At 67.8% G+C, this 115,343-nt stretch carries 94 protein-coding genes and 1 pseudogene (2 of these 95 running past the window's edge); 29 read left to right on the top strand and 66 right to left on the bottom strand.

Annotation, left to right across the window (positions count from 1 at the left end):
- The 13 genes from PV764_RS14400 to PV764_RS14340 form a co-directional block, all read right to left on the bottom strand.
- On the bottom strand, positions 1-3,648 hold the 5' portion of the coding sequence (locus tag PV764_RS14400) for an ESPR-type extended signal peptide-containing protein (protein WP_421116930.1). The gene continues 1,197 nt to the left of window position 1, outside the view; the window shows 3,648 of its 4,845 coding nt (coding positions 1-3,648); it begins with the start codon at positions 3,646-3,648; the stop codon falls past the left edge of the window.
- Between the two features lie 66 nt (positions 3,649-3,714).
- The gene (locus PV764_RS14395) at positions 3,715-4,413 is read right to left on the bottom strand and encodes a pilus assembly protein (protein WP_399617821.1); all 699 of its coding nucleotides are present in this window, start codon (positions 4,411-4,413) and stop codon (positions 3,715-3,717) included.
- Between the two features lie 19 nt (positions 4,414-4,432).
- Complete coding sequence (locus tag PV764_RS14390) at positions 4,433-5,341, bottom strand: CfaE/CblD family pilus tip adhesin (protein ID WP_421116948.1); 909 nt, start codon at positions 5,339-5,341, stop codon at positions 4,433-4,435.
- Between the two features lie 221 nt (positions 5,342-5,562).
- Positions 5,563-8,286, bottom strand: coding sequence for a TcfC E-set like domain-containing protein (locus PV764_RS14385; protein ID WP_421116929.1), 2,724 nt, complete (start codon positions 8,284-8,286; stop codon positions 5,563-5,565).
- Between the two features lie 49 nt (positions 8,287-8,335).
- Positions 8,336-8,839 carry a CS1 type fimbrial major subunit gene (locus PV764_RS14380; protein ID WP_421116928.1) on the bottom strand — a complete coding sequence of 168 codons (504 nt, stop codon included), beginning with the start codon at positions 8,837-8,839 and terminating at the stop codon, positions 8,336-8,338.
- 265 nt (positions 8,840-9,104) lie between these two features.
- Positions 9,105-9,734 (bottom strand): response regulator transcription factor, encoded by a 630-nt coding sequence (locus PV764_RS14375; protein WP_019184600.1) that lies wholly within the window; start codon positions 9,732-9,734, stop codon positions 9,105-9,107.
- 222 nt (positions 9,735-9,956) lie between these two features.
- Positions 9,957-10,727, bottom strand: coding sequence for a 2,3-dihydro-2,3-dihydroxybenzoate dehydrogenase (locus PV764_RS14370; protein WP_399617809.1), 771 nt, complete (start codon positions 10,725-10,727; stop codon positions 9,957-9,959).
- On the bottom strand, positions 10,724-14,635 hold the full coding sequence (locus tag PV764_RS14365; RefSeq protein WP_421116927.1) for an amino acid adenylation domain-containing protein: 3,912 nt from the start codon (positions 14,633-14,635) through the stop codon (positions 10,724-10,726). Before PV764_RS14365 ends, PV764_RS14370 begins: the two co-directional genes overlap by 4 nt.
- Positions 14,632-14,883 carry a phosphopantetheine-binding protein gene (locus tag PV764_RS14360; RefSeq protein WP_266084371.1) on the bottom strand — a complete coding sequence of 84 codons (252 nt, stop codon included), beginning with the start codon at positions 14,881-14,883 and terminating at the stop codon, positions 14,632-14,634. The genes PV764_RS14365 and PV764_RS14360 overlap by 4 nt, the downstream gene beginning before the upstream one ends.
- Positions 14,880-15,515, bottom strand: coding sequence for an isochorismatase family protein (locus tag PV764_RS14355; RefSeq protein WP_421116926.1), 636 nt, complete (start codon positions 15,513-15,515; stop codon positions 14,880-14,882). Before PV764_RS14355 ends, PV764_RS14360 begins: the two co-directional genes overlap by 4 nt.
- Positions 15,515-17,167, bottom strand: coding sequence for a (2,3-dihydroxybenzoyl)adenylate synthase (locus PV764_RS14350; RefSeq protein WP_421116925.1), 1,653 nt, complete (start codon positions 17,165-17,167; stop codon positions 15,515-15,517). Before PV764_RS14350 ends, PV764_RS14355 begins: the two co-directional genes overlap by 1 nt.
- Positions 17,168-17,183: 16 nt before the next feature.
- Complete coding sequence (locus PV764_RS14345) at positions 17,184-18,362, bottom strand: isochorismate synthase (protein WP_421116924.1); 1,179 nt, start codon at positions 18,360-18,362, stop codon at positions 17,184-17,186.
- A complete protein-coding gene (locus PV764_RS14340) occupies positions 18,359-19,558 on the bottom strand; it encodes an MFS transporter (protein WP_421116923.1) in 1,200 nt (399 codons plus the stop codon). The genes PV764_RS14345 and PV764_RS14340 overlap by 4 nt, the downstream gene beginning before the upstream one ends.
- A 470-nt stretch (positions 19,559-20,028) precedes the next feature.
- Between PV764_RS14340 and PV764_RS14335 the strand changes: the two genes are divergently transcribed.
- The 4 genes from PV764_RS14335 (at position 20,029) to PV764_RS14320 (ending at position 24,416) form a co-directional block, all read left to right on the top strand.
- Entirely contained in the window at positions 20,029-22,410 is a 2,382-nt protein-coding gene (locus tag PV764_RS14335) for a ribonucleoside-diphosphate reductase subunit alpha (protein ID WP_421116922.1), read from the top strand.
- Positions 22,411-22,581: 171 nt separating this feature from the next.
- Positions 22,582-23,622: a ribonucleotide-diphosphate reductase subunit beta gene (locus tag PV764_RS14330; RefSeq protein ID WP_070425230.1), complete on the top strand. Its 1,041-nt coding sequence runs from the start codon at positions 22,582-22,584 to the stop codon at positions 23,620-23,622.
- Positions 23,623-23,634: 12 nt separating this feature from the next.
- Positions 23,635-24,099: a flavodoxin gene (locus PV764_RS14325; protein WP_421116921.1), complete on the top strand. Its 465-nt coding sequence runs from the start codon at positions 23,635-23,637 to the stop codon at positions 24,097-24,099.
- A complete protein-coding gene (locus PV764_RS14320; protein WP_070473966.1) occupies positions 24,093-24,416 on the top strand; it encodes a thioredoxin family protein in 324 nt (107 codons plus the stop codon). Before PV764_RS14325 ends, PV764_RS14320 begins: the two co-directional genes overlap by 7 nt.
- A gap of 48 nt (positions 24,417-24,464) precedes the next feature.
- On the opposite strand, the gene PV764_RS14315 is transcribed toward PV764_RS14320, so the two are convergent.
- Positions 24,465-24,794 (bottom strand): DUF3817 domain-containing protein, encoded by a 330-nt coding sequence (locus tag PV764_RS14315; protein ID WP_421116920.1) that lies wholly within the window; start codon positions 24,792-24,794, stop codon positions 24,465-24,467.
- A gap of 178 nt (positions 24,795-24,972) precedes the next feature.
- Entirely contained in the window at positions 24,973-25,734 is a 762-nt protein-coding gene (locus PV764_RS14310) for an SDR family NAD(P)-dependent oxidoreductase (protein ID WP_421116919.1), read from the bottom strand.
- Positions 25,735-25,838: 104 nt separating this feature from the next.
- Here PV764_RS14310 and PV764_RS14305 point away from each other — a divergent pair, with 104 nt between their 5' ends.
- A complete protein-coding gene (locus PV764_RS14305) occupies positions 25,839-26,747 on the top strand; it encodes a LysR family transcriptional regulator (RefSeq protein WP_341987422.1) in 909 nt (302 codons plus the stop codon).
- Between the two features lie 127 nt (positions 26,748-26,874).
- On the opposite strand, the pseudogene glgX reads toward PV764_RS14305, so the two are convergent.
- The 7 genes and pseudogenes from glgX to glgA form a co-directional block, all read right to left on the bottom strand.
- A pseudogene (glgX, locus tag PV764_RS14300) lies at positions 26,875-28,929 on the bottom strand (glycogen debranching protein GlgX); the annotation flags it as partial.
- Complete coding sequence (locus PV764_RS14295; protein ID WP_019184616.1) at positions 28,926-29,090, bottom strand: DUF2934 domain-containing protein; 165 nt, start codon at positions 29,088-29,090, stop codon at positions 28,926-28,928. The pseudogene glgX and the gene PV764_RS14295, both read right to left, overlap by 4 nt.
- Positions 29,091-29,100: 10 nt before the next feature.
- Entirely contained in the window at positions 29,101-31,647 is a 2,547-nt protein-coding gene (gene treY / locus PV764_RS14290) for a malto-oligosyltrehalose synthase (RefSeq protein ID WP_421116918.1), read from the bottom strand.
- A gap of 1 nt (position 31,648) precedes the next feature.
- Positions 31,649-33,541, bottom strand: coding sequence for a 4-alpha-glucanotransferase (locus PV764_RS14285; protein WP_421116917.1), 1,893 nt, complete (start codon positions 33,539-33,541; stop codon positions 31,649-31,651).
- A complete protein-coding gene (gene treZ, locus PV764_RS14280; RefSeq protein ID WP_421116916.1) occupies positions 33,538-35,274 on the bottom strand; it encodes a malto-oligosyltrehalose trehalohydrolase in 1,737 nt (578 codons plus the stop codon). The genes PV764_RS14285 and treZ overlap by 4 nt, the downstream gene beginning before the upstream one ends.
- The gene (gene glgB / locus PV764_RS14275) at positions 35,271-37,511 is read right to left on the bottom strand and encodes a 1,4-alpha-glucan branching protein GlgB (RefSeq protein WP_421116915.1); all 2,241 of its coding nucleotides are present in this window, start codon (positions 37,509-37,511) and stop codon (positions 35,271-35,273) included. Before glgB ends, treZ begins: the two co-directional genes overlap by 4 nt.
- Positions 37,508-39,067, bottom strand: coding sequence for a glycogen synthase GlgA (gene glgA / locus PV764_RS14270; protein ID WP_019184621.1), 1,560 nt, complete (start codon positions 39,065-39,067; stop codon positions 37,508-37,510). Before glgA ends, glgB begins: the two co-directional genes overlap by 4 nt.
- A 619-nt stretch (positions 39,068-39,686) precedes the next feature.
- On the opposite strand from glgA, the gene PV764_RS14265 reads away from it, so the two are divergent.
- Together PV764_RS14265 and PV764_RS14260 are read left to right on the top strand one after the other, a co-directional pair.
- Entirely contained in the window at positions 39,687-40,469 is a 783-nt protein-coding gene (locus PV764_RS14265) for a DeoR/GlpR family DNA-binding transcription regulator (RefSeq protein ID WP_019184623.1), read from the top strand.
- A gap of 25 nt (positions 40,470-40,494) precedes the next feature.
- Positions 40,495-41,634 carry an MFS transporter gene (locus tag PV764_RS14260; protein WP_019184624.1) on the top strand — a complete coding sequence of 380 codons (1,140 nt, stop codon included), beginning with the start codon at positions 40,495-40,497 and terminating at the stop codon, positions 41,632-41,634.
- A gap of 21 nt (positions 41,635-41,655) precedes the next feature.
- Here the strand turns inward: PV764_RS14260 and PV764_RS14255 are convergent, their stop codons facing one another.
- Complete coding sequence (locus PV764_RS14255) at positions 41,656-41,856, bottom strand: hypothetical protein (protein WP_019184625.1); 201 nt, start codon at positions 41,854-41,856, stop codon at positions 41,656-41,658.
- A gap of 181 nt (positions 41,857-42,037) precedes the next feature.
- Between PV764_RS14255 and PV764_RS14250 the strand changes: the two genes are divergently transcribed.
- Complete coding sequence (locus tag PV764_RS14250; RefSeq protein ID WP_421116914.1) at positions 42,038-44,215, top strand: TonB-dependent receptor family protein; 2,178 nt, start codon at positions 42,038-42,040, stop codon at positions 44,213-44,215.
- Between the two features lie 97 nt (positions 44,216-44,312).
- Positions 44,313-45,137 (top strand): isocitrate lyase/PEP mutase family protein, encoded by an 825-nt coding sequence (locus PV764_RS14245; RefSeq protein ID WP_046273584.1) that lies wholly within the window; start codon positions 44,313-44,315, stop codon positions 45,135-45,137.
- 6 nt (positions 45,138-45,143) lie between these two features.
- Here the strand turns inward: PV764_RS14245 and PV764_RS14240 are convergent, their stop codons facing one another.
- Together PV764_RS14240 and PV764_RS14235 are read right to left on the bottom strand one after the other, a co-directional pair.
- Positions 45,144-45,464 carry an SMR family transporter gene (locus tag PV764_RS14240; protein ID WP_019184628.1) on the bottom strand — a complete coding sequence of 107 codons (321 nt, stop codon included), beginning with the start codon at positions 45,462-45,464 and terminating at the stop codon, positions 45,144-45,146.
- Positions 45,461-45,832 (bottom strand): DMT family transporter, encoded by a 372-nt coding sequence (locus PV764_RS14235; protein ID WP_102789303.1) that lies wholly within the window; start codon positions 45,830-45,832, stop codon positions 45,461-45,463. Before PV764_RS14235 ends, PV764_RS14240 begins: the two co-directional genes overlap by 4 nt.
- A 276-nt stretch (positions 45,833-46,108) precedes the next feature.
- On the opposite strand from PV764_RS14235, the gene PV764_RS14230 reads away from it, so the two are divergent.
- A complete protein-coding gene (locus PV764_RS14230; protein ID WP_421116913.1) occupies positions 46,109-46,975 on the top strand; it encodes a LysR family transcriptional regulator in 867 nt (288 codons plus the stop codon).
- On the opposite strand, the gene PV764_RS14225 is transcribed toward PV764_RS14230, so the two are convergent.
- The 3 genes from PV764_RS14225 to PV764_RS14215 all read right to left on the bottom strand — a co-directional run bounded on the left by PV764_RS14225 (position 46,948) and on the right by PV764_RS14215 (position 49,139).
- On the bottom strand, positions 46,948-47,874 hold the full coding sequence (locus tag PV764_RS14225; RefSeq protein ID WP_421116912.1) for a M14 family metallopeptidase: 927 nt from the start codon (positions 47,872-47,874) through the stop codon (positions 46,948-46,950). The genes PV764_RS14230 and PV764_RS14225 overlap by 28 nt on opposite strands.
- A 65-nt stretch (positions 47,875-47,939) precedes the next feature.
- A complete protein-coding gene (locus tag PV764_RS14220) occupies positions 47,940-48,596 on the bottom strand; it encodes an SDR family oxidoreductase (RefSeq protein WP_399617753.1) in 657 nt (218 codons plus the stop codon).
- A 78-nt stretch (positions 48,597-48,674) separates the two neighbouring features.
- Complete coding sequence (locus PV764_RS14215) at positions 48,675-49,139, bottom strand: (R)-mandelonitrile lyase (RefSeq protein WP_319624646.1); 465 nt, start codon at positions 49,137-49,139, stop codon at positions 48,675-48,677.
- A 203-nt stretch (positions 49,140-49,342) separates the two neighbouring features.
- Here PV764_RS14215 and PV764_RS14210 point away from each other — a divergent pair, with 203 nt between their 5' ends.
- Entirely contained in the window at positions 49,343-50,236 is an 894-nt protein-coding gene (locus tag PV764_RS14210) for a LysR family transcriptional regulator (protein ID WP_070425245.1), read from the top strand.
- Between the two features lie 117 nt (positions 50,237-50,353).
- Here the strand turns inward: PV764_RS14210 and PV764_RS14205 are convergent, their stop codons facing one another.
- Both PV764_RS14205 and PV764_RS14200 read right to left on the bottom strand, forming a co-directional pair.
- A complete protein-coding gene (locus PV764_RS14205) occupies positions 50,354-51,331 on the bottom strand; it encodes a zinc-binding dehydrogenase (RefSeq protein ID WP_421116911.1) in 978 nt (325 codons plus the stop codon).
- A gap of 51 nt (positions 51,332-51,382) precedes the next feature.
- Positions 51,383-52,153, bottom strand: a complete 771-nt coding sequence (locus PV764_RS14200) for a hypothetical protein (protein ID WP_070473934.1) — start codon at positions 52,151-52,153, stop codon at positions 51,383-51,385.
- 116 nt (positions 52,154-52,269) lie between these two features.
- Between PV764_RS14200 and PV764_RS14195 the strand changes: the two genes are divergently transcribed.
- Both PV764_RS14195 and PV764_RS14190 read left to right on the top strand, forming a co-directional pair.
- Complete coding sequence (locus PV764_RS14195; protein ID WP_046273600.1) at positions 52,270-53,610, top strand: Nramp family divalent metal transporter; 1,341 nt, start codon at positions 52,270-52,272, stop codon at positions 53,608-53,610.
- 84 nt (positions 53,611-53,694) lie between these two features.
- Positions 53,695-54,528 (top strand): class I SAM-dependent methyltransferase, encoded by an 834-nt coding sequence (locus PV764_RS14190; protein WP_421116910.1) that lies wholly within the window; start codon positions 53,695-53,697, stop codon positions 54,526-54,528.
- Between the two features lie 82 nt (positions 54,529-54,610).
- On the opposite strand, the gene PV764_RS14185 is transcribed toward PV764_RS14190, so the two are convergent.
- Genes PV764_RS14185 through cyoA form a run of 6 tightly spaced genes read right to left on the bottom strand, consistent with a single transcriptional unit; the run spans position 54,611 to position 59,597 of the window.
- On the bottom strand, positions 54,611-55,180 hold the full coding sequence (locus PV764_RS14185) for an SCO family protein (protein ID WP_421116909.1): 570 nt from the start codon (positions 55,178-55,180) through the stop codon (positions 54,611-54,613).
- Positions 55,177-55,659, bottom strand: coding sequence for a copper chaperone PCu(A)C (locus PV764_RS14180; protein ID WP_421116908.1), 483 nt, complete (start codon positions 55,657-55,659; stop codon positions 55,177-55,179). Before PV764_RS14180 ends, PV764_RS14185 begins: the two co-directional genes overlap by 4 nt.
- A complete protein-coding gene (gene cyoD, locus PV764_RS14175) occupies positions 55,656-56,009 on the bottom strand; it encodes a cytochrome o ubiquinol oxidase subunit IV (protein WP_019184641.1) in 354 nt (117 codons plus the stop codon). Before cyoD ends, PV764_RS14180 begins: the two co-directional genes overlap by 4 nt.
- Entirely contained in the window at positions 56,006-56,644 is a 639-nt protein-coding gene (gene cyoC / locus PV764_RS14170) for a cytochrome o ubiquinol oxidase subunit III (protein ID WP_284129224.1), read from the bottom strand. Before cyoC ends, cyoD begins: the two co-directional genes overlap by 4 nt.
- Positions 56,641-58,620, bottom strand: coding sequence for a cytochrome o ubiquinol oxidase subunit I (cyoB, locus tag PV764_RS14165; RefSeq protein WP_421116907.1), 1,980 nt, complete (start codon positions 58,618-58,620; stop codon positions 56,641-56,643). The genes cyoC and cyoB overlap by 4 nt, the downstream gene beginning before the upstream one ends.
- A gap of 2 nt (positions 58,621-58,622) precedes the next feature.
- Complete coding sequence (gene cyoA / locus PV764_RS14160) at positions 58,623-59,597, bottom strand: ubiquinol oxidase subunit II (protein WP_070425253.1); 975 nt, start codon at positions 59,595-59,597, stop codon at positions 58,623-58,625.
- Positions 59,598-59,787: 190 nt separating this feature from the next.
- Here cyoA and PV764_RS14155 point away from each other — a divergent pair, with 190 nt between their 5' ends.
- Positions 59,788-61,155 (top strand): PLP-dependent aminotransferase family protein, encoded by a 1,368-nt coding sequence (locus tag PV764_RS14155; RefSeq protein ID WP_046273573.1) that lies wholly within the window; start codon positions 59,788-59,790, stop codon positions 61,153-61,155.
- 19 nt (positions 61,156-61,174) lie between these two features.
- Here the strand turns inward: PV764_RS14155 and PV764_RS14150 are convergent, their stop codons facing one another.
- From PV764_RS14150 to PV764_RS14130, 5 genes are all read right to left on the bottom strand, one after another.
- Positions 61,175-61,444 carry a hypothetical protein gene (locus PV764_RS14150; protein WP_313212984.1) on the bottom strand — a complete coding sequence of 90 codons (270 nt, stop codon included), beginning with the start codon at positions 61,442-61,444 and terminating at the stop codon, positions 61,175-61,177.
- Between the two features lie 81 nt (positions 61,445-61,525).
- Positions 61,526-62,068: a hypothetical protein gene (locus PV764_RS14145; protein ID WP_019184647.1), complete on the bottom strand. Its 543-nt coding sequence runs from the start codon at positions 62,066-62,068 to the stop codon at positions 61,526-61,528.
- 17 nt (positions 62,069-62,085) lie between these two features.
- Positions 62,086-63,132 (bottom strand): DUF2955 domain-containing protein, encoded by a 1,047-nt coding sequence (locus PV764_RS14140; RefSeq protein ID WP_019184648.1) that lies wholly within the window; start codon positions 63,130-63,132, stop codon positions 62,086-62,088.
- Positions 63,129-64,259, bottom strand: a complete 1,131-nt coding sequence (locus tag PV764_RS14135) for an HlyD family secretion protein (protein ID WP_019184649.1) — start codon at positions 64,257-64,259, stop codon at positions 63,129-63,131. The genes PV764_RS14140 and PV764_RS14135 overlap by 4 nt, the downstream gene beginning before the upstream one ends.
- Positions 64,260-64,287: 28 nt before the next feature.
- Positions 64,288-65,790, bottom strand: a complete 1,503-nt coding sequence (locus tag PV764_RS14130; protein ID WP_421116906.1) for an efflux transporter outer membrane subunit — start codon at positions 65,788-65,790, stop codon at positions 64,288-64,290.
- Positions 65,791-65,994: 204 nt separating this feature from the next.
- Here PV764_RS14130 and PV764_RS14125 point away from each other — a divergent pair, with 204 nt between their 5' ends.
- Both PV764_RS14125 and PV764_RS14120 read left to right on the top strand, forming a co-directional pair.
- Positions 65,995-66,594, top strand: coding sequence for a TetR/AcrR family transcriptional regulator (locus PV764_RS14125; RefSeq protein WP_019184651.1), 600 nt, complete (start codon positions 65,995-65,997; stop codon positions 66,592-66,594).
- Positions 66,595-66,689: 95 nt separating this feature from the next.
- Entirely contained in the window at positions 66,690-67,379 is a 690-nt protein-coding gene (locus PV764_RS14120) for a type 1 glutamine amidotransferase domain-containing protein (RefSeq protein ID WP_421116905.1), read from the top strand.
- Positions 67,380-67,489: 110 nt separating this feature from the next.
- On the opposite strand, the gene PV764_RS14115 is transcribed toward PV764_RS14120, so the two are convergent.
- From PV764_RS14115 to PV764_RS14085, 7 genes are all read right to left on the bottom strand, one after another.
- Positions 67,490-67,684, bottom strand: coding sequence for a heavy-metal-associated domain-containing protein (locus PV764_RS14115; RefSeq protein ID WP_421116904.1), 195 nt, complete (start codon positions 67,682-67,684; stop codon positions 67,490-67,492).
- Between the two features lie 163 nt (positions 67,685-67,847).
- Complete coding sequence (gene cueR, locus PV764_RS14110) at positions 67,848-68,348, bottom strand: Cu(I)-responsive transcriptional regulator (RefSeq protein WP_284129218.1); 501 nt, start codon at positions 68,346-68,348, stop codon at positions 67,848-67,850.
- Complete coding sequence (locus PV764_RS14105) at positions 68,345-70,885, bottom strand: heavy metal translocating P-type ATPase (protein WP_421116903.1); 2,541 nt, start codon at positions 70,883-70,885, stop codon at positions 68,345-68,347. Before PV764_RS14105 ends, cueR begins: the two co-directional genes overlap by 4 nt.
- 118 nt (positions 70,886-71,003) lie before the next feature.
- A complete protein-coding gene (locus PV764_RS14100) occupies positions 71,004-72,320 on the bottom strand; it encodes a PQQ-dependent sugar dehydrogenase (RefSeq protein ID WP_019184656.1) in 1,317 nt (438 codons plus the stop codon).
- Positions 72,317-72,733, bottom strand: coding sequence for a DUF2231 domain-containing protein (locus PV764_RS14095; RefSeq protein WP_019184657.1), 417 nt, complete (start codon positions 72,731-72,733; stop codon positions 72,317-72,319). Before PV764_RS14095 ends, PV764_RS14100 begins: the two co-directional genes overlap by 4 nt.
- A 189-nt stretch (positions 72,734-72,922) precedes the next feature.
- Positions 72,923-77,674 (bottom strand): ATP-dependent helicase, encoded by a 4,752-nt coding sequence (locus PV764_RS14090; protein WP_421116902.1) that lies wholly within the window; start codon positions 77,672-77,674, stop codon positions 72,923-72,925.
- 47 nt (positions 77,675-77,721) lie between these two features.
- Positions 77,722-79,989, bottom strand: a complete 2,268-nt coding sequence (locus PV764_RS14085; RefSeq protein WP_019184659.1) for an arylsulfatase — start codon at positions 79,987-79,989, stop codon at positions 77,722-77,724.
- A gap of 278 nt (positions 79,990-80,267) precedes the next feature.
- Here PV764_RS14085 and PV764_RS14080 point away from each other — a divergent pair, with 278 nt between their 5' ends.
- Entirely contained in the window at positions 80,268-82,055 is a 1,788-nt protein-coding gene (locus PV764_RS14080) for an FAD-dependent oxidoreductase (protein WP_421116901.1), read from the top strand.
- On the opposite strand, the gene PV764_RS14075 is transcribed toward PV764_RS14080, so the two are convergent.
- Together PV764_RS14075 and PV764_RS14070 are read right to left on the bottom strand one after the other, a co-directional pair.
- The gene (locus tag PV764_RS14075) at positions 82,052-83,206 is read right to left on the bottom strand and encodes a pyridoxal phosphate-dependent aminotransferase (protein WP_421116900.1); all 1,155 of its coding nucleotides are present in this window, start codon (positions 83,204-83,206) and stop codon (positions 82,052-82,054) included. The two genes, PV764_RS14080 and PV764_RS14075, sit on opposite strands and share 4 nt — an antisense overlap.
- Positions 83,203-85,878, bottom strand: a complete 2,676-nt coding sequence (locus PV764_RS14070) for a TonB-dependent receptor plug domain-containing protein (RefSeq protein WP_421116899.1) — start codon at positions 85,876-85,878, stop codon at positions 83,203-83,205. Before PV764_RS14070 ends, PV764_RS14075 begins: the two co-directional genes overlap by 4 nt.
- A gap of 424 nt (positions 85,879-86,302) precedes the next feature.
- On the opposite strand from PV764_RS14070, the gene PV764_RS14065 reads away from it, so the two are divergent.
- From PV764_RS14065 to PV764_RS14035, 7 genes are all read left to right on the top strand, one after another.
- Positions 86,303-88,195: a DUF885 domain-containing protein gene (locus tag PV764_RS14065; RefSeq protein WP_421116898.1), complete on the top strand. Its 1,893-nt coding sequence runs from the start codon at positions 86,303-86,305 to the stop codon at positions 88,193-88,195.
- Between the two features lie 155 nt (positions 88,196-88,350).
- Positions 88,351-89,136, top strand: coding sequence for a DUF2092 domain-containing protein (locus PV764_RS14060; protein WP_421116897.1), 786 nt, complete (start codon positions 88,351-88,353; stop codon positions 89,134-89,136).
- A gap of 485 nt (positions 89,137-89,621) precedes the next feature.
- Complete coding sequence (locus tag PV764_RS14055; RefSeq protein WP_261996769.1) at positions 89,622-89,771, top strand: hypothetical protein; 150 nt, start codon at positions 89,622-89,624, stop codon at positions 89,769-89,771.
- On the top strand, positions 89,768-90,592 hold the full coding sequence (locus PV764_RS14050; protein WP_399617694.1) for a hypothetical protein: 825 nt from the start codon (positions 89,768-89,770) through the stop codon (positions 90,590-90,592). The genes PV764_RS14055 and PV764_RS14050 overlap by 4 nt, the downstream gene beginning before the upstream one ends.
- Positions 90,593-90,631: 39 nt before the next feature.
- The gene (locus PV764_RS14045) at positions 90,632-92,074 is read left to right on the top strand and encodes a DUF1254 domain-containing protein (RefSeq protein ID WP_421116896.1); all 1,443 of its coding nucleotides are present in this window, start codon (positions 90,632-90,634) and stop codon (positions 92,072-92,074) included.
- Between the two features lie 26 nt (positions 92,075-92,100).
- Positions 92,101-92,694: a YSC84-related protein gene (locus tag PV764_RS14040; protein ID WP_421116895.1), complete on the top strand. Its 594-nt coding sequence runs from the start codon at positions 92,101-92,103 to the stop codon at positions 92,692-92,694.
- A gap of 22 nt (positions 92,695-92,716) precedes the next feature.
- Positions 92,717-92,893, top strand: a complete 177-nt coding sequence (locus PV764_RS14035; protein WP_019184670.1) for a hypothetical protein — start codon at positions 92,717-92,719, stop codon at positions 92,891-92,893.
- A gap of 23 nt (positions 92,894-92,916) precedes the next feature.
- On the opposite strand, the gene PV764_RS14030 is transcribed toward PV764_RS14035, so the two are convergent.
- From PV764_RS14030 to PV764_RS13980, 11 genes are all read right to left on the bottom strand, one after another.
- Entirely contained in the window at positions 92,917-95,214 is a 2,298-nt protein-coding gene (locus PV764_RS14030) for a patatin-like phospholipase family protein (RefSeq protein ID WP_421116894.1), read from the bottom strand.
- Positions 95,205-96,422 carry a BamA/TamA family outer membrane protein gene (locus PV764_RS14025; RefSeq protein ID WP_421116893.1) on the bottom strand — a complete coding sequence of 406 codons (1,218 nt, stop codon included), beginning with the start codon at positions 96,420-96,422 and terminating at the stop codon, positions 95,205-95,207. Before PV764_RS14025 ends, PV764_RS14030 begins: the two co-directional genes overlap by 10 nt.
- A gap of 127 nt (positions 96,423-96,549) precedes the next feature.
- Complete coding sequence (locus PV764_RS14020; RefSeq protein ID WP_019184673.1) at positions 96,550-97,098, bottom strand: DUF4136 domain-containing protein; 549 nt, start codon at positions 97,096-97,098, stop codon at positions 96,550-96,552.
- Between the two features lie 81 nt (positions 97,099-97,179).
- Entirely contained in the window at positions 97,180-97,710 is a 531-nt protein-coding gene (locus PV764_RS14015) for a hypothetical protein (RefSeq protein ID WP_421116892.1), read from the bottom strand.
- A 1-nt stretch (position 97,711) separates the two neighbouring features.
- The gene (locus tag PV764_RS14010; RefSeq protein WP_421116891.1) at positions 97,712-98,530 is read right to left on the bottom strand and encodes a DUF2092 domain-containing protein; all 819 of its coding nucleotides are present in this window, start codon (positions 98,528-98,530) and stop codon (positions 97,712-97,714) included.
- 52 nt (positions 98,531-98,582) lie between these two features.
- Positions 98,583-99,569: a SphA family protein gene (locus PV764_RS14005; RefSeq protein WP_399617676.1), complete on the bottom strand. Its 987-nt coding sequence runs from the start codon at positions 99,567-99,569 to the stop codon at positions 98,583-98,585.
- Between the two features lie 43 nt (positions 99,570-99,612).
- On the bottom strand, positions 99,613-99,990 hold the full coding sequence (locus PV764_RS14000) for a DUF1622 domain-containing protein (RefSeq protein WP_399617673.1): 378 nt from the start codon (positions 99,988-99,990) through the stop codon (positions 99,613-99,615).
- 42 nt (positions 99,991-100,032) lie between these two features.
- Complete coding sequence (locus PV764_RS13995) at positions 100,033-100,959, bottom strand: formylglycine-generating enzyme family protein (protein WP_399617670.1); 927 nt, start codon at positions 100,957-100,959, stop codon at positions 100,033-100,035.
- On the bottom strand, positions 100,959-102,557 hold the full coding sequence (locus PV764_RS13990) for an arylsulfatase (protein WP_421116890.1): 1,599 nt from the start codon (positions 102,555-102,557) through the stop codon (positions 100,959-100,961). Before PV764_RS13990 ends, PV764_RS13995 begins: the two co-directional genes overlap by 1 nt.
- A 61-nt stretch (positions 102,558-102,618) precedes the next feature.
- On the bottom strand, positions 102,619-103,128 hold the full coding sequence (locus tag PV764_RS13985) for a YidH family protein (protein WP_080341545.1): 510 nt from the start codon (positions 103,126-103,128) through the stop codon (positions 102,619-102,621).
- A gap of 30 nt (positions 103,129-103,158) precedes the next feature.
- Positions 103,159-103,566 carry a hypothetical protein gene (locus PV764_RS13980; RefSeq protein WP_046273555.1) on the bottom strand — a complete coding sequence of 136 codons (408 nt, stop codon included), beginning with the start codon at positions 103,564-103,566 and terminating at the stop codon, positions 103,159-103,161.
- Between the two features lie 182 nt (positions 103,567-103,748).
- Between PV764_RS13980 and PV764_RS13975 the strand changes: the two genes are divergently transcribed.
- Positions 103,749-104,921, top strand: a complete 1,173-nt coding sequence (locus tag PV764_RS13975; RefSeq protein WP_421116889.1) for a hypothetical protein — start codon at positions 103,749-103,751, stop codon at positions 104,919-104,921.
- Between the two features lie 13 nt (positions 104,922-104,934).
- On the opposite strand, the gene PV764_RS13970 is transcribed toward PV764_RS13975, so the two are convergent.
- The 3 genes from PV764_RS13970 to PV764_RS13960 all read right to left on the bottom strand — a co-directional run bounded on the left by PV764_RS13970 (position 104,935) and on the right by PV764_RS13960 (position 107,292).
- The gene (locus tag PV764_RS13970; protein WP_421116888.1) at positions 104,935-105,348 is read right to left on the bottom strand and encodes a response regulator; all 414 of its coding nucleotides are present in this window, start codon (positions 105,346-105,348) and stop codon (positions 104,935-104,937) included.
- Positions 105,349-105,464: 116 nt separating this feature from the next.
- On the bottom strand, positions 105,465-106,187 hold the full coding sequence (locus PV764_RS13965; RefSeq protein WP_421116887.1) for a response regulator transcription factor: 723 nt from the start codon (positions 106,185-106,187) through the stop codon (positions 105,465-105,467).
- Positions 106,188-106,332: 145 nt separating this feature from the next.
- On the bottom strand, positions 106,333-107,292 hold the full coding sequence (locus PV764_RS13960) for a helix-turn-helix domain-containing protein (RefSeq protein ID WP_421116886.1): 960 nt from the start codon (positions 107,290-107,292) through the stop codon (positions 106,333-106,335).
- A gap of 270 nt (positions 107,293-107,562) precedes the next feature.
- Here PV764_RS13960 and PV764_RS13955 point away from each other — a divergent pair, with 270 nt between their 5' ends.
- From PV764_RS13955 to PV764_RS13940, 4 genes are all read left to right on the top strand, one after another.
- A complete protein-coding gene (locus PV764_RS13955; protein ID WP_421116885.1) occupies positions 107,563-108,393 on the top strand; it encodes a hypothetical protein in 831 nt (276 codons plus the stop codon).
- A 3-nt stretch (positions 108,394-108,396) separates the two neighbouring features.
- Positions 108,397-109,221 (top strand): sensor histidine kinase, encoded by an 825-nt coding sequence (locus PV764_RS13950; protein ID WP_421116884.1) that lies wholly within the window; start codon positions 108,397-108,399, stop codon positions 109,219-109,221.
- Positions 109,222-109,323: 102 nt separating this feature from the next.
- A complete protein-coding gene (locus PV764_RS13945; RefSeq protein WP_421116883.1) occupies positions 109,324-110,202 on the top strand; it encodes an acid phosphatase in 879 nt (292 codons plus the stop codon).
- A 197-nt stretch (positions 110,203-110,399) separates the two neighbouring features.
- Positions 110,400-110,978, top strand: a complete 579-nt coding sequence (locus PV764_RS13940; protein WP_421116882.1) for a fasciclin domain-containing protein — start codon at positions 110,400-110,402, stop codon at positions 110,976-110,978.
- A gap of 193 nt (positions 110,979-111,171) precedes the next feature.
- On the opposite strand, the gene PV764_RS13935 is transcribed toward PV764_RS13940, so the two are convergent.
- A complete protein-coding gene (locus tag PV764_RS13935; protein ID WP_421116947.1) occupies positions 111,172-112,029 on the bottom strand; it encodes an OmpA family protein in 858 nt (285 codons plus the stop codon).
- A 77-nt stretch (positions 112,030-112,106) separates the two neighbouring features.
- On the bottom strand, positions 112,107-115,343 hold the 3' portion of the coding sequence (locus PV764_RS13930; RefSeq protein WP_421116881.1) for a YadA-like family protein. Its footprint extends 1,347 nt past the window's final position; only the last 3,237 of its 4,584 coding nucleotides appear in the window; its start codon lies beyond the right edge, outside the window — the gene reads right to left on this strand; its stop codon occupies positions 112,107-112,109.

The following is a 115,343-nucleotide window of genomic DNA, read 5'->3' as shown; positions in this document are numbered from 1 at the left end:
GCCGCCTTCTGAACGCAATGAAGCTTTTGCGTTCTTGCCAATAGCTATTCCACCTGGGCCCGCTTCAGCTGGATACCGCCCTTCCTCGGGCATCCAGCCAAATGCAGTGTTGCCGCTATTGTCTTCGATAGAGTTCAGTCTCAGGTTTGTTGCATACAACTGGCTCCCACGCACCACATCCGAACTATCAGCGGAGAGGTGCGCATCGTCGACACCGGTCAGTCGTGCGCCGCCGAAGTCGATGAGGTTTCCATCTCTGGCCTCACTCAGCAGACTATTCTGATCCGAGCTCCAGTCGCGCTGCATTGCATCCAAGTCGCGTCTATTACGCTCAATCTTCTGCTCTGTGGCATGCAGCTGACTCCCAGTCACCGCATCACGACTACCAGCGGCAATACGCCCATCGGCAAGATTCGACAGAACCATGCCCTGCGCACCAGCCAGGTTCAGTTGGCCGATTCCATCTGCGCTGGTTGATGGTGACTGATGGAATGTCGCGCGCAGCTGGCCTTCGATGCCATCTACGCGACTATCGGACCTGACCACTGCGCCATCGAGAACAGCCAAGGCGTCACCAACATTTCTCTGGGTGCCGCCCTGCATGCTGTAGGTGGGGGACATGAAAGATCCATTTACATCCATACCTGCTCCACCGCCCAGGCCTGATATGGATTCAGCAAGCTGACTGATGGCCACTGCGTCGGAATCACCGATCCCTCTTCCAACGTTGACAAGACGACGCTGAAGATCGTCATGACCGAATGAAACGGTAGATTCTTCCGACGCCAAGGAGCGGCTACCAATTGCTACGCTGTCGAGCGCCCCAGACTGCACACGGCTTTCAGCACCAACCGCGAGCCCACCCTCTGCCTCCACCAGTGACCTGACTCCGAGTGCGAAGGCGCCGATAGCACCGTCTCGAACCGACGCAGCCCGCCCTATTGCGACGGAGTTGGTACCACCTGCAACGGCATAGCCACCAACCGCGACTCCGCCCTCACCCGGAACGGACGCCAATGCGGAATCGCCGATGGCCACAGAAAACCGTCCCGCCGACGCCTGCTCCTGATCGCCACCGCCGCCTATAGCAACGAACTTTCCGGCGCCTTCAAGTGCCGAGATCTTCTCGTTGGTCGCAAACAACTGCCCACCATTCACCGCATCAGTGCTGGCCGCCGAACTGACATCTCCCGCCGCCACTCCCGATATGCGCGCACCTTCCATGTCCACAAGCAGGCGATCAGCACTGAACTTCACTACCCCATCCAGATCCGGATCAAAGTTGTCCACGTCCGTACGAAGCTGATCGATGTCGGCGCGGTTGGTCGCGACGCGCTGGTCCTGCGCGTCCAGGGCCTGGGTATGCGTTGCCAGCTGCTGGCCGTGCAGCACCAGTGACTGGCCCTGCGTGGAAACAGCCTGGTTGGTGGAATGAAGCTGCTGTCCGGTCACGACATCGGTACTGGTGCTGCTCAGCACGCCATTGGCGACGTTGTTGACGCGCCGCTTCGCGCCGTCCTTGTTGGCCACATCCACCACGGTGCCCGCGTTATCTGCGCCCAGGCGCACATTGCCCGTGGCCGATACCTGGCTGACCAGACCACTCAATGCAGTTGCCCTGCCCAGCGCATTGTCCGCAGTGGTCTTGGCCGCAGTTGCCGCCGTCTGCGCGGCGTTGGCGGTGTTCTGCGCCGTGGTTACGTTGCTGTTGGTAGCCGCAAGCTGTCGGCCAGTGACAGCCTCGGTGCTGCTGTTGCTCAGCGTCGCGTCGGCAACCCCGCTGATACTGCGGTTGGCATTGGCCTTGTTGCGCACGTCCAACACAGTACCGGTATTTTCACTACCCAGGCGCACATTGCCCGTGGTGGACACCTGGCTCACCAGCCCGGCCAGGATGGTGGCTTTGGCAAGCGCGCTGTCGGCTGCGGTCTTCGCCCCGGTAGCGGCCACCTGCGCGGCACTGGCCGTATTCTGTGCAGTGGCCACGTTGGCATTGGTAGCGTTGAGCTGCTTGCCGGTCACGGCCTCGGTGCTGGACGTACTGAGCGTACCGTCGGCAAGATTGACCAGCTTGCGCTTGATGGCGCTGCTACCGACGGAAATCTGATTGGCGGCGCTGGTCTGCGAACCATTGCCCAACGCCACCGACCCATTGTGCTGAGCCAGGGAACGATCACCAATGGCCACAGCACTTTCGGCCGAGGCCCTGGCCAGATTGCCCATGGCCGTCGCGTAGAGGCCGCTTGCGTGGGTACCGCGCCCGAGTGCGGTGGCGTGCCCGGCGCTGGCCTTGCTCTGATATCCGATCGCGGTGGCGTGAATTACGTCCGCCGACGCCTCATGGCCAATGGCAATGGCACGATCTCCCACCGCGCTCGCCTGCAGTCCCGCCGCCACCGCCCCATTGCCGCTGCGGCTGCGCGACCCCAGCGAGACACCTGCGTTCAGGTTGGCCACCTTGTTGCCAGCGGCATCCACACCAGCACGGGCGTCGAAACCGACGGCCACACTCTGGCCGTTGTAGCTTTTGGCATTGTACCCAAGCGCTGTACTCACCCCGTACGCAACCGATTCGGCGGTTGCACCTTCACCCAATGACAGTGCTCTCGCATTGATGCGATTGGTCGCCGTCGTCACGTTCTGATTGGTGGCAAACAGCTGCTGCCCGGTAACCGCGTCGGTACTGGTTGCGCTCAGCGTTCCGTTGCGGACACCGTTGAGATAGCGGGCAGCACCACTCTTATTGCTGACCGTCAGTGTCGTGCCGGTGTTCTCCGCACCAATGCGAACCGCCCCGCCCGTGCTCGCCTGGCTGATCAAGCCACTGGTCGCAGTCGACAACTGATACAGCTGCTTTCCCGTTACCGCATCTGTGCTGGTGGCATTCAGTCGTGCATCGCCCACATTGACGATACGGCGCTTGGTGTTGCTGTTGCCAACCGATATCGTATTGCCTTCGTTGGCGACCGAGCCACGCCCGAGTGCCACCGTGCCATTCGCGGTAGCCCTGGCCTCGTAGCCCATGGCCAGGCCGTCGAACTCGGCACGTGCCTTGCCGCCAAGCGCTATGGCGCCGGTCCAACCACCGGTTCCTGCATAGGCATCGCCGCCGATGGCAATCTTCGACACGCCTGCGCCCTCATTTGTCCTTGAGCCGCTGCCGACTGCGATGGAATTCTCGGTGTAAGCCTTCGCGTTGTGGCCGAACGCGGTTGCACCAATACCATCGCCCACCGCATGCGCACCAAATACCGAGGCATATCCCTTTTTCGCTACTGCTCCGTAGCCAAAGACTGCGTTCTTGTCGCCCTCGGCAGACGTTCGGTTTCCAAAACTGGTGGAGTAGAGACCGTCGGTCCATGCGCCCCCTCCCATGGAAAGATAGTAGGAGCTACGCAGCGAAGCGTTCGCATTTCCCACATCCTCATGCCCGATGAACGGAGCGCAGCGGACAATTCCGGACGCACCGCTGTCACAGCCATAGAAAACCGCCGCGCTCGCAGTGGTGGAAAGTGAGCCAATCAGAATGGATGCCAGCAAGCCGCCTTGGACACCTCCCGCGCTGCGTCCCTTCCTTCGGGTCAGCTCACTTGCCACCACCCAGCACTGCCGTGCAGTAGACCAGATACGACGATGGATCTTGTTCATGGATTCTCCTTAACAGACGAAACAGAAGGAACCGCTGTGGCACCAAGCCACAGCGGCGTGATGCACTCAGAGCGCGACGTTGTGCACGTGCTCGCGATAGCCATCGCGGGTCAGCCGGTAGCGCAGCTGCAGCGTGTGGCCCGGCTGCAGGGCAAATGGCAGTTCCAGCGCGCTGCCGGGGTACAGGCTGCGCGAGACGTCATGCGCGGTGCAGCGCGCGCCATCGCAGTCAGCGATGCTGGTGATGCCCACGCGTACCGTGCCGGTGTTGCGCAGTTGGCTACCCTCCACCTGCACGTCCATCGTCGATTGCGCGGGCAGCACATTGACCAGTGCGCCCCAGACCAGGCTGACGCCGACATTGGCCTGGGCACTCTCACCCTCGCCTGCAGGGTCAGCACGTTCGGGGCCGCGCACGCCCTCGAAGTACACGCGGTAGGCCGTTTCCTTTTCGACCGGCTGCAGCGGAATCACACGGATCAGCCGGTTGCCGCCACCGGCGAGGGCGAACTTTCCTGGCGTGATGGCGATGGCGGCCTCATTCGGCTCCACCTCAACCTCCTGTTCACCTGCCCCCGCCGGGTTGACGATGCGCTTGATCGATGCCTGCACGTACTGCGGTTGGGTGGACTGCGAGTAGATGCGTATCTGTGCGCCTTTCTTCGCGTCCACCGACGTACGCATGGGGTGCACGGTGAGATTGGCATGGGCAGGCAACGCCATCAGCAGCGACAGCGGCAGCAGGCAGCGGACTAGGGGTTTCATCGGGGACTCCATGTGGGGTTCAGGGCGTGACGGTGGGAACACGCAGTTCCACCTTGAGATCGCCGCTGTAGTAGCCGGGGCGCTTGGTGCTGACCGGCACGCGCGGTGTTTCCAGCGTCAATGGTGTAGGCACGCAGAACACCGGCTGCGTCATGCCGGGCAGCAGCACCAGGCGCAACCTTGCGGTATCGATGCCATGCAGCAGCTGCTCCACGCCGTTGCGCATGGGCACTGCACTGCCGTTGTGATCCAGGGTGACGGTGTAGTCCACGCGCTGGGTGGCATCACCGCCGCCATCGACGTGCCATACCGAGTAGCCCGAGGGCCCGGGAGGTTGCGCGCCGCTGTCACGCACGGTGACGCCTAGGTAGCTGCTCTGCGAGCCAAGCCCGTCGTACAGGCACATGTCGAGCTGGGTACGGCCACCGATGGTCTGCGCGATCGGGTCGTACTGCAGGTTCAGGCCGACGTGCGGGGTGACCTGATCGAAAAGCGGGAAGTAGATGGAGACCGCGTTGTGGTCAGTGACGGTGAAGTCGAACTTGAAGGAGTAGGTCGCAAGCTGCTGATGTGGAGGTTTGCGTAGTGCAAGCACCAAATGTGCTGCCCATCGGCCTGCAACCAGCTTCTCCAGTTCAGACGGCGGCACCCGAAGTTCGGCGCCCGTTCCTGCGGGCATCAGGAAGTTGCACTCGGGAGCACTTGAAGACCATAGAGGCCTGGGTGTGGCGGCCCAGTAGTCCGATTCACATGCGGGAGTCGCTGCGATGCGGAAGAGATTGCCGTGTGCCTCAACATCAATCTCCATACCACTCCGCTGCTCAGTGAAGCGGAGCGGAATTGCACTGCTCTTGCCTGACGGTAGTTCCCCCGTATCTGACTCCGGGCATCTGCCCGATGACGAATCCGAGCTGGAGGAGCACGTCATGTACAACTGCCCATATGACAGGGTCAGTGCTCTCTCGTAAGCCAGGATCGTCCGGCGCGGTAGCAGTTCGATGTCGCCAGGTAGGGCTGAGCGGTCCCAAGACATACTGATGTCGTGACTGATATCAATCGGATCTTGATCCGGCGGCCTCTGCGCCATCGCCCGCGGCACCAGCAGCACCAGCCCACACAACACCGCCATCACCCACCACAACCGACGGCTCACTTCGCACCTCCCGCTGCTGCGGTCTGTGGCGTGGCGGCGATCAGCGCCTGCTCCTGCAGCAACCGCGTCACCCGTGCCTGGTGGCGGATGTCGGCGGGCAGCTGGGCCACGGCCAGCGGCTCGCACTGCACGGCGCCTACCAGCATCACCACGCTGCGGCGCTCGCGCACCTGCAGCGGGCAGTGCAGCAACCGGTCGTCCTGCAGCAGGTACAGGGTCTTCTCGCGTCGTGGGAAGTCGGCCACGAAACCTCCATTGCTGCCGGTGCCGGGCACCGGCGCGTTGAGAATGCGGGCACCGCGCAGCGGTGCGCCGGCGATGTCCCGGGCATTGCCGATGAAGGTGTAGGTCACTTCAATCGGCACCGGCATGCGCACCAGTCGGCCCGGTGGCAGGAACAACGGACGCGCGCCGCCCACACCGCTCACGCGCACGGCGGCGATGCTGTCCAGGGCGCTGGCGTCCTGTACTTCAGCGCGGTGCGACTGGTAGGCGGAGATCGGCAGCAGCCGGCGCTCGCCCAGCTTCAGTCGCTGTCGACGCAGCCCGCCCACCTGCAGCTCGGCGGCAACGCCGGTCAGGTCCAGGTCGTCGGTGTCATCCACCTGCACTGCCAAACCCGCGTCGGCGCCAACGCCAGCGCCCCAATACACGCCGCGCTTGCCGATGGCCAGGCCGGAACTGTGCGTCGCGCTGTACGCCACTTCGTTGCCACCCTGGTGCTGGTACCGCGACACCGTGGCACCGGTCTGGCCGATGCGGTTCTGCAGCTGGGTACTCAGCGTGGCGCTGTAGCGCTCGTTGTTGTTGCCGCGCAGTTCGCCCGATACCTCGCGGTACTGATCCTCGTATTCCTGGCGCAGCGTCTGCCCGGCGCTGTAGTTGATGTCCGGGCGCGCATGCTGTGGTTGCCGCACGTCCACGCCATAGCGTCGCTGCGAACTGCCGCGGTCATCGTGCTGCAGGCGGTTGAGGCTGAAATTGAGGTAGATGCCGCGATCACGGCCGTCGCGCAGTCCACCGCCGCTGGTCTGCTGCCACACGCCGATGCGGCTGGAGACACTGAACTCGCCCCAGCGCTGGCTGCGGCTGTAGCTGGCCTGCCAGGTGCGGCTGAGCTGCGGTATGCGCGTGGGCTGTGGCATCCACGGCGGCAGCAGCGGGTCAAGTCCGGCCAGCGGATCATCTTCCAGCCCCGGCCGCACGGTGCTTGCACGCCAGGTCTGGCGGCGCGTATAGGCCACGTAGGCGTTGCCGCCGGCCACCGGCAGCGCCATCGAGGCGCTGAGCGAATCGGCGCAGCCGAGCCGGTCGCGCGCGTCATCCTCGAACTGGCAGGCACGGCCGCGCATGCGCTGGTGGTACACATTCCACGAAGCACGGCGACGGTAGGAAACCTGATGCTGCTGGCCACGGCTGCCATCGCTGCCGTGCATGCCACTGAAGGTAGCGCGGACTTCCTGGGTGGCAAACACATGGCGCAGGTCCACCCGCAGCTCGCCGTAGCTGAAACCGCCCAGGTCGGCGATGCCGGCGGTCATGGCCACGTTGCGCCCCATCGGCACGCGCAGGCCGCCCATGGCCGCCAGTTCGTCGTCGAAGCGGTCGCTGCGGCGCTCGTTGCGGCGGCCGCCCTGCAGGAACCACTGCACGCTGCTGTCGGTCCAGTCACCGCCCTTGTCGAACGGCGCGTCCTCGTTGCGTACCAGCACGCCGTCTTCGTAGATGCGCAGGCTGACGGTGTAGTTGCCCATGGGGAACCGGCGCGTATCGAGCTGGTTGATGCCTGCCTGCAGGTAGAAGGTCTGCAACAGGCGCTCGCCATCGAACGCATCCACACGCGCATCGCGCGCCAGCAGCACGGTGAGCGGCGTGGCCTGCACGGCGGCGGCGGAGTCCACGTAGGCCTGCGTGGTGCCCAGCCGCAGACCCTGGAAGCGATCCATCGGCAGCATGCTGAAACTGAAGGTGCCGCCCTGCGGGCTGCTCAGGTTGCGGCGGTCCATGCGCCCGGCCTGCAGGTAGTGCTGCTGGCCCAGGTCATGGCGGTAGTAGGCGTTGTCGAGCTGGAAACGGCGGCTGGCAAGACCGCCGCGGTAGTGCTGCTGGCTGAAGGTCCAGTCGGCGGACAGGTGCCCGCGCTGGAACACGCCCAGTGCGCCCATGCCCTGCGCGGCCAGCGCCTGGTAGCCCCGGCCACCGCTGACATTGAAGGTGTGCTGGTGCAGGAACGCGTTCTCGGCATTGACACTGACCTGGTGGTAGCGCTCGGCAGCCGGCTCGCCGGGGATCCATTGGCGGGCGACAAACAGGCGCACGGCGCCCTCGCCTTCGTCATACAGCGCGCGCACGGCAGTGGGCTCCTGGGGAGGATCGATGTACCCGCAACCGGCACTGGCACCGCCGTAACGGCATGCCAGGTGGCTGTTGCGCGGCAGCGGCTGCGACAACGCCGGCAGCAGCGCAGCCTGCGCTTCGGCGGACAGCTGCAATGCCTGCAGCGCCTCGGCCGGGGTTTCCAGCTGCACGTGTTCCAGGGTCACGCGCACCGGCACCAGCCCGGTCGAACGACCGAACAGACGGATCTCCAGTTGTTCGGTCTGGCCTTCGACCAGATCCTCGAAACCGGCGGGAACGCCGCGCGCCGCGACCAGGGGTGTGGCCAGCGACAGGGCGAGCGCGACCGCCAGCCGGGTGACGGCGGGTGCGGGAGCATTCATGGGGATTACCGGAAGCAGCCGGCCCGGCAAGCGGGCCGGCGCGGGTGCCTTACGGGCTGGTGGTCTTCTGCTGCATGGCGATGGTGACGATGCCTTCGTAGCGGCCACCGCGGGTGATCGGCGCTGGGCTGGTCTGCGCGATACGCAGCGCCATCGGGATCGACGCACCGGGCATGGCGCCATCGAACAGGTCGGATGCGGTGAAATCCTGCGCCGCCACGGTCAGCGCCCTGCCATTGAGGCTGACGGTCAGCGGCACCGGCGTGCCGCCACCATCGGTGTTGAGCAGCTGCGGGGTGCTGCCAACACGCACTTCGATGTCCTTGCTTTCATCGTTGGAGTAGATGCGCACCTGCTGCGACCAGGGCACCAGGCCGCTGACCGGGTTGTGGACCATGTTGACCACCGAATCCAGCGCCGTGCCATCGGCCTTGAGCAGAGCCAGGGTCGGATCGACGTTGGCCCAGACCTTGATGTCGGCGTCGAATGCATTGGCGGACAGCGAAACGGTGACCAGCGCGGCGGCCAGGGACAGCTTTCTGAGCAGAGTCATTGCGATCTTTCCTTGCGTAATGAGTAGAGAAACTGACCGCAGGCAAGAGAAGCCGAACGTCGGCGCCTGCGGACAGGACGCAACAATAGAGATGCAAGCTGCGTTGCACCATGCAACAACTTGACAAAAATGAAATGCGTGCAGCATTGGACGATTGACTGGAAAAATGGGTGCAATCGCACGCGCCGATCGCCCCCATATCGACGCTGTCGCCGGGTTCTCATCAGCGGCATTCCCGATGCACCGCTGCTCCCACAACGGCGGCTCAGTGCCCGCCGGGAGACAATCCAGTGGATTTTGCGTAGTCGAGCAGCTCATAGTCCGAGCGCAGGCCCAGCCGACGCATTGCCGCGCCTTTCTGGCGGCTGATGGTGCTGATCGTTCGCCGGTGCACATCGGCGATTTCCTTGACACTCAGGCCGTGCGCGAGCAGCCGGATGACTTCGCTCTCGCGCGAGCTGAGCCCGGTGCGGTTGCGACCGGAGCGCAAGCGCTGGGCAAGATCACCGGAGAAATAGGTACGGCCGCCGAGGACGCAGTCCACTGCGGCCAGCAGGTCGGACAGGCCGCCGGTTTTCTCCAGGATGCCCTCCACGCCCAGCCGCACCACCGCTCGAAGCACCTGCAGGTTGGTGAAGGAGGTGACGACGATCAATCGCACATGGCCGTGATCACGGCGGATGCTTTCCAGCATGCGCACGCCATCGGGGCGACCGCCCCACGGCATGGACAGGTCGGTGATGACCAGGTCGCACGTCTTTTCTGCCAGCAGGACTTCGAGTTGCTCGGGATCCGCTGCTTCGCCGATGACCCGTACCCCGGGGTGCCGGGCAAGCAGGCACTGGAGGCCCACGCGGACCACTGGATGATCGTCCGCAATCAGTATGTTTTTCATGCAAGAGCCCGTGAATTGAAGTTACACGCGCACGGCGCATGGCCTCGCCACACTGGGCGATGACGAATGCGTTCTGAAACTCTCGCTCAACGGCCTGCCGGCAGGAACGCGGCAGGCAGTTGTGATTGTTTCGGGTGAACCTTAGGCGAAGCGCGGCACCCCAAACTATGAATCAACTTGCATAAACGTGAATCTGCGGCGTAGTTCCGTTCTGGCCGCCGTTCAACCGCGCAGCGTTGCGCCACCGTCGACATACAGATCGCTCATCGCGATATGACCGGCCTGGTCGGAGAGAAGAAACATGACCCCGTACACGATGTCATTCGGGCGAGCGATTTTCTGCAGGGGAATGCCTACCTTGTATGTTTCCAAACTCCCTTCAATCACGCGCTGCTCGCCCTCGGGTCCGGCCCACATCCCGGTCTGCATCGGGGTCAGGGTTGAGCCGGGCGCCACGATGTTGCAGCGGATGCCGAGCGGTGCCAGTTCCAGGCCGAGGCAACGGGTAAACATGGTCGCGGCCGCTTTGGATGCGGCATAGGCGGCCATGCCGTGCCGGGGTACGCCCGCGGCATTGGAGCTGACCGTGACGATGGCGCCTTTCCGCCGCGGCGACATCACCCGTGCGACGGCACGCGAGACGTGGAACACGCCATCGGTATTGACCGCGAAGACGCGGCGCCATTGCGCGTCATCCGTCTCCACGACCGTACCGGTCTGCAGGACACCGGCCACATTGATGGCAAAGCCGATCGCACCGATCCTGGCTTCGATCCAGGTAACCAGTGCCTCCACCGCAACTGGATCACTCACGTCGAGCGCGCAGGCGTGGAGGCGCGGCTGCCCTGCCCGCGCGGCGAACACGGGGGCCTCAAGATCCGTCGCGATCACGGTGCAGCCGCTGTCGTGAAGGTGCTCGGCCAGTGCCGCGCCAATGCCGCCGCCCGCGCCAGTGACCAAGGCGATGGTGCCGTCGAATCCGGTGAGTTTCATGCGGGTGTCCTGATCGTTTCAGAGCGCTGAAGCTGCGCATCGAGCCATGGCGCGATCTGCGCCACGGCATCGCGGCCGGTGAGTTCAGCGTGCAGGAAAGGAAGTTCAATCGCTTCGACGCTGGCGGCATGCGCCTGCCACAGGGCCGATTGCAGCTGCGGGCGGTCGAGATGGTCGCGGCCGGCACGGACGTGCAGCAGCGGACCGTCGTAACGTGTGTGGTGATGGGCGCGGATCAGCCGGTTGGTGCCGGTGACCGCACGCACCACGCCATCGAGGACCACATCGGGGAGGTTGCCCAGCGCGCTGTCGCCCCGGCGCAGGAACGCCAGGATCCGCTCACGGCTGTCCAGCTCGGGATGCGCCTCCGGGTCATGGCCGGCGATGGCCAGCAGGGCGCGCAGCGCGGCGATCGGGTCCGGCTCGGGTTCGGCACGCCAGCACTCGCTGGGATAGGCATCCAGCAGCGCCAGTACCCCGACCTCGTGGCCGAGCGCGCGCAGGTGCACCGCCATCGCCTGGGCAAGGATGCCGCCGACCGACCAGCCAAGCAGATGCACCGGGCCGGGCCGGCCCAGCGCGAGGATGCGCTCGGCATAGCTGGCCGCCAGTGCCTCGATGCTGGCCGGCAGTGGCTGGGCAGGATCAAGCACGGGCGACTGGAGGCCCTGCACCTCGCGGGCCGGGGCGAGCGCCCGGGCCAGGTCACGATAATTCCACGCGATACCACCGGCCGGGTGGATCACGAACAGCGGCGCCAGCGCCGGGTCACCAGCGGCCAGCTGGATCATCGGCGCCAGCCCGTGATCGGTAGCCGCTGGCGGTGCGTCGATACGGGCGGCCAGCGCCGCAACCGTGGGGGCAGCGAACACCGCGCCGAGGCCGAGATCGCAGCGCCAGCGCTGCTGGATCGCCAGCAGCAGGTGCACGGCGCTGAGCGAGTCACCGCCCAGGGCGAAAAAGTCGGCGTCGGCACCGACCGCGCTGCCCAGCCCCAGGGTCTCGGCGAACAGCTGCGCCAGCGCCTGTTCGGTGCCGGTGCGCGGCTCCACACCCTCGGATACACGCTGCGCCGGGGCCGGCAGCGCGGCACGATCCAGCTTGCCGTTGGCGGTGACCGGCCAGTGCTCCAGTACAACGAATGCGCTGGGCACCATGTAATCCGGCAGGCGGGTGGCCAGGTGGGTGCGCAGCTCATCCGCCTGCGGGCTGCCCGCATTGAGGTAGGCCACCAGCCGCGGCTCGCCGGGGCGATCTTCGCGCAGCAGGACGTCGGCCCGGCTGATGCCCGGTGCCGTGCGCAGGGCGGCGTCGATCTCGCCAAGTTCGATGCGCAGGCCGCGCAGCTTGATCTGATGATCGTTGCGACCGAGGTATTCCACCGCCCCATCCTCACGCCAGCGCGCCACATCGCCGGTGCGATACAGGCGGTTGCCCGGCACGAAGGGATCGGCCAGGAAGCGCTCGGCGGTGAGGTCGTCGCGGCCGAGGTAGCCGCGCGCCAGCTGCACCCCGCCCAGGTACAGATCCCCTGCGACACCGGGTGGCAGCGGCTGCATCCGCGCATCAAGCACGTACAGCTGCGTATTCCAGACCGGGAAACCGATCGGCACGGGCTGGGAGGCGTCGTCGCGACTGGCCGGCCACCAGCTCACATCCACGGCAGCTTCGGTCGGCCCATACAGATTGTGCAGCTCGGCCTGGACGGTGGCATGGAAGCGGTCGCGCAAGGCGGCATCCAGCGCTTCGCCACTGGTGAAGACCCGGCGCAGTTGCAGCCCACGGGCCGCTGGCGCAGCCAGGAACGCGGCCAGCATCGACGGCACGAAATGCAGCGTGGTGATCGAGTGCTCGCGGATCAACGCGGCCAGGGCGAGTGGATCGCGATGCGCTTCGGGCGGTGCGACCACCAGGGTGGCGCCACTGATCAACGGCAGGAAGAACTCCCAGACCGAGACATCGAAGGTGGACGGGGTTTTCTGCAGGATGCAATCGTCCGGCTGGATACCGTAATGCGTGCGCATCCATTCCAGGCGATTGACGATGGCGCGGTGCTCGATCAGCACGCCCTTGGGCTCGCCCGTGGAGCCGGAGGTGTAGATGACGTAGGCGGCATCGTCCGGCTGCGGCACGGTGCCGAGTTCGCCGTCGCTGGCGTGCGGCCACTGCGTCGGCGGGAGCACGGTCATCCCGGGGAACCGGTGGCGGTCCTGCTCCAGCGCCAGTACGCAGACCGGCCCGGCCGAGCGCAGGATCCGCGCCAGGCGCTCATCGGGGTGGGCCAGGTCCACCGGCAGGTAGGCGCCGCCCGCGCGCAGCACGGCGACCAGCGCGATGACCAGCTCAAGCGAGCGCGGCAGTGCCACGACCACCCTCGCCTCGCGGCCGGTTCCCTGTGCCTGCAGGTGCAGCGCCAGCGCCCGGCTGCGTTGCTCCAGCTCGGCGAAGGTCAGCTGCTGCGCGCCGTAGACCACGGCCACGGCGTCGGGCGTGCGCGCCATGCGCGCGGTGATCAGCGCGGCGAGGCTGACCTCGGGCACCGGACGTGCGGTGGCGTTGACCTCGTAGAGATAGCGCTGGGCCTCCTCCGGCGTACACAGCGGCACCGAGGCGATGGGGCCACCGGCAGCCTGCACGTCCAGTGCGGCCGACACGAAATGCAGCAGGCGTGCGGCATGGGCCCGCACCTGCGCGCGGGTATACAGCGCCGGGTTGGCCTCGATCTCCAGATCGAGCACGGCGGCGCCATCGCCACGAAAGCCCAGCGTCACGTCGTCAACCGGGCCGGTGGACAGAATCTCCAGCGTCGCGTGCACGCCGTCCAGCTGCAGCGGACGATAGAACGGCTGCACATTGACCAGCGGGCCATGCAGGCGACGCTGGCCACCGATCAAGCCGAGATCGCGACGCAGTTGTTCACCGCGGTAACGTCCGTGGCGACGGCCGCGCATCAGCCGCAGGGCGACGTCGCGTACGAAAGTGTCCACGCTGCCCTCGCCGGACTTGAGCCGCAGGGGCAGCACATTCATCACCATCGCCGGAACGCGGGCCGAGACGCTGCCCAGGCGGCCCATGAACGGGACGCCGATCACCGCTTCGGTTTCACCACTGATGCGGCGGCAGTACTCGGCGCCAAGCGCGGTGAGCAGATCCGGCCAGGGCTGGCCGATGGCGGCGGCTGCGGTGTGCAGGCGCGCCCGCAGTGTGGGATCGATGGGCGCCACGTGGCGCAGTGCATCCGCCGCCGCGGCACCGAGGCCAGCCTGCAGGCCCGCGGCCGCGGGTGCATCCGACATGAGCTCACGCCAGTACGCGGCGTCGCGCGTGCGGCGCTCGCTGTCACGATACTGCGCGTCTTCATCGAGCACCGGCGCCAGCGGCGCCAGCGCACCCTGTGCGGCGTTGCCTGCGTACAGCGCGCAGACCCGCTCGGTGAGCAGGCCCATCCCGTAGCCATCGGTCGCCAGGTGATGCACGCGCAGGTACCAGACGCTGCGGCCCCGGCCGAGCAGGAACAGGCGCTGCTGGCTGAGGCGGTCGCGGGCGGGATCGACCGGGCTGAGCCGGTCGCGCTGCATGGCGTCGCGGGCGGCGGCGGCCGGGTCCGGATGGCCGGACAGATCCACCACCTGCAGCGCGGGCGTGTGCTGCCGGTCCACCCACTGCTCGGGCAGGCCCTGTGCGTTTTCGACGATACGCAATGCCAGCGCGTCGGATTCATACGCGGCCTGATCCGCAGCGCGCACGAATGCAGCCACGTCCAGTCCGCCCTCGATCCACACCGCATGGGCGGTATTGAAGGCGGGATTGTCCGGCGCCAGGCGCTGGGCGTACCACAAGCCGGCCTGGGCCTCGCTCAGCCCGCGAAGGAGGCGCGCGTCCGGACCCGGCACCGCACGTGCGTTCATGCGCCAGCCGCGGCCTGGGCCTGCAGGCGCTGCACCACCGTCCACCAGCCGCCCAGCGTGGCGTGCTCGGCCAGGTGGCTGAACTCCAGCGCGATACCGGTGTTGCCCCAGGCCAGTACCAGCCCCAGTACCCGCATCGAATCGAGCCCGAGGTCCATCAGGTTCTCATCGTTGCTGATGTCCTCGGGCGCTTCGCCGATCATCTCGGCGACATCGGCGCGCATGCGCTCCAGGGTGAGTGCGGTCATGCGAGCGTCTCCAGCAGGTGATCGGTGGTCATCGGGATGCCGCAGGTACGGGCGATCCAATGCAGGGCCAGGTCGTGGTCGGCGCGCGAGAAATCGGCGACGGCATCGGCAGCGATGAAGCTCTCGATGTCGCGCTGGAAGCCTTCGGCCACGGTGGCGGTGCAGCCGATGTGCGCATAGACACCGGTGACCAGCAACTGGTCGCGGCCACGGGCGCGCATCATCGTTTCCAGGTTGCTGCGCTGGAAGGCGCTGTAGCGGTGTTTGACCAGCACGTGGTCGCCCGGCTGCGGTGCCACGGCCTCGATGATGGCTTCGTGCTCGTCGGTTGCGGACATGCCCGGGCCCCACAGATCCGCCTGCAGGCCGCGATCGCGGCGGTCCTGGTGGCCGCGCTGGGCGGTATAGATCACCGGGATGCCACGCGCACGGCAATGCGCGAGCAGGCGCGCGATGTTGGCCACGGCCGGGGCCAGCGGTGCGGTGTCCGGCGCGAACGCGGCCAGGAAGTACCGCTGCATGTCATGTACCAGCAGCGCCAGGCGCTCGCTCTGCGGCTGCCAGGCGCCGCGCGGGGTGGGCAGCTCGGCCTGGGTCGGCAGGGGGTACGGTTGGATCGTTGGCAGCGCCATCAGCGCGTTTCTCCTGTCTGTTGCATGAACCGTTCGCGCAGCTGGGCACGCAGCTCGCGGCGGCTGATCTTGCCGACCGCCGTGGTGCCGAAGGCATCGACGAACACGATCTGGTCCGGCACTTTGAACGCGGCCAGGCCGCGGCTGCGCACCCAGGCCTTGAGGCTGGCGGCCTTGGTCGGCTCGCCCTGGGCAATGATGAAGGCGCAGCTGCGCTCGCCAAGGTACGCGTCGGGAATCGAGACCACGGCCACATCGAACACGCTGGGGTGTGCCAGCAGATGGTCTTCGATTTCTTCGGCGGAAATCTTCTCGCCAGCCCGGTTGATGTGGTCGCTGGCCCTGCCCTGCACGACCAGATAACCGCCGGGCAGGCGCTGCACCATGTCGCCGGTACGGTAGAAACCGTCCTCGGTGAAGGCGCGCGCATTGGCCGCCGGGTCGTTGTGGTAGCAGCGGATGGTGTACGGGCCGCGGGTGAGCAGATGCCCGGTCTCACCTTCTGCGACGGGATGACCGTGGTCGTCGACCACCAGCACTTCATCGTCCTCGCTGATCGGGCGGCCCTGCGTGGAGACGATGATCTCTTCGCTGTCGTGCAGACGGGTGTAGTTGACCAGCCCCTCGGCCATGCCGAACACCTGCTGCAGCGTGCAGCCCAGCCCGGCGATCACGCGGCGTGCCGCTTCCGGCACCAGCTTGGCGCCACCGACCTGCACCACCTGCAGGCTGGACAGATCCTGTGTCGTCGTCGCGGCCGCCTGCGCCCAGAGCAGCGCCAGCGGCGGCACCAGGCCGACACAGGTGACCCGTTCGCGTGCGATCAGGGCGAACGCAGTCTCCGGGCCGGCACCCGGGCTGAGCACCACCCGGCCACCGGCATACAGCGTGCCAAAGAAGCCGGGTGAGCTCATCGGGAAATTGTGCGCGGCGGGCAGCGCGACCAGATAGACGCTGTCCTGGGTGATGCCGCAGATCGCATTGCTGGCGCGGAATGAATACAGGTAGTCGTCATGCGTGCGCGGGATCAACTTGGACAGGCCGGTGCTGCCGCCGGAGATCTGCAGGAAGGCCACGGACTGCGGGTCCGGATCGGGTGGCAGCTGCTCAAGATCGCCTGCCAGAGCCTCCAGCGCGGTGAACCCGCCGCCCTCACCCACGATGATCACGTGCTGCACTGCCGGCACCTGCGCCTGGAGATCGCGCGCCAGCGTGCGGTAGTCGAAACCGTCGTAGCTCACTGCAGCGATATAGGCACTCGCCTCGGCCTTGCGGGCGAAATGCGCGACTTCGGTGATGCGGTGCGCAGGCAATGCGTAGACCGGGATCAGCCCGGCACGGAACAACCCGCACACCACGGTGATGAACTCGGGCACGTTGCCAAGCTGGACCACGACCCGGTCGCCCGGGGCCATGCCCTGCGCGAGCAGACCGGCGCCGATGCGGCCGGCTTCCTGCCACAGCTGGGCATATGTCAGGCGGGTATCACCCCCGACCACCGCAATATCCCCGGCAAAGCGTTCGGCACGCTCGCGCAGGAAGCCCGGGAAGGTCTCGCCACGCCAATGGCCGGCGGCACGATAGCGCGCGACCAGGGCCGGCGGCCAGACCTGGCGCAACGGCACCCGGGAGGAAGAGAAGGATGCGTTCATGGACAACTCCCGCACATCAGAATGGACGAACGTCATGGACGCCGAGCGCGGTCAGCAGGGCCATGAACTTGGCAGCCGTTTCGGCCACCTCGAGATCGGGTTGCGAGCCCGCGACGATGCCGGCACCGGCATACAGGCGCACCTGCGTGCCCTGCACGCGCGCGCAGCGGATTGCCACGTACCAGTCGCCATCACCCTGGGCATCGGTCCAGCCGACTGCACCGGCATAGAAACCGCGCGCCACCGGTTCAGCCTGGCGGATCAGCGCCAGTGCGGGGTGGCGTGGTGTCCCGCACACCGCCGGCGTGGGATGCAGCAGTGCCACCAGCGCGGCCGAGGAAACCGATGCGTCCTTGAGGGTGCCGTGGATGCGCGTGCCCAGGTGCCACATGGTGGCGGTGGCATGCAGCGTGGGCTGGGGCTGCGCCTCGACGCGATGACACAGCGGCGTCAGCGCTTCAACGATGGCCTCGACCACGTGGCGGTGCTCTTCATGGTCCTTGGCCGAGGCCAGCAGCGCCTCGGCGGCGCGGGCATCCTCGGCAGGATCAGCCGAACGACGTGCAGAGCCCGCCAGCGGATGCGACAGCACGCGCTCGCCACGTTTGGAGACCAGCAGCTCGGGAGTGGCGCCAACCAGCCAGGCAGGACCGGGGCCGCCTTCTGAAGGCACCGGCACCACGTAAGTGGCCACGCTCGGATCCCTGCCCAGCCGCGCGGCCAGCACCCGCGGGTGCAGTGGCTGCGCGGTGGTGACCCGCAGGCTGCGGGCCAGCACGACCTTTTCCAGCGCACTATCGGTGCGCTGCAGTTCCGTGACGGCGGTGGCGACCGCGCCTGCATAGGCCTGCGCAGGCGGTTCAGCCAGCACGTCACCGACCAGTGTGGGGGTTTCAACGCGGACCACCGTGGGTTGGCCAGACACGTGATCGGGCTGGTACAACGCATCGGCCTGCTCGGGATCGAACGGCACCGCGCCGACCAGCAGCCGCGGGCCGGAGCGCGGTGCGGCGAAGAAAGCGTCTACACGTTCGGCCAACGAGGCGGTGGGGCCCGACGGCAGGCGCGCGCGCACGCCCTGCGCTTCGAGCGCCTGCTGCGGGCTGCGCAACAGAAAGTACGGGGCGTCGGCCATGTCGATGGCGGACGCGTGGGTCAGCTCGTCGGCTCCGTGGTTGATCAGCATCTCGTTCATGCGGCACCCCGCTGGCGGTGGATCGCGGCAGAGACCGCCACGACCAGCAGCACCGCGCCGACCAGCAGATACGGCGCGCTGGGCGACCACCGGTACAGCAGTGTGCCGATCATCGGCCCGACCACCATGCCCATGCCCTGCACCGAGGCCACGGTGCCGGCGGCGGCGCCCTGCTCGTGCGCCTCCACCGAATCGGCGGCCAGCGCCTGGAAATTGGGGAACACGAAGCCCATCCCGAACGCCGCGACCGCGTAGCTGGCCAGCAGCTGCCACGGCACGCTGACCAGCGCGACCGACGCAAAGCCGAGACCGGAGATCAGCGCGCCGACCACGATCCAGCGCGTGGGGCGGATGTCCTTGAGCTTCATCACCAGGCCCTGGGCGAAGATCAGGCCGACGCCGACCGCGGTCAGCGCCAGCCCGGCCATGCGTGCGCCATCTGCCGGCGACAGTTGAAGGCGGTCGATGGCGAAGAAGCCGACCGTGACCTGGGCGATGGTCACCGAGATCATCGCGGCGAACACGGCCAGCAACGGCAGCCGCAGGCGTGCATCGCCCAGCCCCAGCGTTGGCTTGGGGCCGTTGTGCGTCGGGGCGACCGGCGGGGTGTTCGGCAGGCGCCACCAGATCATCAACAACGACAGCAGCGGCAACAGCGCGGCCACATACAGCGTGAGGGAGAGGTTCTTGTAGGCGATCCAGCCGGCGGCGGCAGGACCCAGCACCATGCCCAGCGCATTGGCGGTGCCGAGCTTGGCCATCACGCTGCCGCGCTGCCCCGGCGCAGCGTGGTCGGCAACGATGGCTGCGGCGGTCGGTGGCACGGCGGCGTAGAACAGGCCGACCAGAGCACGCGTGCCGACCAGCACCAGCACCGAAACCCAGATAGCCGGCGGTGAAGTCAGCGCCACATCCACGAAGACCGCCAGCCCCAGATAGATCACTGCGTAAGCGGCCAGTGCGATCAGCAGCACGCGCTTGCGGCCGATGCGATCGCTGAGCGCCCCCCAACGGCGGGCGGCGAGCATCCACAACACGCCGGCCGCGGTGACCGACAGCCCGGCGTGCCATTCGGCCAGGCCCGACACCCGCACCACCGGGCCGATCACGGACACGAACGCCATCATTGCCATGGTGCCGAGCAGCGCGGCGGAAACGAGGGCGGGCAAACCGGATACGACAGGACGTGCAGACATTGAACACCACAGCCAATAAGAAGTTGAACCACGCGGTGCGCCGGGGCGCGCGCGGTTCTGCCATCCGGTTGCGAATGCATCACCGCCCTGTGATCCATCAAATGATAACGGCTCGCATTTGCGTTTGATAGTGCAGTCTGTACGGGATGTTCATGTCGCCGGGGCCGCCGCCCCTGCGACAAAAAAGCACTACATCTGCGGTTGACGATCCACCACGACCCCACTATGTTGTGTCCATCGGCTCCCCGCTTCCGCCAGGCCCGGTGCACCGTCACGACGCCGCGCCGTAGTAGAACGCCCCGTCGTATCCCTGACCGGCGCCTGGAAGCAAGGCCCGTTGCCACCGATGTGAGCCTCTGGCGACGTATTCCTGCACACGCAGGGCCTGCCCACCAATCACGCCTTCTGTCCGGCTGCCGCACGGCTCTGCCGCGCCGCCTGCTGGGCACTGCGCCATGCATGGAGAACGCATGAACACCGACGACACCGTCGCCTCGACCGCCACCCCACCCACCGACACCGCCCTGGATGCCGCCACCGGCGGTGAAACACTGTGGATCACCAAGGAGGGCGGCAACCGACGCATGCCCTTCGACCAGCCGCGGCTGGAACGCACGGTGCACAGCGTGCATACCGAGTTCCCGCAACTGGACGTGGCCGACTATCTGCGCAGCGTGCTCGGGCAGATCGCCCGGCGGCAGCAGCTCAGCGCCGATGAGATGGTGGACCTGCTGATCCGCGAGGCCGAATCACGCATCGACCTGACCGCACCGGACTGGGAGCACTTCGCCGCCCGCCTCTACCTGCGGCGGCTGTACAAGCGCGCCAGCAAGAACCGCTTCTACGATGCCACGCTGAAGTACGGCTCGTACGTGGGGCTGCAGGAAAGCCTGGCCGACCGCAACGTCTACTCGATCGACATCCTCAAGGCGTATTCCAAGGATGAACTGGAGGAAGCCGGGCAGATGATCGAGCCCGAGCGCGACACGCTGTTCGCCTACAACGGGCTGTACCTGCTGGCTACCCGGTACCTGGCCACCGATCACTCCCGTGCGGTGTACGAGCTGCCGCAGGAACGCTGGCTGACCATCGCGCTGTACCTGATGCAGCACGAACACGAGCATGGCGAACGCTCGCGGCGCCGGCGCATGCTGCTGGTGCGCGAGGCCTACTGGGCGCTGTCCAACCTGTACATGACGGTGGCGACGCCGACCCTGGCCAATGCCGGCAAGGTCGGCGGCCAGCTGTCCTCGTGCTTCATCGACACGGTGGACGACAGCCTGCAGGGCATCTACGACTCCAACACCGACGTGGCGCGCGTCTCCAAGCACGGCGGTGGGGTGGGTGCGTACCTGGGCTATGTGCGCTCGGCGGGCTCATCGATCCGCGGCGTGGCCAATTCCTCCGGCGGCGTGGTGCCATGGATCAAGCAGCTCAACAACACTGCGGTGAGCGTGGACCAGCTCGGCCAGCGCAAGGGCGCGATCGCGGTGTACCTGGATGTCTGGCATCGCGATATCGAGGCCTTCCTCGATCTGCGCCTGAACAACGGCGACCAGCGCCTGCGCGCGCACGACGTGTTCACCTCGGTGTGCCTGCCCGACCTGTTCATGGAAGCGGTGGAGCGCCGTGGCGACTGGTACCTGTTCGATCCGTACGAGGTGAAGCGGATCAAGGGCTGGTACCTGCAGGATTTCCACGATGAGCAGCGCGGCCAGGGCAGCTTCCGCGAGAAGTACGAGGAGGTCGTCGCCGACGAGCGGATCAGCCGGCGCACGATCAAGGCCATCGACCTGTTCAAGCGGATCATGGTGAGCCAGCTGGAGACCGGCAATCCCTTCATGTTCTACCGGGACGAAGTGAACCGGAAGAACCCGAACAAGCATGCCGGCAGCATCTACTCCAGCAATCTGTGCACCGAGATCCTGCAGAACATGAGCCCCACCCGCATGATCCAGGAGATGATCAGCGGCGACCAGATCGTGACGACCAAACAGGCCGGCGATTTCGTGGTGTGCAACCTGTCCTCGATCAACCTGGGCCGTGCGGTCACGGCCGCGCCGGACCTGCTGACCAGCGACGTGCTCGAGCGCCTCGTGCCGATCCAGGTGCGGATGCTGGACAACGTGATCGACCTCAACCAGCTGCCGGTGCCGCAGGCGACCATCACCAACCGCAAGTACCGCGCGATCGGGCTGGGTACCTTCGGCTGGCACCACCTGCTGGCCCTGCAGCAGATCGAGTGGAACTCGCCCCAGGCTGAGGACTATGCCGACAGCCTGTACGAGCGCATCAACTACCTCACCATCCAGGCCAGCATGACCCTGGCCAAGGAAAAGGGGCGCTACAGCGCGTTCGTCGGCAGCGAGTGGCAGAACGGCGAGTACTTCCGCGCCCGTGGCTATGACAGCCCGGCCTGGCGCGAACTGGCCGCGCAGGTCGGCGTCAACGGCCTGCGCAATGGCTGGCTGATGGCGGTGGCCCCGAACATGAGCACCGCCCAGATCGCCGGCTCCACGGCCTCGATCGACCCGGTGTACGGCGCCTTCTACTACGAAGAAAAGAAGGACTTCCGCCGGCCGGTGGCTGCGCCGGACCTGTCGCTGGAGACCTATCCGTACTACGAGAAAGGCGCCTACCGGGTCGACCAGTTCGCCAGCATCCGCCAGAACGCCCGCCGCCAGCGCCACGTGGACCAGTCGATCAGCTTCAACCTGTACGTGCCCAGCACCATCCGCGCCAGCACCCTGCTCGCGCTGCACATGAGTGCCTGGCGCGAAGGCCTGAAGACGACCTACTACGTGCGCTCCAACGATATCGACATCGCCGAATGCGAATGGTGCAGCAGCTGACCCGGTCAACCCGGTGACCGACGACGGTCAGCCCGGTAGCTGACGACCGTTGGTCGTCAGCCCCTTGACCTGTAGTGCCGGCCGCTGGCCGGCAACATCAGACACGCCCCTGTAGTGCCGGCCGCTGGCCGGCAACCCGCACTGCCCGCAGAGAATGCAAGGATACCCCTCATGGCCATCCCCCTCGAACGCATCAAGATCCTCGAACCGCGCCACCCCAACCGCTCCACCGGCATCATCAACGGCCGCACCAGTGGCATCCTCAACTGGAACGACATCCCCTACCCGTCGTTCTACCGGGCGTACAAGGAGCTATCGACCAACTTCTGGATTCCCGACGAAGTCGACATGAAGGGTGACGCGCGCCAGTACGGCGAGCTCAATGCCCGCGAGAAGAACGCCTACGACTCGATCATCGGCCTGCTGGCCACGCTGGACTCGCCGCAGACGAGGTTCATCTACAACGTCGCCGAGTACATCACCGACCCGGCCGCGCACGCCAACGCGGCGATCATCGGCCAGCAGGAAGTGATCCACAACGAAAGCTACAGCTACGTGCTGGCCTCGATCGCCGGCCTGGCCGACCAGAACCGGGTGTTCGAGATCGCGCGTACCCACCCGACCATCCTGGCCCGCAATGCGCCGATCATGCAGTCCTACGATGACTTCATGCGCGAGAAGACCGCCGAGACGCTGATCCGCGCGTTGATCCAGTCCTCGATCCTGGAAGGCATCAACTTCTACTCGGGCTTCGCGTTCTTCTACAACCTGGTCCGCCAGAACCGCATGACCGGCACCGGCAAGATCATCAGCTTCATCAACCGCGACGAGCTGGCCCACACCAAGTTCATCAGCGAACTGATCCGCGCCATCATCGGTGAGAACCCTGCCCTGCAGGGCGAGCAGCTGACCGCCTACGTACACGAGGCCTTCGAGCACGCCATCCAGCTGGAGACGCGTTGGACCGGGGAAGTGCTCGACGGCATCGACGGCATCGATGTGGACGAGATGATCCGCTACGTGAAGTACCGCGCCAACAAGATGGCCGGCATGCTCGGGATCGAGAAGCTGTACAGCGAGACCAACGTCAACGTGATGCCGTGGATCAAGGCCTACGCCGACAACTTCACCGAAACCAAGACCGACTTCTTCGAGATGCGCAACGCCAGCTACAAGAAGACCAATTCGGACAACGGTTTCGACGATCTGTAAGGACGCATGCCGATGCAGATCCTGCTGGCCTTCGCCTCGCTGAGCGGCAACACCCGCGAGGTCGCCATGCTGGTCCGGGCCCGCTGCGAAGCGCTGGGCCACCGCGTGGACTGGCTCGACGTCGATGCCGGCGACATCGCCCTGGCCTTGCCCGCCGATCCCCCCGCCCTGTGCCTGCTTGGTTCATGGACCGACAACGCCGGGCGCACCCCGGCGGAAATGAAGGACGGCGTGGCCGCGCTGCGGGACCGTTTCGGGTTGCCCCTGCCCTTCCCGGCCGCGGTATTCGGCACCGGCGAGACCCAATGGGGCGAAGAGTACTACTGCGGCGCCGCGCACCGCCTGGCGCGCTTCTTCCACTCCCCGTACCCCGTGCTGGAGATCGAGCAGATGCCGCACGGCGCCGCCGACACCCACGCCATCCACCACTGGACCGACGCCGTGTTGGCCACTACCGAGACATCCACGACATGCTGACCCTGCACGCCCGGACCGCTGAGGATTACCACGCCGCCCTGCGCGAACACCCTGCGCTGCTGGTGGACTTCCACAAGGACGATTGCCCCGGGTGCCGGATGCTGGAGATGTCGTTGGCCAGTGTCTCCGGCGCCATCGCGGACGCCGGGATGACAGTGTTGAAGGTGAAGCTGGAAACCGTGGGTGAGGGCTTGTTCCGCGAACTGGGGTTGCGCCAGACACCGACGCTGCTGGTGGTGCGCGACGGTCACGAAACCGCCCGACTGGCGGGGTTCCAGACGCCGAAGCAGATCCTGGCGGTGTTGGGCGATGGGTGACGCCCTGGACGGTAGGCCCCGCGGTTGCGGGGGCTTGCCGTGGGGGCTTCAACGCAGCGGCGTGGACAGCAGCCCCCGGCGCTTGAACCACCATTCCAGTGGCAGCGTGACCAATGGCGGCACCGCCGCGGCCAGTGCCAGCAGTGCGGCCCACCACGGCCAACGCAAGCGGATCGCAGCCAGGACCGACACCACGACGTAGACCATGAAGGCGGCGCCGTGCACCGGTCCAAACACCTTGACGCCGACCGGCGTTGGATCCGCTGCGTGGTACTTGAAGTACATGCCGATCAACAGGCCGGCCCACGTCAGGGCTTCGACGAAAGCCACCGTGGCGAAGACGCGGCCCATCGGGCTGAGTGGCGAAGCAGTCTTCAAGGCAGGCTCGAGCGTGGTGGAAGGACCCGCATCATAGCCATTGACGGCTCTTGATGCGAACCATTCTCACTCGATCAACCGAGAGCGTCATGACCCACGGTCGTGACCGGCCCTCGATCCACTGCCAGCAATGAGAACCGCGCGTGCCACACGATGGCCGCTTTGACCGCCCGCGATCTCAGACGAACATGCCGCCCGACGCTTCCACCCGCTGCGCGTTGATCCACGCCGTCTGCGGCGACAGCAGCGCCACCGCCACCGGACCGATGTCGTCCGGCTTGCCCGGGCGGCCCATCGCGGTGACCGAGGACACCATCGCATTGACCTGCGCGTCGTCGCGCACGCGGCCGCCACCGAAGTCGGTTTCGATCGCGCCGGGGGCGAGCGTGTTGGCACTGATGCCGCGGGCGCCCAGTTCCTTGGCCAGGTAACGGGTAAACACTTCGATGCCGCCCTTCATCATCGCGTAGGCCGAGCTGCCCGGCAGCGAGAAGCGTGCCAGCCCGCTGGAGACGTTGAGGATGCGGCCGCTATCGGCAAGCAGCGGCAACACCGCCTGGGTCAGGAAGTACGGTCCCTTCAGATGGACCGCGACCAGGGCGTCGAACTGATCGACGGTGGTGTCGGCGATCATCGCGTGCAGGCCTTCGCCGGCGTTGTTGAGCAGGCCCTGCAGATGGGTCTCGCCCCAGCCATCTAGCACGCTGCGGACCTGGCTGGCGAAGGCGGCAAAACCGGCGCTGTCGGCCATGTCCAAGGGAAGCGCGGCCGCGCGACGGCCGAGTGCTTCGATCTGCGCGATCACTTCCTGGGCGGCGCCGGCCTGGCTGCGATAGGTGAGCACGATATCGGCGCCGTCGGCGGCCAGTGCGAGGGCGGCATTGCGGCCCAGGCCACGGCTGCCGCCGGTGATCAGGACGACTCGGGTTGCGTTGCGCATGTCAGTACACCTGCGTTGTGGGAATGGTTGTCAGCCTATTGGTGTTGCGTGCGCGGATAAATCGGCGGATGCTGATTTGACTATCCAATAATCACGAACAATCCATGGATCGCCTCGATCACCTGCGCTGCTTCCTCCGGGTGGCCGAACTCGGCTCCTTCACCGGCGCCGCCGACAGCCTCGGTCTCCCCAAGGCCAGTGTGTCGCTGGCCGTGCAGCGGCTGGAAGCGGATGTGGGTGTGCAACTGCTGCATCGGACCACCCGCCGGGTGCAGCTGACCGCCGACGGCGCCCAGTTCCAGGCGCGGGCACACGATCTGCTGCATGACATGGACGACCTGCAGGGCATGTTCCGGGTCGATACGGCGCAGCTGAAGGGGCGCCTGCGGGTGGATATGTCCAGCGGGCTGGCCCGGCAACTGGTGATACCGCAGCTGCCTGCCTTCCTGGCCCAGCACCCTGGCGTGGAAATGGAAGTGAGCGGTACCGACCGACGGGTCGATCTGATCCGCGAAGGGTTCGACTGCGTGCTCCGGGTCGGTCCACTGGACGACAACACCCTGGTGGCCCGCCCGCTGGGCCAGCTGCCGATCATCAACTGCGCCAGCCCGGCCTATCTCGCCGCCCGGGGCACGCCGACCACGCTGGCCGACCTGGCCGGCCACGCGCTGGTGCATTACGTGAGCACGCTCGGTCAGCGTTCGCCCGGATTCGAGTATTACGACGGGCAGACCTATCAGAGCCTGCCCATGGGCGGTGCGGTGACGGTCAACAGTGGCGAGGGCTATACCGCGGCAGCCCTGGCCGGGCTGGGGATCATCCAGGTCCCGCTGCTCGGCGTGCGCCAGGCACTGGCCTCGGGCACCCTGGTGGAAATCCTGGCGGACGTGAAAGCAGAGCCGATGCCGGTGACCCTGCTCTACGCGCAACGCCGTCATCTACCGCGACGGGTGGCAGCGTTCATGGACTGGGTGGCCGGCGTGGTCCGGCGCGAGCTGGGCCAGGAGCGCTGACCTGGGACCTCCCGGCACGGCATCGTGCCGGGAGGGCAGCGTCAGCTCACCCCTCCGTGTCGGAATGGCGGTTGCGGCGACTGCTGAGCACCACGATCGCGCGGTCCGGCAGTGACCAGTGGCCTTCCGCATCCGCCTGCAGCGGCGCACCGTCGATGGTGCTGATCAACACGCGCCAGTGTTCATCGTCGATCAAGGGCGGCACGAACGCCTGCGGCGCGTGCGAGGCATTGAACATCAACAGCAGGTGCGCATGCTCGGGGCCGCGCGGCGTGTCTTCCTGACGGGCGGCCCCCAGGTGCAGCGCCAGGCTGCGGGCCTCGCCATCGTGCCAGTCGCCATCTTCCATGGGCTGGCCATCCGGGCGCAGCCAGCGCACGTCATAGCCTTCGCCCTGCTCGTCGCGGGCGTCCAGGAAGCGGCCACGGCGCAGCTGCGGGTAGCGGCGGCGCAACGACAGCAGCCGGCGTACGAACAGCGACTGCTGGCGGCCTGCCGGGCTGGCGGCCTGCTGCCAGTCGATCCACGTGAGCGGGTTGTCCTGGCAGTAGGCGTTGTTGTTGCCGCCCTGGCTGCGCGCGAACTCGTCGCCGGCCAGCAGCATCGGCGTGCCCTGGGCGAGCAGCAGGCTGGCCAGCATGTTGCGCATCTGCCGCGCCCGGACCGTGTTGATGCCCTCGTCGTCGGTGGGGCCTTCGGCGCCATGGTTGAAGGAGATGTTGTTGTCGCTGCCGTCGCGCCCGTCTTCGCCGTTGGCCTCGTTGTGCTTGTCGTTGTAGCTGACCAGGTCATTGAGGGTGAAGCCATCGTGGGCGGTGACGAAATTCACCGACGCGGCCGGCCGCCGTCCCTTGTGGTTGAACAGATCGGCCGAGCCCATCAGGCGGGTGGCGAACTCGGCCAGCTGGCCGCCATCGCCGCGCCACAGTGCCCGCACGTTGTCACGGAAACGGTCGTTCCATTCGGCCCAGCCCGGTGCGAACTGCCCCAGCTGGTAGCCACCCGGCCCGATGTCCCACGGCTCGGCGATCAGCTTGACCTGGCTCAGCACCGGGTCCTGGCGCACGGCATCCATGAAGCTGCCCGATGGATCGAAGCCGGCGCGTTCGCGGCCCAGGATGGTGGCCAGGTCGAAGCGGAAGCCATCCACGTGCATGTCCTGCACCCAGTAGCGCAGCGAGTCCATCACCATCCGCAGCGCACCGGCGTTGGTCAGGTCGAAGGTGTTGCCGGTGCCGGTATCGTTGATGTAGTAGCGCGGGTCATCGGCAAGCCGGTAGTAGCTGGCATTGTCGATGCCCTTGAACGACAGCGTCGGGCCGAGCTCGTTGCCTTCGGCGGTGTGGTTGTAGACCACATCCAGGATCACTTCCAGCCCGGCGTCATGCACGCAGGCCACCATCTGCTTGAACTCGGCGATGGTGGAGGTGGACATGAAGCGCGGTTCGGGCGCGAAGAAGGCCAGCGTGTTGTAGCCCCAGTAGTTGCGCAGGCCGCGCTCGAGCAGATGCTGGTCGTCCACGTGGGCATGGATCGGCAGCAGTTCCAGCGCGGTCACGCCGAGCTGGCGGAGGTGATCCAGCAGCGCGTCCTGCTTCAGCGCGGAGAAGGAGCCACGTGCCTGCTCGGGCACCTGTGGGTGCAGCATCGACAGGCCGCGCAGGTGGGCTTCGTAGATGACGGTGTCATCCCACGGCGTGGCCGGTGCGGTGTCGCGGCCCCAGGTGAAGGCCGGATCGACCACGGCGCAACGCGGCATGTACGGCGCGCTGTCGCGTTTGTCGAAGCTCAGGTCCTTGTCCTTGTGCCCGATCGTGTAGCCGAACAGCGCCGGCGCCCACTTGAGCTGGCCGACGATCTGCTTGGCATACGGATCCAGCAGCAGTTTGTTGGGGTTGAACCGGTGGCCGGCTTCCGGTGCGTAGGGACCATGCACCCGGTAGCCGTAGCGCTGGCCGGGCCGTGCGTCCGGCAGATAGCCGTGCCAGATTTCATCGGTGTACTCGGGCAGCACGATGCGCTCGACCTCACGGCCACGCTCGTTGAACAGGCACAGCTCGACCTTGGTCGCATGCCGGCTGTACAGCGCGAAGTTGACGCCCAGGCCATCCCAGGTGGCCCCCAACGGGAAGGGGCGTCCGCCCCGCAGGCGCGAGGACTGGGCAAACTGGCGGGCACTCATCGGCGCGTCTCGACGGTGTGGCCTGCGGCCTGCAGCTCGGCATCGAACAGCCGTTCGGCCATCAACCAATGCCGTTGGTCCTGCCCGTCCGGACGGCCTTCGGCTTCCCAGATCTGGCGGGCCAGGGCCCCGATGCGTTCACGTCGTTCGTTTTCGTCCATTGCGCTTGCTTCACTCGTTGATCAGCAGGGTCACGGGGCTGCCATCGGACAGCGCCCGCAGGGAAATATCGGGGTCGGTGATTTCTACCGACGTGCCGGTGAGCAGATTGCGATAGCGCCCCTGCGGAATCGTCACGCGGCCCGTGCCCCAGAACCGGGCAGGCAACGCCGCAGTGACTTCCTGCGCGGGACGCACGGTGGTGGCGATCGCGGCGACCACGATCAGCCGCTGCGCGCCGTGTTCGCGCGCGAAGGCCAGCACGCGTTCGGGCAGCGTGGTCGGCAATGGCACATAGCCGCCCAGCGCGAACAGCTCCGGGGCGCTGCTCCGGGCCTGCAGCAAGGTCTGCACCAGGCGCGCCTTGGCCACGCCATCGCGCCACCCCTGCAGCAGTACCGGCCACGCACGCGCATCCCGGCGCCAGTGGCCACGCAGCGCATAGTCCACCGGCCGCCGGTTGTCCGGGTCCACCAATGACAGATCCCAGCCTTCGGTGCCCTGGTACAGATCCGGCACGCCCGGCACGCTCAGCCGCAGCGCGGTCTGGCTCAGGCTGAAACGCGCCCCGGCCGGCGCGATGCGCGCCACGACGTCCTGCACGGCCGCGCGGAACGCCTGCCCGGCATCGCTGTCGATCAATGCCTCCACCACGGCCGCCGCGCACGACTCGTAAGCCTCATCCGGATGGCCCCAACTGCTGCGCTGGCCACCCTCGCGCAGCGCCTTGGCCTGCCACTGCACCACGCGCGCAGCGAGATCAGCACCTGATCCGCCCTCGGCCGGCCAGACCGAGGCCAATGTCTGCCACAGCATCTCGCGGTCCGCCGCATGCAGTGCACCGGCACCAAGGGGCGCTGCGAGCCGTTCGAAGCGACGCACCTGGCGCAGCCACCATTCGGGCCACGCTGACACCACCGCCAATCGCATCCGGGCGTCTTCGCCGCGTTTATGGTCATGCGTGGCCGTGGCAAGCAGGCTGCGCGGGTGCTGGTCGTGGCGGGCGCGCATGAACCCATGAAAACGCGGTGCCGACACACTCAGTACCGTTGGATGGCTGCCGACCTCGTTCCGGGACAACAGCGGCGCATGCCGATAGAAGCTGCTGTCCTCCACTGCCTTGGCGTTGAGCGGCGCGCTGAGCAGCTGGGCCCGCTGTCGCAGCGCCAGGCAGCGGCGATGCAGCACCGGGTCATCCTCCTGCGATGGCGGCGCCAGCACCCACGCGGCGATCTGCTCGATCGCAGCCACCTGGTCCGGCGCGCTGCCGGCGATGGCCGCCTCGATGGCCTGCTGCCACAGCCGCCGATCCTCAGCGCCCGGGGCCGCGTGGGTGAGATAGCTGCGGTACACCGGGAAGTGACTCAACAGCGATAACGCCGCGCGCGCCAGCAGGGGCCTGCCGAAGTCGGCGGCGACACCGCCGGTGAGGCGCGAAAGGCGGACGAGGCGCGCGACGAAGGCATCGAACTCGGCACGCAGGCCGTGCTCCAGCACGTCGCGCCGGGCCTCCAGTTCCACATCGCGGAAGCTTCGTGGGTCACCGGTGACCTGCTGCCAGTGCCGTGTCAGCGGGTTGTCACCGGCACCGCTGTGCAGCAATGCACCGACCTGGTCCATGAAGTCGTAGCCGGTGGTGCCATCGCACGGCCAGTCCGCCCGTAATGCTTCATCCGGCGCCAGGATCTTCTCCACCCACAGGCCCAGCGCGCCAGGCGACAGCCCACGGCGGGCGCCGGCAGCATCCAGCGCTGCGCGCAGCCGGTGCAGGTAACCGGCCGGATCGCGGAGTCCATCCACGTGGTCCACGCGCAGGCCATCCACCCGTCCCTCCGCCACCAGGCGCAGCGGAAGTGCGTGCACGGTCTCGAAGACATCGCAGCGATGCATCTGCAGCGCGACCAGCGAGGCAATGGTGAAGAAGCGACGGTAGTTGATCCGGTCATCGCCACTGCGCCACCACGCCAGCCGGTACGGCTGCGCCGCCAGAACGCCGGCCAGGGCCGGTGCCGTCAGCTCCGACCCGCCTGCGGCCCAGGTAGAGGGCGCCAGCGGATACACGGTGCCGTGGTGCGCGACGCCCGCCGATCCGTCGGCGGCGCGCTGCACGGTGAGCACGCCTTCGGCGATCGCGCTGGACAGCGGTCGATCCAGCACCGGCAGCCACAGCTTGCCGTCACGCCCCGGTGCGCGCCAGGCGATGTCGAACCAGCCGGCATGCGCGCTGGCCTTGCCGTGGGCCAGCAGATCGGCCCAGTACGGATTGAGCGGGTGCGCCGCCATGTGGTTCGGCACGATATCCAGGATCAGGCCCATCCCGCGTGCGCGCACGGCATCGGAAAGACGCTGCAATCCGGCCTCCCCGCCCAGCTCCGGATTGACCGTGGTGGGATCGATGACGTCGTAGCCATGCGTGGAACCGGGCACCGCGCTGGCGATCGGCGACAGGTACAGGTGACTGATGCCCAATGAAGCGTAGTAATCCACCTGCGCGCGGGCCGCGTCGAAATCGAAGCCGGCGTGCAGCTGCAGGCGGGCGGTGGCGCGGAACGGAACCATCTCAATGCTCCTGGCGGCGGCGGGCCGCGGCGAACTGCTGCAGCGAACGGTCCAGCGTCCGCAACGGCAACGGGGATGGCAGGCGCTGGCGCCAGTTCGGGTGGACGGCGACCGTGCCCGGGAGATTGACCTGGCCACGCAGGCCCAGCGCGTCTTCCACCGGCAACAGCGCCAACGGCGCCGGGCTGGCGGCGACCTGCCGCAGCGCGGCCAGCCGGAGGGCATCCGGCGCAGCGCCATCGGTGCCGACCGCGCGGGCCAGCCGCGCCACGTCCTCGCGCCGCGCGGCCATGGCCTGCGCGGTATCGGCGGCCGGCGCTGCGCTCAAGCGCGCCCGCCAGCGCAGGTCAACGCCGTGTTGCCAGCCTTCCAGCGTCGGCAGATCGTGGGTGCCGGTCAGTGCGACGGCGTCGCGCCGCCACTGCGCCGGCGGCAGGAAGTCGCCGTCCGGCGCGCGGGTGAAGGCGAGCACATCCATGCCGAGCACGCCGCGCGCGGCCAACGTGTCACGAATCCCGGGCGGCACTACCCCGAGATCTTCGCCGATGACAATGCAGCGGTTGCGCCAGGATTCCAGCGCCAGCAGATTGAGCAGATCGGCCAGCGGATAGCGCAGGTACACCCCCTGCCCCGAACCCGCGCCGTGCGGCACCACCCATAGCCGCTGCAGGCCGAGAATGTGGTCGATACGCACCCCGCCCCGGTCACGCATCACGGCGCGCAGCAGGGTGATGAACGGCGCAAAGCCGCTGCGGCGCAATCCATCCGGCGAGTAGCTGCTGATGCCCCAGACCTGTCCGTCAGGGGCGAAGGCGTCCGGCGGTGCACCCAGTACCAGCCCACGCAGGGCGGTGTCGGCAGCCGCGGCCGCCTCGGCGCCATCGGCGGTGAAGCCGACCGCCAGGTCGGCGATCAAGCCCAGCGCCATGCCGGCCTCCTGCGCGCGGCCTTGCGCCTGCTGCCAGCTGCGCGCAGCGCGCCATTGCGCATGCACCTGCAACGCTGGATCGCGCTGGCCCATCGCGGCGGCGTTGCATCGTGCGAACGCGGCCAGTGCGGCGCCGCCCTCCTGCTCGAAGCCACGCAGATCACGCTGCAGTGCCTCTGGTGCCTGGGTGAACCGCTGGTACGACTGCTGCAGGCGATGCCACTTGCGTGCCGCCGCGCCGGCCCAGTCGATCAGGCCATCCGCCGGCGTCGGGTCCGGCGCATCGTCCTCGGCCATGTCCCACTCCTCCAGCGTGCCGGCATACACCGGCTCGAGAAAGCGACGGTCACTCGGCGAATAGGGACTGAAGGACGCATCGATCCGGCCCGCGGCGTGCAGCGGGCTCAGCGCCACCGCATCGCCACCGGCGGCGGCAATGCGCTCACACCACTGCTGCGCAGCACTGCTGTCGCCGATGCCGTCATCTCCGGCACGGCGCGCGGCATATACCTGGAGCACCGCGCCCCAGCTGCGCGGCTCGGCGAGACCGGTGGCATCGGCCACGCTGAAGCAGCGCGTCGGCGCGACTGCCACGGCATGCTCATCCTGCCCGACGCGCAGGCGCCAGTAGCCGGGCTGCTCCGGCACTACCCAGACACCGGCTCGCGCCCGCGTCGCCGGCATGGTGTGACCGCGTTCATCGCACCACTCGCCCGCGCCTTCCACGTCCAGCAGCAAGGGCTCACCGAGCTGCACGGTGCGCAGCGACGGGACGGCGCGCTCGTGCAGGCAATGCTGAAGGCTCTGCTGGCACTGCGCCGGTGTTCCCGCGCGCCAGCCCAATGCGTTCAGCACGCTCTGCAGTGTGTCCTGTTCGACGATGCGCGGCGTGCCGTGCACGTCCTCCCAGCGGATCAGCAGCCCGGCCGCCTCGGCCAGGCTGGCCAGCGCGGGCGTGGCGTTCATGCCGCCACGCGCCGCACCAGCAGCGCGGCCGGTGCCAGCAGCTGGCCGTGCCCGACCTCGCCCAGCTGCAGCACGGTTTCGCCATAAGGCAGATCGGCGAGCACGGCGGTCTGGCCAAGGTTGAAGGCCAGCCACCATTGGGCATCGCCCAGCTGCCAGCCTGCGCGTACCGCGCCGTTGCCGAGCACGCTCGCGCCGAGGCTGCGGGCGTGCCGCAATTGCGGCACCAGATATTGCCAGCGCAGGGTCAGCACGCTGCGGAAGGCCGCCAGCCACGGGTTCTGCTGACGTGCTTCGGCTGACGGCAGCGGCGCCTGCGATGCCTGGAAGGTCGCCAGTGTATTCGGGTCCGGGATCGAGGCCTGCGCCTGCGGATCGGCAAAGGCACTGAAGTGGCTGAACTCGGCACGGCGGCCATCGCGTACCGCCTGGTCAAGCGGCGCATCGAAATCGGTGAAGAACAGGAAAGGCTCGCGCGCGCCCCACGGCTCACCCATGAAGAACAAGGGAATCATCGGTGTCAGGGCGGTCAGCGCCAGCGCCACCTGCAGCCGCTCGGGCGACACCAGGGTCTGCAGGCGGTCGCCGAAGGCGCGATTGCCGATCTGGTCATGGTTCTGCGCGAAGATCACAAAGTGCGCCGGCGACAGCCCCGCACTGGGTTCGCCCCGCCGCTGCCCCAGGCGGTTGACTTCCCCCTGCCAGGCAAATCCCTCGGCCAGCACCCGCGCCAGCTGTGCGGTCGGGTTGGCCGCGAAATCAGCGTAGTAGCCCTCGGTTTCGCCGGTCAGCAACACGTGCAGCGCGTTGTGGAAGTCGTCATTCCACTGCGCGGTGTAACCCTCGGCCAGCAGCGAGGCCGTGTTGTGCTCGTTCTCCAGGATCAGGTGCACCTGGTGCGACGGCCCGTGCTTCTGGATCGCCTCGCGCAGCTGGGCGAGGAACGACGGCGGCTGGATCGCGTGCACGGCGTCCAGGCGCAGGCCATCGAACCGGTACTCGCGCAGCCACATCAGCGCGTTGTCGATGAAAAAGCGCTGCACGTGCGGTTCCCGGAAGTCGATCGCCGCGCCCCACGGGGTGGAGACGTCGTCACGGAAAAACGCGGGCGCATACTGCGGCAGATGATTGCCCTCCGGGCCGAAGTGGTTGTAGACCACGTCCAGCAGCACCATCAGACCCAGCGCATGCGCGTGGTCGATCAGCGCCTTGAGCTCGTCCGGGCTGCCATAGGCGGCGGCCGGCGCGTAAGGCAATGCGCCGTCGTAGCCCCAGTTGCGCGTTCCCGGAAAGGTGGCCAGCGGCATCAGTTCAAGGGCGGTGATACCCATCGCTGCCAGTGCCGGGAGTTGCGCCTGCAGCGCGGCGTAGCCGCCTACAGCACCCACGTGCACTTCATAGAGGACGGCCTCCTCCCACGGCCTGCCCGCCCAATCGGCGTGTTGCCATGCATGGCCATCTTCGTCCAGCACGGCACTGGGGCCGTTGAGCCCTTCGGGTTGCCAGCGCGAGGCCGGATCGGGAACGCTGAGCGTCCCGTCGATGCGATAGCGGTAGCGCGCCCCCGCTGCACACACCAGCCGGATCCAGTAGCTGCCGTCGTCGGCTGCCTGCATCGGCAGCGCCTCGCCGTCGAGCAGCAGCTCCACGGACTGCGCGGCCGGTGCCCAGAGACGGAAGACATGGTCACCTCCAGGCTGCCGCCAGGCGCCAAATCGCTCTCCCGCCGTCACCCCTCCACCTGCAGGAACACGGTGGACAGCGGCGGCAGGGTCAAGGCCAGTGACTGCGCGTGCCCGTGCATCGCGATCGGCAGGGTATCGACCTGCCCATGGTTGCCGATGTCACTGCCACCGTAGAAACGGCTGTCGCTGTTGAACACTTCCTGCCAGCGCCCGGCGTGCGGCACCCCTACGCGATAGCCGTGGCGCGCCATCGGGGTGAAATTGCTGACCGCCAGCAGCGGGCCGGCGCTCCCACGCGGATCGTGGCGGATGAAGGCGAGCACGCTGTTGACGTGATCGTCGCCCACGCTCCACTCGAATCCCTGCTCGGTCCGGTTGCCGTGCTGCAGCGCCGGCAGCTCGCGCAGCAGCCGGTTGAGGTCGCCGACCATCCGCGCCACGCCCGCGTGTGCCGGCTCGGACGCCTGTGCCCAGTCCAGCTGGGCATCGTGGTTCCATTCCGTGCATTGCGCGAATTCGCCGCCCATGAACAGCAGTTTGCTGCCCGGGTGGGCCCACATGAAGCCGAGGTAGGCTCTGAGGTTGGCCAGCTGCTGCCAGCGGTCGCCGGGCATCTTGCCCAGCAGCGATCCCTTTCCGTGCACCACTTCATCGTGGGAGAGCGGCAGGACGAACTGCTCGGAGAAGGCGTACATCGCGCTGAAGGTCATCTGGCTGTGATGGTGCGAGCGATGGATCGGGTCGCGGCCCAGGTAGCTCAGCGTGTCGTGCATCCACCCCATGTTCCACTTGTGGGTGAAGCCCAAGCCGCCCTCGCCGCTGGGGGCGGTCACCCCCGGCCACGCAGTGGATTCCTCGGCGATCACCAGCACGCCGCGTGCCTGCCGGGCGATGGCATCGTTGAGGTCGCGCAGGAAGGCGATCGCCTCCAGGTTCTCGCGGCCACCGTGCGCGTTGGGGATCCACTGCCCATCCTCGCGGCTGTAGTCCCGATACAGCATCGAGGCGACGGCATCCACGCGCAGGCCATCGATATGGAACCGCTCGATCCACTCCAGTGCGCTGCCGATCAGGAAACCGGTCACTTCGCTGCGGCCGAAGTTGTAGATCAGCGTGTCCCAGTCCGGGTGCAGGCCCTGGCGCGGGTCATCGTGCTCATACAGCGCGGTGCCGTCGAAACGTTGCATGCCATGCGCATCGGACGGGAAATGCGCGCCGACCCAGTCCACGATCACGCCGAGTCCAGCCTGGTGGCAGCGATCGACGAAGCGTGCGAAACGGTCCGGCCCGCCGTGCCGCGCGGTGGGGGCATACAGGCCGAGCGGCTGATAGCCCCACGACCCGCCGAACGGATGCTCGCTGACCGGCAGCAGTTCGATATGGGTGAAGCCCAGGCCCGTCACGTAGGGAATGAGCTGGTCGCCGAGCTGGTCCCAGTCGAGCACGTTGCCGTTGTCACCGCGCCGCCAGGAACCGGCGTGCACTTCATAGATGGAGATCGCGCGGTCATCCATCGATGCGCGCGCCTGCATCCAGGCGTGGTCCTGCCATGCACGCTGCGCCCCATCGGCCACTACCGAGGCCGTGCCCGGCAGCAGCTCGGACTGGCGGGCCATCGGGTCGGCCTTGTGGGTCAGCCGGGTCCCATCGGCCGCGGTGATCTCGAACTTGTAGCGCGCGCCAGCCTCCACGCGCGGCAGGAAGATCTCCCACACGCCAGCCCCATGGCGCAGCCGCATCGGGTGACGCCGCCCGTCCCAGCCATTGAAGTCGCCCACCACCGAAACACGGCGCGCGTTCGGGGCCCAGACGGCGAAACGCACGCCATCGATACCCTGCTGCTGTGCCTGGTGCGCACCCAGCGCCACGCGGATGCTGTTCGGGTCGCCGGCGGCGATGCCGGCCAGTGCGTCCTCGTCCAGCACGGGACCGAAGGCGTAAACGTCTTCGATCTCCTGTTGCACGCCACCCCAATCGACCCGCAGCAGGCTCACCACGGGCCCCTCGATGGGCGCCTCGAAGATGCCCTCGCCCATGGCGGCCATCGGCCGCCAGTGGCCGGCGGCGTCGCGGCGCAGGACCGCGAGTGCGGCCGGGAACAGCACGTGCAGGCGCCAGGCGCCGGCGGCATCACGGTGGGGGCCCAGCAGCGCGAAGGCATCGCCAGGCGCGCCGGCGGCAATCGACGCCCGCGCCGGCGACAACGCCGCCTCGGCCAATGGCGCTGCGGACACGCTCTCACCGCCGGGCTCGATCCCGGCATCCAGTTCCCATTGCGTGCTCATGCGCGTGCTTCCGTGGTGCGTTGATAAAGATCCAGGTAATGCGTGCCGGCGATATCCCAGCCGCTCGGGCGCAGCATCGCCGCGCGGCGCATCGCCGCCATCAGCCCGGACTGACGGAAGGTACGGAACGCACGCTGCACGCAGCGGCGCAGCGCATCGGCTTCGGCGCCGTTGAACAGGAAGCCGGTGACGCCATCGTCCACGGTATCGATCAGGCCGCCGGTGGCGTGCGCGATCGGCAGGCAGCCGAAGCGTTGGGCGTACATCTGGCTCAGGCCGCACGGCTCGAACCGCGATGGCATCAGCAGGAAGTCGGCGCCGGCGAACATGCGGCGCGCAAGCGTTTCATCGAAACCGATGTAGGCCGAGACGCTACCCGGATAGCGGCGCGCGAGTTCACGCACCTGCGCTTCGATCTGTGGCTCGCCACCGCCGATGATGACCAGCTGGCCACCGGCGGCCACGATCTGCGGGGCGACGTCGCAGGTGAGGTCCAGGCCCTTCTGGTGGACCAGCCGCGACACCACCGCGAACAGCGGGCCCCGGCTTTCGGGCAGGCCGAACGCACGCCGGACATGGCGCGCGTTGTGGTCGCGCCCTTCGCAGGACTGCACGCTGAAGTGCACCGGCAGGTGATGGTCGGTGCGCGGGTCCCAGCTGCTGTCGATGCCGTTGACGATGCCGCTCAGGTGCCCCAGCGCTGCACGGCGCGAGAGCAGCCGGTCCAGGCCACAGCCTTCCGCCGGCGCGGTGATCTGCGCGGCATAGCTGATGCTGACCGTATTGACCTGGTCGGCATGCACGATGCCGCCGCGCAGGAAGGACAGCTGCCCGTGGAAATCCAGCGCTTCGCGCTGCGCCTCGGCGATGCCCAGGTCCGCGGCCAGGCTGGCCGGGAACAGGCCCTGGTAGGCCAGATTGTGGATGGTGAGCAGGCACGAGGCCTTGCTGCCCGACCAGCGCACGTAGGCTGCGGCCAGCGCGCACGGCCAGTCATTGAGGTGCAGCAGGCCCGGCGTCCAGTCCATGCCGGCCTCACCTGCGGCGATCACCGCCGCCGCGCGCGACAGCGTGGCAAAGCGCACCGCGTTGTCGGCCCACGGCTCCCCGGCCGCGTCGACGTACGGCGAGCCGTCGCGTTCATACAGCTCCGGGCAGATCAGCACGTAGACCGGCAGTCCGTCGTCCAGCACGGTGTGTGCGATCACGCAGGCTGGCAACGCCGCGTGCGCCGGGGTCTGCCCGATCACCTGGATCGGCCCGGTGCGCTCGAGCACCTCGCGATAGCCGGGAATCAATACGCGCATGTCCGCGCGGTCGCGCAGCGCACGCGGCAGCGAGGCGGCGACATCACCCAGGCCGCCGGCCTTGATGTAGTCGGCCATCTCCGAGACGACAAACAGGACGCGATGGTCGCGGCCACTGGCACGTTCGATGTGGTCGCCAGGAACGACGGCCTGCGTGATGCGGCGCCGGCGCGCACGCAGGGCATCGGTTTTGACCAGGGCCTCGGCCTTGGCGGCGGAGACCTCACGGGTGCGATTGCGAGCGGACATTGGGGGAAGACTCAACGGGGGAGGCATGGCGCAGCCACTCGCCGCCCCGCGCGTGATACGCACAGGACGAAGCGTGATCTGCCTGGAAAAAGAATCGGTCGGAGACACAACCTCGACCTGTGGATCGAATCTACACTCCCGCTGAATCAATGGACTGTGAACCCTCGGCGACGATTTGTTGACTGCGCGGGACGTCGCTCCCGAAAACGGTCCACAACGCCTTGCACGCCGCGCGAATTGCACTCGATGAATCTTTCAGATTCGATGAAAACCGTGTGCGCACCTACCGTTGGCAAGTGCGGTGCGCAATGCATATCGACATGCCTTCTGGTTCTGGATCAAACCAATGTCGTGACGCAGAACATTCTCCAGACCTCCGTGCCGTTGATGGCAGTGATGGCAGTGATTGCAGTGATCGCAGTGATAGCGGCGATGGCAGCGACACCAGAGTCGACATAGAGGCCAGCGACGCCAGCGACGCCAGCGACGGCCATGTTCGACCGGCGGGCTTACCCGCGAGCAAGGCGGTTGAATGCGGCCGCTCCGAGCATTTGCACGTTCATGCGCATTTCAATAGAATGCGCATCAACACGCAGACTCAGCACAGGCCGCTTTCGCCATGACACCCGCCCCGGACACGCTCCCCAGCGAACGCCAGCAGACCATCCTCGGCCTGCTCCAGCAACACGGCCGGGTTCTTTCGGCCCAGCTGGCAGTTGACCTTCAGGTCTCCGAGGACTCGATTCGCCGCGATCTGCGCGATCTCGCGCAGCAGGGCCTGTGCCGGAAGGTGTATGGCGGCGCACTGCCCGCCACCCCGGACTTCCCCCCGCTGAGTGCCCGCCAAACTGTGCAGAAAACGCAGAAACAGGCACTGGCACGCGAGGCCGCCGCTCAGATCCGGGCCGGCGACACCGTTCTGCTCGATGCCGGTTCCACCAACAGCGCCATCGCCGCCTGCCTGCCAGCGCTGGAAGGCCTGCATATTCTGACCAATGCACCGGATATCGCGCTCACCCTGATGGCGCGCGGCGGCATCGAGGTCACGCTGATCGGCGGCCGCCTTGATCCGCGCATCGGCGCCACCGTGGGCGCGCAGGCACTGGAGGCCATGGGCGGACTGCGCGTGGATCTGTTCTTCATCGGCACCTGCGCAGTGGATGCGCAGCAGGGTCTGTGGGCGCTCGATGGCGAAGAAGCCGCCCTCAAGCGGGCGATGCTGGCTGCCAGCAGCCGCTGCGTGGTGGTGGCCACCAACGACAAGCTCGGCGCCCAGGCGAGCCATCGCATCGGCAGCGTCGATGACATCGATGTGCTGGTGCTCGAAGCCGATGCGCCTGCGCCGCAGATCGATGCATTCGTCCGTCGCGGCGTGGATATCCAGCTTGCCTCGCGCCGTTGACCCTTTCCCAGGAATCTCCAGACCAATGACCCCGCTCTCTTCCGTTGCTGCCCGCGGGCAGCAGCACGCCACCCGCGCCGCCTTTTTCCTGCCCGGCTTCGCCACCGCTGCCTGGGCGCCGCTGGTCCCGTTCGCCAAGCACCGCACCGGGCTGGATGAAGGTTCGCTGGGCTTGGTGCTGCTGTGCCTGGGCGCCGGCTCGCTGCTGGCGATGCCGATCGCCGGCATGCTCGCCGCACGCCACGGCTGCCGCGCGGTCATGATCGCCACGCTGGTGATGGTGATCGCCACCCTTCCCCTGCTCGCCGTCGCGCCCTCGCCGCTGACCCTGGGCCTGGTGCTGTTCGTGTTCGGTGCCGGCGTGGGCGCCTGCGATTGCGTGATGAACATGCAGGCGATCATGGTCGAGCGCGACAGCGGCCGGCCGATGATGTCCGGCTTCCACGCGTTCTACAGCATCGGCGGTGCCGTCGGTGCCGGCGCGATGACCGCCCTGCTCGCGTTCCACCTGCCGCCGTGGCTGGTCTGCCTGCTGGCGTCTGCGGTGATGGCCGCGCTGTTGGCCCTTTCGCTGCCGCACTGGCGGACCGACAAGGCCCCCAGTGATGCGCCGATGTTTGCGGTGCCGCACGGCGTGGTGCTCGCGATCGGCGTGCTGTGCTTCGTGGCGTTCCTGGCCGAAGGCTCGGTGCTGGACTGGAGCGCGGTGTTCCTGCATGAGGTGCAGCAGGTCGATCCCTCGCGCGCCGGCCTGGGCTACCTGGCCTTTGCCATCGCGATGACCGTGACCCGTCTCGTCGGCGATGGCGTGGTGGCCAGGCTCGGCCGCCATCGTTCGATCCTGATCGGCAGCCTGGTCGCGGCGTCGGGCTTCGCGCTGGCCACCTTCGCGACCTGGATGCCGCTGGCCCTGTGCGGTTATGCCCTGGTCGGCCTGGGCTGCGCCAACATCGTGCCGGCCCTGTTCTCGATGGCCGGCAACCAGAAGGTCATGCCGGAAAGCCTGGCCATCCCGGCGATCACCACGCTCGGCTATGCCGGTGTGCTGGCCGGCCCGGCACTGATCGGTTTCGTGGCGCAGGCGAGCAGCCTGGTGTTCGCCTTCAGCGCGGTGGCGGTGACGCTGGTGCTGGTGGGGCTGTGCGCGCGGTGGGTGCGCGCCTGAGACTGCCCTGACTGTTCCTCGCTAACGCCCGTAGCGCGCGAGGATCACCAGCGCCAACAGTGCGATCGCGGCCAGTACGAGCAGCATCAGGAAGATCATGCGATAGCGCCCGGCCTTGCCTTGTTCGCGGTGGATGCGCTGGCGGTAGGCCGGGTCGCGCAGGTACCGCACCGGGCTGATCCTGAACAGCGGGGCCAACAGCAGATCGATCACCTCGAGCATGCGCGCCTCCTTGGCTGCGCCGGCGGCCCGGCGCAGCCCCAGACTTGCACGCAGAAGGCACCCGGGCAAGCGGTCGGGGCCCTGACAACGCAGATGATTCCCATTTGCTGTACGATCCGCCGGTTTTTCCCCAGGCGCGCACGCGCGCGTCCTGCCCTCGCCCGACCGGACCGCCGTACCCATGCACGCCCTTTCCGCCCGCCCCACCCTCGCCGCCATCGCAGCCGCCATCGGCCTGGTTCTGGCCAGCGCCCCGCACCTGGCCGCAGCGCAGGCCGCCGCGCTCGACGCCACGCAGTTGGATGCCGTCACCGTCACCGGCAACTGGCTGGACAACCCGACCGAAGCCAAGCTGCTCGACCATCCGGGGGCGCGCAGCATCGTGGAGGCGCAGCGCATCGCCGAGAGCGGCTCGACCAGCGTGCGTGACGTGCTGCGCCAGATTCCCGGCGTGCAGGTGCAGGAAAGCAATGGCACCGGCGGCAGCGATGTGTCGCTCAACGTGGGCGTGCGCGGCCTCACCTCGCGCCTGTCGCCGCGCTCCTACGTGTTGATGGACGGCGTGCCGATGTCGTATGCCCCGTATGGCCAGCCGCAGCTGTCGCTGGCCCCGGTCGCGCTGGGCAACCTGGAATCGGTGGACGTGGTGCGCGGTGCCGGCTCGGTCCGCTACGGGCCGCAGAACGTGGGCGGCATCATCAACTTCGTGACCCGCGCGATTCCGAAGGACGTCGCCGGCTCGCTGGGCTTTGCCTCGGAGATGTACGGCCAGGGCGGCAACCTGAAGACCGTCCCCAGCCTGTTCCTGGGCGGTACCACCGACGGTGGGCTCGGCGCGGCGCTGCTGTACTCGGGCACCCACGGCGACGGCTGGCGCAGCAGCAATGACAAGACCGACATCGACGATGTCCTGCTCAAGGCGTCCTATGCGTTGGGCAACGCCGGCGACCTGGCGATGTCGCTGCACCACTTCGAAGGCAGCGGGCGCATGCCCGGTGGCCTGACCACCGCCGAATACGCCGCCGATCCGTTCCAGTCCACCCGCCCGTATGACGTGTTCAACGGGCGCCGCAGCGATGGCTCGCTGAAGTACAGCTTCAGCGACGGCCGCAACAATGTCGAGGTGCTGGGCTACTACGTGGATTCCTTCCGCGGCAGCTACATCGAGCAGGACGGCACCGGTGCCACCAGCGGCCAGCGCCGCCTCACCGCCGCGCCGCGCAGCTACCACTACCTGGGCGTGGAGCCGCGCTATTCGCGCCTGTTCACCACCGGCACGGTCGTGCAGGAAGTGAGCGTGGGCTACCGCTACCTGAAGGAGGCCAGCAGCGAGGTGGCCTCGCGCACCCGCTACTACCCGCCGGGCGCGGCGGTGGCCGGCTTCGATCTGCCGCTGCTCCCGTACCAGACCAGCCGCGGTGGCACGACCGCCCATGCGTTCTACATCGATGACCGCATCGATATCGGCAACTGGACCCTCACGCCCGGCGTGCGTGTGGAGGACATCCGCACCTTCAACACCGTGACCAACCTCGCCACCAGTGGCGCGGTCAGCAGCGTGCTGACCCCGAGCATCGACTCGCGCGAGACCCTCCCCACGCTCTCGGTGCTGTACCGCCTGGGCGATCACTGGTCGCTGTTCGCCAATGGCGGCAAGTCGTTCGGCCCGCAGCAGTACAGCCAGCTGGCCTCGACCACTGAGGGCCTGCATCCTGAATCGGCAACGACCTATGAGCTGGGCACGCACTACAACGGCAGCGGCCTGAGCGGCGAATTCACCCTGTTCAACGTCGATTTCGACAAGGAACTGCAGCTGGCCCGCTCGATCGTCGGCGAAGGCATGTGGACCGACCTGGGCGCGACCCGGCACCGCGGCGCGGAGTCGGCGCTGCGTTACGACATGGGCCAGCTCAGCGACGCACTCACCGGCCTGCAGCTGTCGATGACCTACACCTGGACCGAGGCCACCGCCCGCGCCGGTGCGTTTGCCGGCAAGGACCTGCCGCTGTACTCGCGCAATGTCGGCTCGTTCGGCGCGCGCTATGCGATCGACCGCTGGACCTTCAACGCCGATGTGTTCGCCCAGTCCGGCCAGCGCTCGCCGGGCACCCCGAACCCGGGCGCGACCTATGTGACCGAGGAAGACCCGACCGGTCGCCTCGGCGACATCGCCGGGTACTCCACCGTCGCCGTGCGCGCCGGCTACGACTTCGGGCCAGAGCTGCACGATCTGAAGCTGGCGATCGGGGTCAAGAACCTGTTCGACCGCCGCTACTACACGCGCTCCACCGACAACAACGGCGGCAAGTTCGTCGGCCAGCCGCGAACGCTGTACCTGCAGGGCACCATCGCGTTCTGATGTGACGGCGCTGCGCGGCCCAGGCGGTCGCGCAGCGCAGCATGGGCGTGGCAGCGGCGGGCGTTACCATCAGGCCACTGCTTACCGGATGCGCACGATGACGGACCTGTCCTTCGATCCCCGCCCGCGCCGCGCGGCCTTCCGCGCGTTGCACGATGACGGCTGCTTCGTGCTGCCCAACCCGTGGGACGCCGGCAGCGCACGCTATCTGCACAGCCTCGGTTTCCAGGCACTGGCCTCCACCAGCTCCGGCTATGCGTGGAGCCAGGCGCAGGCCGATGGCACGTTGACGCTGGAGGAAACGCTCGCCCATCTCCGCTCCCTCGCCGCCGCGACCCCGCTGCCGTTGAACGCCGATTTCGGCGATGGCTTCGGCACGCTGCAGGAGGTCGGCCGCAACGTCGCCCTTGCCATCGCCACGGGCGTGGCTGGCATCTCCATCGAAGACGCCAGCCCGGACCCGGACCATCCGCTGCGCACGCTGGACGATGCCGTGGCCCGGGTGCGCGCGGCGCGCCGTGCGATCGACGAGGCCGGTGAGGACGTGTTGCTGATCGGCCGTGCCGAAAACTTCTTCGTCGGCCGCCCGGATCTGGAGGATGCGATCACGCGGTTGCGCGCCTATGCCGAGGCAGGTGCGGACTGCCTCTACGCACCGGGCATCAGCACCCGCGAGCAGATCGAGGCGGTGGTGGCCGCAGTGGCACCGCGGCCGGTGAACCTGCTGGTGGGCAGCGCGTTGCCGTTCACCCTGCAGGACATTGCCGCCATGGGCGTGCGCCGGGTGAGCGTTGGCGGTGCGATGGCGCGTACTGCCTGGGGCGGGATGATGCGCGCCGCGCAGTTGCTCAAGGACGAAGGCCGCTTCGACGGCTTCGCGGACGCGGCCTCCGGCACGGTGTTGAACCAGTTGTTCCGCTGAGCGGGATCAGTGGCTGGACAGCACCACCACCGCCGCGGTGACGAGCGCGATGCCCACCCAGCCGATCGGGCGCAGACGATTGCCGAACAGCACGCGCCCGCACAGCGCGGTCCCGATCACACCGATCGCACCCCACATCGCGTAAGCGGTGGCCAGGTCCAGGGTCTTGACCGCCTGGCCGAGCATCGCGAACGCGATCCAGACCAGCACGATCGCGGCGACGCCCCACGCCGGCTTACGGAAGCCATCGGACTTGGCGACCATCATGTTGGCTGCGATGTCGATCAGGGCCGAGCAGACCACGAACAGGAAAGCGGTGAGATTCATGGCGTGTGCTCCTCGCCGAGCGTGACGCAGACGATGCCGACCGCCGCCATCACCAGGCCGATCATCTGCTGCACCGACAGGCTGTCCTTGAACACGAAAATACCGACCAGGGTCAGCAGGGTCAGGCCGAGGCCTTCCCATACCGCGTAGGCGACACCGACCGCGATGCCGCGCACCGACAGCGCAAGGAAGTAATACGAAATGGCCAGGGCCACGGCCATCACGGCATAGCCCACATAGCCGCCATGACGGGCGGCGTCGGCCATGAACGAGGTACCGACCACTTCGGCGACGATCGCCACGGTCAGGCAGGCCCAGGCGATCAGGCCGCCGCGGGCACGGGGTTGCGAATGCACCTGTGTGTGCATGGAAAGCTCCTTGATGGCGGCCGGTGCGCGCCGGCGGAATGCCCGGGCACCGGGGCATCGGCCGGGATGGCGGATGCGCGTGCGTCGCTGCTGGCCGGGTGACATGGCTGCCGACACCGGGTCGGCACGTGGTCCGGTAAATCCGGCACGCAGTCCGGTAGGTACCGAGCGTTGGTCGGTACGGCAGCCGGTCAATGGCACCCAAGCGACGCGCCCATTATCATCGCCTTTTCCATCAGTCCCAAGATGGAATCCATCGACAAAGGCGATACATCCATGCGTTATGGCCCTGAATCCCTGCACGCGTTCGTCGAGGCCGCGGCCCTCGGCTCGTTCTCCGCCGCCGCACGCCGTTTGAAGAAGACCCAATCCACCATCAGCACCGCGATCGCCACGCTGGAGGCGGATCTGGGCCTCACCCTGTTCGATCGCAGTGGTCGTTACCCGGTGCTGACCGAAGACGGCCGCAAAGTGCTCGGCCATGCGCAGGAAATCCTGGCCGCCGCCGACCGCCTCGAGCAGCTCAGCATCCGCCTGGCCGACCAGGTCGAACCGCGCCTGACCCTGGTGTTCTCGGACATCTACCAGCTCAATCCCGACCAGCATCTGCTGCGCCGGTTCGAGCAACGCTTCCCGGATATCGAACTTGAGTGGCTGGATGCCGAAGGCGGCGACGTGCTGGAGGTGGTGCAGCGCGGGCGCGCCCAGCTCGGGCTGATCCCGCATCAGCCGTCCTATCCTTCCGAACTGGCGGTACGCACCCTGCCCCTGCGTGCGGAGATGGCGGTGTTCGTGGCCGCCGCTCACCCGCTGGCCGCCGTGGCCGCGCCGGAGGAATCGCATCTGGCCGGTCATCGCCAGATCTGCCTGAGCGGCGACGCCTGCCGTGAGGGCCACGCACGCGGGCGGACGTGGTCCGCCTCGGACTACCTGATGGTGCTGGAGATGGCCGAGGATGGCTTCGGCTGGGCCGAACTGCCGCGCGCGCTGGTCACGCGCTACGGCCGGGGCATGCTGGTGGAGCTGCCCCTGCCGGGCTGGCCACGGCTGGTTTCCACCGATGCGGTGTGGCGCAAGGGCGCGCCGCTGGGGCCGGCCGCGCTGTGGTTGCTGGATCAGTTCCTGGGGGCGGCCAACGCGTAATCGATCGCCGCGCAGATCGCCGCCACCTGGGCATCGTTGCACTGCTGCGGGGTGGCGCGCGGGCTGTCCGGGTACACCTCGGTGGTGGTGGTGAAGGTCGCACCGCTGACACTGGCGCACAGGCCCAGCTTTTCCAGCGGATATTCGATCACGCCGGGGGCGACCACCGGCGAGCCGATGATTTCGCCCTTGTCGTCAGCCGGGGCGATGTGGGTCACCCGTTCGACGGCCGCGTTGACGGCGGTCTGGAACGCAGGCTGCGGGTTCTCGCTGTCATCGACCAGATAGAAACCATCCGGGATCAGACCCGGCTCGAACGGCTTGCCGTCGCGCGCGGCCAGGGCCGGGCGGAACTCGGTTTCATCGCTGTCCGTGGTTTCGTGCAGGTCGATATGCATCACGATACTGCCCTTCAGCGGCGCGACGAGAGCAATCAGCGCGGCCGCTTCGGCCGCCGGGCTGTTGACCATGAAGGAGCGGTTCGGATCGATCGCCTCGGCGTTCCACCGCTGGATGCGCTCGTAGCCCCACGGGCTGACGCAGGGCACCACCAGCAGATTGGCGCGCCCGGCGTACTCGGCCGCGCGGGCCTGCAGGAACTGAAGGGCGCCCTGCACGCCACTGGTTTCGTAGCCGTGGATGCCGCCGGTGACCAGCATCGTCGGCAGCGCGGGGTTCCAGTCGCGGCTGCGCACGGCGAACAGCGGGTACTGGTCCGGGGCGTAATCCAACGTGCCGTACTGGCTGACATCGAAGCGGCCGCGCAATGCCTCCAGCACCGGCAGCACGTCATCGGCATAGCGCCGCTGCGGCACCTGGCGGGCACGCCACTGCGCCTTCTCTTCAGCGCCCCAGGGCTGGCCAGGGGTACCGATGGGATAGAAGGAGGCGTTGGTCATGGCGTGCTCGTCTGTGTTGCGGTGTGGAAGCGCGATTTTACCATTGCCGCACCAGGCAGCCCCGCTTACGCGTGGGCGAGCGCCGCGATCGCTGCATCGACAGGCTGGTCGCCTTCGGTCAGCTCGATGATGGTGCGCCGCAGCTGCGGCTGTCCCACCAGCGCGACCAGGGTCGCGGCCACATCGGCGCGCGGTATGTCGCCATAAGCGATCGCCGGTCCCGCGGTGACGCGGCCGGTGCCTGCTGCATCTTTCAAGGTGCCCGGGCGCAGGATGACCCAGTCCAGATCGGTCGCGGCCAGATACACATCGGCGCGCTTCTTGACCGTCATGTAATTCTCGAAGCCCTCGCCCATGGCCTTGTTGCGGCCGGCTTCGGGGAATGCCGACACCAACAGGAAACGACGCACGCCGGCCTGCCGGGCGGCATCCACGGCAAGTTCCAGGCCACGGCCATCGATGGCGTTGGTCACGTCCACGCCCGCGCCGCCCGCACCGGCTGTGAAGACCACCACATCGCTGCCTGCCATGCTGCGGGCGAGCGTGTCCACGTCGATGGCGGTGAGGTCGCCAGGGACCGGCGTGGCACCCAGCGCGCTGAGTTCATCGCCCTGCCCGGCACGGCGATGCAGCGCGAGCACGCGATGCTCTCTTTCAGCCAGCTGCTTGACGAGATGACGACCCACCTTGCCGGCCGCGCCGACGATGAAGACAGTGCTCAAGACGGTTCTCCTGTTTCGATCCAGCGGCAAGCCTACGCAGGCGGATGTGACACGACCGTCCCCATCGTGCGCCGACGTTCAGCCGCCGCTGTACTGCGCGTCGCTGACCTGCTCCATCCACGTCACCGGCGAGCCGTCCACCGCTTCGGCAATCGCGATATGCGTCATCGCCGTGGTGGCCTGCGCGCCGTGCCAATGCTTGACGCCCGGTGGAATCCAGACGATGTCGCCCGGGCGGATCTCGCGCGCGGGCTTGCCCCACTCCTGCACGCTGCCCACGCCTGCGGTCACGATCAGGGTCTGGCCCAGCGGATGGGTATGCCATGCGGTGCGGGCACCGGGCTCGAAGGTGACCGTCGCTCCGCCGACCCGTGCCGGCGCATCGGCCTGGAAGGGCGCATCGATGCGGACGCGGCCGGTGAAGTAATCGGCCGGGCCGGCCGCCGAGGCGGCGCTGCCGGCGCGGGCGATGCGGATGGGCGGCGCTTCGGCGGGCGCGGTGGCGGCCATCGAAAGCGACAGCGCGGCGGTGAACAGGTCCATGAAGCGATCTCCTGTGGGGAGCGACGAAGCACGCCGCCGGGACCCTCACTCTAGGCCTGGCCCCGCGCGGGAACTACCCATCGCAACCGGGATGCAGCCATGACTGATCCTCATCAATGGGTAAACAACGCTACTTGAGTTCATCAGTCGGGCCCGCGCATCATGGGCGCGCATGACTGCCATGCGCCCTCGGCCCCCGCTCCATGGCCCGCGAGAATTTCAACGATCTGCAGGTGTTCGTCACTGTCGCGCGCGAGCGCAGCTTCACCCGCGCGGCCGCCCAGCTCGGCGTCTCGCAGTCTGCGCTGAGCCACACCGTCCGCGGCCTGGAAGAGCGCCTGGGCGTGCGCCTGCTGACCCGGACCACGCGCAGCGTCTCGATGACCGAGGCTGGCGAGCGGCTGTACGACACCGTCGCGCCGCGCATGCAGGAGATCGAGGCTGAAGTGGCCGCGATCAGCGAGTACCGCGACCGCCCGGCCGGCACGATCCGCATCACCACCGCCGAACATGCGGCCAACACGATCGTCTGGCCGCGGCTGTCGGCCGTGCTGCCCGCCTACCCCGACCTGCGTGTGGAGCTCACCATCGACTACGGCCTGGCCGACATCGTCGCCCAGCGCTACGACATCGGCATCCGTCTGGGCGGGCGCGTGGCCAAGGACATGATCGCCGTGCCGATCAGCCCGCCGCAGCGCATGGCGATCGTGGCCAGCCCGGCCTACTTCGCCACGCATACCGCCCCGCAGGTGCCGGCTGATCTGGCGGCACACAACTGCATCGGCATGCGCCTGCCCACCCACGGCGGGCTGATGGTGTGGGACCTGGAAAAGGACGGCGAGGACGTGAACGTGCGCGTGGACGGCCAATGGACCTTCAACGGCAGCAGCGCGATCCGACGCGCCGCCCTGGCCGGTGCCGGACTGGCCTATCTGCCCGAGGACATGGTGCTCGAGGACATCGCCGCCGGTGCCTTGCGGCGTGTCATGCCGGACTGGTGCGATCCCTTCGACGGCTATTACGCCTACTACCCCAGCCGCCGGCAATCCTCCAGCGCGATGCGCGTGGTGATCGAAGCATTGCGCGCAGAAAGGTAGAGCCGACCGTTGGTCGGCTGACGCAGCGCCACATCCCACGTAGAGCCGACCGTTGGTCGGCTGACGCAGCGCCCCGATCAAGGGCAGCCGACCAACGGTCGGCTCTACCTGTCCTTCTCAGGGGCGCAGCAGCACCTTGCCGTTACGGCCTGGCTCCAGGCTGGCCTTGGCGGCATCGGCCACCTCGTCCAGACCGAACACACCGTCCACCGGCAGACTCAGCCCGCCACGCGCAGCCAGCTGCAGCAGTTCCCCGACCAGGCGCCGCTTGTCTTCCGGCGACATCGCCTGGCTGACCTTGCTGCCCCAGAAGCCCTTCACCGTGGCCTGTTTGAAGATCACATCGCCCGAGCTGAGCTGCATCGGCTCACCGGTCATCGAACCGAACGACACCAACGTGCCGCCATCGCCCAGCAGGGTCATCAACTCACTGCTGGCGCGCCCGCCAACCGAGTCCACGGCGGCGGCGATCGATGCCTTGCCGATCGTGGCCTGCACCTGGGCCATCCAGTCGGACTGCGCGGTGGAAATGGTGTGGTCGATGCCGAGTCCGGCCATCTCGGTCACGCCCGCGTCGCGCCGCACCAGGTTGATGCAGTGCACGCCGCGTGCCTTGGCCAGCATCGCCAGCGCCTTGCCGACCGCGCCGTTGGCCGCATTCTGGAGAATCCACTGGCCTTGCTTCACCTGCAGGAACTCCAGCAGCATCAAGGCACTGAGCGGCATGGCGATCAGCTGTGCCGCCGCGTTGTCATCGATGCTGTCGGGCATGGGAATGACCATGCGCGCCGGCGCGATGAAGTACTCGGCCCAGGTGCCGTGCACCGACGCGGCGCTGACGCGCTGGCCGACCTTCAGGCCTTCGACGCCTTCGCCGAGCGCGTCGATCACGCCGGCGCCTTCGCTGCCACCGACCGCAGGCAGCTCGGGCTTGTAGCCGTACTGACCGCGCACGGTCCACAGGTCGTGGTTGTGGATGGGCGCCAGGACGGTGCGGATGCGCACCTCGCCGGCCACGGGGGCCGGCTGCGGCACGTCGCCGCCGTGCAGGACCTGGGTCGGGTCACCGAAGGTGGTGTGGATGGCAGCGCGCATCAGCCGCGCGCCTTCATTGCGATGTTCATGGGGTATCTCCTGCAGAAAGAATCAACGGCGATGACGATGTGCGGCGACGATGGCGCGCGGCTGGTGCCAGGCGCGCACGCGCAGCCAGATGGTCTGGATCACCACGATGATGATCAGCACCAGCGCCAGGATGGCGATGTTGTGGGCCCCCGGCAGATCCCAGCCGGACTGCTTGACGTACATCCCGGCCAGCGCCCAGATGACGGCGGCCGGATAGGCGAAGTGCCCGCGCAGCAGCTGGTTGACCACCAGCACCAGCAGCGTGGCCAGCACCAGCAGCACCAGGCTCCAGCCGAGCATGTTGTCGGTCGGCAGCCAGCCATGGGCGACGATCACCTGGGCGGTATTGAGGAAGGCCGCCAGCGACAACCAACCGGCATGCAGCGCCAACGGATAGGCAGCCCACGCACGCTGGCCACCCGGCGCGGTGACCGGCGAGGCGCGGTAGGCAGCGACGATCACGCAGAGCAAGGCGGCCCAGATGATCGCCAGCGCCGGGAGGAACCACTGGTTGGAGAACACGGGCATCCAGGCGGCGGTCAACGCGAAACCGGCCGCCGCCCACGGGCGCACCCCGGTGATGTCCGGCTTGCGCAGGCGCAGCTGCCAGAACCCGAACAGCACGTCCCACAGGAAGATCAGGCCCCAGATCGCGAAGGCATAACCGGCCGCGACCAGCAGGGTCGGGTACTGGTCGGACACTGCACCGTTGGTCGGGCCGAACGCGCCGGTCTGTGAGAACCACGCCACCACGGGCATGGCCAATGCGGCCAACAACACGATCCAACGCATGCATCCACTCCAGCTGAAAAGAGCGGTGACGATACGCGGTTCAGGGTTAAGGCGTTGGGAGGCCACAGATTGCAAAGCCTTACTAACATAGCCTCTGCTATATTGCGGCCGTGGACATCCAACGCCGCCCAGAAAACGCCCCCGCCTGGCCGTCCTCGGCCGGGCATACGCCCAGCCTGGGCGAGATGAACGCGAGCGTCGCGGTCCCGAGTGGCGGTCACTGGTGGTTCCGGCTGCTGGCCTTCCTCGGCCCGGGCTACATGATCTCGGTCGGCTACATGGACCCGGGCAACTGGGCCACCGACATCGCCGGCGGTGCGCAGTTCGGTTACCTGCTGCTCTCGGTGATCCTGCTCTCCAACCTGATGGCCATCGTGCTGCAGGGGCTTTCGGCACGGCTGGGCATCGCCACCGGGCGCGATCTGGCGCAGGCCTGCCGCGACCACTACTCGAGGCCGGTCAACCTGGGCCTGTGGCTGCTGTGCGAGATCGCGATCATCGCCTGCGATCTGGCGGAAGTCATCGGCACGGCAATCGCGCTGAAGCTGTTGTTCGGGATCCCGCTGCTGGCCGGCGCGATCATCACCGCGGTGGACGTGGTGCTGGTGCTGCTGCTGATGAACCGTGGGTTCCGTGCCCTTGAGGCGTTCGTGATCGCGCTGCTGCTGGTGATCTTCGGTTGCTTTGCGATCCAGATCTTCATCGCCGCCCCGCCGCTGCAGGCGGTGCTGGCCGGGTTCATTCCGCACGCGCAGGTGGTGACCGATCCCAAGGCCCTGTACCTGGCGATCGGCATCATTGGTGCCACCGTAATGCCGCACAATCTCTACCTGCACTCCTCCATCGTGCAGACCCGCGCCTACCCGCGCACGGATGCCGGTCGCCGCAGCGCGCTGCGCTGGGCGGTGACCGACAGCACCATCGCGCTGATGCTGGCGTTGTTCATCAACGCCTCGATCCTGATCCTGGCGGCCGCGGTGTTCCATGCGCACGGCCGGACCGATGTGCAGGAGATCGAGCAGGCCTACGAACTGCTCGCGCCGATGCTGGGCGTCGGCCTGGCCTCGACGTTGTTCGCGGTCGCCCTGCTCGCTTCGGGCATCAACTCCACCGTGACCGCGACGCTGGCCGGCCAGATCGTGATGGAAGGTTTCCTGCGGCTGCGGATCGCCCCGTGGGCGCGGCGCCTGATCACCCGCGGCATTGCGATCGTGCCGGTGGTGGTGGTCACGGCCATCTATGGCGAGCAAGGCACCGCACGGTTGCTGGTGTTGAGCCAGGTGCTGCTCTCGATGCAACTGCCGTTCGCGGTGGTGCCGCTGGTACGGTTCGTCTCGGACAAGGCCAAGATGGGCGCGCTGGTGGCGCCGAGGTGGCTGATCGCGCTGTCGTGGCTGATCGGCGGCCTGATCATCGTGTTGAACGTGAAGCTGCTGGTGGATGTGTGGCGGGGCTGAGCCGCGGCGCTTGACCTCAACGTTGGTTGAGATGGCACAGTACATTCTCCTCATCCCACTGGCACGCCCAGATCGAGCCACGCAATGACCGATACCTCGCAGCACGCGTTATGGAATGGCCCGGCCGGTGAGGCCTGGGTGGACGCGCAGCGCCTCCTCGACCAGATGTTCGCGCCGCTGGCCGACCACCTGCTGGCCGCGATCCCGCCGGGCGACGATCTGCAGGTACTGGATGTGGGCTGCGGCACCGGCGCGGTGGCGCTGGGCATGGCCGGGCGCCTGGGGCCGGAGGCGCACGTCACCGGGGTCGATATCTCCGCCCCGATGATCGCCCTGGCGCGCGAGCGCGCGCAGCGAGCCGGCCTGGCCGTGGAATTCATCGTCGCCGACGCGCAGCAGCACGCATTCGCCCCGGGGAGCCTGGACCGGATCGTGTCGCGCTTCGGCGTGATGTTCTTCGATGAGCCGGTGCAGGCGTTCGGCCAACTGCAGCGCGCCGCCAGACGCGGCGGGGTGCTGCAGGCGCTGGTCTGGCGTGGGGCGGACGAGAATGCCTTCATGACCACCGCCGAGCGCGCCGCGGCGCCTTGGCTGACGTTGCCACCGCGCCAGCCCGGCGCACCGGGTCAGTTTGCGTTTGCCGATCAGGCCCGGGTCGAGCAGATCCTGGGCGACGGCGGCTGGGAGGATATCGAGCTGCTGCCGCTGGATGTCGTGTGCCGGATCAACCGAGCGGATCTGGCGACGTACGTCTCGCTGCTGGGACCGGTCGGGAGCGCACTGCGCAACAACAACCTGGCTGCGGACGTACGAACGAAGGTGCTCGAGGAGGTGCTGCATGCCTTCGAGCCGTTCGTCGACGGCGAGTCCGTAACCTTCACCGCGGCCTGCTGGGACGTGCGCGCCCGCGCGTGGTGACCACCGGGCGGATCCATCCGCGCGGTGCGCGCCTGCACGGTCCATGGCCATGCGACGGCGTGGGGAGTGGCCTGCAGCCCCCTTACGTGCCCGCCTCGGCCAGCCGCACGCGCAGCTTCTCGACGATATCCTGTTCGCTCATTGCATAGCCGTAGACATCCTGCAGCTGGCCGTCAGCACCGAGCAGGAACCACGAGGCCGTGTGCTCGAAGGTCGCCCTGTCCCCTTCGCCGACGCGCCGATAGCTCACGCCCAGGCTCTCGGCGATGGCACGGGTACCGGCCTCGTCGCCGGCCAGGCCGAGGAACGTCGTATCGAAGGCCGCCAGGTACTCGCGCAGGTGCTCGGGCGTATCGCGCTGCGGGTCGACGGTGATGAAGGCCACCTGCAGCTGCTCTGCCGCGGGGCCCAGCAGCCGCTTGATCTGCACCGCCTTGACCAGGCTCAGCGGGCACACTTCGGGGCAATGGGTGAAGCCGAAGAACAGCAGCGTCGGCGTGCCCCGCAGGTCGCGGATCGCAAGCGTACGCCCGTCGCTGCTCGCCAGCTTGACCGCCCCGAGTGCCGCCTGGCCCATCACCGGCGCCTGGCCATCGGCGCAACCGGCCAGCAGCGCCGCCGTCACGATGCCCGCGGCGACCCAGCGCCTCACTTGGCCGCTCCGTGCAGCACCATGCCATCGCGCACGCTGAAGTCCACCACCTGCGGTGCACTGCGGGCGAACTGCAGCGTCACCCGCACCGTCTGCCCGGCCGACAACGGCCGCTTCGGCTTGAGCAGCATCAGATGGTAGCCGCCGGGCTCCAGCGCGACGGTCTGGTCCCCCGGCAAAGCCAGGCCATCGGGCAGCGCCTGCATGCGCATCACTTCACCATCCATGCGCATGGCATGGATCTGCACCTCGGCGAACATCGAGGACGCGGCCGACAGCAGCCGGTCATCACCGCCGCCGTTATGCAGCAGCACGTAACCGGCGGCGACATTCGCCGCCGGCGGTGGCAAGCGGACCCAGGGATCGCTGACCGACACCGTTGCCGCGGTGTGGGCCTGCGGGGCCGCAGCCACCACCGGCATCACGGGAGAGGAGAGCAGCAGCCCGGCCAGCAGGGTTGCGCAGGATGAGCGGCTCATGGCGTGCCCGACATCTGCATCGGCATCATGTTGAGGTTGGCGTTGTGCATCACCCACAGCGAACCGGCCACCACGATGGCGATCAGGAAAGCGGTGCACAGGAAGATGCCGGTGTTCTCGCGCTGGCTGCGCCCTGCCCCGATATGCAGGAACAGCACCAGCTGGGCGACCAGCTGCACCACGCACAGCACCACGATGGCGGTCAGCCGCAGCGGCTGCGGGACCAGATCGGTCATGACCACGCCGAACGAGGCGCCGGTCAGGACCAGGCACAGCAGCAGGCCGAGGATGTAGCCCGTCAGGGTGGCATGGCCGCCACCGTGATCGGCATCAGGCGCGTTCGCGCTCATACAAACTCCCTCAAGTAGACAAAGGTGAACACACAGATCCAGATCAGATCCAGGAAGTGCCAGAACAGGCTCAGGCACGCCAGGCGGCGGCGCACGATGCCGTCCAGGCCGAACTTCAGCACCTGGTGGATCATGATCGCCAACCACAGCAGGCCGAAGGTGACGTGCAGGCCGTGGGTGGCCACCAACGTGAAGTACGCCGACAGATACGCACTCACGTCCGGGGTGGCGCCTTCGTGGATCAGCTCGGCGAACTCATACAGCTCCATGCCGATGAAGACCGCACCGAGTACACCGGTCACGGCCAGCCAGCCCACCACCTGGTTGCGCTTGCCCGCCTGCATGCCGAGCATCGCCAGGCCGAAGGTGAAGCTGCTGAGCAGCAGCACCACGGTCTCGGAGAGCACGAAACCGAGCTTGAACAGTTCCTTGCCGCTGGGGCCGTCGGCGGTTCCGTTGAGCAGTACGCCGAAGGTGGCGAACAGCACCGCGAAGATCAGGCAGTCGCCCATCAGGTACATCCAGAACCCGACGACGGTCTTGTTGCCATCGTCGTGATGCGCGTGGGCAGGGTCGTGATGACCGGCCGCGAGCTGCCCGTGCTGCGTGGCAGCGGTCAGGGTATCGCCGCTCATGCCTTGGCTCCTTCCATCTGCGCGAAGTGCGCGTCTTCGATTTGCTTCACCTCGGCGGCGGGCACGTAATAGTCCACATCACGGTCGTACGAGCGCAGCACGAAGGTCGCGATCACGCCGATCAGGCCGATGCCGGCCAGCACCCACATGTGCCAGACCAGGGCAAAGCACAGCACCAGGCTGAACACCGAAATCACCACACCCGAGGCGGTATTGCGTGGCATGTGGATGTCCTCGTAGCTGTCCTGGCGCTGCCAGGCACGGCCGTGCTGCTTGTCGTCCCAATGCTGTTCCAGCGAGGTGATCGCCGGCAGCCTGGCGAAGTTGTAGAACGGCGGCGGCGAGGACGTGGCCCACTCCAGGCTGCGCGCATTCCACGGGTCGCCGGTGAGATCCATGTTGGCCTTGCGGTCACGCACGCTGACATAGAACTGGATGAACATCGCGGCGATGCCGGCGGCGATCACCAGCGCACCGACGGCGGCCACGATCAGCCACGGCTGGTAGCCCTCCACGCCGTAGTGGTTCATGCGGCGGGTCATGCCCTTGAAGCCCAGCACGTACAGCGGCATGAAGGCCAGGTAGAAGCCGACCAGCCAGCACCAGAAGGAAATCTTGCCCCAGCGCTCGTTGAGGGTGAAGCCAAAGGCCTTGGGGAACCAGAAGCTGATGCCGGCCAGGCAGCCGAACACCACGCCACCGATGATCACGTTGTGGAAGTGCGCGATCAGGAACAGGCTGTTGTGCAGCACGAAGTCCGCGCCCGGGATCGCCAGCATCACGCCGGTCATGCCGCCCAGGGCGAAGGTGACCATGAAGCCGATCGTCCACAGCGTCGAGGAGTGGTAGCGGATCCGCCCGCGGTACATGGTGAACAGCCAGTTGAACAGCTTCACCCCGGTGGGGATCGAGATGATCGAGGTCATGATGCCGAAGAAGGCATTCACGTTGGCGCCCGAGCCCATGGTGAAGAAGTGGTGCAGCCACACGAAGAACGACAGGATGCCGATCGACGAGGTGGCGTAGACCATCGAGCGGTAGCCGAACAGCGGCTTGCCCGAGAACGTGGCGATGATCTCCGAGAACGCGCCGAAGCACGGCAGGATCAGCACGTAGACTTCCGGGTGGCCCCAGATCCAGATCAGGTTGACGTACATCATGGCGTTGCCGCCGGCGTCATTGGTGAAGAAATGCATCCCGAAATAGCGATCCATGGTCAGCAGCGCCAGGGTCGCGGTCAGCACCGGGAAGATCGCCACGATCAGGATGTTGGTGATCAGTGCGGTCCAGGTGAACACCGGCATCTTCATCAGGTCCATGCCCGGCGCACGCATCTTGAGGATGGTGACGATGAAGTTCAGGCCGGTCAGCGTGGTGCCGATGCCGGAGACCTGCAGTGACCAGATGTAGTAGTCCACGCCTACCGTGGGGCTGTACTCGATCCCGGACAGCGGCGGATACGCCACCCAGCCGGTCGCGGCGAAATCGCCGACGAACATCGACAGCATCACCAGCACCGCGCCCACCGCCGACAACCAGAAGCTGAGCGAGTTGACGAACGGGAAGGCGACGTCGCGCGCGCCGATCTGCAGCGGCACCACGATGTTCATCAGGCCCACGATGAGCGGTGTCGCCACGAAGAAGATCATGATCACGCCATGCGCGGTGAAGATCTGGTCGTAGTGTTCCGGCGGCAGGTAACCGGCGCTGTCATTGGCGGCGATGGCCTGCTGGGCCCGCATCATCAGCGCATCGGCGAAGCCGCGCACCAGCATGACCAGGGCCAGGATGATGTACATCACGCCGATTTTCTTGTGGTCCACCGAGGTGATCCACTCGGTCCAGAGGTAGCCCCACTTCTTGTAATACGTGATGGCCGCGACGATCGCCACGCCCAGCAGCAGCGAGCCGACCAGCGCCGACATGATGATCGGGTCGTGGTAGGGAATCGCTTCGAGGTTCAACTTTCCAAGCACAATCAGTTCTCCGCGGTACGGCTGGCAGACGCGGCCAGGCTCACGAGTTGGGATGTCGCGCCGGGTTCTTCACCGGGCAGGCAGATTTCGTCGTCGGGCATGCCGCCGTAGCGGCGCAGGATGCTGTCGAACAGACCGGTATCCACGCTGGCGAAGCGCTGCATCGGCGCGCCGTGGGTCGGTTTCTCCAGTTCGGCCAGACGGGCCTGGCCCAGGTGCTGGGCAGTGCCGCGCGACTGCGCCAGCCACTGCGCGAAGTCCGCCTCGGTCATCACCCGCGCATCGAACTTCATGTCCGAGAAGCCCGCGCCGCTGTAGGCCGAGGACATGCCCGCGTACGTACCCGGCGTATGCCCGATCAGGTGCAGGCGGGTCTGCATTGCCGGCATGGTGTAGACCATGCTGCCCAGCTGCGGCACGAAGAAGGCATTCATCATCGACTCGGAGGTCAGCTTGAACGCCACCGGCGTATCGACCGGCATCACCAGTTCGTTGACCGTGGCCACGTTGTGGTCCGGATAGATGAACAGCCACTTCCAGTTGAGCGAGACCACTTCCACGCGCAGCGGCGCCTTGTCCGATTCGATCGGCCGGTACGGATCCAGCGCGTGGGTGCTTTTCCAGATCAGCACGCCGAGCACGACCACGATCAGGCACGGGATCGTCCACACCACCACTTCGATGGCGGTGGAGTGCGACCAGGTGGGTGCGTAGGTGGCCTTCTTGTTCGACTCGCGGTAGTGCCACGCGAAGTACAGCGTGAGGATGATCACCGGGATCACCACCAGCAGCATCAGGCCGGTGCAGACCAGGATCAGCTGCATTTCCTGCTCGGCGATGCTGCCCATGGGATTGAACAGCTCCAGGTTCCTGCAACCTGACAGCAGCGGCAGCAGCGCTGCCAGGCCGAACCAGCGTCCGGCGCGGGCTCGACCGGCCAGCGCGGCGCGGCGAGCGGGGTGTGTAGCGGGGTTCATGCGTGACGGCCCTTCCAACGCAGTGCCGGGCCGGGCGGCCCGGATCATGAGAAGTGGCGAACACCCCCCTGCATGACCGATATGCATGGGGGGTGCCCGCCGCAGCCGCGTACGTTAGGCAACGACATGATCCATACATGATGCGACACACTGTCGCAGCCCTGCCCGGCCGCGCGCGTACCATGCGCGCATGGAGTGGAGCCCCCTCATTGCCGACGGCCACGGGCCGGTCTACCTGCGCATCGTGCAGGCCCTGGAACGTGCGGTCTGGTCGGGTGCGCTGCGCCCCGGTGAGCGCCTGCCCGCACAGCGCGCGCTCGCCGCCGAACTCGGCGTGGACCTGACCACCATCACCCGGGCCTTCACCGAGGCACGCAAACGCGGGCTGATCGATGCACGCGGCCCGCTGGGCTCGTTCGTGGCGCCGCCACAGGTGGAACTGACCCAGCTGATCGACCTGAGCATGAACCTGCCGCCCAGCCCTGGCGGGCAGCAGGTGGCCGAGGTGCTGCGGCGCGGCCTGTCATCGGTGCTGACCCGCAGCGATGTCGGCAACCTGATGACGTACCACGTCGGTGGCGGCAGCCGCGCCGATCATCAGGCCGCGCAACAATGGCTCAAGCCGATCCTCGGCAAGGTCGATGCCGGCACGGTGATCGTCACGGAAGGCGCGCAGGCCGCGCTGTCCGCCCTGCTGCTGGCCTTGACCAATGCCGGTGACACGATTCTGTGCGAGCCGTTGGTCTATCCCGGCCTGCTGCATGCCACCCGGGTGCTGCAGCGGCGGCTGCAGGTGGTCGAGTGCGACGACGCGGGCATGCGACCGGATGCGCTGGCACGCGCTGCGAAGAAGCACGGCGCGCGCGTGGTCTATCTCAACCCGACCGCACAGAACCCCACGGCCCACACTATGCCGCCCGCACGCCGCGAAGCCCTGGCCGACGTGATCCGCGCGCAGCACCTGCAGCTGATCGAAGACGATCCGTACTGGCTGCTGGTTGACGACGCCCCTGCCCCGCTTGCGCTGCTGGCACCACGGCACACCTGTTACATCTCCACCCTCTCCAAGTGCCTGAGCCCGGGATTGCACACCGGTTTCGTGCGCCTGCCCGACGGCATGGACCGGCAACCGGTGCTCGATGCCCTGCGCGCGGTCAACCTGATGGCGCCGCCGCTGATGAATGCCCTGGTGACGCAGCTGATCCTGGATGGCTCGGCCCAGGCGATGCTGACGCTGGTGCAGGAAGAAGCGGCCGAGCGCCGCTACCTGGCGCAGTCGGCGTTGTCGCCGCGCTTCCTGCAGCACTGCGCGGGCGTACACGCATGGTGCCGTCTGCCGGCCCACTGGACCGATGCCAGCCTGACCCACGCCGCGCGGCTGCAGGGCCTGGGCATCGCACCGTCGTCGGCCTTCACGCCCGAAGGCGTGGCGATCAACGATGCGGTGCGGATTTCATTGGGTGCGGCCGCCCACCGGCAGGAACTGCACCGGGCGCTGCGCCAGCTGGATCAGCTGATGCATGTGGCGGCGGCGGAACGCCCGGGCTGGACGGTCTGAGTCCCGCGCCCCGGCAACCTCAGCCGGACACGGCCTTGGCTTGCTTCCAGACGGCTTCAAACTGGCTGGCGGTGATGCTGTCATCCGAATCCAGGTCCAGCCAGGACAAGGGCTGATCGGACAGCGGGAAACGCTCGTCGGCCTGCCCGGATTTGTCGGCCCAGACCAGCACGCTGCGATAGCTTTCGACCTGGCGGACGATCACATCGCCCTGCGCCTCGAGGTAAATCGTGCCGTTGCCGATCTCGGATTCCGCAGGGTGTTTGTAGTATTTCCGGGGCGTGCTCATGGCTTGGTCTGGATCTGGCGATGAAATGGGGCCGGGGAATATACCGTGATCCCCCGGCCGCCGGGGGCCTGCCGTGGCCGCTCACGACGGCGGAAACACCGCTTTGGCGTCGCGGACGAACAGGGACCGCAGCTTGTCCCAAAAGTCGCCGCCCAGCAGGAACAGGCTGACCACCAGCAGCAGGTCACCGCTCATGGCGACCAGGTGCGGGTGCTGCATGCGCAGCGAGCCGGTCTGCGGCGCGACGTACGGCCCGACCGAGCTCAGCACGATGACCGCGATGAACAGGATCAGCCCGATCCGGTAGCGCACTGGGCTGACCTGCGCCGCCGGCGCAAAGCGGCGCAGGTGCCCGCCGATCAGCGACTTGAGATAGGCGAACCCGGGCTTGCCCATGATCGCCACGGCGAGCACCAGGAACAGCTTGGGGAACCCGAGCAGCAGGACGCCGTTGAGGGTGGTTTTCAGGCCGTCGGACAAGGTGGACGCCTCAACCACGGGCATCAGGCCCAGGCCGAGTATCCATCCCACGATCCAGACCGCGACACCGAGGATCAGTCGCCGCCGCTGTCGCGGGTCGGAGGGCTGCACACCGGGAACCTGGGGCGAATCGAGGGTGGTCATGGCAATGCTCCTCGCGCTCAGCGCGGATGGGGGGACGCGGAAGGGGATGGGGACGGCGCGGCCGCGCGGGGCAGCCAGCGCCAGAGCAGGTGCATCAGGGTCAGCGTGACCGCGCCGGACAGCGCGAACTGGGTCAGGCGGGTGAGCCAGACCATGACCGAGGTCGGGCCAGTGGCCAGCGCCGTACCGAAAATGATCAGTGCCGCGTTGCAGGCCACCAGCGCGACGGCGCTGACCGCCCCGCCAGCGCTGATCCAGCGTCCGAAGCCGATCATCACCAGCAGCAGCAACAGGCTCAGGAACAGCAGGTTCGGGGTGCTCAGCAGCGCCAGGTGCAGGCACCACCCCAGCAGCCCACCCGCCAGGTTGCCGAGCACCAGCGCGAGCGCATGCCGTGCACTGCGTTGCGTCTCGAAATTGATAACCAGCATCACCGTGGTGACGATCACCGGCAGCGCATCGACCAGCCCCAGCAGCAGATAGACCAGCAGGACCGGCAACAGCACCAGGGTCGAGACGATCGCCAGTGCGAGTGGCGAGCCCGGCAATGGACCGGCCGGTGGAGCCGCCGATGGCGCAGGCAGCGCCGGCCACAGCGCATGGACCCCCAGCATCAGCACTACCGCCAGCGCCATGCCGCGTACCAGCGCCCAAGGCAACACCGCGGCCTGCGCCGGTGCGGTCAACACCACCACCGGGATCACTGCAAGGCATATCAGCAGCAGCATCGCCGGCAGCCGCGCGCGGCCGAGCAGCAGGCCGAGGAAGGCGAGGAACATGCCGAGCAGGGTCAGCCCGAACAACACGATGGGCGTCCCACGCAACAGCGACGCCAGCAGGTACGGAGCCCAGGCCACGACCGTCATCACCATCACCAGGCCCAGCGCCATGCGTGGCGTCGGCCGCACCGGCAGACTCGCCAGCAGCACCGCGACCAGGACCGCCGCGAGGAAGCTCGGCCACCACTGCATCACCTCGCCGATGACGAACGCGGCGGTGACCGCGACGGCGAAGCGCAGCACGCCGTGCAGCCGGATCGTGGTCGCGCCGGAGGAGGCGTTCATTGCAGGTAGCTCAACTGCGCGGCCAGCCATATCCATGTCCGGGCCAGCGGATTGAGCAGCGAACGTTCGGCGGTCAGCACCACGACGCTGGCCTGCGCACCACTCCGCCCCGGCAGTCGCGCGGTCGGTTCCGTGGGCGGGTCGAGCACGATGCGCACGGGGAAACGCTGTGGTTCGCGCAGCCACCCGGTAGGCGCCGTGACCGTCGGCAGCTCACCGGTCGGCACTTCGCCCCCACGTGCAATGCCCTCGCCGATGCTGTCCACGCGCCCGACGAAGACCTGCCCCGGCCGATCGTCGAAAGCCACATAGGCCCGATTCCCGGGTGCGATGCGACCCAACTGGTTTTCGCGCATGGCCGCGGTGACCCAGCGCGGCCCGTCGCCGATGAACCCCAGCACGGGTTGGCCGCGGCCGACGAACTGGCCAGGCGCCAGCCGCAGATTGCTGATGGCGCCGGCCGCCGGCGCAACCACCGTGGCATGGCGCAGGTCCAGCGCGGCCTGGTCGACGACAGCCATCGCCTGGAGCACCTGTGGAGAGCCGCCCTCACCACTGCCCAGGCGGATCCGCGCACGCTCGGCCTCGGCCTCGGCGCGCTGGATCTCCGCGCGTGTGCGCGCGATGTCACTGCGGGCGCGGATCGCCGAGGTTTCGGACAAGGCGCGCTTGGCGGCGAGGTCCAGCACGATCCGGCCCAACTGCTGGCTGCTGGCCAGCTCCACTCGCTGGCGCTGCAGCTGCGCGGTGGCGACCCGCATGTCCGCGGCCGTCGCCTCCATTCCCTGCTGGACGACCGCCAGATTCGCCTGGGCCGCGCGCAGCGCGATTTCGAACGGCAGCGGATCCAGACGGAACAGCACCTGGCCGGCACGCACCGGGTGGTTGTCGCGCACCTCCACGCTCACCACCGGCCCACTCACTTCCGGCGCGATCTGGACCAGGAAACCGTCCACGGTGGCCTGCGAGGTATAGGGAGTGAAGCGGTCGGCGACGAGGTGATAGACGAAGACAAGCAGCAACAGCGCCAGCACCGCCTGCACGATCCGCCGAAGCGGCGGCCGCGCTGTCTGCGCTGCGCCGGTCGCGGCCTCGGAAGGATCTGCTTCTGTCGGCTGGTTCTGCATCGTGCCCTCTCCTGGTGTGTCGAAGGTGTCAGCGCGGCTGGCCGGAAACTTGCGCCCGGCTGGCCATCTGCCAGGTCCATCCCTCCCCGCCCAGGGCCTGATACAACGCGACGCTTGCCCGGTATCGGTCACCGCGTGCGCTGCTCAGCGCCAGCTCCGCGGAGAACAGCCCGCGTTCGGTATCAAGCACCTCCAGGTAATCCGCGTAGCCGTTGTCATACCGCTCTCCGGCCAGGGCAACCGCACGTCGCAATGCGCCCACCCGCCGTTCCAGCGACGCCACCAGGTCGGTCTTCGACTGGATGGCGGCCAGGGCGTCGTCGACGTCACGGAACGCGTTCTGGATCGTGCGCTGGTAGTCCAGCACCGCCTGCACGTTGCGGGCCTGCGCCTGTCTGTTTGCCGCATCGATGGCACCGCCGGCGAAGATCGGCCCCAGCAGCTGGCCAACGAAGGACCACGTCCGCGACGGACCACTGAACAGATCATCCAGCGCCGCACTGGCATGGCCGCCCTGCCCGGTCAGTGACAGGGACGGAAAATACAACGCCCGGGCCACCTGGATACGCGCATGCGCAGCCACCAGCTGCTGCTCGCTCTGCAGGATGTCCGGTCGCCGCGCGAGCAGATCGGAGGGTAGCCCTGCCGGCGGCACCGGCGGCTGCAGGGTCTGCAGGGTGCCGCCACGCGCGATCGGGCCGGGATTGCGTCCGACCAGGACCGACAACGCGTTCTCCTGCTCGGCCAGCGCCTGCTGCAGTTCCGGCACGGCCGCCACGGCGCTTTCGTACTCGGCGCTGACCTGCAGCATTTCGAACTCGGACAGTGCGCCGCCGTCCAGGCGCAGCTGGAAGAGCGCCACGCTCTCGCGGCGGCCGGCCACGGTGGCGTTGGCGATCTCCAGGCGTCGATCCAGATCGAGCAGGGTGATGTAGCCGGCCACCACCGCGGCGACCACGCTCAACGCCACGCCCCGCCGCGCCTGTTCGCTGGCCATCAACTCGGCACGTGCGGCGTCCTGTTCGCTGCGCAGGCGACCCCAGAGATCGAGCTCCCAACTGGCGAACAGGCCCACCGCGTGCGTGCCGGATGGACCGATCCCCTGCGCCCGTTGACGGCCCGAGCTGACGCCGTAGCCCAGCTGCGGCAACGCGGCCGCCCGGGCAGCCGCGACCCGGGCGGCGAACTCGTCCACCCGCGCCACCGCGATGCCCAGATCGTGATTGGCGCGCAGCGCTTCGTCGACGAGCGCATCAAGCTTCGCATCGCCGAAGCCCTGCCACCAAGGGGCCAGTGCGTCGAGCGAAGGGCCGTCCGCCGGTGCCGTTGCGATCCCGGGCAGCCGATACGCGGCAGGCACCTCCACGGTGGGCCGCACATAGGCAGGCGTGGACATGCATCCGCTCGTGGCCAGCACACCGAGCAGCGCCGCGCCGCAGACACCGGGGGCAGACCGTACACGCAGCCGGGCGCAGACCGTCCGTGCAGCCGATGCCGCGCGCGGAGAGATCACTGACTGCGGGCACGTCATGGCGGCACCCTGTGTCTGGAGGGGATGGCGGATCAAACGATCCTCAGGCGCGTGCACCTTGCATCCCCCGGGTGCCCCGGCCTTCCGCGCATCATGCGCCCGGACGGGAAGGTTGGATCTCAGTATTTCTACCGTTCCGCGCAAGACGGGCGTCGCCTCACCCGACACTAGACGACCGGTCTAATCAGGCGTACAGTTCCTCCCATGACCTCCGCCTCCGCCACCTCCCCCGTCCGCGACACGATCCTGGCCACCGGCCAGCGGATCATGGGCGCCAAAGGCTTCTCCGCCGTCGGCCTCAATGAAGTGCTCGCGGCGGCGGGCGTCCCCAAGGGCTCGTTCTACCACTACTTCGCTTCCAAGGAGGCGTTCGGCGAGGCGCTGCTGGAGGACTACTTCACCGCCTATCTCGCCGACATGGACCGCATCTTCCGGCAGCCCGGGCAGACCAAGGCCGAGCAGCTGGAGGCGTATTTCGCTGCATGGCAGGACAGCCAGTCGTTCGAGGATTGCCAGGGCAAGTGCCTGGCGGTGAAGCTCGGTGCGGAAGTCGCCGACCTGTCCGAGCCCATGCGGGCCGCCCTGCAGCGCGGCACCACCGGGATCACTGATCGTCTGGCGCGGGCGCTTGACGCAGGCGTCGCCGACGGATCGGTGACGATCCAGGACCCGCCCGATGCGGTGGCGCGGCGCCTGTACCAGCTGTGGCTGGGCACCAGCATCATGGTCAAGATCGCGCGCACGGCCCGCCCCTTCCAGGACGCCGTGGCGTTGACCAGCCGCCTTCTGCATACCGCCCCCTGACAAAGGGATGTCTCACGCACGCCGGCATCGGCGTGTCTTTCTCGGCCCCATCACTAGACGACCAGTCTAATCAAGCGCCCACAGGAGTATCACCCATGAAAGTCCTCATCGTATTGACGTCCCACGACGAACTCGGCAACACCGGCAAGAAGACCGGCTTCTGGCTGGAAGAGCTGGCCGCGCCGTATTACACCTTCAAGGATGCCGGCGCCGAGATCGTGCTGGCCTCGCCCAAGGGCGGGCAGCCGCCGCTTGATCCCAAGAGCAACGAGCCCGACTTCAAGACCGACGCCACCCGTCGTTTTGAAGCCGATGCGGACGCCAACGCACAGCTGGCCGACACCGTGCGCCTGGACAGCGTCTCGCAGGCGGACTTCGATACCGTGTTCTATCCCGGCGGCCACGGCCCGCTCTGGGACCTGGCCGAAGACCGCCATTCCGTTGCGCTGATCGAAGCCTTCATCGCTGCCGGCAAGCCGGTGGCCCTGGTCTGCCATGCGCCGGGCGTACTGCGTGACGTCAAAACTGCCGAAGGTACCCCGCTGGTCCAAGGCAGGAAGGTCACCGGTTTCACCAACACCGAAGAAGCCGGCGTCGGCCTGACCGAGGTGGTGCCCTTCCTGGTGGAGGACATGCTCAAGGCAGCGGGCGGCCACTATTCCAAGGGACCGGACTGGGGCTCGTACGTGGTCGCCGATGGCTTGCTGATCACCGGCCAGAATCCGGCCTCCTCGGCGGAGACGGCCGCGGTGCTGCTGCGGACGGTGGCTTCCGCCGCCGCCTGATCACGGGCGACGGGCGCAGGTTGCGCGATGTCCCACGCTGCCAAGGACGGCAGCAGCGGCAACAGATGTCTCATGCACACGTGTTGTCCTCCAGGATGCGGGCCTTCCCTTTACGGCGAGGTGGGGAACCCGGCTTCGGCCAAGGCCGCAACAAACGCCTCCCGCCCGTGGGCGCTCTCGACACGCACTTCGCGTGCGGGCGGATCGGTCTCGATCCGCGCGTCTGGATCGACGCCCTGAAGGGCCTTGGTGACCGAACGGGCACAGCCGCCGCAGGTCATGGTGGGGATGATGAAACGATGCATGGCGACCTCGCCGTCGTGGGTGTAAGCCCACTGTCAGGGATGACAACGTGGCAAGGTCAAGCGATTGTCGTGGAGCATCGCAGGTTATTCATGCCCGCGTTATCCGCCGCGCGGGAGCAGATGCGTCCACGCCCGGTGCGGGGCATGGACGCGGCCCGGTCGATCAGGACCGTGGCTTGCGGGACAGACGTCCGCGCGAAGACACGGGCGTATCGGCGCCGAACAGCGGCGTCTTGCGAGGCTTCCTGGCCGCTGCGGTCTCCACCGGCGCCGCAGCCGGCTGCGCCAGGTCGGCGATGATCGGGCAGTCCGGCCGGTCATTGCCGTGGCAATGCGCGGCCAGGTGCTCCAGCGTCTGCACCATGGCCTGCAGCTCGGCGATCTTCGCCTTCAGCCCATCCACATGGGACAGCGCCACCGCCTTGACGTCAGCGCTGGCACGCTCGCGGTCCTGCCACAGCACCAGCAGTTCGCCGATCTGCTCGACGGAAAAACCGAGGTCGCGCGCACGCCGGATGAAACGCAGGCTGTGCGCGTCCTGCGGGCTGTAATGCCGGTAGCCCGCCTCCGAGCGCGCGGCCGGGGGAATCAGGCCGATCTGTTCGTAGTAGCGGATCATCTTCGCCGAGACACCCGAGAACGTCGCGGCTTCACCAATATTCATCGTACGGTCCTCATCGCGCCTTCCTCCACGCCGGTACCCAGCGTATCGGCCTGCATCGGTGCATGGAAGCGCTTGAGCCGCAGCGCGTTGCCGAGCACGAACACACTGGACAACGCCATCGCCGCGGCGGCGAAGACCGGCGAAAGCAGCGTGCCGTTCAGCGGGTACAGCAGGCCCGCCGCGACCGGAATCAGCACCGCGTTGTAGGCGAAGGCCCAGAACAGGTTCTGCTTGATGTTGCGGATCGTCGCCTGGCTCAGCGTGATCGCGTTGGGCACGCCACGCAGGTCGCCGGACATCAGCACCACATCGGCGGCTTCGATCGCCACGTCCGTGCCGGTGCCGATCGCCAGCCCGACATCGGCCTCGGCCAGCGCCGGTGCGTCGTTGATGCCGTCCCCGACGAACGCCACCCTGGCGCCGCCCGCGCGGAAGCGCTTGAGCGCAGCCACCTTGCCATCCGGCAGCACTTCAGCCGCCACTTCATCGATGCCGAGCTGGCGCGCGATCGCTGCCGCCGTGGCCGCGTTGTCACCGGTGATCATCGCCACCTTCAGGCCCAGTGCATGCAGCGCCTGGATAGCCGCGGGCGTGCTTTCCTTGATGGGGTCTGCCACCGCGATCACCGCCGCCAGGCGACCGTCGATGGCGGCATACAGCGGGCTCCTGCCCTGCTCGCCCAGCCGCTGCGCGGTGGGCTGGAAAGCGGTCACGTCCAGGCCGAGCCGGGTCATGTAGCGGTCCGCGCCCACGGCTACGGTGCGGCCACCGACCTGCGCGGACACACCGAAGCCGGGCACCGCCTCGAAGCGCTCGAGGGTCGCCAGTGCAAGCCCACGCGTTCTGGCGGCAGCCACGATGGCCTCGGCGATGGGATGCTCCGAGCGGGTTTCCACCGCAGCGACCAGCGCCAGCACTTCATCGGCCTGGAAGCCGTCGGCCGGCTCCAGGTCGGTCAGTTCGGGACGGCCCCTGGTCAGCGTGCCGGTCTTGTCCAGCGCGATCACGCTCACATCGCGCAATGCCTGCAGCGCTTCGCCCTTGCGGAACAGGATCCCCAGCTCCGCCGCGCGGCCCGTGCCGACCATGATCGAGGTCGGCGTGGCCAGGCCCATCGCGCAGGGGCAGGCAATGATCAGCACCGCCACGGCGTTGACCAGTGCAAAGGTCAGCGCCGGGGTGGGGCCGAACACCAGCCAGATCAGGAAGGTGAGCGCGGCGGCGGCCATCACCGCCGGCACGAACCACATGGTGACCTTGTCCACCAGCGCCTGGATCGGCAGCTTGGAGCCCTGCGCTTGCTCGACCAGACGGATGATCTGCGCCAGCACCGTGTCCCCGCCCACCTTGGTGACGCGGAAACTGAAGGCACCGGTGGTGTTGAGCGTACCGCCCACCACCTCCGCGCCCACGGCCTTGGCCACCGGTACCGGCTCACCGGTGATCATGCTTTCGTCGACATAGGAGGCACCCTCCACCACCTCGCCATCGACCGGCACCTTCTCGCCCGGGCGGACCAGCACGATGTCGTCCAGCGTGACCTGTTCAAGCGGCACTTCGACGGTCTCCCCACCGCGCTGCACGCGCGCGGTCCGCGCCTGCAACCCGACCAGGCGCTTGATCGCCTGCGAGGTACGGCCCTTGGCCCGCGCCTCCAGCGTGCGGCCGAGCAGGATCAGGGTCACGATCACCACGGCCGCCTCGAAGTAGACATTTGCGGTTCCCGGCGGGAGTGCGCCCGGTGCGAAGGTCGCGACCACGGAATAGCCGTACGCCGCTGCCGTGCCCAGCGACACCAGCGAGTTCATGTCGGGGGCGCCGCGAAGCAGTGCCGGCACGCCCTTGCGGAAGAAGCGCAGGCCCGGCCCGAACAGCACCAGCGTGGCCAGCGCGAACTGCAGGTACCAGCTGGTCTGCAACCCCACGGTGTGCACTACCCAGTGATGCATGGCCGGGACGAGGTGCGAGCCCATTTCCAGGATGAAGACCGGCAGGGTCAGCACCGCCGCCAGCAGCAGGGAACGGCGCAGCGCGCGTGCTTCGCCTTCGCGGCGTTGCTCGTCCTGGTCACCGGTTGCGGCCGTGCTCACACTGACCGGCCGCGCGGTGTAGCCGGCGTTCTCGACGGCGGCCTGAAGATCGGCCACGGACACCGTGCCGGCCAGATGCCGCACCTGCGCCCGCTCGGTGGCCAGGTTGACGCTGGCCTCGATGACGCCCGGCAGCTGCGCAAGACTGCGTTCCACGCGACCGACGCAGGACGCACAGGTCATCCCCTCGATGCTCAGCTCGGTGGTGTCTTCGCGGACGCTGTAGCCCGCGCTTTCGATGGCGCGCACCGCTGCCTGCGGGTCGGGCGCACCGATGAAGCTGAGATCGGCCCGCTCCGTGGCGAGGTTGACCGCGGCGGTCTGCACGCCGGGGACGGCGGTCAGCGCACGCTCCACCCGGCCCACGCAGGAGGCGCAGGTCATCCCCTCGATGGGCAGACTCAGGCGGCTGATCGGCGCGCCGGACCGGGAGATTACAGACGACATGGGCAGTCCTTGGGGTGAGGTTACCTGCCACCCTAAAGATTCCCATCATGGGAAGGTCAAGCCCCTCTTAACGGGGACGGAGGGGATTATTAATCCCCTCCGTCCCCGTTAAATAGCCTTACGGCTGTGCCGGGGTGCCGTCGGCGGTAACCCGCCAGATGGTGTTGGAGAGATCGTCGGCGACGATCAGCGCGCCGCGCGGATCGACGGTGACGCCCACCGGGCGGCCACGGGTCTTGCCGTCTTCGCCGAAGAAGCCGCTCACGAAATCGATCGGTTCGCCGGCCGGGCGGCCATTGCTGAAGGGCACGAACACGACCTTGTAGCCCACCGGCGGATTGCGGTTCCAGCTGCCATGCTCACCGACGAAGACACCCTCGGCGAACTGCGTGCCCATCACCGGGGACGAGAAGGCCACGCCCAGCGCGGCCACGTGCGAACCCAGCGCATAGTCCGGTGCGATCGCCGAGGCGACCTTCTCCGGGTTCTGCGGCATCACCCGGCGGTCCACGTTCTTGCCCCAGTAGCTGTAGGGCCACCCATAGAAGCCGCCCTCCTTCACCGAGGTGAGGTAATCGGGCACCAGGTTGGGGCCGATCTCGTCACGTTCGTTGACCACCGCCCACAACGTGCCCGTGTCCGGCTGGATCGCCAACGCAGTGGGATTGCGGATGCCGGTGGCGTAATCCTTGTGCGCGCCGGTGACCGCATCGATCTGCCAGATCCGCGCGCGATCGATCTCCACCGCCATGCCACGCTCGGTGATGTTGCTGTTGGAGCCGATGCCCACGTACAGATAACGGCCATCGGCGCTGGCGGTCATCGCCTTGGTCCAGTGATGGTTGATCGCCGCGGGCAGGTCGGTGAGCTTGACCGGTGCGCCACTCGCCTTGGTCTGCCCTTCCTGGTAGTCAAAGCGCACCACCGCGTCCTGGTTGGCAACAAAGATCGCATTGCCGATCATCGCCAGGCCGTACGGCGCGTTGAGCTTGTCGGCGAACACCGTTTTCAATTCGTAGACGCCATCGCCATCGGCGTCGCGCAGCAGGGTCAGTCGGTTGCCGCTCTTGACCGCGGTATTGCCCTTGGCCTTGATCTTGCCGGCGATGACATCCTTCGGCTTGAGGTTCGGCGCGCTGCCGCCGCGGCCTTCGGCCACGAGAATGTCGCCGTTGGGCAGCACCAGGGTCTGCCGCGGAATGGCCAGATCGGTGGCGATCGCCGAGATGCGGTAGCCCTTGGGCACGGTGGGGAGCATGTCACCCCATTGCGCCGGCTTGGCGATGGTCATGTCCGGCATCAGCCCGCGATGCGGCTTGGGCATCTCCGGGTTGCCGCCATACTGTTCCAGCTCCGGCGCCTTGCCGCTGCAGGCAGCCAGGGCGACCGCAAGCGCGGAGACCGAGAGGATGCGGAGCGTCGTCTGGCGGCTCATCGCACACCTCCCACGCGCAGGCTGGACAGTCCCACCCAGGTGGCGATCAGCGCCAGCACGGTCAGGATCACCGAGAGCACCAGGCCCGCCGGCATCACCGCCCACGCGTCGCGCGCATGGTGCAGGCAGTTGATGAAGCCCACGCCCCATATCACGGCGAGAATCACCACGTAAGCGAGGTTGCGACTGCCACGGACCAGCCCGACGATCCCGCACAGCAGCGCCAGCGTGGTCATCACCATTGCCCCGATCAGCAGCCAGGACGCGAAGTTGGCCCACTGGATCTCGTACGAACTCCAATACGCATAGTCCGCCAGCAGCGCGCCGAGGAACAACGGCAGCACGCCGCCCAGTACAGCGGCGTGGAACGGATGGATGACCCATGATCGGGTCAGGACAACGGTCGAAGCCATGGTGGTCTCCTGGTGAGGGGGCGAATCTCTCCCGATCCTGCCACCCCCGGCGTGATGGGGGTGCCGATGGCTCAGGTATCGGCCAGGTCCCACTACGGCGGCGAGCCGATCGCATCAGTCAGGAACGCGGAAACCTCGCGGACCTTCCGCCTGATCGAACGGGGCCGGCAGCAATGCCGACCCTTCTGGTTACCCTTCCCAGCTCACGCCCTTGGGCGCACTGGAAAAACCCGCGGCACGCAGGGCATCCATCAAGGCGTCGCGCTTCACCACCGCGTCGTTGATCAGCTCGAGGGTGAAGGAACTGCGCCGGCCACGCCTGAGCGCACTGGCCAGTGCCTGCGAGGCCGCGCCAAGCGACGGATCATCCGCCTCGACATACACCTGCAGGTGGCGCCCCCCCTGGGCCAGATACATCAGCAGGCGCCCACCGCCGATCACCACGAACGCGCCAGCCCGCCGCACCGGACGCTGCCCCGTGCGATGCACCGGCCACGGCAGCAGCGTACCGAACGGATTGGCCGGGTCCACCGCGGACAGGCCGACCGCGATGTCGGCAGCCCCCGGCCGCAGCGCCTCGGCAATCCCGCGCAGGCGGTCCACCAGCAGGCGGTCAGCGAACTGCGCCCCGCCCAGCCCCTCCACGAAACGCCCGCGCAGCACGCGGCCGGTGTCCTCCATCCCACGATAGACCTGCTGCAACGCCGGGAAGCCGCCGGCAATCCCTTCCGCGACGGCCGCGCCACGGGTCACGATGCCGTGGCGATCCAGCAGGCCCTCGGCCAGGGCCACCGCACGCACGGTGTCACTCACCGCCTCCCGTTGCAGCAGCGACCAGCGACCGGCCCGCGTCGGCGCCGCGAAGCTGGCGGGGCCCGGCGGCGAACCCTCACTGACGGCGGGCATGTCGTGCATCGGGATGCCGCGGAAACCGCGGCTGCGCCGCGACGTCCTGGCTACGCGGGGGCGCGGCGGGCGCGTGCCGGACAGCGCGCGCAGCGGCGCCCACAGGTCGGTGGTCACCTGGCCTGACCAGGCCAGGTCCCACAGGGCACTCTGCAGCTGGTCGGGGGTGATCTCCGGGCTGGTCGTGCCGGCGTGCTCCCACAGGCTGCGCACGGCCGCGGCCAGTTGCCGTGCGAAGTACGCACCACCGTCGGCCAGCACCTGCAGGATGCCGGTCTGCAACGGGGAGAGCTCCGCGTTGGCGGGGAGTGCCGGCAGGGTCTCGGCGGCCAGTTCCTGCAGGTGCAGCGCGACCAGGCCGTCGTCCTCGCCGATGCGGCCATGGCCTGACCACAGCACCGTGCCGGTCGCGAGCAGTTCGTCCAGCAGTCCGGGCGCGTAGTCCACCACCCGCGCGGGCAATATCTGCTGCTCCCATACCGAGGCGGGCAGCGGCACGCCGGCCAGCAGTTCCACGACCCGTGCCACGCCGTCGATGCCCTCCAGCGCACTGCGGGCCGGGGTCTGCATGCCACGGGCGGCCTGGGCGGCATCGGCGATCAGGCCATGCCGTTCCAGCACCAGCAATGCGTAAGCCTCGCGGGGCACCGGCCGGGTGGCCTCGCGCGCGGCCTGCAGCGAGCGCACCCGCAACCGCCGGAACACGTCCTCGCTTACCCATTCGTGACGGGCCAATGGCACCGGCGCCGGCATCGCGCCGGCACCTTCCGACTGCCGGCGGACAACGCCGAAGGCGCCCTTCAGCAGCTTGCCCTGCATCTCCAGCCGGGTCAGCGCGGCATCGGCCACGGCCACGCCCAGCCCAAACGCCGCTGCTGCGTCGGCGGTGGTGAACGGCGGATGGCTGCGGGCATAGCGCGCCAGCAACTCGCCCAACGGATCGGCAGCCGGCTGCAGGAATGCGTCGGGCAGGTCCGCCGCCATAGCGACACCGAGCGCGTCGCGCAGGCGTGCGGCATCTTCGATGGCGGCCCAGTGTTCGACCCCGGCGATCGGAATCCGGATCGCGCGGCGCTCCCGCTCCAATGCCTGGAGCAGCGGCAGCGGCTCGGCGTCGATGAGGCGCGCGGCCAGCGCAGCCGCCGTGAGCGGGCCCAGCTCGCGCAGCAGATCGGCAACGCCCTCCTTGCCCTTGGCGCGGCGATCCGGCGCGCGCCGCTGCAGCGCCTCGCCCATCGTGTCGACCACGGTGGGATCGAGCAGTTCGCCCAGATCCACCTGGCCGAGCAGATCCCCCAGCAGGCCGCTGTCGAGCGAGAGCACCGACGCGCGGCGCTCGGCCAGCGGCACGTCGGTGCCGTACATGAACTCGGCGACATAGCCGAACAGCAGGTTCGCCGCGAACGGTGATGGCACCTCGGTGGTGACCTCGGCCATCGCCACGCGCCCATCGGCCAGCCGCTGCATCAACCCATCCAGTGCGTCCAGATCGTAGACGTCCTGCAGGCATTCGCGCGCGGTTTCGATCAGGATCGGAAATTCGGGGTAGCCCTGCGCGATCCCGAGCAGTTCGCCCGCGCGCAGGCGCTGCTGCCACAGCGGGGAGCGGCGGCCCGGCGTGCGCCGCGGCAACAACAGTGCGCGCGCCGCGCATTCGCGGAAGCGGGCGGCGAACAAGGCCGAGCCGCCCACCGCACGGGTCACCTCGCTGCGCAGCCGCTCCGGCTCGAACAGGAACAGCTCCGCTCCGGGCAGGCGGCCGGCAGCGTCGGGCAGCCGCGCGATGATGCCGTCATCACTGGCCACCACCGCCGGATCGATGCCCCAGCGCTCGCGGATGCGCGCGGCCATCGCCAGCGCCCACGGGTCATGCACGCGCCGGCCATACGGCGAATGCAGCATCAACCGCCAGTCGCCGGATTCGTCGCGGCAACGTTCCACCACCAGGGTGCGATCGGTGGGTAGCAGGCCGGTGGCCTCACGTTGTTCGCCCAGCAGGCCGACGATGTTGGCGACCGCGTTGTCGGCCAACCCATCGGCCTGCAGCCGCGCCCGCAGCGCGGGGGAAACGTCGCCCTCGCCGACCGCGCCTTCCAGCGCCCCGATGAAGGCACCGACCGCTTCGCCCAGCTCGGCCGGGCGCCCCACGCCTTCGCCCCGCCAGAACGGCAGCCGCGCCGAGCGGCCCGGTGCCGGGGTCACCACCACCTGGTCATGGGTGATCTGTTCGATGCGCCACGACGTCGCGCCGAGCGTGATCACGTCATTGACGCGCGACTCATGGACCATTTCCTCGTCCAGCTCGCCGACCCGGCGCGAGCCCGCGCGTTCCTCGCCCTCCGGCAGCATCACGCTGAACATGCCGCGGTCGGGAATGGTGCCGCCGCTGGTGACGGCCAGCTGCTTCGATCCGGGCCGGGCGCTCAGCTCACCGGTGTCGCGGTTCCAGACCAGCCGTGGGCGGAAGCCGGCGAAATCATCGGACGGGTAGCGCCCGGCCAGCATGTCCAGCGTGGCATCGAAGGCGCTGCGCGGCAGCGACCGGTACGGCGCCGCGCGACGCACACAGGCAAACCACGCCTCCACCTGCAGCGTATCCATCGCCGCGGCGGCCACGGTCTGCTGGGCCAGCACGTCCAGCGGATTGCGCGGAGGGTCGATCGCCTCGATATCGCCGCCGAGCATGCGCTCCACCGCGACCGTGGCATCGATCAGATCGCGGCGGGTGCGTGGGTAGACCAGGCCGGTGGAGATGCCGCCCACCTGGTGGCTGGCGCGCCCGACCCGCTGCAGTGCGCTGGCCACCGAGGGCGGCGCGGCGACCTGGATGACCAGATCGACCAGGCCCATGTCGATGCCCAGTTCCAGACTGGAGGTGGCGACCACGCAGCGCAGCGCACCGGATTTGAGCGCCTGTTCGATCTCGCGGCGCTGCTCTTTGGACACCGAGCCATGGTGTGAACGTGCGATCAGCGGCTCTGCCCCGGCCGAGCGCGCGGCGGTGCCGCCAGTGAAGGAACCATGGTGCTCTGCCGCCGGAGCCTGCGTTGGCCGCTGCGCGAGGCGCTCGGCGTACAGCTCGTTGAGCCGCGCCGTCAGCTTCTCGGCCACGCCGCGCGAATTGGCGAACACGATGGTGGAGCGCCGCGCCAGCACCTGGTCGAGAATGCTGGCCTCCACGTGCGGCCAGATCGACCCCAGCCGCCCGGACGACGGCGAAGCCTCCGAAGCGCCGGGATGGGGCGGCAGGTCGGCCATGTCCTCCACCGGCACGACGATGCGCACATCCAATGCCCGTTGCGACGGCGGATGGACCACGCTGACCGGACGGTCGCCCCCGAGGAACCGCGCAACCTCCTCGACCGGCCGCACCGTGGCAGAGAGGCCGATGCGCTGCGCCGGCACCGCCAGCAGGCACTCCAGCCGCTCCAGGCTCAGCGCCAGATGGGTGCCGCGCTTGCTGCCGGCCACCGCATGGATTTCATCGATGATCACGGTATGCACGTCGCGCAGCGTCTCGCGCGCCTGCGAGGTCAACATCAGGAACAACGATTCGGGCGTGGTGATCAGGATGTCGGGCGGGTGCCGGACCAGCCGCGCCCGCTCCGCGGCCGTGGTATCCCCGGTGCGGATCGCCACGGACAGGTTGACCGCCGGATCGCCGCGCCGCTCACGCTCGGCGCTGACCCCCTGCAAGGGAATCTGCAGGTTGCGCTGCACGTCGGCGCCGAGCGCCTTGATCGGCGAGAGGTACAGCACGCGGGTGCCGCGCTTCTTCGGCGGCGCTGGATCGGAGGGCGGAACGCTGGATGGCTCGCCGCTGCGGAACAACTGGTCGATCGCGTGCAGGAACGCCGCCAGCGTCTTGCCCGAACCGGTCGGCGCGATCACCAGCGTGTGCTCGCCGGCGCCGATCGCAGCCCAGGCATGCGCCTGCGCCGGCGTGGGCGCGGTGAACGCCGCGATGAACCAGGCGCGCGTGGCCGGGGTGAAGGTGGCCAGCGAACCGGTGGGGGAAGCGTTCGGGGTGGGCATGCAACAACGAGACCAGGCGAGCGCTCGTGGCGCATCCGCTCAAGAGGTTAACCGATCTCGAACACCACCTCTTTCACCGTGCCGGTAAACGGGAATGGTCCCTTGTATTGCGTCGACACGGCTTCGCCGAGATCACGACCGATGTCCATGGTCTCGGTGGCGCTGTAGCGGGCCGGCGGCACATGGGCGAATGGCAGGCTCGCCACCTCGTTGCCGTTGATCGCCAGGCGGCCGGTTCCGCCGCCGCCGTAGGCCTGGCTTTCATGGGTGTAATGGAAGGATACGGTCACTTCTCCAGCAGGAAGCCGGGTTCCGGCACGGATGAGGTCGCGCTCGCGGCCGAAGAAGTTGTTCTCGTACATCAGTTCGCCGTCCTTGACGAAGAACGCGTAGCCCGCGCTGCCGCCCGCCGCGACAATCACGCCTTCCGCGCCGCCCTGCGGAATGACCAGGGTGGCGGTGATGCTGTGGCTGCGCGCCTTCACGTCGGGGGCGGTGCCCTCGCTGATGCGCGTGGTGCCGCCGTAATATTTGAACCGCGCCCGGCCACGGGTCACGCTGGGGCGGTCGGGCACGTGCGCGCGCTCGGAGAAGCGATCATCCAGCGGGAACACGAAATTGGCGTCGGCCTCCTGGCGGAAGATCTCCAGCAGCTGCGCCAGCTTCTCCGGATGCGTGGCCGCAAGGTCATTGGCCTGGCTGAAGTCCTGGCTCAGGTCGTACAACTCCCAATGGTCGCGTTCGAAATGACCGTCGCGTCCCAGCAGCACCCACGGCACGCCATGGTGCGCCGAGGCGATCCAGCCGTCATGGTAGATCGCCCGGTTGCCTGCATTTTCGAAGTACTGGGTGAGATGGGTGGACGGCGCATCGGCATCGGCGAAGGTATGCAGGAAGCTGGCACCGTCGAGCTTCTGCTGCCGGACCCCATTGACCGCTTCGGGGAAGGCGATTCCGGCCGCTTCGTAGATGGTCGGCGCGATGTCGACCACGTGCTGGAACTGCGCGCGCAGTTCGCCACCGTTCTTGATCCTGGCCGGCCAGGTGATCGACACCCCGGTGCGGTTGCCACCGAAGTGACTGGCCACCTGTTTGGTCCACTGGAACGGGCAGTCCACCGCCCAGGCCCAGCCCACGGCGAAGTGGTTCTCGTGATGGGACTGTCCGATCTCATCGATGGCCGCCAGCATGGTCGGAACGTCATCGGGGAGCCCGTTCTGGGTCGCCATGTTGTTCAACGTCCCGAGCAGACCGCCCTCCGGGCTGCACCCGTTATCGCCCAGCACCGCGATGATCAGCGTGTTGTCGGCGTTGGGCAGCGCGTTGACCGCCTCGAGCAGGCGGCCGATGTGTTCATCCAGGTGGGTCAGGAAGCCGGCGAAGCACTCCATCTGCCGGGCGAACAGCCGCTTTTCGTCCGCACTGTAGGTGTCCCAGCCGGGTAACTCGGCCGGCCGCGGGGTGAGCTGCGCATCGGCGGGAATCGCACCGACGGCTTTCTGGTTCTCGAACAACTTGGCCCGATAAGCGTCCCAGCCTAGATCGAACTGCCCCTTGAAGCGTTGGATGTACGGCTCGGGCACATGGTGGGGCGCATGCATCGCCCCGGGCGCCCAGTACAGGAACCACGGGCGGTCCGGGGTGATGGACTGGCGGGTGTGCAGCCACTGGATGGCCTGGGTCGTCAGGTCGTCGGTGAGGTGGTAGCCCTGCTCGGGGGTGGTCTCCGGCTCGACCGGCGTGGTGTTCCTGAACAATTGCGGGGTGAACTGGTTGGTCTCCCCGCCCATGAACCCGTAGAAGGTCTGGAAGCCCTTGCCGGTGGGCCAGCGATCGAAGGGCCCGACCGGGCTGGTTTCCCAATCAGGCGTGTTGTGCCACTTGCCGAACGCGGCCGTGCTGTAGCCGTTGTAGGCCAGCACCTGCGGAATGGCCGCATTGTCGTCGGCCCACATGCTGTTGTAGCCGGGGAAGCCCGTGGACGCCTCGGTGATCGAACCGTTGCCGGTGCGGTGGTGGTTGCGGCCGGACAACAGCGCCGCCCGGGTCGGCGAGCACAGCGCGCAATTATGGAAGTGGCTGTAGCGCAGGCCGTTGTGCGCCAGCGCATCGATGTTGGGGGTGGGGATCAGCCCGCCGAACATCGAGGTGCCCCCGTAGCCGAGATCATCGATCAGGATGACCAGCACATCCGGTGCGCCGGCCGGCGGCGCCACCGGCTGCGGAAAGTCGGCCGTGGCCTCCTTGTAGTTCTCGGTGATCGTCCCGGAGAACGCCGGCACCGGCAGGGGCAGATTGCTGACCTTTGTGTTCATGGGGCGTCCTGTGAATGAGGGGCAGTTGGAAGTCCGTCACTGAAGTCTGCGTTGCAGCCAGCCGCTCGGCGACCGCAGAACTACTGGCGGGCCCGGGTGAAAACTACTGGCCGCTGCCCCACGCCAGGCAGCTCGTCGGGCCGGACTACCGGCCGCCCCACACCGGCCGCCATTCGTCCCTTCACCCCCGGAATCCAGCCCCAGGCCAGTGCGGCTGGGCCTTGCCGGCATCACACTCATCGGCATCACGCACAGCGCCAACCGAAGGAACGACTTCCATGAAACGACGCGATTGCCTCAAAGCCGGGCTGACCCTGCCCCTGCTGCCCACGCTGCTCAAGGCCGGCCCCGCCTTCGCGGCGACCGGTGCGAGGGTGCGGCCGGGGAGCGCGGCCTGGCCGGCGGCGGCCGAGTGGGACCGGCTGTCGCGTGCGGTAGGCGGCCGGCTGTCGGTCCCCCAGTCGCCGTTCCTGGCCGACCCTGCCACCCGCGCGGCCGCCCTGGAGCAGTTGCAGAACCCCTTCTTCCTCGGTGACCAGCCCGCCCTGACCCAGACCAGTGGCTACTTCGGGGCGTGGCGCTCCGTACCGAGTGCCAAGGTGGTCTCGGCCGCCAACAGCGCCGACGTTGCCGCCGCGGTGAACTTCGCCCGTACCCACCGGCTGCGGCTGGTGGTCAAAGGCGGTGGGCACAGCTACCACGGCACGTCCTGCGCGCCGGATTCGCTGCTGGTCTGGACCCGCGCGATGAACCAGGTCGAGCTGCATGACGCCTTTGTGGCCCACAACGCCCGCCCGGGCACGGCGCCACAGCCAGCGGTGAGCGTTGGCGCCGGGGCCATGTGGATCGATGCCTACGATGCGGTCACCACCCGCGGTGGGCGCTATGTCCAGGGCGGCGGCTGCACCTCGGTGGGGGTGACCGGCCTGGTCACCGGCGGCGGCTTCGGCAGCTTCTCCAAGGCGCATGGCACGGCGGCGGCCAGCCTGCTCGAGGCCGAGATCGTCACCGCCGACGGCCAGATCCGCATCGTCAACGCCGACAACGACCCGGAACTGTTCTGGGCCCTCAAGGGCGGCTGTGCGGCGAGCTTCGGGATCGTGACCCGGATGACGCTGCGCACCCATGCCCTGCCCGACACGTTCGGCGGCGTCTCCTGCCAGATCCAGGCCAGCGACGACGCCAGCTGGCAGGCGCTGGCGGCGGAGATGCTGCGCTTCTACCGCGACACGCTGTGCAACGCGCACTGGGGCGAGCAGATCACCTTCACCGACACGCGCCGGCTCTCGGTCTCGATGGTGTTCCAGGGGCTGTCGCGCGACGCGGCCGAAGCCACCTGGTCGCCGTTCCTGGCGTGGGTGCGTGCACGGCCGGCCTACACGATCACCGACCCCCTGCAGGCCTTGGCGATGCCGGCCCGCGATTTCTGGGATGCCGATTTCTTCCGACAGCATGCCCCCGGGTTCATCGCCGAGGACACCCGCGCGGGTGCCTCGCCGCGGCACATGCTGTGGAAGGGCGATCAGGGCCAGGTCGGCTGGTTCCTGCACGGCTACGCCTCGGCCTGGCTGCCGTCGGGCTTGCTGGATGATGCGCGGCGTGAGCAGGCGGCGGCCGCGATCTGCGCTGCGGCCGAGCACATGGATGTCGGCCTGCACTGCAACAAGGGCCTGTTCGGTGCCCCGGCCGCTGCGCTGGCGGCCAGCCGTGACACCGCCACCCATCCTGCGGTGCTGGATGCCTTCGCGCTGGCCATCACCGGCAATGCCGGCGGACCCGTCTTCCCGGGCCTGGGCCTGAAGGTGGACGAGCCCCGCGCACGCCGGGGGGCCTTGAACGTGGCGCGCGCCTACCAGGCGCTGAGCGCGGTGGCCCCGTCCGCACCGGCTTACGTCTCCGAGAGCGACTACTTCCAGACAGACTGGCAGCAGGCGTTCTGGGGACCGAACTACCCTCGCCTGCAGGCGGCCAAGCGCCGTTACGATCCGCAGGGGCTGTTCGTCATCCACCACGGGGTGGGCAGCGAGGACTGGAGCGCGGACGGTTTCGAACGCATCCGCGGCTAGGCCAGCACGTGACGCAAGGCCTGGTGCGCGCGCCGGTTCTCCGCCGGCGTGCCGATGGTGATCCGCACCCAGGTGTCATACGGGGCGAACACCCGCGCGATGCGCACGCCCTGCTGCAGCAACCCGGCTGCGACGGCTGCATGCGGGCGCCCGGTGTCGACGAACACGAAATTGCCGGCCGCCTCGGTAGAACGCAGGCCCAGCCCGGTCAGCACCTGCTGCCAGCGCTGCCGCTCCAGCGCAACGCTGCGCCGGACCTGGGCCACGTGGGCGGTATCGGCCAGCGCCGCCGCTGCCGCGGCGAGAGAGAGCTGGTTCTGCGCGTGCGCGCCCCCTACCCCGCGCTGACGCAGCGCTCCGGCCAGCCCGGTCGGGGCCAGCGCATAGCCGACCTGCAGACCCGCCAGCGCGTGGATCTTGCCCAGCGTGCGGAACACCACCACGTTCTGGCCCTGCCGCAGCAGGCGCACCGCGCTCAACGCGGCTGCATCCTCACGGTAGTCCAGGTAGGCCTCATCGACGATCACCAACGTGCGCGCCTGCGCGGCGCTCACGAAACGATCGAAGTCCGCGCCCGGGCTGAGCGTGCCGGACGGGTTATGCGGATTTACCACGAACAGCGCGCGGGTGTCCGGCGTGATCGCCGCCAGCAATGCGGGCAGGTCATTCTCCAGCCGCGCGTTCAACGGCACTTCCACCGCCCGCCCGCCAAAAGGCCTGGCCGCATCCACCAGCGCGCCGTAGCCGGGCACCGAGTAGATGAAGCCACCGGCACCTTCGGTCAGCGCCAGGTGCTGGCCAAGTGCTTCCAGCACCTCACCGACAATGACCTGCTCGGGCGCGACCCCTTCCAGCGTGGCGATCTGCACCTGCAGGGCCTGCAACTGGGCGGCGCTCACATAGCGCGGCGCTTCCACCAGCGCGCGCTGCACGGCCGGCCCCACCCGCGGCGAGGGACCGTAGCTGCTTTCGTTGAGGTCCAGCCGCAGCACATCGGTAGCGGTGTCGGCGGCGGCGGACGGTGCGGCCGCAGCGGCCGATCCGGCCACCGGCGCCAGCGCGGCCACCGCCGCCGTGGTCAGACCGGCACTCAGCCAGTGCCGGCGCTGCGGATCGGCAGGCAGCGTGCCTGCCATCGTGGGACGGGTCATTGGAAACGGGCCTCCAGGCGGGCGTAGTAATACGTGCCACTCCAGCCGAACGGCGACAGTTCGCTGTACGGGAACACGCCAAAGGTATCCGCACCGGAGACCTGCGGGGTGGTGGCGATGTTGCGGGTGGGATAGGTATTGAACAGATTGTTCGCGCCCACCACCAGGGTGACGGTGTCGGTGGCGCGGAACGCGATGTCCAGATCAGTGACCCAGCGCGCCTCCAGCGTCTGGATCACATCGAGATTACCGGCCGTGCCGGCTTCGGTCGGCAGCGTGCGGAAGCGGGTCGAGCCCTGCGCGAAGGCAGCGACGTTGGCCGCACTTTGGTTGGTCGCCGCCACCCCTTCGATCTCACCGTAGCGGTGCGTGCCCAGATGCAGGCCCCAGCGGCCGACGTCCCAGCCCAGCGCGAGCGTCAGGTTGTCGCGCGGCTGGCCCTTTTCCACGCGGGTGCGCTCGGTGACATCGAACAACGGCGTGCGAACGCCGAGCGCGGTGAGCTGCGACGGGGTCGAGGCGACGTGGGTCAGCTCGGTCTTGTTGCGGTTGTAGGCGACGGTCGCGGTCAGCCGGCCATGATCGGCAAGGTCCCACAGGTAGCGTGCCGACGCATCCACGCCGGTGGTGCGGGTATCTGCGGCATTGCTGAAGTAGCGCACGCTGGTCACCCCCGGTGAACCCAGCGCCGCGAGGTAGTCGCGGATCGCGGTGGAGCCGGCCGCATCGACGAAGTTGCTGGAAAGGAAGATGCGGTCATCGATATCGATCCGGTACACATCCAGTGATGCGCTGAGCCCGCCGATGCCCCAGGTGAGGCCGGCGGTGAGATTGGTGGCCTGTTCCGGCTCCAGCGACCGCGCACCCAGCGCGCGCGCTTCCACGGTATCCACTGGCGCGGTGCGCACCAGCACGTACTCCGGCACCCCGGTGACGGCATTGTTGAGCGTGCGGCTGCTGGTGGAACTGAAGTACTGCTGGGCCAGTGCGGGCGCATGGAAGCCGCTGCTGACCGAGGCGCGCAGCGCGACCCCGCCATCGAGCTGGTAGCGCAGCGCGAGCTTGCCGTTGGTGGTGCTGCCGAAATCGCTGTAGTCCTCCCAGCGCCCTGCCAGCGAGACCAGGAAGCGGTCGGTGACGTCGGTCTCGGCCTCGGCATAGGCCGAGATGTTGTGCCGATGGTGGTTGCCCGCATCGGCCGGCTGGATGCCGGCGAAGCCCTGCGAGCCGATGGTCGGCACGCTGCCGGCCGAAGGCCCGTCGAGCACGCGTGCCGGGCCCCACACATACGAGTTCAGTTCACCCGGCGAAATGCCGTAGGTATCGCGGCGGAACTCCGCACCCAGCGCGAGTCGCAGCGGCGCATGCCAGCCCAGTTCGATACTGTTGCTGGCATCCAGGTTGGTGGTCCACTGCGAGGCCTCCAGCGCGCCGTTGTAGAACGCGGTCGGGCTGTCGGCACCCAGCGTGGCGTTGAGCGTGTTGCGGGTGCGGTAGACCAGCTTGTTGCGTCCGTAGACGCTGCTCAGGTCCCAGTGCCAGTCACCGAGCAGGCCCTTGATGCCCGCACCAAGCGACGCATTGGTGCTTTGGGTATCGACCCACGGCAGGAATCCGTCCGGGTAGATCGCACGCACGTTCTCGACCTGGCCGGCGCGGCGCAATGAGGCATTGGAGCTGCCTTCGCTCACCCCATAGCCGCCGAAGGCGTAGGCCTCCAGGCCCTCGGCCCAGGCCAGCGGCTTGCGCAGATTGCCGAACACGGTCTTCTCGACCGTGTCGGCCGAATCGGCGAAGCGCCACAGCGCATCGCGATCGATGGTGGCCTCACGTGGATCGGCGACCGCACCGGCGGCCGCACCGCCGATCGGGGCCAGGCCGGTGCCGGAGCCGAAGGTGCTTGATGGTGCCACCGGTGCCCCGTTGCGGCCGATGCCGAAGTACTGCTGGCGGGTATCGGGCAGTGCGCGGTTGGCAGCCTTGCGGTCACGATAGTCCCAGGTCAGGTGCAGGCCACCGCCCTCGGCAAAGGCCACGCCGGTATCGAGCGCGACGGCCGTCGTACCACCGCCGCCATCGCGGGTGGTACCGCGGCTGACGCGACCTTCAAACCCGGCATCCTCGCGCAGCACGATGTTGATCACCCCGGCGATCGCATCGGAACCGTACTGGGCGGACGCCCCATCGCGCAGCACCTCCACCCGCTCGATCGCGCTGACCGGGATGGCATTCAGATCGGTGGAGACCGCGCCCTTGCCCACCGTACCGCCGGTATTGACCCAGGCACTGGCATGCCGGCGCTTGCCGTTGACCAGCACCAGGGTCTGATCCGGCGACAGCCCGCGCAGCGTTGCCGAGCGGATATGGGTGTTGCCGTCCGGCGTGGTCGGGTGCGGGAAATTGAACGAGGGCAGCAGCGACTGCAGGATCTGGCTGATGTCGGTGTAGCCGCTGCTGCGGATGTCCTCGGCGCCGAGCACGTCGATCGGGACCGGGGACTCCAGCACGGTGCGTGCCTGGGTGCGGCTGCCGAGCACGGTGAGCTGGTCGAGCTGGGTGACCGCCGGGGCGTCGCCGGGTGATTGGGCGTGGACCGGCAGGGTGGAGAGCAGGCTGGCAAACACGGCGACGGACAGACGGCGACGTCGCAGCACGGTGGCGCGAGGATTCATGGCAACTTCCGCAGAGATCGGGCGAGGCCCGCAAAAGACGATGGAGCGCGGCGCAGGTGGCACGTCAACGGCGACATCGCCGTGGCAGATGGAAGGCAGGCAAGACAGGCTCCCCCGGGTGACCTGCGGCCCATGTTGCAAACTTGCTGCAGAGCGTCAATCCACCCCGCCGGGCGTACCCTCGCGCGCCCGGACGCCTCCGCCATCGCCCTCGCTCAAGTCACTGATTTCACTCGATGGCGGTGGCGGCGCAGCGACCAACGCCCTTACCCATGGGCATATCCACATAGCCGACGGTGTTTGCCGCCCGACGGCCAACGACCGCCCGATGCCGCCGCCTGCGCGGCCATGACGATCCGCAGATGCAGGCGCACACGCGCAGGCGTAGCCTTCGCGCAGCCTGCCCGCCAACGGAGATCGCCCCGTGTTTCCGATCACGCCCGCCCGCGTTGCCCCTGCCCTGCTTGCCTTCGCCATCGCTGGCGCGGTGGCCCTTCCTGTCCCGGAGGCGCGTGCACAGACGCCTGCGAACTCACGTGCCGTTGCCCCCGCCTCGTTCAACGCACTGCTCGATGCGCAGACGATGGCCGCGATCAACGCCGATCCCGAACTGCGCACGATGCTGGGCATCAGCGGCGACGCAGCGGGTGATCTGTCCGACCAGTTGACCGACGTCTCGCTGGCGCGGCGCGAGGTCAACCGCCGCGCGATGGCCGACAACCTCGCCCAGATCAAGGCCTGGCACGGCGCGCCACTGGATCCGCAGCAGCGTCTGAGCGACGGGCTCGCGCGCTGGTTCTACCAGGCCCAGATCGATCTGATGGAGGTGCCGTGGGCCGCAGCATGGTTGCCGGTTGGCGGCAGCACCTACGCGGTGGATCAACTGTTCAGCCTGCCGGTCAACCTGCCGCAGTTCATGGACAACCAGCACACGGTGACCGATGACACCAGTGCACGCCACTACATCGCGCGCCTGCGGGCCATGGGGCCCAAGCTGGACCAGGTCCGGGCCAACATGGACATGCAGGCCCGCCAGGGTGTGGTGCCGCCTGAGGTGGCGCTGGAGGGGGCGGCCAACCAGTTCCGTACGCTGCTCGCGCCTGCACCGGAAAACAGCCTGTGGGTGCAGTCACTGCAGCGCAAAGTGGACAAGGTCCCCGCCATCGCCGCCCCGCGCCGGGCAGAGCTGATCGCCGAGGCGACCACCGCCGTGCGCGACGCCGTCAATCCGGGGTACCAGCGCCTGCTCGATGACGTGCAGGCCAAGCTGGCCACCCATCCCGGCAACAAGGGGGTGTGGGCCCTGCCCGAGGGCAAGGCGTATTACGACGCGGCACTGCGCTGGTACACCAGCACCGATCTGGATGCCGATGCGATCCACCAGATCGGCCTGCGCGAAGTCGCGCGCCTGGACAAGGCCATGGATGCACGCCTGAAGCAGCTGGGTCTGCGCGACGGCACGGTTGCCGCGCGGATCGAGACGCTACGCAAGGATCCGCGCTACCTGTATCCGGACAGCGATGCCGGCCGCCAGGCGCTGATCGGCGACATCCAGCAGCGGCTGAGCGACCTGGGCCCGATCCTGCCCACCTACTTCGGCCACCTGCCCGCGCAGAAACTGGTGGTGCAGCCAGTGCCCACGCACATGCAGGCCACCTCGCCGGGCGGTTACTACTACCCCCCGGCGATGGACGGCTCGCGGCCGGGCACGTTCTTCATCAACCTGGGCGATATCACCTCCAATACGCGCTGGAGCATTCCCACCCTCACCTATCACGAGGGCTCGCCCGGCCATCACTTCCAGATCTCGATCGGCCAGACCCTCACCGACCTGCCGATGCTGCGCCGCAGCCTCAACCCGAGTGCGTTCAGCGAGGGCTGGGCGCTGTATGCCGAACAGTTGATGGCCGAGGCCGGCGTGTATCGGGACGACCCCGCCGGTGACCTCGGTCGGCTGCAGGCCGAAATGTTCCGCTCGGTACGGCTGGTGGTGGATACCGGCCTGCACCGCAAGCAGTGGACGCCCGAACAGGCGATGGCCTACATGCAGGCCAAGACCGGGATGACGCCGGGCGATGTCCGCATCGAGGTCTATCGCTACCTGGTGCAGCCCGGCCAGGCCTCGTCCTACAAGATGGGCCAGCTGCGCCTGCTGGAACTGCGCGAGCACGCCCGCAGGCAACTGGGCGACCGCTTCGACATCCGCGCCTTCCACGACCTGATCCTGGGCAATGGGGCGATGCCGATGACGGTGGTCAGCCAGGCGGTCGAGGACTGGATCGCCGCCGGCGGGCCACCCTCCGCCCGCGCCCCCTGAGCGCACCGCGCAGGCGCCGGTGTGCGGCCGGCGACTGCGTATAAATACCTAGCGGCTTACCGTGTAACTCCGGTTGTCCGCGGCGTGGGCGGTCCGCAGAGTGTCAACAGGGCCGGCCGGTCGCGCGGCCCATCGACGACACTCTGGAGACCGTCATGCCGCGCACCCCGTCGCGCCTGCTGTTGGCCCTGGTCTTGGCCGGACCGCTGCTGTTGTCACCGCCGCCGCTTGCCGCGCAGACCGCGCCGGCGACGATCGATGCCGAGGCGATCCAGGCCCTGACCCGCATGGGCACCGCCCTGCGCGCCCTGCCGCACTTCTCACTCAGCGCCACGACCAGCACCGAGTATGTGCTCGATGATGGCCAGAAAATCGCGTTGCCTGGCACCGTCACGTATCGCGTGCTTGGACCGGACCACTTCTTCGCGGAAATCCAGAGCGACCAGCAGCACCGCCAGCTCTTCTACGACGGCAAGGCCCTGACGATCTACTCCCCGCGCCTGAAGTACTACGCCACGCTGGATGGATTGAACAAGAGCAGCCAGGCGCTGCTGGCCGAATCGGCCACCACCTATGGCATCGAACTGCCGCTGGCCGACCTGTTCCTGTGGGGCACGCCGGCGTTCCCGACCGATCAGTTCCAGTCGGCACTGCTGGTCGGCAGTGCCCGCATCGGCGGCGAGGCCACGCACCATTACGCCTTCCGGCAGCCCGGCGTGGATTGGCAGGTCTGGATCTCCGATGCCACCCATCTGCCGCGGCAACTGGCCATCACCAGCCGCAGCGATCCGGCCCTGCCCACCTACCAGGCCACGTTGAACTGGGACACGCGGCGCACGGTGACCGCGAAGGAACTGGCCTTCGACCCCAAGGGGGCCACCAAGATCGTGTTCGTTCCGGTCGCGCTGGCCGCGCAGACCACGCCTGACGGGGAGAACTGAGCATGGACCGTTCCTCGACGCTTCGCGCCGCACTGGCGCCCGCCTTGATCACCCTGCTGCTGGGCAGCGCGTTGCTGCCGGCCGATGCCCAGGCACGGCCGGGCCTGCGCGGCTTTGCCCATCCTTCGATCGCCCATGCCGGCGGTTTCGGTGGCGGAGGCTTCGCGCACGGCGGTGGCGGCTTCGCGCCGCATCCGCCGGGGCCAGGCCCTTCGCCACATCCCGGTCCGTGGCCCCGCCCCGAGCCGGGTCCGCATCCTGGTCCGGGTCCCGGTCCCCACCCTGCTCCGGGGCCGGGACCCGGGCCGGGACCTCATCCGCCAGGTCCGGGTCCGGGTCCGGGGCCGGGTCCGCATCCGCCTGGGCCTGGTCCAGGTCCTGGCCCGCACCCGCCGGGTCCCGGGCCGTACCCGCCGCCGCCGTACTGGGACCACCCGTTCTGGGATGCCGCGGCATTCACCGCCGGCGTCGCGGTCACCTCGGCGGTGATCGGTTCGGTGGTGTACTCGCTGCCGGTGGACTGCAGCACCGTCATCGTCAACGGCCTGGGCTACCAGCGCTGTGACAATGCCTGGTACCAACCGCGCTACTCCGGCACCACCGTGCAGTACGTGGTCGTGGATGCACCGCAATGATCTGCCGCCCCCCAGCGCTGTCCCGGCTCACGCTGCTCGCCGGCATCGCCTGCGCGGCGCCGCTGGCCGCGCAGGAGGCGCCGGCCGGCCCGGCGTCCTCCGATGACATCGCCCGCAAGCTCGCCGACCCCGGGGCGGCCCTGATCTCGGTGCCGTTCCAGTACAACTACCAGGGCTCGGTCGGGCCGGGCGGCGACGTCCACAATCAGCAGTTGAAGATCCAGCCGGTGATTCCCTTCGTCGGTGAGAACGGCAAGTTCATCCTGCGCCCGATCCTGCCGTTGAGCTGGAATCAGTTCCCGGAAGACAAGCACGGGACCGGCGATCTGTTCGTGCAGGGGTACTACATCCCCAAGACCGCCTCCGAGGCACATGGCACCGAGGTCGGCTTCGGCTTCGCCGCGCTGCTCGATACCGCCTCGCACGACAGCCTGGGCACGGGCAAATACTCGCTCGGCCCGGCCTTCATCGTGGTGCACAAAACGCAGAAGTGGACCGTCGGTGCACTGGCCAACCATGTCTGGTCGGTGGGCGGTGACAGCGACCGCGAGGATGTCAGCAGCACCAGCGTGCAGCCCTTCCTCACCCGCAACCTGCCCCAGGGCTGGTCGCTGAGCTTCACCTCCGAGACCAACTACAACTGGAAGGCCGACAGCGGCGACGCATGGACGGTGCCGCTGGGAGCGACCGTGTCCAAGGTGCTGCGGCTGGGCCACACGCCGGTGAGCATCGGAGTGGGCGGCTTCTACAACGTTGACCGCCCACAGTACGCCAGCCGCTGGACCGCGCGGATGATGGTGACCCTGGTCTTCCCCGAATGATGCCGACGCGCGCCACCTGGTGCGCGCACTGAAGAGGACATGATCATGCGACTGCTGCGCACCGCCACCGCCCTAGCGATCGCCGGGGCGATCCTCGCCTTGGTCGCCGCCTGCAGGCCGGCGCCATCGAGCCAAGCCACGACCGCACCGAGTGAGCCGCCCGCGGACGCCGCCGCCGATACGCGCGCGATCGCCCGCGATGCGTATGTGTACGGCGTCCCGATGCTGGGCGAGTACCAGACGATGCACACCTTCAGCATCGACACCGCCAACCCGCAGTACAAGGGGCCGTTCAACACCATCCTCAACATCGCCCGCGTGTTTACCCCGGCCGACACCGCCTTCGTGACGCCCAACTCGGACACGCCCTACTCGTTCGCCGGGCTGGACCTGCGCGCCGAGCCGGTGGTGATCACCGTGCCGAAAATGGAAGCGGAGCGCTACTTCGTGTTCCAGCTGATGGACCTGTACACCTACAACTTCGCCTACATCGGCAGCCGCACGACCGGCAATGAGGGCGGGCACTATCTGATCGCCGGCCCGGACTGGCAGGGCGCCGTTCCCGATGGGATCACCCAGGTGATCCGTTCGGAAACCCAGCTGGTCAGCCTGGTCGGGCGCACGCAGCTGTTCAACCCCGCCGACCTGGACAACGTCAAACGCATCCAGGCCGGGTACAAGGTGCAGCCATTGTCGGCGTACCTGGGCACACCTGCCCCGCCGGCGCCGGCCGCAGTGGACTGGCCCACGCCGTTGTCCGGCAGCGAGGCACGCACCTCGCCGGCCTTCTTCGGCCAACTGGCGTTCCTGCTGCAGTTCGCCCCGCCGCACCCCAGTGAAGTGGACCTGCGCGCGCGCTTTGCCCGGATCGGCATCGTGCCGGGGCAGCCCTTGGACGTGGCGGCGCTGCCGCCGCCGACGCTGCAGGCGTTGAAGGACGGGATGGCCGATGGCCAGCATGACATCGACGCGCGCCGCAGCGGGCTGGGCGGGAAGATGGACACGCTGTTCGGCACCCGCGAATTCCTCAAGAACGATTATGTCGCGCGCGCCACCGGCACCCAGATGGGCATCGGCGCCAACTCGCGCGACGAAGCGCTGTATCCCATCTACGAAAAGGATGCCGACGGCGCCCCGCTGGACGGCAGCCAGCACCGCTACGTGCTGCGCTTCGGCAAGGACGGCCTGCCGCCGGTGAACGCGTTCTGGTCGCTGACCATGTATGACCTGCCTGGCCAGCTGCTGGTGGCCAACCCGATCGACCGCTATCTGATCAATGCTGCGATGCTGCCGCAGCTCAAGAAAGACGCTGATGGTGGCGTCACGCTGTACCTGCAGCACGACTCGCCGGGGCCGGACAAACAGAGCAACTGGCTTCCGGCGCCCAACGGCCCGTTCATGGCCGCGATGCGCTACTACTGGCCCAAGCCTGCGCTGCTGCAGGGCCAGTGGACCTCGCCGCAGATCGAGCGGGTGCAGTGACCGCTGTTGTTTCCGGAGGTGCCGTGATGAAACTCTGCCTACCCGTGTTGGCGCTGGCCTTGGCCAGCGTTCTTGTTGTCGGCTGCACTTCCAGTGCACCCGCGCGCAGTGATGCGCCGCCATCAACGGAAAAACGCGAGGCGCAGAACCAGGCGCGCACCGCCACCGCCGCCGTGTTGTCGCGGCTGTACGCGGCCCAGCCCGGCGCCCGCCAGGCGGTGGAACAGGCCGCCGGGTATGCGGTGTTCCGCAGCTTCGGGGTCAAGGTGCTGATCGCCGGCGGCGGTGGTGGGCATGGCGTGGCCATCGACAACCGCAGTGGACAGGAAACCTTCATGCGCATAGTAGAGATCCAGGCAGGCCTGGGATTCGGCGCCAAGACCTTCGATCTGGTCTGGGTGTTCAGGACACCCGAGGCATACCAGGACTTCATCACCCGCGGCATCGAAATCGGCGGCCAGGCCACGTTGGCCGCAAAGGTCGACAAGGCCGGCGGCGGCCTCACCGGCGCCGTGCAGGTCTCCGACAACGTGTGGGTCTACCAGATGACCGAGAGCGGCCTGGCCGCGGAACTGACGGTCAAGGGCACCCGCTACTACCCCGATAAAGCCCTGAACTGAGCCGACAGGCCAAGGAGCTTCCATGCACGGCCATCCGCTGGTCTGGATCGTCAGTCTATTCGTGCTGCCGCTGGTGGCCGCGCTGGTGCTGAGCCTGTTCGTCCGCCACCGCGGCCTCAGTGCCAATGCGGTGCTGGCCTGGTTCGTGATCGTGTGCTGGTGCGGCGCGCTCGGGGTGATCCTCTCGCAGGTGTGGTGAGCAGTGCCGGCCGCTGGCCGGCATCACAGTGACTGCCCGAGCTCGATGAACACCACGTTCTCGCCGCCCTCGCGGAAGCCCATGCCGAAGATCAACGGGCCGATCCACGAGTCGAAGCCGAGGAACACGCTGCCGTTCCATATACCGTCGCTCAAGGACATGTCGCTGCGGCGCTGCCAGGCGTTGCCGTACTCCACCGTGCCACCCACCTGCGCTGAGCGGCCGAGCAGCTTGCCCAGCTCGTAGGTGTAGCCGGCAAAGCCGAGGGCGTAGTCCTGCCCGGTCAGCTGGTTGTGCTGGAAGCCGGCCAGCCGCCAGCGGCCGCCGAGCCGGTACAGGTTCTGCACCGGCGCCGTGCCGGAGGATGTCACGTGATAGCGCAGCCCCAGCTGCAGCGCGTGCCGGCCGAACGACCGGGCCGCCACCGCATCCAGATCCAGCTGGCCAAAACGCGCATCGGCACCCAGGCTGGGGCTGGACTGGTACGTGCCGGCATTGACCAGGTAACCATCGCGCGGGAAGTAGACACTGTCGATGTCGTCCAGCGTCGCCTGCGCGATCCAGGCGCCCTCCTCGAAGTTCACCCGCGGGATGGCTGGATCACCGACCTCTACCTCGGCGTTGCCGGTATAGCGCTCCACCCCGACCGACAGCGCAAGCACATTGGACACATTGCGCACCAGCGCCAGCGTGCCGCCGGTACGGCGCACCCGATAGCGCGCGATCTTGTCACCTTCTTCGTCATACAGATTGAAGCTGCGGGTCTGGAAGCCGCCGCCGGCCTGGAAGGCGTAGCGGTTGTGCAGATCGAAAGGACGGTAGTACTGCCCCGTCAGCCCCGGCTCGCTGCCGATCTGCAGGGCGATGCGCGCCTCGGCACCATAGGGCGACAGCGGCGAGAACAGCAGTCCCGCACGCAGGTTGCTTTCGTGGTTGCCCTCCAGATCGTTGCTCAGGCTCAACCCGGCCTCCAGGTAGATGGGGCCGTTCGGCTTGGGATAGGCCGATACGAACACACCCGTGTGGCCATCGCGCTCGCGCACGTCGTAGTTGATGCTGGCCAGGGTACCCATGCCGTAGGCGCGCAGGACACCGGCCTGCATGCCCTTGATGTCCAGCGGCTCGCCGATCTGGACCGGCAGGTAGCTCAGCAGCAGTGCATCGGCGTAGCCGGTGTGGTTCTCCACCTCGACGAACTCGATCCGGTCCGTGCCGACGGGACGTTCGCGCTGCACACGCTGCGCGGCCAGCTGCCCATATACCTGCGGGCTCTGCGCGAAGGCGCGCAGCGCCGGGGCGGCCTGTTCGGCAGCGAGCTGGCCGATCCGCAGGGCTTCGGGCGCCTTGTCGAAATCGCCGGTGGCAACCTTGCCGGTCAGGTCCGGCGAGATCAGCAGGTCCTGCGTGCCCAGGCTGTCCAGCTGGGTCTGGGCGCTGCGGGTGGTCAGGAAGCCGCTCAACTGGCTGATCACATCCACCAGGCTGGCATCGCGATCCAGCGGCTTGAGCGGCGTGCCCACGTCGACCGCGATCACCCGGTCGGCACCCATCGCGCGCACCACGTCGATCGGCACCTGGTTGGACAGTCCACCATCGAGCAGCACGTGCCCGTCGATCACCACCGGCCGGAAGATGCCAGGCAGGGACATGCTCGCGCGCATCGCCATCGGGAGGTTGCCCTCGGACAGCACCACCGGCTGCCCGGTGTTGATATCGGTGGCGACTGCGCGGAACGGGATGGGAAGATCGTCGAAGCGGCCGCTGACCCGGCTGCCGCCGGTGGCACGCTCGAACAGCGCGATCAGCTTCTCGCCCTCGGACACGCCGCCGGCCAGCGCCACCGCCTTGCCCTCGCCGCCCAGCCCGATGCCGATCGGGGCCAGCTGTGCGTAGTCGTCTGCCTTGCGCCGCAGGGACCGCTCGCGGCGCGGCAGGGTATCGGTGAACAGGCTCAACCACTCGGTGCTCAGCACCACCTGCTCGATCTGCCCGGGCGTGGAGCCGGAGGCATACAGCGCGCCGACCAGGGCGCCAGCGCTGGTGCCGGCGATGCAGTCCACCGGAATGTGCAGCGCCTCGAGCTGTTTGAGGATGCGCACATGCGCAATGCCGCGCGCGCCACCGCCGCCCAGCGCCAACCCGATGCGCGGACGGGTATCGCCGGGACCGCGTACGCCGCAGTGGCTGCCCTCGCCGGCCACCACGGCCGGCGCGACCGGCTCGGCGGCCTGCAGTGGTGCAGGTGCACCGGCCGCACACGCCCCTGCAAGCAGCAGCGATGCTGCACGCGGAAATGTTTGGGGGTGGCCTATCAACGCCATGCGCTGCCGACCTGGATGTAGAACGTGTCGTCCTCCGGGCCCCACGCATAGTCCACGCCAACGTGCATTCCCAACTGGCGGGCGATCAGATAGCGCACGCCCGCGCCTTTGGAGACCTGGCTGGCGCCGTCGCTGAAACTGTTGCGCCGCCCCCAGGTGCGTCCCGCGCCGACGAACCCGATCAGTGCCCAGCGCTGGGTCATGTTCCAGCGCAGCTCGCTCTCCAGCACCGCCGCGCGCGTGTCCTGGTAACGGGCCGAGCCGATGCCGCGCAGGTCGATGTAGGGCAGCCGGTAAAACGGGATTTCACCGTTGGCCCAGCGCGCATCGGCGCGGCCGCCGAGCACGAAGTACCTGCCCATCGGCCAATAGCCGTAGGCGTGCCCGCGATAACTCTGGAAGGTGGCATCACTGCCGATGCCCGGCAGGTAGACGTTGCCCTCGACCATGCCCAGCCAGCCCCTGGAGGGCGTGAACGGATTGTCGCGGGTGTCGTATTCCAGCGACAGGCCGAGGCCGGAGCTGCGCTTGGACAGCTCGTGCGGCTGGAACCGGTCACTGTCGGAGGCAACATCGAAGCCGATGTCCAGGTCCATGTAGACCCAGGCCAGGCCCAGGTACAGGTCGCGGTCGCCAAGGCGACGGAACCCCTGCTGGAACGACATCAGGCCATCCATGTTGTATTCGATCTTCTGCGCAGGCAGCAGCGTGCCCGGGGTGTAGAAGCCCAGGTTGAACGAGGTCTTGGCCACGCCGCCCCGGTAACGCCAGCGGTCATCGTCGAAATGCAGCGACGCGCCCACGCCGTAGGCTTCACTGCCGTTGGACGTGCGCATCGCCCCGCCACCATAGATGTCCGGCGTCACCATCTTCGGTGCACCGCCCTCCCCTCGCGAGCCGGAAGCCGCAGGGCGATGGAAGAACGCCAGCGCCACACCGCCCCCGTTGCCGACCGCCGGGTCGGTCACGATGATCGGTACCGGCAGGAAGCCGCGGTGCTCGAGCAGCCAGCGCGACATGTCGAAATGGCCATCTTCGGCGTCACGGAACAACGAAGCCTTCGCGGTCGACGCCGGCGCTGGCACGCGGGTCTGGACCGGCGCCGCAACTGGCTGGGGCGCTGCCTGGGTGCCCTGCTGGGCAACGGCGCTCCAGGGCGCAAGGACGCCCAACAGCACTACCAGGCGTACGGCATGGCCGATCGACACGGGGCACCTCGAGGGATGGGAAGCAGGACGGCCCGTCAGTTCAAGTGCGTGGGCCCGTGCCGGTGGGAGGGGGACAGCCCGGGACGGGCCCGCGCGGTTGAACGCGTTTGCATCTTCGGCGCAGCACTCAGCGTGCGGCGGTCGCACCCGGCGGGAACGCAGCGAACAGTTTGTCCAGCCCTGCTTCCACCGCCGCATTGACCTTGTCCGGCGACGTCGGCACCGTGCCGCTGGCCGTACCACGCCACACGGCCTGTTTGGTGCGGGCATCGAACATGTCCACCACCAGGGTGCCCACGTCATACGTATGCACCGTGGTCGTGGCGTTGCCCATGGCCATGCCGCCGCCCCAGCCACCGCCGCGCCAGCCCCACCCGCCCATGCCGGTGCCGCTGTAGAAGGTGTCCAGGGTCTGCTTCTGGCTGTTGGCGATGTGCGCGGCCAGCGCGATGTCGCCGTTGGGGGCTTCGCGCAGTCCCTTGGCCTGCAGGCGGGCGTTGATGCCGTCGATGATGCGTTGCTGCACCAGCGGCGAGCTTGCCTCGGGCTTCATCGCCCAGGTGTAGGTCTTGTAGGAGCTGAAGCTGGCCGACGGATCGTAGTCGGTCTTGACGGTCGGGGTGGAGGCGCAGGCGACCAGGGAGGTGGCCAGGACGGCGATGGCAAAAGCTTTCATGACGCGAGTCTCCAGGGGCAGGATGGAAAGACGCGCTGCGTGTGCAGCCGTCCTGTGGGCTGGCAGAACGACGAGGCGCGTTCAGCGCGGCGGGTTGATCACCACGTACTGCACGGTGGTGCCGGCATAGCGCGGCTCGTACCAGACATTGCCGCACTGTTGGTAGGCCATGCCGTTGATCACGGTGGTCACGCAGCTGGGCGGCACCGAGGTGACGATCGAGCCGATCACCGCCGAGGTCACCGCCACACCGGCGGTCACGGCTGCGGCGGTCGCGAACGGATGGTCGTCCCAGTGGTTCCAGTGATCGTCGTGGTAATCCACGTTGACGTTGACGTTGCGATCGACATTCCGGTTGACGTTGCGATTGACGTTGCGGTTTGCATCGATGTTGCGATTGATGTTGCCGCCACCGCCGCTATTGATGTTGCCGCCCTGCGGGCGCTGCACGGGCCGGTTGATGCTGGTGTGGGCACTGGCACGTGCACCACCGCCATGGAAGCCGCCGCCGCGCTGGGCACTGGCTGGCGCGGATACCGTCAGCAGGAGTACCAGGAGCAGGCCGGCGGCCAGGGAGGACGCCACGAAGAAACGATTGATCACGGTCCGCATGTCAGTTCTCCTGCCCGGCAGCGTCGATCACCACCGCGACCGGGACCAGCTTGATCCGCGCCGCATCGGCCGGCGGCGTGAACTGGAATGCAGTAGCCGCGACCGGCGTGCGGGTATCCCAGCGCAGCTGGGCGCGGTACTGCGGCAGCGCCGGATCATCCAGCGAGGTGATCACCAGCTTCCTGGGCAACGAAGTCGCCTTGCTGACCCACAGCTGCCAGTCCACCGCGTCCTGCTTGAACGCGTACTGCTCGATGGCCTCGCCATCGAGGGTGCCGCCGCCGATATGCAGCGCGCCGCGAATGGCGGTTTTCGGGGCTTTGTCGGTGCCCCAGAGGAACATGTCGGCCAGCGGCATGTCGATGCCGTAGCGGCTGGCGGCGTCTTCGACGAGCTCGCCGAGCGTGGCGCTCACCCCATCCACCTGGGCGTAGTACTTCAGGCGTGGGGAGTACAGCGACAGCGACTTGCCGTCGTAGAACAACTGGCGAAGCTGGCGATCGCTGCGCAGTTCCAGGAACAGCTGGTTCGGCGTCCTGACCTTGTAGGTAACCACGCCGTCCAGCTCGACCTTCTGGCCGTCATCCAGGACGATCTCCGTACTGGCCTGGGAGGTCAGCGAGAACTGTTTGAGAGCGCGCAGCGCCGCGCCCATGCGATCCAGCGCGGCAAGCGCCTCTGGATCGCGTTCAGGCCGGTCGGCCGGCGCAGTCGCCGGTGGGGCAGCCGCGGCGACGCGGGTGGCCGCGGCTGCCGCAGGCGCCAGCGTGGCCAGCAGCAGGCACGCCGACCAGGCAACGGGGGGAATGGCAGAGGGCATGACCGTTACTCCACAGGACGGAAGACAGGCGGCCGCAGTGGCGCGGCCGGGATCAGAAGCCACCGCTGATCGAGAGGCTCCAGGGATCGCCCTCGAACCGGTTCTTGACGCTGAATTCGCCGACATAGCGGAACGAGACATCCAGATGCTCGCCGCCGGACCACTTCCTGCCGTAGGTCAGCACCGGGCCGAGGCCGAACGAGCGCCCCTTGAATCCATCCAGGCGGTCCGCGGTGTCGCCCTTGTCGTCCTGCAGCTGCTGGATCCAGCCGCCGGCCGCGCCGAAGCCCCAGCCGCTGGCGGTGCGCTTGACCAGCAGCAGGTCCGCACGGGCGACCACGCCGTTCTTGTAGTCGGTGTCGTCGTTGCGGGTGTACCAGTCGGTGGCGCCCAGCACGCTGAATTCCAGCGTGCCCTTCTGGAACAGGTGCGTGTAGCCGACGCTGGGCGAGAACGTCCAGATGTTCATGCCCGGGTTGGCCAACCGGTCGGGGTCGTACTTGGCGGTGGGTGCATACACATACACGCCGAAGGACAGATGCTCCACCTCACTGATGTGGTACCCGGCGATCACCGGGGCGAAGTACACATCGAACAGGTTGGACGCGTGATCCTTGGCCTGGAAGCGGTTGCCCAGCGGCCCCGCGAGGTTGGCGGTGACGTCGGCGTCGATGTAGGGCACGGTCAGCATCGAGGCGAAGTTCCAGCGCCCGGCCTTGGTCGGCCAGACATACACGCCGGTGGCGGCAGTCAGGCTGACGTCGGCTTCCAGGCCCAAGGAGATCTGGCCGGCGATCGGTGCCGGGCGGTTGCCGCTGATCTTGCCGTTGTACTGGATGTAGCTCAGCGACCACTGCATGCCCGGCTCAGGCGGGATGACGCCGGCGTAGGAGGTGATCTGCATGCCGGTGATCGAGCGACCCAGCGCACCTTCAGTGGCTGCGACGGGAGCGCTGCCCAGCGCCAGCAGTCCGCCCAGGCACAGGGCCAGCGGGCCGCGCGGCCGGCGCCGGGGCATGGTGGGTGCAGGGGTGTTCATGGCATCGGCCTCCGGGACGGAAGGGGAATCGCAGTGCGCGGGATCAGGGCGGGTCCGGCGTGGGCCGCGGTGCGTGCTGCCGCTCGCGCACCTCCTCGATGTCGCGCTCCAGGAAATAGTTCAGGAAGGTCCGGATCACCGCGATCGCGGCCAGTTGACCAATCGCATCCCAGTCGGTGTAGATCGAGGATTCGATGATGTCCGCCGCCAGCTGCATGGTCAGCCCGGCCACCAGCCAGCGGCCATACGCCAGCCACACCGCGCGCCGCTCCACGTTGGTCGGGTGGCCGCGCAGCGCCAGCCGCAGCGCCTGCACGAACACCACCGCCGTGGCCAGCGCGATCAGCACCAGTGCCATCGCATCGATGATGACCACGACCGGCTCGGTGACGGCGATCAGCCATGCCTTCAGAGGCGTCATGCGGGATGCTCCGGTATCGCACCTGGCGGTGGCAGAGGCGGCTCATCCCCGCTCCACGCAACGAAAGCCAAGGTGACAGGTGGAGGTGTCGATCGGCTGCGCCATCCGGGCCGCCGGCCGGTAGCGCCGGCAGTAGTTGGGCGCACACAGGTGCGAGCCGCCCTTCATGACCCGGCGCGGGATCGCACTGCGGTCGCGCGGGTCGTGGCTGCCTTCGCGCGCGCCGCCACGGGGGTTGTCGATCGCGCAGCACGGCCTGCTCTGCAGCTGGTCGTGCTGCTGGTACCAGTCGCCGGTCCATTCCCATACATTGCCGATCATGTCGTACAGGCCGTAGCCGTTGGGCGGAAAGCTGCCCACTGGTGAGGTCCAGCGGTACCCGTCTTCGTCCAGGCTGTGCCACGGGAATTCACCCTGCCAGGTATTGGCCTGATGGCGGCCCCCCGGCACCAGGCTGTCGCCCCAGGCGAACTCGCCGCTCTCTTGTCCGCCGCGCGCGGCGAACTCCCATTCGGCTTCGGTGGGCAGGTCCTTGTCCGCCCAGCGCGCATACGCCAGTGCATCGGCGACATTCACGTGCACCACCGGGTGATCGTCCAGGCCCTGAAGCGACGAGCCCGGGCCACGGGGATGCCGCCAGTCCGCGCCGGCCACGTAATGCCACCAGTTGTGCGTATTGGACAGATCGACCGCGTGCGCGGGCTGCACGAACACCACCGAGGACGGCACCAGCAGCGCCGGGTCCGCACCGGGGTAATCGGCCGGGTCCGCCGGGCGCTCGGCAGCCGTCACGTAGCCCGTTTCGCGGATGAACCGTGCGAACTCCCGATTGGTCACCGGGTACCGGTCGATCCGGAACGGTGCCACCCGCGCCTTGTGCGCCGGCCGTTCTTCGGGATAGTGATCGTTGGATCCCATCACGAAGACGCCGCCGGCGATATCGATCATGGTGTCGGCGACGACGCTCATCATTGATTGCCCGCGCAGGCTTCGCTGAGCTTGGCCAGCGCATCATCGATGGTGAAGGTGTTCGGCTTCTGGACCCGCGGGAAATCCTTGAAGGTGGCCGCGAACCTGTCGGCGATCGCATAGGCCCCGAACAGAATGTAGTCGTGGTGCAGGAACCAGTCGTAGTACGTATTCGAGGTGATGTCAGCGAACTCGTACGGGTCGGTCCTGAGGTTGTAGACCTTGGGCAGGCGCAACCGGATAAGCGGCTCGGACCAGACCTGCAGCGTGCCCTTGCAGCGCTGCTCCATGAACGAGACTTTCCAGTTGTCGTAGCGGATGGCCATCACATCACCGTCGTCGCTGAAATAGACGAACAGCTTGCGCGGGCTCTCCTTCTCCTTTCCGGTCAGGTAGCCGGTCAGGTTGACCCCGTCGATGTGGTTCTTGTAGGTCCGCCCGATCGCCTTGTAGCCCTTCTTGAGTTTCTCGCTGACATCCGGGTCGCCGGCCATCGCCAGGAAGGTCGGCAGCCAGTCGTGATGCTGCACGATCCCGTTGGCAACGGTGCCCGCGGGAATCTGGCCGGGCCAGCGCACCACCATCGGAATGCGGAACGCGCCTTCCCAGTTGGTGTCCTTCTCGCTGCGGAACGGCGTGGTGCCGCCGTCCGGCCAGGAGTTGCGGTGCGGGCCGTTGTCGGTGGAGTACATCACGAAGGTGTCCTCGGCGATGCCCAGCTCGTCGAGATAGTCCAGCAGTTCACCGACGTTCCTGTCGTGGTCGATCATGGTGTCGTGGTACGGCGACTGCCAGCGCCCGGCCTGGCCGAGGCTTTCCTTCTTGGTGTGGGTGAACAGGTGCATGTGGGTGAAGTTCACCCAGACGAAGAACGGGGTGTCGGCGTCATGCTGGCGCTTGATGAAGTCCTTGGCGGTGGCCGCGAAATCCTCGTCGCAGGTCTCCATCCGCTCCGGCGTCAGCGGCCCGGTGTCTTCGATCTTCTGCTTGCCGATCCTGCCCCAGCGTTCCTGTTCAGTGGCATCGTCCTTGTCTGTCGCCCAGCTGCGGATGACCCCGCGCGGGCCCATGGTTTTCCGGAAGTTCGGGAAGTCCTCCTCCGGGAAGTAGTCGTACATGTCCGGCTCTTCCTCGGCATTGAGGTGGTACAGGTTGCCGTAGAACTCATCGAAGCCGTGGTTGGTCGGCAGCATGTGGTTCAGATCGCCGAGGTGGTTCTTGCCGAACTGCCCGGTGGCATAGCCCTGGTTCTTGAGCAGCGCGGCAATAGTCACCAGCTTCTCGTTCATGCCGGTCGGTGCGCCGGGGATGCCGACCTTGGACAGACCGGTGCGGTACACGCTCTGGCCGGTGATGAACGACGAGCGGCCGGCAGTGCAGGACTGCTCGCCGTAGGAATCGGTGAACAGCGTGCCTTCGTTGGCGATGCGGTCGATATTGGGCGTCCGGTAGCCCATCAGGCCCTGGCTGTAGCAGCTCAGGTTGCTGATGCCGATGTCGTCGCCCCAGATCACCAGGATGTTCGGCCGCTTGCCGTTCTTGCCGGCTTTCGTGGTTGCGGACGCTTTGGGGGATGCTGCCGTTTTTGCTGTTGCCATGACACTCTCCAGGGGGATGCGTGTTGGGTTCCGGCGCCGTGCCGGCATGCGGGAACGGCCGTCAGGCGAATGGCGAGACGTTGAAGGTCATGCTGACGATCGCCAGCAGGCCGAGCAGCCACAGCAGCCCGGCGGTGATCAGGGTGAGCGAGACGGGATAGTGGCTTTCGCCATGGACCAGGCCTTCGCCGATCATGATCCGGCGTTCGGCGCGCAGGCCCTGCATGTAGCGCACGTGATAGACGATGCCCAGGGTCAGCAGCACCAGCCCGAGCCCCACCAAGGCGATGCCGAAGTTGCGCGGCGCATGCGGACGCAGCGCGGTGCCGGTCTCGAGCATGTGCCCGAAGAACTGATAGATGGTGAAGCCGAAGCCGATCAGCGACAGCGCCGTGCGGATGATCGACATGAGCGTACGGTCCGCGCTCATCCGGGTCCGCTGGAACGACATCCCGGTCCGCCGCGAAGACAGCTCGATGGACGCCTCGTCGCTGCCGCCCAGCAGTTCCTTGGCGCGCGCGATGCTCAGGGCACGGTCGCTGAGTCGTTTGGTCGGGTCGGTGTCGTTCATGGAGGGCTCGTGGCGGGGAAGGATCGGGAGTCAGTGACGGCGGCGCAGCCAGTGCGATGCGATGCGGGCGATCGGTCCTCGCAGGACCAGGTACGGCAGGAAGCCGAGCACCACCGCGATCACGAATGCTTCCAGCGGGTACTTGAAACCGCCGAACATGCGGAACTGGTAGATCACGTCCATGCCGACACCCAGCAGCAGGATCCGCGTCGTAGCGGTGACGCCCTGCCGCCAGGCGACCTTGCGCTCGCCGGCCGGGCTGTGGGTCAGAAGCCACGCGTAAGGGGTCCTGCCCGCCTTGGCGTCCTTGATGCCGTCGATCAGGGCGGTGATCAGCGCCATCGTCGGCTGCAGGAAGAAGCGGAAGGTCATGGGACCGTCGGCGCGATCGATCATGTCCGTCCAGAAGCGCGTAAGGAAATCGATCACCAGGAGCATGGCGGGATCCTTGGGTCAGGGCTCCAGCTTGGGCGGACGGCGCAGGCCGCACAATCGAGTTAGTACTGCATGCACCACAGTATTTTTACTGCGCCCGCGGCCCACGGTGGCGGCGGTATGCTCCGTGCCAGCGCGCTGCGACGCTGTGCGCCGCCCTCCTCCACTGCCCGGTCAGCCATCCGATGCGCAAGGACCAGGACCCCTATTCGCTGATGCGCGGTGGGCTGGTACACCGACTGCTGCATGCCAGCGGCGCGCTGCACGGCACCTCGCGGCTGTCGCTGTGGATCGCGCTGGGCATCGTCGTGGTCACGTTCGGGCCGATGCTGCTGCTGGCCGCCCGTGCCGGTACGCTGTGGCCCGCGCCGCCGTCGATGTCGCTGCTGGGCGACTACGCCACGCTGGCCCGCCTGCTGCTTGCCGTGCCATTGCTGGTGCTCGCGGCGCCCCGATCGGATGCACTGCTGCGCAATGCCCTGCGCCAGCTGACCCACGCCAGCCTGGTCCACCCGCGCCACCCACAATCGCTCGACGGGCTGTTGGCCAGGGTGCGGCGCTGGCGCGACAGTTGGCTGCCCGAAGCACTGTGCGTGGTGATCGCCTGGGCGCCGCTGCTGTTCGGCAGCGATACGGTAAGCCTGCTTCCCGGCATCGCCGACTGGCGGCTGGACCAGGGCAGCCTGACCGCCGCCGGGCGCTGGTACGAATGGGTCGGTGTGCCGCTGTTCCGCCTGGTGGCACTGCTGTGGCTGTGGCGCTTCGTGCTGTGGACCTGCCTGCTGTGGCGGCTGCCACGCGCCGGCCTGGTGCTGCATGCCGAGCACCCGGACGGTGCGGGCGGACTGGGGTTCCTGGGCATGGCACAGGAGCGCTTCGCCATTCTTGCGCTGGCCGGCGGCGTGCTGCTGGCCGGCGCCTGCTTCAACCACATGCAGTATCTGGGCGGGAGCCTGTATGGCCTGCGTCATCTGCTGGCCGGGTATGTGATCGGCGCGACCCTCCTCCTGGCCGCGCCGCTGCTGCTGTTGATGCCGATGATGCTGCGCGCCAAACGCCACGCGCTGTATCGCTTCGATGCGCTGGGCAACCGGGCCGCGGCGGTCTTCGATCAGCGCTGGCAGCGCACGGTGCAGGACGGCACCGCCGCCGACACCCTGCTCGACCATGGCGATGCCTCGGCCTTCGCCGATTTCAGCGGTGTCTACAAAGGGCTGAGCAGCATGTCGGTGCTGCCGTTGACGCGCTGGAACCTGCTCTGGATCGCGCTGCATGCCATCGTGCCGCTGCTGCCGCTGGTGCTGCTGGCCATGTCCGTGGACGAGCTGGCACAGAAGCTGATCGGCATCCTGGTGTGATTCCCGGCCGAACTCAGCGGCCGTCCCTGCGCAGGCCGCGCAGGGAGCGCGAGACGAACCGATCGCCCTTCAGCGCAGCGCCCACCGCCGACAGCAGGTCATCACCTGCGTCGGATTTGAGCACATAGCTGCAGGGTCCCAGCGCCATCGCGCGGGTCACCATCTGCGGATCGGCATGCACGGTGATGAAGACCACGCCCAGTACCGGGCGCTGCAGGCGCAGACGACGGACCGCCTCCAGCCCATCCATCTCGGGCATGGCGATATCGGTCACCACGACATCAGGCAGCATGCTCTGCGCGGCCTGGACCAGCGAAGCCCCGTCCTGCACCAGGCCGATCACCTGGTATTGCTGGGACAGCAGCCCACGAAGCTGGCGCCCCATGGCACACCCGTCTTCGGCCAGCAACACACGAACCGCATTCATCGCACTCGCCCGTTGGACGCCTGCGCCATGGTGCGGGGGGTGCTGCGCGGGCGACAAGGGGAAAACAACCGTGGCCGGGCAAGTAAAACTACTTGCCCGACCACGCCCGCGTGTTCCTAGTGACGGATGAGGCCTTCCTGCTCGGCCTTGCGCACCAGCTCGAGCGTGCCGTGAACGCCCAGCTCCTGCATGATCGCGTACTTGTGCGACTCGATCGTGCGCACCGAGACGCCCAGCTCATAGGCGATCTGCTTGGAACGCAGGCCCCGCGCGACGTACTCCAGGATCCGCAGCTGTTTTTCGGTCAGCACATACTGGCACCGCCCGGCGCACAGGACCGCGCTGGCCGCCAGCGTGGGGGTCACGTAGGTCTGCCCGTCCATGACCCCATTGATGGCCCGCACCAGCTCATCGCCGGCCGAGCTTTTCAGGATGTACCCCTGTGCGCCGGCACGAATCGCCTCGGCCGCCATGCTCGATTCATCGTGCATGGTCAGGAACACGAACGGCGTCCTGCAGCCCTCGCTGCGCACCTGGCGCATCACCTCGATGCCACTGAGCCCGGGCATGCTGATGTCCGACACAACGACATCGGGTACTTCGCGGTGCAGCGAGTCCAGCAGCTCTTCGCCGGAGGACACCAGTTCGATCGACGCGAAGCACTCCATGAGCAGGCGTTCTATGCCCTGCGCGACCAGCATGTGGTCGTCGGCAACCACGACCTTCCGGAATGGAACCTCAATCAACTGCGCACACGAAATGCCCATTGCATTTTCTCCGTTGACATCAATCTTCCCCTGATTGAACTGCCGGTGCGGCCGCCTCACTGCTGACTCCATGGCCGGATCGCGTTGACCACGCGATCGGCTTCCCCCCTGCAGCGCGTTGAAAATGCGAGACGCCTTGTGATGGCATCGTGACGCGCACAAGTCTGAATCCCTCATGTTCGGCCATGCCGTGTGGCGTTTGCGCCGGCATCGCGATTCAGCCGCGCAGCGTGTCCTTGGGACATTCCCCGAAGACATGCCGGTACAGGATCGAGAACCGGCCGAGGTGGGAAAACCCGAAGCGCAATGCGATGTCGGTCACCGTGCCGCGCTCGTCAGCGTGCAGCAGCGCCGTCCGCGCACGATTCAGGCGTGCCAGCTGATGCCAGTGGCAGGGACCGTGACCGTATGCGTCACGAAACAACCGCTCGATCTGGCGTTCCCCTACCCCCAGCGCCAATGCCAGGGCGCGGCTGTCGAAGGGGCGCTCCAGGTGGGCCTTGAGGTAGTCCTCCGCGCGCCGTACCAGTGCATCGCGATGGCGGGCCGATCCCCAACCATCCAGCCGCCGGGCCGGGCCCGCATCGCCGGCACTGACCGCCTCCACGAACGCCCCCAGCAACAGCGATGCCTGCGCGGCCATCTGCGCCGGCGTGATCACGCCTTCCCAGGCGGCCGCTGCTTCCAGTGCCTTGAACACCGCATGGCGCACTCCCTCAGCCGCTGGCGGCGGTGTGGGCCGCGTATGCCAGCCCGTGCGGGGCAACCGCAGTTCCCGCCCGACCCGCAGCACCGCCTCACGCTGCAGGACCTCGCGCGGGATGAGCAGCACTGCCCATTGCCAGCCGCCAGGACTGGGGCGGACGTTGAGCTCGCTGTCTTCGGCAAACACCATGACCTGCCCGACCTCGACCAATCGCCCATTGGCCCACATCGGTCGCTCGCAGGAGATCGCCAGGGCCAGCGCGATCATGCCCTGCGCGAAGCTGCCGCTGGCGAAAATCGGCAGCGTGTACGCGCCGCTGTCCAGGCTGAATTCCGGAAACACCAGCCGCTGCAGGCACGCGCGGAAATGCCCCGCCGCCAGCAGACGCTGCTCGAAGCGGGTATCGCGCACCACGCCAAGCAGCGCATCGGCGTCGAAGCCGTCGACCACGAAGCGGGTGTAAGGGGCCATCGGTTCGTCCATGCCAGCTCCCTCGGAACACGTCGGAATTCGGATAGCGCGCGAGTGGACAACCTGCTTACATCGGCGCGATTGTGGGGTGGAAGCGACACATCGACAAGCGGTGATCGCTCAGGGGGCCCACAAGCGTGAAATGCATCACATCGAGGCCGGCGCACGTGTGCCACCGCCGCGCGGCGGTGCCAGCGAGGCCAACGAACCGAAGCCTGCTCACGCCTACCCGAGGTACCCGTGCCAGCGATTGCGAGCGTGAAACAACCCGTGTCCGTGTACCACGACTCCGGCATCCCACCGGACGATCCTACCCGCACCTCTCCCTCCACGCCCCCGTCACGCGATCTTCGCGCATCGCTCACCCAGGTGCTGCCGCTGGCACTGGGTTGCCTGCTGGGGCAGCTGTTGCCGACGCTGGCTCAGATGCCGGGTTTCCGGTTGCATGTCCTCTGGATTCCCGGCCCGCTGCTGCTGGGCTGGTTGCTGTTCACCCCTCGCGCGGCGTGGCGGACCTGTGTGTTGTCGGCCTTCGCCGGTACCGTGCTGGCGTTTGTTCTGGTGCCGTTCGTGGTCTTGCCACGGCTGCTTGCCAGCGCGGCCGAATTCGCCTCGGTGGTTGCCGTGGCGTGGCTGCTGCTGCGCTGGCGGGGCGCGCGGGCACCGCTGGAAGGCTATCGGGAGATCGGCCTGTTCGTGTTGCTGGGCTGTGTGCTGCTGCCGATCGCCTGTGCATGGTGGCAGGCGCTGCTGTTCGCCGGCGGGCCGCAGGGCATGGCGCCGGGTGCGCTGCTCACCCTGGTGTTGTGCAGCAGTGTCAGCTATCTGTTGATCGTGCCCCCCATCGTCAATCTGGCGCGCATCGTGCAGCGCCCGGAGCGCCGGCATGGGTGGCAGTGGCAGCCGGTGATCATCGCCATCACCCTGCTCGGCGGGCTCGGCATTGTCTGGGGCGTGAACTGGTCCGATGGCGTGATCACGCCGCTGCTGGTACTGGCACCCATCCCGCTGCTGGTCTGGGCGTTGATCGTGTTTGGCGTTGCCGGTGCCAGCATCGGCATGCTGATCGTGGCGCTGCTCGGCATGCAGCTGAGCATGTAAGGCGTGGGTCCGTTCGCGTACTGGACACCGGACCGCGACCTCATCACCGCACAGGTGTGGACGCTGTGCACCGGGTGCGCACTGTTGTTCCTGGGCGCGTTGTCCGAACAGAAGCTCTCCAACCACCTCAACCTGCAGCAGGCCTATCGACGCCTGGGCGAGCTGACCGGACGGATGCTGGTGGTGCAGGAGGAAGAGCGCACCCGCATCGCGCGCGACCTGCATGACGACGTCAACCAGTCGCTGGCCGCGATTTCTATCTGCCTGAGCGCGCTGCGCAATCAGATTCCAGAGGCCGAACGCCACGCCGTGGTCGAACTGCAGGAGCAGCTGCTGATCGTCTCCAACGACATCCGATCGATCTCCCATGAGCTGCACCCGAGCATCCTGCGTTTCACCGGCCTGGCCAGCGCACTGGATGCGTTCTGCATCAAGCGCAACGCGCGCGGCGCCCTGCGGGTGCGATGCCGCATCGAGAATCCTCCGCGTCTCAGCGATGACCACGAACTGAGCCTGTTCCGGATCGTGCAGGAGGCGGTCAACAACGTGGACAAGCATGCGCACGCGGCCAACGCGCATGTCCTGGTCGGCATCCGCGGCGGCCAGATGGTGTTGCAGGTGGACGACGATGGCGTCGGCATGGCGGGCCAGACGGTGCCATCCCCCTCCCCCGGCCTGGGCATGATCAGCATGGAAGAGCGGGCGCGCCTGCTGGGTGGCAGCCTGAAGGTCGGCCCGAGCCCACTCGGCGGTACCCGCATCGAGGTCCGCTTCCCGATGGGTGACGCCGCGCAGGACATCGCGGCGGCACACGCCGGGCGCCCGTAGAACTACTGGCCGTGCGCGCGTAGAAAGGCGGTTGTGCCTTGCACGGCCGCCGTACACAGTGGCGCGACAGCCCCTGCGGAGAACGACATGCACAGGAAGGCCATGCTCCACCCGCGCCGTCAGGTCGCGTCCTTGTTGATCGTGGCGTCGCTGCTGACCGCCTGCAGCTCGGCGCCGCCGCTGTCCACTGCGCCTTCACCGCCCCCTGCACCCGCCAGCGTCGTCGCGCCCGCGCCCGCGCCGGTGCCGGAACTGCGCCCCGGCGTGCCAGCGGGCTATCTGGGCCGGTCGCTGCCCGACAGCCTGGCCCTGCTGCCGCCGCCCCCGGCCAAGGGCTCGGCCGCCTTCGCGCAGGACCAGGCGATCCACCGCGCGGCGCAACAACTGCGTTCGAGCCCGCGCTATGCCTTGGCAACCACCGATTCGGACCTGCGCTTTCCGCAGGTCGCCAACACCTTCTCCTGCGCACTCGGGGTACCGGTCAGCCAGCAGGCGACGCCGACGCTGTACCTGCTGCTGCAGCGGACCCTGGTGGACGCCGGGCTGGCGACCTATGCGGCCAAGGATCACTACAAGCGGGTGCGGCCGTTCGTCTTCCACAAGGAAGGCACCTGCGCACCGGCCGACGAGGCTGCGCTGCGCGGCGACGGCTCCTACCCGTCCGGACATACCGCGATCAGCTGGACCTGGGCACTGCTGCTGACCGAGCTCAGCCCGGACCAGGCCGATGCGCTGCTCGCGCGCGGCCGTGCCTTTGGCGAGAACCGGCTGATCTGCAATGCGCACTGGCAGAGCGACGTGCTGGAAGGCCGTGCCATCGCCGCCGGTGCACTGGCCAAGCTGCACGCCAACGCCGACTTCAGCCGCGACATGGCACTGGCCCGCACGGAGATCCAGTCGCTTCGTGGCCACGGTGTGCAGCCCACGGGCTGTGAGGCCGAGAAGGCCGCGCTGGCCATCCGGATACCCGGGGTGCTGTAGGCCCCGACGAGGGCCACGTAGACGCCGCGACCGCAAGCTTTGCCAGCGTCGCCTGGCCAGCCGCATCGCGTGGGCTGCACACGCCCGTCACGCCACGCTTATGCCTGCAAAAAAGATGTCGTGGACTGCATCCGCCCCGCCACTCCTGCCGTACCTGATGGTGCGTCACACCGGCGCATCCATTTGGGAGTTTGGTCATGAAGATCCAGTTCGCAGGCCTCGTACTGATCGGTTGTCTCGCTGCCACGTCTCCGCTCGTCTTCGCGCAGGCACCGGCCGCGCCCATGGCGGCACACAGCAATCCGATGGTGGGCGGCGCGGCGATGTATGCCAACAAGGACATCATCGACAACGCCGTCAATTCCAAGGACCACACCACCCTGGTGGCAGCGGTCAAAGCGGCAGGCTTGGTGGATACGCTGAAGGGTGCTGGCCCGTTCACCGTGTTCGCACCGACCAACGCGGCATTCTCGGCGCTGCCCAAGGGCACCGTGGAGGGGCTGCTCAAGCCCGAGAAGAAGGCAGACCTGACCCGGATCCTGACGTACCACGTGGTCCCGGGCGCGGTCACCAGCACCGACCTGATGGCCAGGATCAAACAGGGCGGCGGCAAGGCCAACCTGACCACGGTTGAAGGCGAGGCACTGACGGCCCGCGTGGTCGGCAAGGGCATCACCGTGACCGACAGCAAGGGTCAGGTGGCCCATATCACCATTGCCGACGTCAAGCAGAGCAATGGCGTGATCCACGTGATCGACAAGGTGCTGATGCCGTAACCGGACAAGGCGGCCGCAGTTCGCCTGCGGCCGCCCCGGGTGGCTGGAAGAGATGACCTGGCGCGGCGTCTTCAGAACGATGACGGGGGAGACATCACGCTGCGCGGACGGCGCGCCAGGTCAAGACGGTCCCTCACCGGCGCATGCGTGCGCCGGCGGGGTAAGCGATGCAGCGCGATGCGACCCCGCCTGCTCAGCGTGGTAAGGCTTTGCCGGACAGCTCGACGCGCCGGTTGGGCGCCAGGCATACGATCAGCGCCTTGCGCTGCGCCTGCGCGCACTGCACGAGTGGATCGGCCTTGCCCCGCCCTTCGGCGATGATCGCGCCCGCCGGCACCCCGCCGGCAATCAGGGCATCGCGCACCGCCTCGGCGCGCCGCTGGGACAACACCAGGTTGTAGCGATCACTGCCGATCCGGTCCGTGTAGCCGATTACCTGGATGGTCTGCACCCGGCTGGCATCGCGGACCTGCTGCAGGAGGGTATCGACGTTGCGACGCCCTTCGGGTGTGAGCATGGCGCTGTCGAAGGCGAACATCGCATCGGCGGCCAGCCGCAGCGGCTCGCTCGGCATCGGCGCAGGCGCAGGCGCAGGTGCCGGCGGTGCCTGCGGACGCGGCGGATCAAGCACGGCCGCACAGGCTTGGGGCTTCCAGTGCGCCGCCTGGGCGATGCCCTTGCCGTCGAAGTCGACCTTGAACTGGCAGGTGAAGTAGTCGCCCCCCGGTGTACTGCGGAAGTTGAACAGGTAGTTCCATTCGTGCACGCCCCACATGCCCTCGCCGAAGTGCGGGGTGCCGAGCAGTACGTAGAGCTGACGTTTGCTCATGCCACGGGCGAACAGGCGCAGGTTGTCGACGTCCACGAACAGACCCTCCTTCAGCGTGGCTTTGCGGGGATCAGGAAAGTTCGTCGCCTCGGCGTCGGCGACGCTGTCCGGTGGCGTGGCGCGTTGCCCGCCGTGGCTGGCGCAGGCACCCAACAGCAGCGCTGCCAGGCTCAGGCCCAGCGAGCGCAGCAGCGGCACCTGGGTAATGGATGTGGGCTGCATGGACATGGTGTTCCCCCTGTGTACGTTGTTTGCGGGCCGATGGCCCGGTGCCGGTCGATGACCGGCACCGGACGCGGTCACCACTGGATGCCGGCACCTACCGCGACACCACCATCGCCGCGGCTGTTGGTCGAACCGCTGAACTTGTAGATCCAGCGGCCGCCCTCGGAGACCCCCGAGATGCCCACGGCCACGCCGGATTCACCGTTGAAGCTGCCTGCGGCCAGCGAGGCCATGCTGCGGCCGGCCTCATACGGCTGCGGCAGCGCCGCCACCGCCATCGCCGAGGCCACACCGGCCGAGGCACGGTTGTCGGTCTTCTGCAGATTGCGGTCGAACGAGTCCATGCGCTCGTCGGTATACGCCTTGGACCAGTCCAGGGTCTGGGCCATGCCGCTGCGCAGCTGGTCCACGTTGACCGCGTCGGTCCCGGCGGTACCGGCGGCGACATTGCGTACCGTGGTCGGTCCGGTGGCGGTGCTGCCCAGGGTCACGCTGTTGAGGTTGGTGGTGCCGTTGACGTTGGAGTCGTAACGGATCGTGCCCTGCTGCGAGGCCTGCAGCTGGCGGACATTGACCGCGTCGGTGGCGTCGCTGCCGTCGGCGACGTTGGCGATCTGGCGCTCCGCCCCGCTGCTGCCCACCGAGACCGTGTTGGCACGGTTGGCCACCGAGCCGGCACCCAGGGCGACACTGTTGCTGCCCTGCGCACTGGCCCCGTTGCCCAGCGCGGTGGCGTTGTCGCCCGCGGAAGCGGCGCCGGCACCACCGGCCACGGCGTTGTCGCCGGAGGCCGAGGGTGCAGCCAGGTTCTGCGTATTGTTGACCTGGAACATGCCGGAGGTGCCGTTGTTGATGTTGTTGATCTGCGTATCCGTGTAGGCCTTTGACTCGTTGATCGCGTAGTTCACGCCGTTCTGCAGCTGGCCGACATTGACCGCGTCGTAGCGCTCGGAACCATCGGCCACATGGGTGACCTTGCGCTCGGCCCCGGTACTGCCGACGGCCACTTCGCCCACCGAACTGCTGGCCCCGGTCTGGCCGTAGGCACCGGTGTACCCCGTCTGTGCCCCCACGCTGGCGACCGAGCCGGCGCCGAGCGCAACGCTGTTGTCCGCACTGGCGCTGGCGCCGTCACCGATGGCCGCACTGCCACTTCCGGCGGCGCTGGCCAGCGGCCCGATCGCGATGCTGTCGGCACCGCCCGCAGTGGCCGCGCCCTTGGTCGAGTTCACCTGCACGTACTGGCTGTTGCCACCCGGCTGGATCTGGTCGATGCGGGTGTTGAGGTTGGTCAGCGAGGCATCCACCGCCGAGAAGGCCACGGTGACATCGCTGTAATCGTTGGCGATGACACTGCCGTCGGTGGCGATGGAGGAGATGCGGAAGGTCGGCGCCGTCCAGATCCCGGTGTTGCCGTCGAAGTTGGTGGTGCCGCCGAAGTACCCCACCAGCGCATTGTTGGTCTGGAACAGCTGGTTGCCATTGACCGCATCCAGGCTGCCGGCCAGCACGCGACCCTCGGCCAGGTTGGTCAGTGCGACCGCCGCGCCACTGCCATCACCGGCCAGGGTGATGGTGTTGGTGGCATTGCCGCTGGCATCGGCGTCGTACTTCACCGCCAGGCGGTCCACGGTGTCGGTCTGGTCGGCGACGTTGGCCAGCGAGGTGCTGACCGCATCGAAGGCACTGCCGACGTTGTCATAGCTGCCGGCGGTGACCTGGCCATCGCTGGCGACGTTGTTGATCGTGTAGGTCGGCGCGCTGACCATGCCGGTGGCGTCCAGCGCCGCCCCACCGCCGAGGTGGGTGGCCACGGCCTGGTTGGCGGCGAACAGCTGGGCCCCGTTGATCGCCTCGCTGCTGCCGGCCGTGACGCTGCCAGCGGCGAGGTTGCTCAGCGTGGTCGCACCGCCGCCGTTGCCCAGCGTGGCGCTGGCGTAGTTCACGCTGCCATCCGGGTTGAGGTCGTAGCGCAGCGCGCCCTGTTCGGAGGCTTCCAGCTGGCCCAGATTGACGGCATCGGTGGCCTGGGTACCGGCCGCCACGTTCACCACCTGGCGCTCTGCGCCGGCTGCACCGACGGAGACCGTGTCCGCGCGATCTGCCACCGCGCCGGCACCCACGGCGATGCTGTTGGCCGCCGTGGCCGAGGCCCCCATACCGACGGCGATGCTGTCCAGGCCGGCAGCGGCGGCCTCTGCACCGGTGGAATTGATTTTCAGGTAGCGGCTGCCGACCCCGTTGCGGATGTCGGTGATCTGCGTGTTGAGGTTGACCAGCGAGCCATCGACGGCGGAGAAGGCGTCGCTGGCGTTGTCGTACACGCCCTGGGCCACTGCGCCGTCGCTGGAGATTGTGGAGATCTGGAAGCTCGGTGCGGTCCACGCACCGGTGGCGGGATCGAAGGCAGTGACGCCGCCGAAGTAGTCCACGATCGCACTGTTGGTGTCGAACAGCTGGGCGCCATTGACCGCCTCGGTGCTGGTCGCGTTCACCGCGCCATCGGCGAGGTTGGCAATGGTGCTGGTACCGGTGCCGGCGCCCAGTGTCACGCGGCGGTAGTTGGCACCGCCTGCACCATCATCGTCGTAGGTCACCGCCAGCGTGCCGACCGCGTCGATCTGCGAGATCGCGCCCTGCAGCTGGGCGACGTTGACCGCATCGGTGGCGGCACTGCCGGCGGCCACGTTGCTGATCTGGCGCTCGCCACCGGCGAAGCCGACCGAGACTTCACCAGCCGATACCTGCGGCGCGCTCAGCCCGTAGGCACTGTAGCTGGCCTGCGCACCGCGGTTGGCGGCGGAGCGGTAGCCCAGCGCAACGCTGTTGGCCTGGGTGGAGGTGGCCTCCGCACCGAGGATGGTCTGGCCGTTGGCCGTGCCCTTCGCACTGTCGCCGACGACCACCGAGTGGCCCATGCGCGCGGCGTAGTCGGCGGTCGGCACGCCGGTGGGGTCGGTCGGATCGTTGAGCCCGGCGCCCGGGAACGCGATGTTGGCGTCCTGCCGCGGCAGCTCATGGCGTGCGTTGGCGCCGATCACCACTTCCTTGGAGCCATTGGCAAACGCCCCATCGCCAACCAGCACCTGGTAATCCTGCGCGGCGTTGACCGCCCAGCAGTCCACGCTGGCCACCAGCAGGTTGAGGCACTTGTTCGACCATGCCGGCGACCCGTCCGGCAACACCAGGCCGAGCAGGCCATTGGGATCGCCGTTGTTGATGTTGTAGATGTAGCTGTCGGAGGTGACGCCGCCGATCAGGGTCAGGTGCGAGCTGCCCCCGGTGCTGGCGTTGCCCAGCCCATCGAGCAG

It is taken from the genome of Stenotrophomonas sp. AS1, from assembly GCF_048957655.1.
Taxonomy (GTDB): Bacteria; Pseudomonadota; Gammaproteobacteria; order Xanthomonadales; family Xanthomonadaceae; genus Stenotrophomonas; species Stenotrophomonas bentonitica_A.
This window is presented reverse-complemented; position numbering and strand designations above follow the sequence as displayed.

Excerpts from the sequence above, each read along its gene's own strand:
- PV764_RS14395 (WP_399617821.1), bottom strand. The coding sequence starts at position 4,413 with ATGAAACCCCTAGTCCGCTGCCTGCTGCCGCTGTCGCTGCTGATGGCG.
- PV764_RS14390 (WP_421116948.1), bottom strand. The coding sequence starts at position 5,341 with ATGACGTGCTCCTCCAGCTCGGATTCGTCATCGGGCAGATGCCCGGAG.
- PV764_RS14385 (WP_421116929.1), bottom strand. The coding sequence starts at position 8,286 with ATGAATGCTCCCGCACCCGCCGTCACCCGGCTGGCGGTCGCGCTCGCC.
- PV764_RS14380 (WP_421116928.1), bottom strand. The coding sequence starts at position 8,839 with ATGACTCTGCTCAGAAAGCTGTCCCTGGCCGCCGCGCTGGTCACCGTT.
- PV764_RS14375 (WP_019184600.1), bottom strand. The coding sequence starts at position 9,734 with ATGAAAAACATACTGATTGCGGACGATCATCCAGTGGTCCGCGTGGGC.
- PV764_RS14370 (WP_399617809.1), bottom strand. The coding sequence starts at position 10,727 with ATGAAACTCACCGGATTCGACGGCACCATCGCCTTGGTCACTGGCGCG.
- PV764_RS14365 (WP_421116927.1), bottom strand. The coding sequence starts at position 14,635 with ATGAACGCACGTGCGGTGCCGGGTCCGGACGCGCGCCTCCTTCGCGGG.
- PV764_RS14360 (WP_266084371.1), bottom strand. The coding sequence starts at position 14,883 with ATGACCGCACTCACCCTGGAGCGCATGCGCGCCGATGTCGCCGAGATG.
- PV764_RS14355 (WP_421116926.1), bottom strand. The coding sequence starts at position 15,515 with ATGGCGCTGCCAACGATCCAACCGTACCCCCTGCCGACCCAGGCCGAG.
- PV764_RS14350 (WP_421116925.1), bottom strand. The coding sequence starts at position 17,167 with ATGAACGCATCCTTCTCTTCCTCCCGGGTGCCGTTGCGCCAGGTCTGG.
- PV764_RS14345 (WP_421116924.1), bottom strand. The coding sequence starts at position 18,362 with ATGAACGAGATGCTGATCAACCACGGAGCCGACGAGCTGACCCACGCG.
- PV764_RS14340 (WP_421116923.1), bottom strand. The coding sequence starts at position 19,558 with ATGTCTGCACGTCCTGTCGTATCCGGTTTGCCCGCCCTCGTTTCCGCC.
- PV764_RS14335 (WP_421116922.1), top strand. The coding sequence starts at position 20,029 with ATGAACACCGACGACACCGTCGCCTCGACCGCCACCCCACCCACCGAC.
- PV764_RS14330 (WP_070425230.1), top strand. The coding sequence starts at position 22,582 with ATGGCCATCCCCCTCGAACGCATCAAGATCCTCGAACCGCGCCACCCC.
- PV764_RS14325 (WP_421116921.1), top strand. The coding sequence starts at position 23,635 with ATGCAGATCCTGCTGGCCTTCGCCTCGCTGAGCGGCAACACCCGCGAG.
- PV764_RS14320 (WP_070473966.1), top strand. The coding sequence starts at position 24,093 with ATGCTGACCCTGCACGCCCGGACCGCTGAGGATTACCACGCCGCCCTG.
- PV764_RS14310 (WP_421116919.1), bottom strand. The coding sequence starts at position 25,734 with ATGCGCAACGCAACCCGAGTCGTCCTGATCACCGGCGGCAGCCGTGGC.
- PV764_RS14305 (WP_341987422.1), top strand. The coding sequence starts at position 25,839 with ATGGATCGCCTCGATCACCTGCGCTGCTTCCTCCGGGTGGCCGAACTC.
- PV764_RS14295 (WP_019184616.1), bottom strand. The coding sequence starts at position 29,090 with ATGGACGAAAACGAACGACGTGAACGCATCGGGGCCCTGGCCCGCCAG.
- treY (WP_421116918.1), bottom strand. The coding sequence starts at position 31,647 with ATGGTTCCGTTCCGCGCCACCGCCCGCCTGCAGCTGCACGCCGGCTTC.
- PV764_RS14285 (WP_421116917.1), bottom strand. The coding sequence starts at position 33,541 with ATGAACGCCACGCCCGCGCTGGCCAGCCTGGCCGAGGCGGCCGGGCTG.
- glgB (WP_421116915.1), bottom strand. The coding sequence starts at position 37,511 with ATGAGCACGCAATGGGAACTGGATGCCGGGATCGAGCCCGGCGGTGAG.
- glgA (WP_019184621.1), bottom strand. The coding sequence starts at position 39,067 with ATGTCCGCTCGCAATCGCACCCGTGAGGTCTCCGCCGCCAAGGCCGAG.
- PV764_RS14265 (WP_019184623.1), top strand. The coding sequence starts at position 39,687 with ATGACACCCGCCCCGGACACGCTCCCCAGCGAACGCCAGCAGACCATC.
- PV764_RS14260 (WP_019184624.1), top strand. The coding sequence starts at position 40,495 with ATGACCCCGCTCTCTTCCGTTGCTGCCCGCGGGCAGCAGCACGCCACC.
- PV764_RS14255 (WP_019184625.1), bottom strand. The coding sequence starts at position 41,856 with ATGCTCGAGGTGATCGATCTGCTGTTGGCCCCGCTGTTCAGGATCAGC.
- PV764_RS14250 (WP_421116914.1), top strand. The coding sequence starts at position 42,038 with ATGCACGCCCTTTCCGCCCGCCCCACCCTCGCCGCCATCGCAGCCGCC.
- PV764_RS14245 (WP_046273584.1), top strand. The coding sequence starts at position 44,313 with ATGACGGACCTGTCCTTCGATCCCCGCCCGCGCCGCGCGGCCTTCCGC.
- PV764_RS14240 (WP_019184628.1), bottom strand. The coding sequence starts at position 45,464 with ATGAATCTCACCGCTTTCCTGTTCGTGGTCTGCTCGGCCCTGATCGAC.
- PV764_RS14235 (WP_102789303.1), bottom strand. The coding sequence starts at position 45,832 with ATGCACACACAGGTGCATTCGCAACCCCGTGCCCGCGGCGGCCTGATC.
- PV764_RS14230 (WP_421116913.1), top strand. The coding sequence starts at position 46,109 with ATGCGTTATGGCCCTGAATCCCTGCACGCGTTCGTCGAGGCCGCGGCC.
- PV764_RS14225 (WP_421116912.1), bottom strand. The coding sequence starts at position 47,874 with ATGACCAACGCCTCCTTCTATCCCATCGGTACCCCTGGCCAGCCCTGG.
- PV764_RS14215 (WP_319624646.1), bottom strand. The coding sequence starts at position 49,139 with ATGGACCTGTTCACCGCCGCGCTGTCGCTTTCGATGGCCGCCACCGCG.
- PV764_RS14210 (WP_070425245.1), top strand. The coding sequence starts at position 49,343 with ATGGCCCGCGAGAATTTCAACGATCTGCAGGTGTTCGTCACTGTCGCG.
- PV764_RS14205 (WP_421116911.1), bottom strand. The coding sequence starts at position 51,331 with ATGCGCGCTGCCATCCACACCACCTTCGGTGACCCGACCCAGGTCCTG.
- PV764_RS14200 (WP_070473934.1), bottom strand. The coding sequence starts at position 52,153 with ATGCGTTGGATCGTGTTGTTGGCCGCATTGGCCATGCCCGTGGTGGCG.
- PV764_RS14190 (WP_421116910.1), top strand. The coding sequence starts at position 53,695 with ATGACCGATACCTCGCAGCACGCGTTATGGAATGGCCCGGCCGGTGAG.
- PV764_RS14180 (WP_421116908.1), bottom strand. The coding sequence starts at position 55,659 with ATGAGCCGCTCATCCTGCGCAACCCTGCTGGCCGGGCTGCTGCTCTCC.
- cyoD (WP_019184641.1), bottom strand. The coding sequence starts at position 56,009 with ATGAGCGCGAACGCGCCTGATGCCGATCACGGTGGCGGCCATGCCACC.
- cyoC (WP_284129224.1), bottom strand. The coding sequence starts at position 56,644 with ATGAGCGGCGATACCCTGACCGCTGCCACGCAGCACGGGCAGCTCGCG.
- cyoA (WP_070425253.1), bottom strand. The coding sequence starts at position 59,597 with ATGAACCCCGCTACACACCCCGCTCGCCGCGCCGCGCTGGCCGGTCGA.
- PV764_RS14155 (WP_046273573.1), top strand. The coding sequence starts at position 59,788 with ATGGAGTGGAGCCCCCTCATTGCCGACGGCCACGGGCCGGTCTACCTG.
- PV764_RS14150 (WP_313212984.1), bottom strand. The coding sequence starts at position 61,444 with ATGAGCACGCCCCGGAAATACTACAAACACCCTGCGGAATCCGAGATC.
- PV764_RS14145 (WP_019184647.1), bottom strand. The coding sequence starts at position 62,068 with ATGACCACCCTCGATTCGCCCCAGGTTCCCGGTGTGCAGCCCTCCGAC.
- PV764_RS14140 (WP_019184648.1), bottom strand. The coding sequence starts at position 63,132 with ATGAACGCCTCCTCCGGCGCGACCACGATCCGGCTGCACGGCGTGCTG.
- PV764_RS14135 (WP_019184649.1), bottom strand. The coding sequence starts at position 64,259 with ATGCAGAACCAGCCGACAGAAGCAGATCCTTCCGAGGCCGCGACCGGC.
- PV764_RS14130 (WP_421116906.1), bottom strand. The coding sequence starts at position 65,790 with ATGACGTGCCCGCAGTCAGTGATCTCTCCGCGCGCGGCATCGGCTGCA.
- PV764_RS14125 (WP_019184651.1), top strand. The coding sequence starts at position 65,995 with ATGACCTCCGCCTCCGCCACCTCCCCCGTCCGCGACACGATCCTGGCC.
- PV764_RS14120 (WP_421116905.1), top strand. The coding sequence starts at position 66,690 with ATGAAAGTCCTCATCGTATTGACGTCCCACGACGAACTCGGCAACACC.
- PV764_RS14115 (WP_421116904.1), bottom strand. The coding sequence starts at position 67,684 with ATGCATCGTTTCATCATCCCCACCATGACCTGCGGCGGCTGTGCCCGT.
- cueR (WP_284129218.1), bottom strand. The coding sequence starts at position 68,348 with ATGAATATTGGTGAAGCCGCGACGTTCTCGGGTGTCTCGGCGAAGATG.
- PV764_RS14105 (WP_421116903.1), bottom strand. The coding sequence starts at position 70,885 with ATGTCGTCTGTAATCTCCCGGTCCGGCGCGCCGATCAGCCGCCTGAGT.
- PV764_RS14100 (WP_019184656.1), bottom strand. The coding sequence starts at position 72,320 with ATGAGCCGCCAGACGACGCTCCGCATCCTCTCGGTCTCCGCGCTTGCG.
- PV764_RS14095 (WP_019184657.1), bottom strand. The coding sequence starts at position 72,733 with ATGGCTTCGACCGTTGTCCTGACCCGATCATGGGTCATCCATCCGTTC.
- PV764_RS14090 (WP_421116902.1), bottom strand. The coding sequence starts at position 77,674 with ATGCCCACCCCGAACGCTTCCCCCACCGGTTCGCTGGCCACCTTCACC.
- PV764_RS14085 (WP_019184659.1), bottom strand. The coding sequence starts at position 79,989 with ATGAACACAAAGGTCAGCAATCTGCCCCTGCCGGTGCCGGCGTTCTCC.
- PV764_RS14080 (WP_421116901.1), top strand. The coding sequence starts at position 80,268 with ATGAAACGACGCGATTGCCTCAAAGCCGGGCTGACCCTGCCCCTGCTG.
- PV764_RS14075 (WP_421116900.1), bottom strand. The coding sequence starts at position 83,206 with ATGACCCGTCCCACGATGGCAGGCACGCTGCCTGCCGATCCGCAGCGC.
- PV764_RS14070 (WP_421116899.1), bottom strand. The coding sequence starts at position 85,878 with ATGAATCCTCGCGCCACCGTGCTGCGACGTCGCCGTCTGTCCGTCGCC.
- PV764_RS14060 (WP_421116897.1), top strand. The coding sequence starts at position 88,351 with ATGCCGCGCACCCCGTCGCGCCTGCTGTTGGCCCTGGTCTTGGCCGGA.
- PV764_RS14050 (WP_399617694.1), top strand. The coding sequence starts at position 89,768 with ATGATCTGCCGCCCCCCAGCGCTGTCCCGGCTCACGCTGCTCGCCGGC.
- PV764_RS14045 (WP_421116896.1), top strand. The coding sequence starts at position 90,632 with ATGATCATGCGACTGCTGCGCACCGCCACCGCCCTAGCGATCGCCGGG.
- PV764_RS14040 (WP_421116895.1), top strand. The coding sequence starts at position 92,101 with ATGAAACTCTGCCTACCCGTGTTGGCGCTGGCCTTGGCCAGCGTTCTT.
- PV764_RS14035 (WP_019184670.1), top strand. The coding sequence starts at position 92,717 with ATGCACGGCCATCCGCTGGTCTGGATCGTCAGTCTATTCGTGCTGCCG.
- PV764_RS14030 (WP_421116894.1), bottom strand. The coding sequence starts at position 95,214 with ATGGCGTTGATAGGCCACCCCCAAACATTTCCGCGTGCAGCATCGCTG.
- PV764_RS14020 (WP_019184673.1), bottom strand. The coding sequence starts at position 97,098 with ATGAAAGCTTTTGCCATCGCCGTCCTGGCCACCTCCCTGGTCGCCTGC.
- PV764_RS14015 (WP_421116892.1), bottom strand. The coding sequence starts at position 97,710 with ATGCGGACCGTGATCAATCGTTTCTTCGTGGCGTCCTCCCTGGCCGCC.
- PV764_RS14010 (WP_421116891.1), bottom strand. The coding sequence starts at position 98,530 with ATGCCCTCTGCCATTCCCCCCGTTGCCTGGTCGGCGTGCCTGCTGCTG.
- PV764_RS14005 (WP_399617676.1), bottom strand. The coding sequence starts at position 99,569 with ATGAACACCCCTGCACCCACCATGCCCCGGCGCCGGCCGCGCGGCCCG.
- PV764_RS14000 (WP_399617673.1), bottom strand. The coding sequence starts at position 99,990 with ATGACGCCTCTGAAGGCATGGCTGATCGCCGTCACCGAGCCGGTCGTG.
- PV764_RS13995 (WP_399617670.1), bottom strand. The coding sequence starts at position 100,959 with ATGAGCGTCGTCGCCGACACCATGATCGATATCGCCGGCGGCGTCTTC.
- PV764_RS13990 (WP_421116890.1), bottom strand. The coding sequence starts at position 102,557 with ATGGCAACAGCAAAAACGGCAGCATCCCCCAAAGCGTCCGCAACCACG.
- PV764_RS13985 (WP_080341545.1), bottom strand. The coding sequence starts at position 103,128 with ATGAACGACACCGACCCGACCAAACGACTCAGCGACCGTGCCCTGAGC.
- PV764_RS13980 (WP_046273555.1), bottom strand. The coding sequence starts at position 103,566 with ATGCTCCTGGTGATCGATTTCCTTACGCGCTTCTGGACGGACATGATC.
- PV764_RS13975 (WP_421116889.1), top strand. The coding sequence starts at position 103,749 with ATGCGCAAGGACCAGGACCCCTATTCGCTGATGCGCGGTGGGCTGGTA.
- PV764_RS13970 (WP_421116888.1), bottom strand. The coding sequence starts at position 105,348 with ATGAATGCGGTTCGTGTGTTGCTGGCCGAAGACGGGTGTGCCATGGGG.
- PV764_RS13965 (WP_421116887.1), bottom strand. The coding sequence starts at position 106,187 with ATGGAGTCAGCAGTGAGGCGGCCGCACCGGCAGTTCAATCAGGGGAAG.
- PV764_RS13960 (WP_421116886.1), bottom strand. The coding sequence starts at position 107,292 with ATGGCCCCTTACACCCGCTTCGTGGTCGACGGCTTCGACGCCGATGCG.
- PV764_RS13945 (WP_421116883.1), top strand. The coding sequence starts at position 109,324 with ATGCTCCACCCGCGCCGTCAGGTCGCGTCCTTGTTGATCGTGGCGTCG.
- PV764_RS13940 (WP_421116882.1), top strand. The coding sequence starts at position 110,400 with ATGAAGATCCAGTTCGCAGGCCTCGTACTGATCGGTTGTCTCGCTGCC.
- PV764_RS13935 (WP_421116947.1), bottom strand. The coding sequence starts at position 112,029 with ATGCAGCCCACATCCATTACCCAGGTGCCGCTGCTGCGCTCGCTGGGC.